Here is a 113,136-nt window from a genome sequence, read left to right on the forward strand (position 1 = left end):
TGCACCCGGCTGGGCACGCCCCGGCCGTCGCCGAAGATGCCGTTGCGGCCGTGCACGTTCTTGAAGTAGTCGTACGTCCTGGCGGCACCGAAGTGCGCGTCGACCGCTGCGGACTGCCGGTTCGAAGGGACCCCGGTGCCCCAGACGTTGTCCGCGTCGGTGAGGGTGGTGCAGGTGGAGGTGCCGTTGTTCATGTCGCACGTCGAACCGTTGCCCCGGACCGGGTCCACCATCGAGTAGGTGCTCCCGGACAGGGTGGTGTCGACCGTGACGGTCCCGGAGTAGACGCTGCTGCCCGTGCCGGCGACCGTGTCGATCTCGTCGTACGAGCCGATCAGGGTGCCGGTCGCGGCGTCGGTGATGACGTGGAACCGGGACGGGGTCTGTCCGTCCGGTTGCCAGCCGGTGACCACCGTTTCCCAGGCCAGCCGGCCCTTGCCGGAGCTGGCGTCGACGAAGAGCTCCGGGGTGCCGACGGCGGTCAGGGTCCCCTTGAACAACTTCTTCGCCGCGGCGGCTGCCTTCCCCGCGCTGATCCGGGGGGTGGTGCCGACCGTGAGGGGGGTGACCAGGCCGACTGAGGAGCCGGCGAAACTGCCGTCCGGGGCGGTGTGCACCACGAAGTCGCCGCCGGAGACCCGCAATCCTTGGTAGGCGCGGGTGTAGCGGGTGTGCGCCGCCCCGTTCGGGTCGACCTTGGAGCTGTAGACGGCGTACGTTTCGCCTGCCGAGGCCCGTACGGCTGCGCCGTTCGCGCGCAGTGCCGCCTCGGCCCTGGCGACGGCACTTGCCTCCGGGGTGGGGGTGGTCGGTGCCGCGTACGCGGTGGTGGCAACGCCGGTCAGCAGGCCGCTGGCGAGTAGCGCGATGCTGACGGTGGCGATGGATCTCTTCACTGGCCCTCCTGGGGGTTACGTGACGGTAGTCACCTACGTATATATAGCCATCGATCTAAATGGTGAGAAGGGGCCGTTCAGTCGATGCAGATCACTCGCCACACATGCTTCGGTGATTGGTTCGGCCTGCGAAGATTCCCGCCACGATCCAGCGGGGCGCTGCCGTGCGGCCAGGTGCACGCTCTCGACCGGGGACCCGGGGCCGCTACGCGGCTCGGGGCTCGGGGCGGCCCGACCACTGTCTACCGGGCCTGTGGCCGTACCGTCGAGGTCGAGGTGCCTGCGGTGGAGATCTGGGCCGACCGGGTCGCCGCTCGGCGCGGCCTTGTCGACGTCAGCCACACCATGGAGATCTCAGTCGAGACAGATCAGAGCGGCTACCTCGGGCGCCGCCCGAGCGACTTTAATCCATTGTGGACATCAGTTACGCTCTCCGCCGGGCCTGCGGTGCGTGCGGCGGAGGTAACCACCTGCAACGGTGGCCGACGCCGAACGCGACCCGGCTGACCTGCGGCGATCCGCGGACCCCGGGCCCGCTCCTGGGTGGCTTCTCCCGCCGCCGCTGCCTGCGCCGTCATCCGCCACACCAACGAAGGACCGGTAAAGTTGTACGACGCGATCGTCATCGGCGCCCGTTGTGCGGGTGCGTCCACCGCCCTGTTGCTCGCCCGGCGTGGACACCGGGTGCTGCTGGTGGACCGCTCCTCGTTTCCCAGCGACGTCATCTCGACGCACTTCCTCTGGCCGCACGGGATGTCATACCTGAACCGGTGGGGGCTGCTGGACGAGGTCCTGGCGGTCACTCCGGCGCACACCACGGTCCAGGTGGTCAACGACGGCATCTCGCTGACCGGCTCGGTGCCGAGCGAGCTGCTGCACGAGTACTTCCGGGACCTGCACGGCGACGACTCGGGCGTGGTGCGGAGCTATGCATCCGTGCGGCGCCGGGTGCTGGACGAGATCCTGGTCGGCGCGGCCGCCAAGGCCGGTGCCGAGGTGCGCACCAGCTTCACCGTTCGTGAGCTGATCGTCGAGAACGGGCAGGTCGTCGGCATCCGGGGGCGTGCGGTCGACGGGGAGCTGGTCGAAGCGCGGGCCCAGATCGTGGTTGGTGCCGACGGCCGGAATTCGTTCGTCGCCCGCGCCCTCGCGCTGCCGAAGTACGACGAGCGGCCCCGCTGCACGTTCGCCTACTGGAGCTACTGGTCCGGTTTCGACCTCGGCCCGGCACAACTGCACCGGCGCGGCCGGCTGGCCTGCGCGGTGGCGCCGACCAACTTCAACCAGAACATGGTTCTGGTCTGGGGGCCGAGTGAGTGGTCGCGGGAGTTTCGCGGTGACGTGCCGGGCAACTACCAGAAGGCGTTGGACTTCGTCAGTCCGGAGCTGGGTGACATGGTGCGCACCAAGGGGACCAGGGAGGAACGCTTCTACGGCACCCTGGACCAGTCGGCCTTCCTCCGGCCACTGCACGGGCCCGGGTGGGTGCTCGTCGGTGACGCCGAGTCGGCCAAGGACCAGTGCACCGCGATCGGCATCACCCACGCCTTCCGTGACGCCGAGCTGGTCAGCGCCGCACTCGACCGGTGGCTCCGCGGTGACGCGTCGATCGACGAGGCGATGACCGCCTACGGGGACCGCCGCCGGAGCCAGAACGCTGCCGCCTACCACGACTACGTCTGCACCCTTGCCGAGATGCGTCCGTACCGGCACGACGAGCTGCAACTGTTCGTCGCGTTGCGGGGCAACCAGCAGGAGATCGACCGGTTCATCGCCACACACGCCGACGTCGCGCCGGTGTCGGAGTTCTTCCAGGCCTCCAACCTCTTCCTGCTCAACGACGCCGCGAAGGAGTCCTCCGCCGACCACGCGGTCTTCGAGGACTTCGCGGAGACCTCCCGCAGCTACCAGCAGAACCTCTTCGCCTGATGATCCACCAGGGAGACGACACCGTGACCACCGAGCTGGACCAGCGTGAAGACGGCGAACTGATCGGGATCATCCTCAAGGCGGCCCACTGCCGGGACTTCGAGACCATGGCGCGTACCGCGACCGAGGTCTCCGAGATGACCCGCAACTGGGCCGGCCACATCCCGTGGGACGACCTCGCGTCGCTCGAAGGTGCCGACGACGAGCTGGCCCACGTGGTCGCCGACCTCACCGAGATGTGGGAGCCGGCCCACCTGCGCAACCCCGTCGACCCCGACGAGGAGTACGCCCTGGACAAGAACGCGTACGACTTCTACCGGCCCGCCGGCTGCAACCTGCTGACCCGCACCGAGGACTTCTACGGCTGGGTGCAGGCCCGTCGCCGCACGGAGACGTGGCAGTACTCCCGGGTGCTGGAGGCGGCGCCGGACAGCGTCGCCCAGATCACCAACGACCTGGGCCGGCGGGCCCGAGGCATCAACTTCAACTCCCAGGACTATCTGTCGTTCAACACGCACCCCGCAATCCGGGAGGCGGCGGCCAGAGCGATGCACGACTACGGGCCGCACAGCGCCGGCTCGCCGATGGTGCTCGGCAACACCCGCATCTCCGACGATCTGGAGGCGGCCCTCGGCGACCTGGTCGGGCTCGACCACGTGACGCTCTTTCCGACCGGCTGGGCGGCCGGCTTCGGCGCGGTCGTCGGTCTGGTCCGGCAGTCCGACCACATCCTGATCGACCGGCTGGCCCACTCCTGCCTCCAGCAGGGGGCACGGGCGGCCACCCGGAACGTCATCCGCTACGAGCACCTCAACGTCGAGGCGGTACGCCGGCACCTGACCGAGATCCGGGCCACGGACACCCGCAACGGCATTCTGGTGGTCACCGACGGGCTCTTCTCGGTGGACGCGGACTGGCCGGACCTCGTCACCCTGCAACGCGTCTGCCGGGAACACGACGCCACGCTGCTGGTCGACGTGGCGCACGACCTGGGCTCGATGGGGCCCGGCGGCACGGGCGTGCTGGGGATGCAGGACCTGCTCGGCAGCGTCGACATCGTGATGGGCGCCTTTTCCAAGACGTTCTGCTCCAACGGTGGCTTCGTGGCGTCCCACTCACCGGCGTTGAAGCAGTACATCAAGATGTTCGGCGGCTCGCACTTCTTCTCCAACGCGCTGTCACCGGTGCAGACCGCGGTGGTGCGGGAGGCCACCAGGATCATCCGGTCGGCCGAGGGGGACGCGCTGCGGGCACGGCTCTTCACCGCGATCCACGCCCTGCGCGACGAGCTGACCGGCCGGGGCCTGACCTGCATGGGTGAGCCGTCACCGATCGTGCCGCTACTGATCGGCAACGAGAAGCTGGCGCGGACGGCGAACCGCCTGCTCTTCGACCGGGGAGTGCTGGCATTCATGGTCGAGTTCCCGGTGACCCCGACCGGCTCGTCCCGGTTCCGGCTTCAGGTGCAGGCCGGGCACCGGCCCGACGAGGCCCGCGAGGCGGCCCGGATCATCGAGGGCGCCATCGCCGACTCCCGGGCGTACCTCTCCAGCGCCTTCGGCAGCGCTCCCCGCTGACTCCCGACTTCGGGCAACGGCTGTGAACGTGTCAGCCGCCGTGGGCGTGAAACAGGAGACTCTCTTCGAGCAGGGTCAGGCCCAGCCGGTTGTTCATCAGGTGCACGTGCTGCGCGAGGAGATCGGTCCCCGTGGGCGGTAGCTCCTCGCGCAGCGTCGTGGCATACCGCTGCATGCTGTCCCGGATCCGGGCGTCCGCGCGTACCACGGGAAGGGTGGCGTTCAGCGCGCGGCGGAACGGTACGGCGAGCCGGTCCACCGCGGTGCTGGTGAGGCCCACCTGCCCGATCCAGTAGGCCGCCGAGTCGGCGAGGAACGCTACCCGGGATGCCCTGGGCAGACGGTCGGTCACCTCGGTGAGGTGGAGCGCGGCGGTGGCGATCCGCAGGGGCCAGTAGTCCGGACCGAAGCAGCCGAGCGCGGCTTCGCTCGCGGCGTGGAACAGCCGTTCGGCCGCGGCCACCCCGCCCGGACCACCGAACTTGTCGTACTCGGGTGCGTAGAGCCGGACGCGGACGTCCGCCAACTCGACCAGGCCGTGGCGCTGCACGTCGGCCAGCAGGTCGAGCGGGCCACCCACCCGCAGCCGGACGTGCGGGCCGTTCTGGTCCCGGTAGCGGATGAAGAACCAGCGTACGAGGGCGCCGTGCTCGCTGAGGCCGGCGACGAACGGCGCGACCACCGACTCCAGCACCGGTTGCAGCGCCGGTACCGAGGTGGCGTAGGTGTGGAAGGAGATCCAGTCGGCGACCATCGGCCGGTCGGCACCAGCCGCCGGCTCCCACCCGGTCATGTCGCGCCCCGCGATGCCGGGGCCAGGTTCAGCAGGACCAGGAGTTCGCTGGCCCGCCGGTTTCCGTCCGCGTCGCGCAGCCAGTGCGCGTCACGGCCGGGCAGCGCCTCGACCAGGTCGAAGGCCCGGTCCTGCGCTGTCGCCCGCAGCAGGGTCCAGACGGCGTGCGGCACCCGCAGGTCGACCCAGAGCGGTTTGCGTGCCGAGACCGGCGCGAAGTCGCGGCGACAGAACACCTCTGCCGGCAGGTCGTGGGCGGTACGCCAACGGTCCAGGCGGAACAGGAACCGCGCCGGCGACTCACCGGGCCGGGGCCGGGGGAATGCGGCAGCCGGTATCCGCCAGCGTCGGCGGCTCAGGACCAGGCGCCCCGACTCCACCGCCGGCATGGCCGTCGGCTCCTCGGGTACGCGAGGCTGCGGATCGAAGGGCCAGCGGTCGTTGTCGGCGCGGACCGCTATGAGCCACGGCTCGGAGAGCAGGAACAGCAGGCGGGCCGCCTCGGAGAGCAGGTAGGCCGGGGTCGAGCCGAGGTAGGTGAAGGCCACCGGTGCGCCGTCCGAGTCGTGGACCTGAAGGGTGCCGGTGGACGGCTCGTGCGTCAGCCGCAGACGGGACCAGTTTCCCGTCGGGCCCGCGCCAGCGCGGACCTCGGCCGGCCAGGGCAGCGACGGCACCCCGCCGGCCGCCGCCCGGTGCCCGTTGATCCAGTCGGCGCCGATGTTCACCTGGTAGGCCCGGGCGCCCGGGTACACGGTGGCGAGCCATTCCACCAGGGACCCGTTCACCGCGTCACTCATCCTGGGCACCCCCGCCCAGCGGCTCAACAGCCCCGGCTGGCCGGCGGTCAGCCGGTTGAGGACGAGCCGGTAGTCGCCGGCAGCCACCTCCGCCGGTCCGGCGGCGACGATCTGGGCGTACGCGGTCTGCGTCGGAGCACCGATGGTGCCGTGGCCGCGTAGGTCCTCGACGGGCTGGCCCGGGTCGGTGTAGGCGTCGCCGAACAGCTTCGGCGCGTCCGGACGGCGCAGGAAGCTGTAGAGCACCTCGAAGATGTCGTCGGCCTGGCCGCCGGGGCCGTACCGGGCGACGAAGTGGTCGACGAGTCGCACGTACAGGGTGGCGCGGCGTACCGAGGGACGAAGCAGGCCGGCGAGCTGGTCCAGATCGTCCAGGACGGTCTGCGGCAACTGGACCGCTCCGACGGTCCCGGCGACGTTCTCGTGCCGCAGCGGCCCGGCCGTCACCCAGGCCGGCGCGGGTGCGTCGACCCGGTCGAACGCCTCGATCGCCAGCGTACGCAGCCGCTGGTCCAGGTCGAGCCGTGTGCCGGCGTCGGTGGTCGCGGCCAGCGCCGCACCGACTCCGGCGACCGCGGCGACGGTGGTGACCGCGGTTGCCGGCGCCGGCAGCAGGAGACCGGCATGCAGGAAGCGCCGTGCCTGCGCGGCGACTGCTGCGCGCGACACGACGTTCGGCCGTTCCGCCGCTGGCGGCTGCTGCTCCGCCACGCCCGGCGGGCTGTCCCGGTGCGCGTGCAGTAGCAGGTCGACGAGGGTGTCGAGGCGGACCGGATCGGGCGGCAGCGCGGCGAGCAGTTGGCGGTACGCCGTCAGGTCGGTCAGTTCGTCGTCCCGGGCGAAGTAGCCCTGGAGGAAGTGGTAGGCCGGCAGCAGCGCCACGGGTAGGCCGTCGACCCGCCGCAGGCTGGGGCTGACCGTCACCGTCACGGCCCCACCCCGCTCGGGATGGGTGGCTTCGGCGAAGAGCAGGGCGGTGGTGAGTGCCGGGGTGACTTCCACGACGCGGTCGAGGTGCGGCTCGCCGACGGCGCCGACCGGTCCACCGGGCGGGCTGAACCGGGCGAGTTCGGTGGTGGTCAGCGTGCTGAACGGGCTGAGCTTGGCCGCGCTGCGGGTGAGATAGGAGACTGCCGATTGCGCCATCCGGCCACCGAGGGGTAGTTGGTCGTCCGAACCGAGTAGCCGCCGGGTGAACGCCGGGCTGGCGATGGCCAGCCCGGATAGCAGCCAAGGGTCGCGCAGGTGGGCCAGGATGCGCCGACCTGCCTGGCCCAGCGCGGCGGGTGTCGCGTCGTCTGCCGCCGCGAGCTGGGTCTCCACCTGCTCGCGGGAGCGGACCCAGGAGGCGAGCAGCCGGCGGAGAGGCTCCGGCGGTGCGCTTCCGAGCTGCTCGACGAGCCGCCGGGTCCGGGTGGTGAGTCGGCCGTTGTGGACGTCCCGGCGCAGGTTGACCGCCGTGCGTCGGCCGGCCGGCTCCAGGGTCGGCGCGAGGCGGTGCAGCGCCAGGGCGAGATCCTCGGCCAGCCGGACCGCCTCCCGTTCGCTCTCCGACGCGGCGTCCAGGCACCGACGGATGCGGGGTACCGCGAGGGCGTCGAGCGCCTTCGCCGGCAGGCCGGCGACCCGTACCAGCACGGCGTGCCGTCCCGACCCGGGCCCGGCTCTCACCGGGGCGTCCCTGGCGTGGCGGGACCGGGCAGCGTACCCAGCACCAGTTCGCCGACCGACGACTCGACCAGCGGGTCGAGGCCGGTCGCGGCGCTGAACATCGCGGAGTTTCCGCTGCCCAGCGCGCAGGCGCCGAGGTTCATCGCCGTGGCCGCCAGGCACATCGCCTCCAGCAGCACCCCGACGTTCTTCAGGGTCAGGGCGTAGGAGATGCCCCGGTACTTCCAGCCCAGCCGGTTGAACCGGGACGCCACGGTGACGAGCACCTGCGGTACGGACTCCCGGCCGATGCTCCAGTGCGCCTCGTTGAGCATCCCGACCAGTAGTTTGGGGGTGGCGGTGACGAGCGTGAGCGCGTGGATCACCGGCTCGTAGTGGTAGATGCCCGGTCGCAGGCCGGTGCACGAGCGCACTGACAGGTACAGCTCCAGGTCGTGGGCACCCCCACCGGACGGGTAGGTGCGGTCGGTGGAGCCGTACGGGATCCCGGCCTCCGGGTCGGCCGGACGCTCGGCGCGTACGCGAGCCACCCGGAACAGGAACTCACCGAGTTGCTCCAGGGCCAGCGGGGCGGTGCCGAAGGCGCGGGTCGACCGGCGCCGCTCCATGACACCGGCCAGCGGCGGGTCGGCGCGGACCAGGTGGTCGATGTCGGGCCGGGGCAGTGGGACGGGTTCGCCGCCGAAGGCACCGACCGGCTTGACCGCCGGCAGGGGCGGAAACCGATCCTGGAACAGGTAGACCGATCCAATCCGTTCGTCGGTCAGCCCGCGCCGGCTGAGCCGGTGGGTCAGGACGTCGTGGAACTCCCGCTGGGCGACCTGCGGATCGGTGTCCTCGGGGAGCTGGCCGGCGTCGTCGGTCAACCCGGCCACGCCCGCGCCGACGAGCACGCCCAGGAACTCCCGCGTCGTCTCGGGCGGGCAGTCGACCGCGGCGCAGACGTCGGCGACCCGGACCGGCTGGGCCAGCAGCGGCAGCGCCGCGGCCACCGCCGCCTCGCGGATCGCCACCCGGGAGTACGCGGTCGGCGACTCGATGACCACCGTGTCGTCCCGGCGACGCAGGTAGGCGAAGCGGGACAGGCGTACCGTCTGCTCCGGCGCGGGTGGCGCCGCCTCGTCGCGGGCCAGCTCGACGGGCGCCAGGTCCCCGGTCAGCGTGACCTCGGCGATGGGCCGGCCGCCGACGACGAGTCCGAACCGGATGAGGCCCCAGCGGGCGAACCGGGTGACCTCGTGCCGCAGGCGGGTGAGGTCGGCCTCCGGCAGGACCGCCCTGGCCCGCTCCGCCAGCTCGTCGGCGCGTAGAGCGCTGGTGTGCAGGGCCAGCAGCGCCGCGGTCACCCCGGCGTCGACGTCCCGCAGAACGGTGCGGCCGTGCACCGGATGGGCGACGGAGACCGTGCCGGTGGCGTCGGCGGCCAGCGTCACCTCCGGTGCCAGCACCAGCTGGATCACCGGGCCACCCGGTACCGGTCGCGCCGCGCGACGGCCGCCTCATGCCCGAGTCGCAGGGATCGTCCGACGAGGCTGGCGAGCGGGCTCTCCAGGACGGCCAGCACGCCAGGATCGGCGGCCGTCCGCAGGGTGCCCTGCGACATGGTCGCCAGGGCGCGCGCCGCGGCCGGCTGGGACAGCGCGGCGTCGAGCCGGGCCAGGTCGTCAAGCGCCGGACCGTCCGGCAGCGGTTCACCGGCTGGGGTCACCGATCGGAGCGGGTCGTCGGTCAGCACCACTCCCGTCAGGAACGCGGTGATCCAGAGCCGGTTCAGGGGTTCCGTGGGCAGCCCGGGAAAGTCGAGGCGCCACTGCTCGACCTCGTCCTGTGCCTGGCGGGTCACCGCCCGGGTGTCCAGGCCCCGGTGGCGCAGCGCGGTGTGCGCCGGCTCGGGGCGCCAGCCGAGCTGGTGCGCCTCGTCGCGGACGACGCAGAGGGTCTCCCCGCTGAACCAGGAGAAGTACGGCACCGCCATGGGATACAGCAGCGCGGCCGTGCCGTGGTCGGGCAGCGGCCCGACGTCGTCGACGAAACACGCCGACTTGCGCGGGCCCATGTGGTCGTTGCCGGTCAGGCTCGGCCCCGGGTCGTGCTCGACGAGGTTGGGCACCGGGCAGACGACCCGTACACCGTGGTGGTTGAGGAAGATCCGCAGGGAGACGTCGTCCTGCTTCGCCCACTCGTGCAGGTTCTGGCTGGCCGACTCGCCGAACTCGCGGCCGAGGGCCGCCGGCAGGACCAGGGCCACGGAGGGCACGTAGTGGTCGGTGACCTCCACCCACGGTATGCCCCCGACGGCGGCCAGCCGCAGCATGAACGAGGTGTCCCCGCCCCATTCACAGAACAGCGCCAGACCGTCGGTCGGGTACGCCTCCAGCGCCGCCGTCAGCCGGTTGGCGAAGTCGTCGCAGAGCACCGCGTCGTCCTGCACCACCAGGTGGTGCGTCGCGCCGTCACCCACCGCCGACCAGGCGGCGGCCGCCGTACGCAGGGTGCAGCGTTCCCCGTCGGGGACGGGGTCGACGACGATCCGCATGTCGAGTTCCGGATGCCGTTGGCGCAGGGCACGCGCCCGGTCCAGCCGCGTCGGGTGGGTCATGATCACGGTGGAGAGCGAGACGGGTGTGCTCATGCCGGCCTACCGATCAGCAGGGTGCAGAGGTGGTCGAGTGGCTCGGGACCCTGCTGCCGGACGGCCGGCACGACGCCGGGCCGGTGGTCCAGCCGGCCCGCCAAACCTTCGGCGTGGGCGGCGAGCCAGGCCGCCTGCGCACCCCAGCCGGCGGCGACGAGCAACTGGCCGTACCGCTCGCCGGCCCGCCCGACATCGGCACAGAACAGCAGCCCGGCCGCGGCGTCCGGCCACCGACCGGCCGCGGCCCGGGCCAGGGGTGACGAGGCGGATTCGGCGGCGGTGAACACCACGACCGTGATCGGGGTCGGCGCGAGTGCCATCGTTGCGGCGGTGCCGGCGCGGAGCACCGCGTCGAGGTCCGTACGGGTGACCGGTGCCGTGCCGAGGCGGGCCACGGCTGGTGGGCGCAGGGACTCCGGACGGGACACCTGAGGGTGGGCGTCCGGCGGCGGCGTCGCGCAACCGGTCGGCGGCGGACTGGCCTGCTCCACGAGCTGCTGGTAGAGGCGGTGTTCAGCGAAGATCGGCACGGTCGTCCTCCCGGTAGAGTCCGACGACTGCGGTGGGCAGTTCCTGGCCGGTACGGAGTTCGAGCAAATCGGCCAGGCGCGGATCGGTTCCGGTGGTGACCACGGCCCGCAGCGGGCCACCGGTGGCTGCCGCGACCAGTCTCGCCAGGGCCCGGCCGGTCTCCAGGTGGATCTCCCGGTAGGCGGCGTCTTTCCGGCTCCTGAAGAGCTTTCCTGGCAGCCCGACGAGCACCAGCACGGCGGCCGGATCGGCGGGCAACCCGTCGGGCAGCGGCGGGGGCGGGGACAGGTCGGCCCTGGTCGCCACGAGTTCGGCGGAGGCCGGGTCGTACCGGTGGACGGGGTGGGCGGAACCGGCGACCGCCAGCAGGTAGGTGTCGACGGCAGGGTGCCCGGCCACCGCCGCCAGCAGCGGGGCCAGGCCCGTCGGCAACCCGGCTGCCGCCTCGTCGGGACGGACCCGCGGCGACGAGGCGAGGTCGCCGCGCTGGCCGGTGTCGTCACCGTCAGCCGGGCTGGCGGGAGCCGGCGGGACGCTGGGCGGTGCCGGCCGGGCCAGCCACTCGTGGGCCAGCGCCAGATCGCCGGACGCCGGCGCGGACCGCAGACCGCAGCGGGTGCAGCCCGGCTCGGGTGTCACGTCGAACCGCTCGCTGCGCAGCTCGGGCAGGTGTATCCGGACCACCGTCCGGTAGGTCGTCGGCCGGGTCAGCCCGGTCAGCACGGCCAGCGCCTCGGCCGCCGCCATTCCGGCGGCCAGCGTGGTCCCACCGGCCGGCACCGCGTCGACCGGCCATCCGGCCGCCTCGCGTGCGGTGCGGAAGCAGGGCGCGCAGGCGGTCTCCGGCCCGGTGAAGAGCGGGCCTAGCTCGATCTGTCCGGGAGCTCCGCCGACCCGCAGGAGCGGGATGCCGCTGTCCCGGCACCGTTCCGCCAGCCGGCGGAACGACGCGGGATCGGTGTCGACCGCGACCACCAGCCGGCTCGCGTGGTGCGCCAACCCGGCCAGGAGGTCGCCGCAATCGGCGTCGACGTCTGCGTGGGTGTCGGCGTCCCACAGGTGGATCGTGCCCACGCCGGTGTCGCGCAGGTCGTCGACGAGCGCGACGGCGAGGTCGACCGGGCCGTGCACGGCGACCACGCAGTCGGCCAGCACCGCCGTCACGGCGGTGGCGTTCCGGTGCCGCCGGGTCAGCGCCACGCTGCGGGACACGAACGACCGCATCGGTGAACCGGCGATGGCCCCGGCCGCGGCCCCCGGGTCGTCCCCGAACTCGAGCAGCCCCGACCGGTCGAGCAGCGCCACCGCGCGGGCCACCTGCCCGGGAGCGAGCCCCAGTTCGGCGGCGAGCTCGGCGGGGCCGCGCCGGCCGTCGAGCAGGCCCATCAGGCGGGGGAGCAGCTCGGTGGCCGCCGTACCGGTGAACCGCTGACGACTCGGACCGCCCTCGACCAGCAGGCCGTCCGGTAGGGGCACCACGACCAGCCCGTCCGTCAGCCGAGGCCGTGGGGTGGGCGGGACGGGAGCGTCGGTCACCCCGGTGCCGGTCATGCCGGCGTCCCGTCGGTGGCGCCCACCGCGTCGCGCGGGGCGGCGGTGACGAGCCGGCGGACCAGATCCGCGATCGCGCCGCCGGTCCCGAGGGGTACGTCCGCGCCGCAGCGCGGGCAACCGTGGCAGGCCACGACCCGGTGGCTGGTCAGGTGTCCGGTCAGCACGTTGAGGGAGTGGACCAGTCCCGGGTCGGCTGCGGTACGGGCCACCGTCGCCAGGCCCACCGCCTGTCGTACGTGGTGGGGTAGGTGCCCACCCGGGCCGAGGGTGTCGTTCGCCTCGTAGGCGGCGGTCAGCGCGGCGGTGGCCGCGGACTGGGTGTCGTGCTGCGCCCGACGGTACCGGTAACAACGGTGGCAGGGGGCGGTGCCGGGCTGGATCCAGGGGCCGACGACGAGATGGGGGTGCTCGGCGACGAGAGGCAGCCAGGGCAGGCCGCTGGTGGCGGCAGCTGCGTCGACCTGTTCGCACAGCTTCGGCACCGGCCGCCAGAGCGCGACGACGGCCGCGACCAGGCCGGTGTCGCCGCGCCGCGCCTGTTCGGTCAGCTCCTGCGGGGAGAGGGCATGGGCGCCGGCCGTGACCAGCAGTCGTCGGACCGCCCGGCCGAACTCCCCGACGCCGACGACCCCGACGCCCGACCAGACGGCACCGGGTGACACCGATGCGATGCCGTACGGCTCCGGCCGGTGACTGCCCGTCACGCAAACGGCTGTGGCCACTGGTTCTGCTCCTCCTCGCTCAGACTGGGAAAGCCCATTCGGGCCGGTGCCTCGCGCAGGCGTGGGTGGGCGCGGAACTGGGCGAGCGGCTGTAGCGACATCGGTTGCAGCTCGGGAATCACCACGGTGACCGCGGTGAGCCCCACCTCGGCCAGCTCCCGGCAGGTCCGGTCCACGGCGACGACCTGCATCCCGGCGTCGGCGAGGTGGCCCAGTACCACCCGCAGCGCGGCCGTCGGATCGGCGGGCAGGTCCGGGGCGGACGCGGTCGGGACCCGGGCGTCGAGCCCGTCCAGCAGGAACCCGAAGGCTGCGGAGTGCTCCGGACGCGACATCATCCGTGCCCCGTCCAGCACCGTCCGGAATGCTGTGTAGTCGGCGGGCGGCGGCTCGTCGGAGTAGTAGGCGTCCCGCAGGGTCAGCACCTCGAGCAACGCCCGCCGGGCGGCGTCGCCCAGGCTGTGTCCGGTGCCGGCGCCGATGACCTGCCGCGCCATGGCGTCGTGCGGGGCGATCTGGAGCACGTACACGGTGGGCACCGCGAGGTCGGTGGTGGCCTCGAAGAGGTGGGTGGTCAGGAACCGCCGTTCGCTCCAGGCGAGCAGGTACCGCACGTCGTCGGTGAAGGTGTCGGGACTCAGCGGCGGCAGTGGGAGCTTCTGCAACCAGGTGAGGGCGACGGCGTCCCGTTCGACGACCTCCAGGATGCCGCCGAGCAGTGCCTGCGCCGGGTCGGGATGGACCGAGTAGCCAGTGGAGATCTGGTAGACGAACCGTTCGGCTGGCTCGGCGTGTAGGCCGTAGGCGACCATGACCGCCGGTACCCAGGTCGGCTCGCCGGTGTGCACGTCCACGCCACGCACCCAGCGGATCGGCACGTCGTCGCGGTAGGGCACCATCGGGCAGCCCGGCTGGGCGTGCTCCCGAGGCGAACAGCGGGGGATCCTCGAGGTGTCCAGCACCCGACCCGGCAGGTCGGCGGCGACGGCCCGTTCCGGCTCGGTGTGCAGGTTCGCCCCGGCGTACCGTTCGGCGGCTTCGGCGATGGCGACGGTGTGGCTCAGGTCAGGGTCGTCGAGGACCCGGCCGGTGCCGACCTCGCCAGCGGGTGGCACGGCGGAACGGCCCGGGCGGCCACTGCCGGCGTCGCCGACGCAGACGTGGACCCGCGACAGGCCCCGGGGAACCAGGGCCCGGCGCACCGAGTTGACGACGCCGAGTGGGGAGACCAACCTGGTGAGATCCACGGTGGTCACGGCAGAACTTCCTCCTGGGGTAGGCGCGGAGTCGGTGTGACGGCCGGGACCAGCATGCGTGTCCCGGCCGTCACACCGTCAGCCGGGGCTGCCGGAAGCCGTCGGTGTGCTCACCGGTGCCCTGGCCGGCATCGTGCCCGAGGTCAGCAGCCCGCGCCGCATCCGCAGGTGCAGACGCAGGTGCAGGCCGGCTTGCAGGTTGCCAGGGCCATCGCGTCGAGCTCGTCCCGCATCATCTGGGACACGAGGTCGTCCCAGCTGGCGTCGGAGACGTCCTGCACCTCGAGGTCGAGTTCAGTGTTGATGGCGTTGGTCGATTCCATCACTGGATCTCCTTCTCCGTGCGCAGCACGGACAGCGCCGGCTGTCACACTCTGTAGGCACGTGGGCATAACCCTTCTGCTGCGCCGCATCCCGTAGGAGCAGCGCCCGGCTGCGCCCCGAAGAACCCAGCCGCGCCTTACGGGAGCAGAGCACCAACGAGTTTCGTGACCCGTTTATGGACTGTCAACACTTCTTAAAGTAGAGGGTGGAGGTAGGCCGCTCCGGTCCGTATGCTCACTGCGCGTGAGGAAGCGACCAGTGTCGCGGGCCGATGATGGGAGTGCCGTGTCGCACCAGCCGAGGGTCGTCGTGCTCACCCGCGGTCACGGATACGGCCATGCCGCCCGTGACCTTCAGATCGTCGAGACCATTCGGCGCACCCGGCCGGACGTCCAGCTCGACCTCGCCTCGTCCGGCACCGGCCTGCGCTACTACCGGTCGCGGAACGTGTCCTGTTCGGACCTGGACATCCCTGACGAGCGGGACACCAGCGAGGCCGCCGGCCGGGCCGTGCACCGCTACCTGACCACGCTGCCCCGTCCGGACCTGGTCGTCACCGACGAGGTCATGTGGGCCCTGCCGGTGTGCCGCCGGCTGCTGGACGTGCCCGCGGTGCTCATCACCGACTGGTTCTACGGCGAGTTGGGGTTGCCGCACCTGGACCGCACCCTCAACGAGGCCACCGCGATCGTGGTGCCCGACTTCGCCGCGGCGCATCCCGGGACCGCCGAGATCACCGTGCCGCTGCACTTCACCGGTCCGCTCGTACGCCGGTTCGACGTGGACCGCGCCACCGCGCGGGCAGAACTGGGGTTGCCCGCCGACGCCTTCGTCGCGGTGGTGGCCCTCGGCGGCATGACCGACCGGCCGGACACCCGCGCGATGCTGGCCGCGACCCTGGGCGCCTGGCAGCGTCATGCCGGGGCGGACGACCACCTGCTGGTGCTCGCCGACGAACTGCCCGACCTGGCGGCACCACGACCGGCGAACCTGCGCTGGGCTGGGCTCACCGCCCGGCCGGAGATCCCGTTCTCGGCCGCCGACGTGGTCGTCGCCGACGGGGCCGGGTTCACGGTGTGCGAACTGGTCCGCAACGGGGTGCCGGCACTCGCCATGCGCTGTCCGCCGGTCTCCGACTCCACCCGGCTCCGCCTCGACCTGCTCGAGAGCCACCGCCTGCTGCTGACCGGCGAGCCGGACCTGTCCGTGGACGAGATGTGGACGGCGCTACGGCGGGCGGCCGGGCTGGTCGGCGACCTGCGGTCGGGGGCGGAACAATTCACCTGGGCCACCGTCGAGGCGATCACGGAGACGGTGCTCGGGCACCTGCGGCCACCCGTGGAGGCGGTGGCGACGGCGGTACCGGTGACGGGGGCCTCGTGAGCGCCGTGGACGTCGCAGCCCGGACCCGGCCGGGCGACCTGACCCGCGCCGAGGCGGCCGACCGGACGCGACTGCTCCGGATCGACGGGTACGACCTGGCGGTCGACCTGACCGACGCGACCCGGTTCACGGTGGTCTCGACAATCCGCTTCCGCTGCACCATCCCTGGGCGGAGCACCTTCGTCGACCTGCTGGACGCGCAGGTCGAACAGGTACTCCTCAACGGACGTGCCCTCGATGTGGCGGCGGAGTACGACGGCCGCCGGCTGCGGCTGCCGGATCTCGCGGCCGAGAACGAGCTGCGGGTCGTCTCGCACAGCGACTACGCCACGACCGGTGTCGGCCTGCACCGGATGATCGATCCCGCCGACGGGCGCAGCTACCTGTTCACCCAGTTCGAGGTCGCGCACGCCCGACGGGTCTTCGCCTGCTTCGACCAGCCGGACCTCGGGGCGCCGTTCACCCTCACGGTCACCGCGCCGGCGCACTGGGCGGTGCTGTCGACCTCGGCCACGCCGGCACCGACCGTGCTGGCCGGCGGCGACGCGACCTGGCGGTTCGCGCCCACGCCGGTCCTCGCCACCTACCAGTTCGCGCTGGTGGCCGGCGAGTATGCCGTGGTGGCCGCCGACGGGCCGGTGCCGTTGCGGCTGGCCTGCCGCCAGAGCATGGTCTCCTGCCTGGACGCCGACGAGGTCTTCGCCGCCACCCGGAACGGGCTGACGCACTTCGCGGACCTGTTCGCCCACCCGTTCCCGTTCGCGAAGCTGGACCAGGTCTTCGTACCCGACTACGGCATGGTCGGCATGGAGAACGCCGCCTGCGTGACCCTGTCCGAGGACTTCCTCTTCCGCAGCCGGGTCACCGCCTCGATGCGGGATCAGCGGACCGACGTGATCCTGCACGAGGTCGCCCACATGTGGTTCGGCAACCTCGTGCGCATCGCCTGGTGGAGCGACCTGTGGCTCAAGGAGGCGGTGGTCACCTACCTGAGCACCCGGTGCCGCGCGATCGAGGCGCCGGACGCGTGGCAGGTCTTCGCGGTGGCCAGTGGCTGGGCACGGGCGCAGGACGAGGAGGCGACGACCCACGCGGTGGCCGAGGAGGTCCCGAGCGTCACCGCCATCGAGATCAACTACGACCCGATCACGTACGGGAAGGGGGCAGCCGTCTTCCGGCAGCTCGCCGCCACCATCGGCGACGAGACGCTCGTACGGGGCCTTCGGCAGTTCGTCCACCGGTACGCCGGTCACGCGGTCACCCTCGCGGACCTGGTCGCCACGCTCGGCGAGGCGGCTGGCCGCGACCTGGGCGAGTGGTGCCAGCGGTGGTTGTGCAGTGCCGGGGTCGACGTGCTCCGCGCCGAGCTGACCAGCGACGGGGACCGGATCTCCACGTTCGAGGTCGTCCGGGACGCGGCGACGGACGACGCCCCGCGCCCGCACCGGTTGGCGGTCGGTTGCTACGTACGGCGACCGGAGGGAATCGTGCGGACCGCCCGGCACGACGTGCTCCTCACCGGTGCCCGGGTGGCCGTACCCGGGATCGTCGGCGAGCGTGCCCCGGACCTGGTGCTGGTCAACGACGGGGAGCTCAGCTATGCGCGGGGCAGGCTCGACCCGGTGTCCGTGGCCACGATCCGGCACGGGATCGCCGAGATCCGGGACCCGCTGGCCCGCACCCAGTGCTGGGGCGCGGCCTGGGACATGGTGCGCGACGCCGAGCTGGCGGCCCGCGACTTCCTCACCATGGTCGAGTCGGGCATCGACGCCGAGGAGCAGGTCAGCGCGGTGCAGACCCTGCTGGTACGGGCGTCGGCGGCGCTCGACGACTACACCGATCCCGCCTACCGCCCGACCGGGCGGGCCCGGCTCGCCGCGCTGGCCCTGGAGGGCGTCCGGGCGGCTCCGGCAGGGGGCGACCGGCAACTCTGCTGGGCCTGGACCCTGGCGCTGCAGGCCACCACCTCCGACCAGCTCGCCCTGGCCGAGCGGCTGCTGACCGGCGCGGAGACGATCCCCGGGCTGACCCTCGACACCGAGCTGCGCTGGGCGATCCTGCGGCGGCTGGTGGCCTGCGGAACGGTCGATGTGGACCGGGTCGAGGCCGAGCTGCGCCGTGACCCGACGGCGGCCGGGCGGTGCCGGGCGGCCGGCGTACGCGCGGCGGCGCCGACACTCGCGGCGAAGCAGGAGGCTTGGCAACTCGCGGTCGGTTCGCCCGACATCGAGCCGGAGTTGCTCAGCTGGGTGCTCTTCAGCTTCAGTCAACCGGACCAGACCGACCTGCTCGCGCATTTCGTGGAGCCCTACTTCGCGCGGCTGGACGAGCTCTGGCGCGCTCGTGTGCCGGAGTTGGCGCAGATGCTGGTGGTCGCCCTCTACCCCAGCACGCAGGTGCACGCCGACGTGGCGGCGCGCACGGACCGCTACCTCGCCGAGGCGGACCCGCCCGCCGAGCTGCGCAGGCTGCTCAGCACCCGGCGGGCCGACCTTCGGCGGGCGCTGCGGGCGCGGGCCTTCGACCGGGCGGCGGGACGGAGGGCATCCCCGTGACCGGTACGCCCGAACCCGTGGACCAGGCACGGCAGCGCTCCGGGCCGCCACCGTTCAGCGCCCGGCGGCTCCTGCTCGTCGGGACCGGTTCCGTCGGGGTCGCCTTCCTGCCGTTCTGGGTCAACTGGCTGCGCAGCAGCTATCCGGAACTGGAGATCCGACCGGTGGTGACCCGCGCTGCCCTGCGGTTCGTCACCCTGGACGCGCTGTCCGGGCTCGCCGGCACGCCGGCCGTGCCCGACGCCTGGCCGGACGGGCCGACGACCACCGCGCTGCACGTCGAACTGGCCGAGTGGGCCGACACCGTGCTGGTCTACCCCGCCACACTGCACTACCTGGGGCGGTTGGCCACCGGTCTCGCGGACACGCCCAGCCTGCTGGCGTTGCAGTGCACCTCGGCGGTGATCGGGCTGGCCGCGGGGCTGCCACCGGGCGGCTGGGAGAGCCCGGCCATGCGCCAGCACCGGGCCGCGCTCGCCCGGCGGCCCAACGTGGTCGTGGCGCCTCCGGAGCCGGGCCGCAGCATCACCACCGGCCGTACGGACGCCGAGACGCCGGTCCCGATGTCACTTCTGGTGGCGATGGTGGAGCGACACCGCCGACAGCAGGCGTCGCCCGGAAACGGGTAGCCACCCGGGTGGAGGGCGGGCACGCCCCGCCCTCCACCGTCGTCACTGGGTGAGTTCGGCGACCTGCTCGGCCGTCAGGCGCAGCTCCTCCGCTGCGGAACCGGCCCTGGACCGGGCGGCAGCGGGCGGGTCGGCGGGCCGGCGCAGGTGCCAGTCCGTGGTCGCCTGGTACGCGGCCACCACGGACAGCAGCCGGTCCTCCCCGTACGGCAGGCCACCGAGGATGGTGCCGATCGGCACGCCGGCGCCGGTGAACCCGATCGGGAAGGCGATCTCCGGTAGCCCCAGGATGTCGAAGGGCACCGGGTCGGTCTGCACCACGACGTCGCAGGCGTCGAAGAGGTCGTCGAGCACCCGTTCCAGCAGCAACAGCTTGGCCCGCTGGCCGGTGAGGAACTCGTTGCCGCCCAGCAACGCGCCCTGGAGCCAGCTGGTCACCGACACGCCGAAGCCGCGTAGGTCGCTGCGCAGGTAGGGCATGAACGGCTCGCTGCGCTCGGGCAGGCGGATGTTGTTGAAGGTGCTGCCGGTGAGTTGGCTCCACCCCTCGGGCAGCGGTACGTCCACCAGAGTGGCGCCGGGGATCGCGGCGAGCTGAGCCAGGTACGCCTGGCGGGCCAGCGCGGTGGCCGAGGTGCCGTTGGTGAAGTTGGGCAACACCCCGATCCTCGTGTTCCAGCGCAGCTTGATCCGCTTCCCCCGGTACACCGGAGTGGCCGCGTCGATCAGGTTGGGCACCTCGGGCAGCCCCTGGCTGCGCGGGTCCGCCGGGTCCTCGCCCGCCATCGCGGTCAGCATGATGGCGGCATCCTTGGCATCGCGCGCCAGCGGCCCCGGATGGTCCCGCGTGTAGGAGAGCGGCACGATCCCGGCCGCCGAGACGCGGCCCATGGTCGGCTTGAGCCCGGTCAGGGCCTGGGCGTTCGAGGGTGCGGTGATGGAGCCACCGGTCTGCGTGCCGATGCCGGAGGTGGCCATGCGGCCGGCCACCGCGGTCGCGGTGCCGGTGGACGATCCGCCCGGGTCGGTGTTGCGGTTGGTCGGCGTCCAGGCGTTCACCGTGGTGACCACCCCGGCCGGCGTGGTGGCCCGTGTGGTGGCCAGCGGGCCCATCTGCGTCTTGCCGAGGACGATCGCGCCGCCCGCCTGGAGCCGGGCCACGGCGGTCGCGTCGTACGGCGGCACGAAGTCCTGGAACAGGAAGGAGTTCGCGGTGGTGAGGACCCCTTCGGTGTAGTAGTTGTCCTTGACGGCCAGGGGAATTCCGTGGAGCACCCCGCGCCGGGGCCCGCGGGCGGCCGCGCGTGCCGCCGCGATGGCCGCGTCGGCGAGCACCAGGTTGAAGGCCCGGTAGGTGCCGTCGTACGCGGAGATGCGCGCGAGGTACGCCTCGACCAGTTGCTCGGGGGTGAGCTTGTTGGCCCGGATGAGCCAGGCGGCCTCGGCGATGGTCAACTCGGTCGGATCAGCGACCGCTTCCGGGCGGGGCTTGGCGTAGGCGTTGGGCTGGTCCAGCGCCCCGCTCTTCTTCGAGCCCAGGGACAGTGGGCCGCTCGCGACCGCCATCGAGGGGGCGGCGAGGGTCGCGCCGGCGGTGGAGGCGATGGCCAACGCGGCGGCGCGGGCCAGGAAGGCCCGGCGATCGACCGAACGGTCGAGGGGTTCGACAGTCATGCCTTCCGCCATTCCGTGCTGTTCGCCGGGTACAGGATCGGCACGCGTTGCTGCGACAACGCCGCCGCGACTTTCGGATCGGTCGTGCCGGCGGCGGGCAGCTGGTAGGCGGCCAGCGTGGCGACGGTGCCCCGCATGAACGAGCGCAGCGAGGCGAGCACCGAGTCCCGGCCGGGCGAACCGGTCACGGGATCGGGGGTGGTGCCGGGCGGGAGCTGGTCGAGATCTATGCCGAGGACGGCCAGCCGCGCCCGGATCAGGACGTTCAGTTCGGCATCGGTAGGCGGAGTGGGGGCCATGGTGCTCCTTTCGGGAGGCAGTAGCCGTGTTCCGTCGAGGTGAGCCGAACCTAGGCCGGCCCCCGTGTCGGGAAAGGACCCCGACGTTGGAACTGAGGGAAACTTGAGCCTCCTGACCGGCAGTGGGGGCTCTTGTCGATATGCCCTGTTCACGCCAGTTTGCCGAGCTACGCTCCCGATGTACTACCCGGGCCCCGGCCGAGACGGGTGGCCGAACGGGTCGTGAAAAGACGGCGTCTGAGGGAGACCGGGAGTGACTCATCCGCACGGCAGTTCCCCCGGTCACGATCATGGCCACTCGCACAGCGACGCGTTCGCGCCCAAGGAAGGTAGATGGGCGCAACTCGCGGAGGAGCGACTGTCGCTGTTCCGCCACGACGAGGAGATCGAGCGCGGTCTGGCCTTCGGCCTGCCGGGCTCGCCGACCCTGGTCGACAGGACCATCCCCACGTTCTCCCGCGGCGAGCTGCCGCACTTCGCCGGGGAGCGCGGCACGTTCCTCAACTCCCCGTACCTGGAGGATGTCAACGACATCGAGGACGCCGAGGTGGCTGTCTTCGGCGCGCCCCTCGACTCGGGAGCCACCTACCGGCCAGGTGCGCGCTTCGGCCCGCAGGGCATCCGCCGCTCGACGAACCTGTTCGGCACGTACTGCTACGAGTTGGGTGTCGACCTGCGCGAACAGTTGAACATGGTCGACATCGGCGACGTGTTCACCATCCCGGGCAACCTGGAGAAGTCGTTCGACCAGATCAGCCAGGCCATGGCCCACGTCTACTCCCGCGGCGTGTTCCCCGTCGTCCTGGGGGGCGATCACTCCATCGGGTATCCGACGATCCGCGGCATCGCGCCGTACGTCGAGGGAAACATCGGCATCATCCACTTCGACCGGCACGTCGACACCCAGGAGACCGACCTCGACGAGCGCATGCACACCACCCCGTGGTTCCACGCGACGAACATCGGGAACGCTCCGGCCACGAACCTGGTCCAGATCGGTATCGGAGGCTGGCAGACGCCCCGGGCCGGCGTCAAGGTCGGCCGCGAGCGGGGAACGACAGTCATCACCGTCGGTGACGTGGAGCGGGTCGGTATCGAGAAGGTCGCCGAGGTGGCACTGGAGACGGCGTGGAAGGACGCCAAGGCGGTCTACCTGTCGTTCGACATCGACGTGATCGATGCCGGGTTCGTCCCCGGCACGGGCTGGCCGGAGCCGGGAGGGCTGCTGCCCCGCGAGGCGCTGAATCTCATCCGTATGATCGCCGCCCCCGGACTTGCCGGCCTCGAGGTGGTCGAGTGCGCCCCGCCGTACGACTGGGCGGAGCAGACGGCACTGCTGAGTTCCAGGGTCATCCTCGACTCGCTCGCGGTTCTCGTCCGCGAGGGCCGGCTCGGCAGGAAGGCCGCGGCCAAGAACCGGCACGCGTGGGGTCCCCACACCGTCACCACCTGAATCTCTCCCATGCGCGAGCCGCGACCTCGGTAACGCAGGTGACCTGCCGCGTGCTGTCCTGAGCTGGCCGAGAGCTTGACGACCTCGGACACCGTCGCGGTGACGCCATCGGCGACACGCTCGGTCCGCCCCGGGCGCGGGCACGGCAGACCCAGCGCTGAGGCCGAAGTAAGCCCTGTATTAAGAAAATTAAGATCCACCTCTTGAAAGTTGAAGTCCTCTCCCGGTATAACTTCAGATATGACCGAGAAGGCGATGGACTGGCAGGAGCTCACGAACCTGACCCGGGGTCAGTCGTTCGTCGTCGAGCGGGTGCGCCTCGAAGGCAGCGGCGTCGCGATCGAGGGCGAGTTCGAGCTGCCGCAACTGGCTCAGCTCAACGCCGAGGACCAGGTCTTCGTCACGGCGTTCGTGCGGTGCCACGGTTCCATCAAGGAGATGGAGCGGGTCTTCGGGGTGAGCTACCCGACGGTCAAGTCACGACTGAACCGGATCACGCAGATGCTCGACTTCGTCGAGACCGATCCGGCGCCGTCGCGGGCCGACGTCATCGATCGGCTGCGCCGGGGCGAGATCACCGCACAGCAGGCGTTGTCCGAACTGGAGGGCCGGCCGTGATGCCGCAGCTGTTGACCGTACGGGTCGAACGCCCGGACGGCCGTCCCATCCGGATCTGGGTCCCGGTGCTGCCCGTGGTGCTCGTGCTCTCGCCGGTCGTGGTCCTGGCCCTGGCGGTGGCGGCCGTGGCCTGCCTCGTGCGCGGCGTCAGTGTGGTGCGGGCGTTCAGCACCGGTTGGCGCATCGTCTCCGCGTTGCCCGGCACCCGGGTCCACGTCGAGCAGGGCCGTACGGCTGTGCTCGCCACCGTCCGATAGGAGAGGTTCCATGAACGAACAGCGCAGGGACATCCTCGACATGCTGGCCGAGAGCAAGATCACCGCAGGGGAGGCGGAGCGGCTCATCGCCGCGCTCGAAAGTGACCAGCCGCCGGCGGCGTCGAATCGTGACGTCCGGCCGAAGGGCAGGGCGAAGTACCTGCGGGTGGTGGTGGACGCCCTTGAGGACGGCGAGCCGGCGCGGGTCAACGTGCGGGTGCCGCTGCAACTGCTGCGGGCCGGCGTACGCATGGCGGCGCTGATCCCGCCGCAGGCACTGGACCGGGCCAACGTCGAACTGAGCAGGTCGGGCGTGCCGTTCGACTTGACGCAGCTCAAGCCCGAGCAGCTCGAGGCGCTCGTGGAGCACCTCGACGAGATGACCGTGGAGGTCGACGCGCCCGATGCCAAGGTGCGTGTCTTCTGCGAGTAGGCGGCGACCGGCGGTGACGGCGTTGACTTATCGATCGCCACCGATCTATCTTTTAGGAAACTTTCCTAAAGGAGGACGTCATGGGCGGTCGTACCGGTCCGCGAAGATCCCCCCGTCTGGCGCTGGCCGTCACAGCCCTGCTGGCCGTGGTCGGCGCCATCGTCGCGCCATCGACCGCGGCCCATGCCGCCGCCGGTCTCACCGCCGCCTTCTCCTCGTCCGACAACGGCTCGTGGCGGATGGACAAGTACGTCATCAGCAACCCGACGACGAGCGCGATCTCCGGGTGGACCCTCGAGTTCGACCTGCCGGCCGGGGTGACCATGGGCAACGCCTACCACGGCACCGTCACCCGGGTCGGCAACCGCGTCACGGTCGTCAACGCGCACTACAACGGTACCGTCGCGGCCGGTGGCAGCACCGAGCCGTACAGCTTCTGGTTCATCGGGACCGGGACGGCCGCCGCGCCGACGAACTGCCGGATCAACGGCAACAAGTGCGACGGCAGCCCGGACCGGGCACCGGGCACGCCGACCGGCCTCGCGGTCAGCGGGCGGACCACCAAGACCGTGTCGCTGACCTGGACCGCAGCCGCCGCCACCGACTTCCCGATCGCGGGGTACGACGTGCTGCGCGGCGGGACCGTCGTCGCGTCGGTCACCGGCACCGCGGCGACCGTCAGCGGGCTGACGCCGAACACCCCCTACACCTTCGCCGTCGCGGCCAAGGACACCCGCGGCAACACCTCGCCGGCGAGCGCCACGGTGTCGGCCACCACGCTCAACCCGGCCGACGACACCGTCGCCCCACCGGCATCCGGTGGCCTGCGCAGCACGGCCGTGACCGCCACCAGCGTCGCGCTCGCGTGGAACGCCGTCAACGACGCCAGCGGCATCGCCGGGTACGACGTCTACCGCGGCACCCAGCTCGCCGCCACGGTCAACGGCACGGGCACCAGCATCACCGTCGGCGGACTCACCCCACTGACCACGTACACCTTCACCGTCCGCGCCCGCGACACCTACGACAACGTCTCGCCCGCCAGCGCGTCGGTCACCGTCACCACCGACGACGTGATGGGCGCCGGCCGGTACGCCAAGGTCGGCTACTTCGTCCAGTGGGGCATCTACGGCCGGCAGTACTTCGTGAAGAACCTGGACACCTCCGGCGCGGCGGCGAAGCTGACCCATATCAACTACGCCTTCGCCAACCTCGACCCGGTGAACCTGACCTGCCTGCAGGGCGTCACCCGGGGCACCACCCCGGATCCGCAGGATCCCGACCAGGGCACCGGCGCGGGCGACGCCGACGCCGACTACGGCCGACCGTTCAGCGCGGCGCAGTCGGTGGACGGCGTGGCCGACACCGGCTGGGAGAAGCTGCGCGGCAACTTCAACCAGCTCAAGAAGCTCAAGGCCAAGCACCCGCACCTGAAGATCCTGATCTCGCTCGGCGGCTGGACGTACTCGAAGTACTTCTCCGACGCCGCGGCGACCCCCGCGAGCCGGGAGAAGCTGGTCCGTTCGTGCCTGGACATCTACCTGCGGGGCAACCTGCCGGTGGCCGGCAACGCCGGCGGGCCGGGCACCGCGGCCGGCATCTTCGACGGCATCGACCTCGACTGGGAGTGGCCCGGCGCCGAAGGGCACCCCGGCAACCACTGGGGGCCACAGGACAAGGCCAACAACACAGCTCTGCTCGCCGAGTTCCGCCGGCAGATGGACGAGCTCGGCGCGACCACCGGCAAGCGGTACCTGCTGACCGCGTTCACCCCGGCCGATCCGGCGAAGATCGACGCGGGGTGGGACATCAGCCGCACCGACGGCACGCCGAGCGTCTTCGACTACCTCGACTTCGCCAACGTGCAGGGGTACGACTTCCACGGCGCCGGCAGTGACAACTCGTGGGAGCCGAACCGCACCGGACACCAGGGCAACCTGTACCGCGACGCGCAGGACCCGTATCCGTTCGAGTTCAGCGTCGAACGCGCCGTGCGTACGTACACCGACGCCGGAGTCAACCCACGCCAGCTCACCGTCGGCTTCGCCTTCTACGGCCGGGGCTGGCAGGGAGTGGCTGCCGGGACCCTGCCGGGCGGCGGCTCGGCCAACGGGGAGTGGCAGACCGCCACCGGGGCGGCGCCCGGCCAGTTCGCCGAGGAGGCGGGCACCCGCGGGTACGCCAACCTGCTCGCGATGGTGCCCGGTTGCACCGTCCAGCACGACACCCAGTCGGTCTCGTCGTACTGCTACACCGGCAACGGCGGGCAGTGGTGGACCTTCGACGACCCGTGGTCGATCGGCCAGAAGACCACCTGGGCCAAGCAGCAGAACCTGCTCGGCGGCATGATCTGGGAGATGTCCGGCGACACCACCACGGGCACCCTGATGTCCGCGGTGGACACCGGCCTGCCGTCACCGCGCTGACACGCACCCGGGGGCGGCGGGGCCACCGCGCCGTCGCCCCCGGCCTCGGCCGTGAGCACTGTGGACGGAGGTGAACGGTCAGCGATCTCCATGCCGGGAGCACAATCGCCGACGGGAACGTCGCTTGTGCAATAGTGATGGTGAATGTGTCCCTCATGGAAGGATTTCTTATGGTCTTCGCGATGCATCGGTCCAGGACCCGCACCCTGATCGGAGCAGTCCTCGCCGCAGTGCTGGTGGCGGCGACGCTCGCCGTGACCGGCTCGCCCGCATCCGCGCACACCAAGCTGAGCCCTCGGGCATCCTGTTCCGGCACTGAGTTGTCGCCACATCGCGACGCCTACGGCGGCGCGATCTCCGTGTTCATCTCATACTCCAGCGCCAACGGGGGAACGAACTGCGTCTGGGCCCAGAAGAATCTCAACCGCGACAAGTCCGAGCACATGGAGGTCTTCATCGGCAAGTGCGCCACCGGCAGCTCGGGCAACCCGTGTGAACCACTCGTCTTCGATCGCGATTCCGGGAACTTCCAGTACTACGCCGGTCCCGCCCAGGTCACCGGGACGGCCGGCCGGTGCATCCTGGTGTACGTGGTGTACCGAAACCTCTCCGAGGAGCGTTGGGGACCGATCCACTGCAGCTAGTAATCCGCGCTGCGTGGGGCGGTGGTGGTCGCCGAGCCGGTCTGTGGGGGATCTGGTCGTATGACGCTGTCGAGCTGAGTCGTCTGTGACATCAGGCGGTGTCTGGGCCACGGCGGCACCAGACAGCGGTGAATCGTCTGCGACATCAGCTCGACAGCATCCCCGCGCATGGATCCTCCGCCGACGGGGGACACCGGGTCGATCGCCGACGGTGTCGAGATCCTTCAGGCCGCTCTCGCCCGCGACCCAGAAGGCCCCCAACCTCGCCGAGCGGGACCACCCACCCCGCCCGGTCCCGCCCCCTTTTCGTGGGAGCGGGGCCGGGCTGCGGTGGCAGGTGCGGCAGACGCCGCGTGAGGCGGTCAGCTACCGCAGACGCCGTACCCGCTCAGGCTCCACGTGCCGGCGAAGCCGTCGGCGTCCTCGTCGGCTCGTACGCGCAGGGTGGTGCTGGGGGTGATGTTGAGCGCGCTGAGCAGCACCTGCCCGTTGCCGGCGTTGATGTCCGCCCCGATGCTGTAGAGCGCCTTGCCGGTCGGGCAGGGCTTCACGCGGGTGGCGGAGGGGTTGCTCGTACCAGTTCCCGTCACCACGATCCGCTCCAACCCGGCGGGCGCGGTGGCGCAGACCGCGAACGACGTGGCGCTCCAGCCGGTCGGGGCCGTGCCCTGGACCGCGACCGCCCGGACGGTCACCGAGGCCAGGTCGAACGACGGCACCACCTGGTCGAGCACCACGTCGCCCTGGCCGCCGTTGATGCGTCCGCCCATCCCGATGACCTTCTTCGTCCCGCAGCTGGCGGTGACGAACTCCGTGCCGACGGCCCCGGTGGTCGCGACGACCTGGTAGCCGGCCGGTGGGGTCGCACACTGGCCGACGGCCTGGAGCCCCCACTCATCGGCGACGTTCGTCGGGCCGGCCTCGCGCATCGTCACGAAGAAGCCGCTGCCGTTCGCCAACGGCTCCAGGCGGTCCAGCCCGACCCTGCCCTCCGCACCCGACCCGGCGGTGAGGAACCCGCCTCCGCCGGTGACGACCTTCCCGGTGGGGCAGGGCGCGAGCGCCGACTTGTCCTGGCTGCTGGGGGAGGCCGCGCCGAGGACGGTCTCCAGCCCGGCGGGAGTCGCCGCCGCCGGTGCCGCCCAGCCCATCGCGGCCAGCATCGTCGCCGCTCCGAGGGCTGCCGTCAGCACGCCGCTTCTCGTTCTCGTTCGCATGTGATCTCCCTGTCCGCCGCTGGCCGGCGCTGGTGCCGGCCGTGGTTCTGCACCGCCGGTCCTGGCCCGGCCGGTGTGGAGAAGCCTGGGCGGCGAGCCTTGTCGTCCGCTATCCGACCGCTTGCCGCAGGCCGTTCCGCCCGATCCGTCCATAGAATTCGATCGTCAGGTCACGACCGGTAAGGGAACTTCATGCGGTGGTCCGTCCTCGGTCCGGTCCAGGTGGCTGCCCAGGGTCGGGTCCTCGCCATCGCACGACCTCAGCAACGCGCGGTGCTCGCGCTGCTGCTGCTCGACGCCGACCGGCTCGTCTCCGTCGACCACCTCGTGGCGGCATTGTGGGCGGACGACCCGCCGGCCAGTGCCCGGACCCAGGTGCAGGTGAGTGTCAGCCGCATCCGGGCGGCACTGCGGGCCGAGGGAGCGGCCGACCTGCTGGTCACGCACGGCAGCGGATACCGGCTCGCGGTGCACGGCTCGGCGCTGGACCTGACAGAGTTCGAGATGGCGGTCGAGCAGGCCCGCACAGAGGAGGCGGCCGGAAGACCGGCTGAGGCGGCGCGGCTGCTGCGCGGCGGCCTGGCGTTGTGGCGTGGGCCGGCGCTGAGCGGCGCCGCCGGGGCGTTCGTCGCCACCGCAGCCGCAGGCCTGGACGAGCGACGCCTGGCCGCCCACGAACGGCTGGCCGCCGTGGAGCTCGGCCTCGGCCGCTACGCCGAGGTCGCGCAGACCCTGCGTCCGTTGGTGACCGCCCACCCCCTGCGGGAGACGGTGGTGGCCGGATACCTGCTCGCCCTTGCCGGCGGGGGCCAGCAGGCGGCCGCGCTGCGCCTCTTCGAGGAGACCCGGATCCGACTCGTCGAGGAACTGGGAGTGGAACCGGGACCCGAGCTGGCCGCCGCCCACCTGCGGGTGCTGCGTGGGGGAGTGCTGGCCCGGCCGTCGGCCCCGGCGGTCGTCACGTCACCGCCCGCGCCCGCGCCGGTGGGACCGCCACCCGCGCAGCTCCCCGCCGATCCCGCCTGGTTCACGGGTCGGGCGGCGACGCTGCGCGAGTTGGCCGCGCTGTTGCCCACCGACGCCAGCGGCGCCGGGACCGCTCAGGCAGTGGTCATCTCCATCGCCGGTACGGCCGGAGTGGGCAAGACCACCGTGGCGGTGCACTGGGCACGCCGGATCGCCGGCGACTACCCGGACGGCCAGTTCTACGTGAACCTGCGCGGGTTCGACCTGGACGGCCGGGCCGTGACACCGGGGGAGGCGCTCCGCGGTTTCCTGGACGCGCTGCACGTGCCACCCCAGCGGATGCCCACCGACGTGGCCGGGCAGGCGGCCCTGCTCCGCACTCTGCTGGCCAACCGGCGGGTGCTGATGCTGCTCGACAACGCCCGCGACGACGCGCACGTCCGGCCCCTGCTGCCGGGATCGCCTGGCAGCCTGGTCGTGGTGACCAGCCGCAACCGGCTCACCGGGCTGGTCGTGAGCGACGGGGCGCATCCGGTGACCGTGGACCTGCTGTCACCGCAGGAGTCCCGGGCCCTGCTGACCCGCCGGCTCGGCCCCGTCCGCGCCGCTGCGGAGGCGGCGGCCGTCGACGAGGTCGTACGACGCTGCGCCGGCCTCTCCCTGGCGCTGGCCATTGTGGCGGCCCGAGCCGTACACCATCCGGAGCTGCCGTTGGCGGGCCTCGCCGCCGAGCTGCGGCACACCCGCCTGGACCGCCTGGCGGCGCTGGAGACCGGTGACCCCGCGACGGACGTCCGGGCGGTCTTCTCCTGGTCCTACCGGGTGCTGGACGTCGCATCGGCCCGACTTTTCCGGCTGCTCGGGCTGCACCCCGGCCCCGACGTCGCGCGACCGGCGGTGGCCAGTCTGCTGGGCCTACCGCCGGCTCAGGTCGGGCCGCTGTTGACCGGGCTGGTCCGCGCGCACCTGCTGACCGAGTGGAGCCCCGGGCGATACGCCATGCACGACCTGCTCCGGGCCTATGCCGCTGAGCTCTGCCAGCGGGCCGAACCGGAGGCCGAGCGCCAGGCGGCCCGACGCCGGATGCTCGACCACTACCTGTATGCCACGCACGCGGCGGACCACCTTCTCGATCCGTACCGACTGACCCGGCCGGCGACCCTGCCGCCGCCGGAGCCCGGGGTGACGGTGGGCGACCGTCCCGACCACGCCTGGGCGACCGACTGGTTCGCCGCCGAGCGTCACGTCCTGCTCGCCGCCGTGGAACAGGCGGCGGGCAACGGCTTGGACCAGCATGCCTGGATGCTGGCCGCCGCCCTCACCACGTACCTCGACCGCGCCGGGCACTGGCCCGAACTGGCCGCCGCACACCGGATCGCGCTGGCCGCCGCCCGCCGCCGCGACGACCTGTCCGGGCAGGCCACGGCCTACCGGGGGCTGGCGATCACCTGCACCTGGCTCGGCGACCACCCGGCCGCCCGCGCCCACTACCAGCGGGTTCTCGAGCTCTACCGCGAGCTCGGTGACGACACCGGCCAGGCGCACACCCACCTGGGGACGAGTTGGGTGTTGGCCCGGCAGGGCAGGCACCGGGCGGCCCTCGACGAGACGCGTCGAGCCCTCGGCCTCTACCGGGCCACCGGCGACCAGGTCGGGCAGGCCAAGGCCCTCAACAACCTCGGCTGGCTGCACGCCCGGGTCGGTGAGCACGGGCCGGCGCTGCGCTGCTGCCGGTCCGCGCTGCGCCTGCACGAGCAGACCGGGGACCGGCACGGCGAGGCCCTGACCTGGGACAGCCTCGGCTACGTCCACCACGGGCGTGGCGAACACGCGCAGGCCGCGGAGTGCTACCACAGGGCCCTCGCGCTGCACCGGGAACTCGGCGACCGGTACGACGAGGCGGAGGTGCTGGACAACCTCGGCGACACCCGACGCGCCGCCGGTGACCTCGTCGGCGCGCGCCGGGCGTGGCGCGAGGCACTCATGATCTTCGACGACCTACGCCACCCCGACGCCGACCGGCCCAGGTCGAAACTGGCCGCCACCGCGTCGCCGAACCGGTACGCCAACCTGAGCTGACCGGGAGGGTGCCGAAACCTACGTGGTCCCCCTGCGGCGGTCATGGGCCGCCACCGGCTGGCGGGCGTGGTCCGGCACGTGGGCGTGGACGACGAGGCCACCGTTCTCCCGCGCGGTGATGGTCAGGGTGCCGTTGTGGCGTTCGACTATGCGTTTCATGATGGCCAGGCCCAGCCCGTAGCCCGGGTTCTGCTCCTGGGCGAGGCGGGTGGTCTTGCCGTGGTTGAAGGGTGCGGTGAGATCGTCGATCGTGTCGGGGTCGATGCACTCCCCGGTGTTCGAGATGGTGATGTCGATTCCGTCGCCGCGGTTCACGGTCCGGATGTCGACTCGGCCGTTGTCGACGTTGTGTCGTACTGCGTTGATGATGGCGTTGCGGAGGAACTGTTCGATCAGCGTCCTGTCCGCGGTGAGCAGCCGGTCCGTCGTCTCGACGGTGACGTCCAGGCCGCGGATGGCGATCAGCCCGTCGAGGTCGGCCAGGGCCTCGCGGATCGCCGCCGCCAGGTCGACCGGCTCCGGCTTTCCCAACTGGGAGGTCTCGGCGCGGGCGAGATCCAGCAGGGCGTTGAGGATGGTCTCGCTGCGTTTGGTCGCGGTGAGCGCGCGGGTGACGGCTGGTTCGAGTTGGGTGGGGACCCGTCCCTGTTCGAGGGGGATTTCGAGGGCCGTGCGGGCTGTCGCGACGGGGGTGCGGAGTTCGTGGGACGCGTTGGCGATGAACTCGCGTTGCCGGGCGAAGGAATCTTCGAGCCGGTCGAGCATCTGATCGATCGTGTCGCCGAGTTCCTTGATCTCGTCGGTCGGGCCGGGCAGGTTCAGCCGTGCGCCGAGCTGGTGCTGGGTGATGGATCGAGCGGACGAGGTGATGTCGGCGATCCGGGCGAGGGCGGCGCGGGAGAGCCGGGACGCGGCGAGAGCGGCGAAGACGGCGAAGACGGCGAGGATTCCGAGACACCACCACACGAGGCCGGCGAGTATGTCCTCGCGGAGGGTGACCTGGGTCCGGTCGATGACCCCTTGGACTTCCCCCGCCGGCAGCCCGTCGGCGTACGCGACGGAACCCTGTTCGGACAGCGGCCCGCCGCTCTGCCAGGTGACCACCGTGCCGTCGGTGCTGATGAGCTCGTTGAACCCGCCGCGCTGAGCGGTGTCGAAGAGGTGCGCCACGGCGAGATAGACGACGGCGAGCAGGATGATTCCGGCGGTGAGGAACGCCGCGGTGAAGGTCACCGTGAGTCGGGTGCGGAAACTGTGCAGCCGGGGCGTCCGTCGGCTCATGACGGTGCCTCCATCCGGTAGCCGCGGCCGTGCTCGGCGACGATCAGGTCCGGTGCGCCGAGCTTGCGGCGCAGGGAGTAGACGGCCATCTTCACGGCGGCACGTTCGGTGTCGTAGTCCTCGTCCCAGGCGTGGTCGATGAGTTGCCGATAGGTCACGAGACCTCCGTTGGCGACGACGAGGGCTTCGAGCACCGCGTACTCCTTGGTGCTGAGGCGCACCGGCACTCCACGTCGGGTCACCCGCTGCCCCGCGGTGTCCAGGACGAGGTCCGCAACCCTGCGGGAGGTGTCGCCGGGGTCGAGCCGGCGGGCGAGGGCGTTGATGCGGGCGGTCAGCTCACGGTAGGCGAAGGGCTTCGTGAGGTAGTCGTCCGCCCCGAGGTCCAGGCCCTCGACGCGGTCGTCGAGCCCGGCGGCGGCGGTCAGCATGAGAATGCGTACGGGGTGGCGCAGGGCCGACAGGGTCCGGCAGACGGTGTCGCCGTCGAGGATCGGCAGGTTGCGGTCCAGCACGATCACCTCCGGATCGCCGAGCTGGATCCGGCTGAGGGCGGTCGCGCCGTCGTGGGCGACGTCGACCGTGTACCCGTCGGCGCGTAGCCCTTCGGCCAGGCTCGTGGCGAGGTCGATCTCGTCTTCCACGATCAGCACTCTCATCACCCCATTGTCGGCCCGGGCGGTAAGGAAACGGTCAGGAGCACGCTGACCGTTCGCTGACCGCCGACCGTCTAGAACTTCTCCTGACCGATCCCGCGACACCGGGACGCGACCCGTCAGTGAGGAAGAACCATGTTCAGCAACGACCACCGGCCCGCCACGACGAGACTGTTCGTCGCGGGTGCCGCGCTTGCCGCCGCTCTCACGCTCGCCGGCTGCACGTCCACGCCCGAGGTGCCGTCCGCCGGCGACGTACCCGCGGGCAAGGGCGACGCGAAGGCGGCGGCGGAAGCGTACGCGGCCTGCCTGCGCGCCGAAGGGGTGCAGAACGTGATGACCGGGCCGGACGGCCATGTCGGCCCCGGCATCTCGATCGACTCCGCGCAGGGGAACAGCAGCCCGGGCGCCGTCAAGTTCGACGCGGCGGCGGCCGAGCTGTTCGCGGCGGCCGAGCAGGTCTGCCGTGCGAAGGTGCCCCAGTACGAGCCGCCGCGCGACGTCGACGGAACCGACCCGGCCCTGGCGGAGGCGTCCCGTGCGTTCGCGAAGTGCGCCAGGGAGAACGGCATCGCCGCCTTCCCCGATCCGGACGGCGCGTCCGCGGAGATGGCGGTGCCGGCCGGGACGACGAAGGAACAGTTCTTCGCCATGTTCGCGGCATGCAAGAAGACGATCATTCCGACCGGAGAGAAGAAGGGCACGTTCGTCGCCCCGAACTTCACGGGCGCGTTCGACCCGGCCTGGAGCGAGGAGCTGTACTCCCGCATCATCGATGGCGCGAACTAGGCGAGGCGAGCAGTGCGAAGCCGTACCCGTGTCGCCGCCGCCGCGACCGTCGTCCTGGTGCTCGGTGCGGTGGCCGTGGCCTACGTGTGGCAGCCCTGGCGCAGGGATGCCGCCGCACCGGGACCGAAGGTGAACACCCAGCCGATCGTGCGAGAGGCGCTGACGTCGAACACGGTCCTGAACGCGCAGCTCAGCTACGGCGACCCGGACACCCTCATCGGTGGCGGCGGTGGCATCCTCACGGTGCTGCCGCCCCCCGGCAAGGTGGTCAGGGTAGGCCAACGCGTCTACGAGACGGACGGGCGACCCGTCGTGCTCCTGAAGGGCGCCCGGCCCTTCTGGCGCGAGCTCAGCACCGGAGTGAGCCCGGGTGAGGACGTACGCCAACTCGAACGGAACCTCGTCAAGCTGGGCTTCAGTGGCCTCACCGTGGACGACACGTTCACCCGGTCCACCGCCCTGGCGATCAAACGCTGGCAGGATTCCCTCCGCCTCAAGCGCACCGGTGTGTTCGCGCCGGGCGATGCTGTGGTCACCAGGGCGGACGCGATCCGGGTCGAGACCCTCCACGTGAAGCTCGGGGCATCCGTCAACGGCGACATCCTCGACTACACCGACACCACCGTCCACGCGGTCGCCAACCTCAGCACCGCGCAGGCCGGATCGTTGACGCCTGGGAAACCGGTCACCGTGGTCCTGCCCGACGGGTCGAGCATCGCCGCTCGGATCGCCCAGATCCAGAAGCACCGCGGGTCCGACAAGGACGGGAAACCACTACCGGACCGGGCGGTCATCGAATTCGCCGACCAGTCCCGGGTGTCAGGGGTCGGCCTCTCCGCGGTGCGGGTCACCATCCCCAGCGACACCGTCGACGGCGCTCTCGTCGTACCGGTCACCGCGCTCCTCGCCCTGGCCGACGGCGGGTACGGCGTCGAAGTGCTCCGAGACGGCAGGCGAGTCCTCGTGCCCGTGAAGGTGGGACTGGTCGCCGACTCCCGGCTACAGATCACCGGCGACGTCAGTGAGGGGGAGGAGGTGGTGGCACCGTGACCGATTCCGTCCTCACCGTCGAGGAGGTGTCCAAGACGTACCCGACGGACCCGCCGACCCATGCCCTTCGCGCAGCCAACCTGACGGTGCGTGCCGGGGAGATGGTCGCGGTCGTGGGGCCGTCCGGGTCGGGCAAGTCCACCCTGCTCTCGATCATGGGCACCCTCGAGGACCCCACCAGCGGGACGGTGCGGCTGCGGGGCTACCCGGTCGCGGTACTCGGCGACGCGCAGCGGGCGGCACTGCGGGCACGACACATCGGTTTCGTGTTCCAACAGTTCCACCTCATCCCCACCCTCACGGCGGAGAGGAACGTCGCGACGGGGCTGCTTTACACCGGCGCCGGACACGCCGAGCGCCTCCGTCAGGCCCGAGACGCTCTCGAAGCCGTCGGGCTGGCCCACCGCGCCCGGTATCGGCCCGGGCAACTCTCCGGAGGTGAGAAGCAGCGCGTCGCGATCGCCCGGGCGCTCGTCAAGCAGCCGAGCATCGTGTTCGCCGACGAGCCCACCGGAGCCCTCGACACGGCCACCGGGGGAAACATCATCCGCCTCCTCAGTGAGATCGCCGGCTCCGGCACGGCGGTCGTCGTCATCACCCACGACCACGCCATCGCCGACACGATGCCGCGTCGTGTCCGGATCCGCGACGGCCGCATCACCACCGACACCGGGGCACCCACCGCATGAGCATCTCCGACCTTCAACCGATCCGGATCCGCGTCCGCGACCTGCTCGACGATGCCACCGCCGGAACCTGGGCGAGACCGCTGCGCACCATCCTGTCGTCCATCGGGATCGCGATCGGCATCGCCGCGCTCGTCGCCATCACCGGCGTCGCCGGCTCCAACAAGGCCCAGTATCTGAACGAGCTCGATCGCATGGGCGCGAACCTGCTCACCGTCGAGCCCGGCAAGGACACGAACGACAAGACCGTACCGCTGCCCGCAACGGCGCCGGAGATGATCGAACGCATCGCCCCCGTCACGAACGCCGCCGCAGTGTTCGCCGTACCCAACACGGTGCGCGCCTACCGCACCGACCACGTCCCGACCAACCAGACCAGGGGGTTGCTCGTCCAGGCCGCGGGCCCCGGCCTTCCGGCAGCGATCGACGCCGACCTGGCCTGGGGCCAGTGGTTCAGCAACGCCAGCCGCATCCTTCCGACCGTCGTACTCGGGTCGCAGGCCGCCGCGACGCTCGGCATCGCCCATCCCGGCCAGCGCATCTGGGTCGCCGACCAGTGGCACTCCGTCATCGGTGTCCTGCAACCGGTCGTCCTCGCGGAGGGCATCGACCACGCCGTCTTCCTCGGCGACGACTGGACCAGGGACACCATCTGGCCGCAGTTCACCGACACCACCGGCGCCACCCCGGGCAGCATCGCCACGATCTACGTGAACACCCACCCCGGCACGGCCGCCCAGGTGCGTCCGGTGCTCGCCGCCACCGCCAATCCCGTCGCGCCCCAGTACGTCGGAGTGTCCCAGCTCTCCGACTATGCCGACATGCGCGAACTCGCCGACACCAGCCTCACGAACCTCGCCACGGCCCTTGCCGCGATCGCGCTCCTGATCGGTGGCGTCGGCATCGCCAACACCATGGTCGTCGCCGTCATCGAACGTCGCGGCGAAATCGGACTCCGGCTCGCCCTCGGAGCGCGACGCACACACATCGCCACGCAGTTCATCTTCGAGGCGCTGGCTCTCGCCACCATAGGCGCGACCATCGGTGTCAGCACCGGCGTCCTGGCCACCATCGGCTATGCCGCGGTCAACGCGCAAGCCGCGGCTCTTCCCGTCACCGCGATCGTCGCCGCACCCGTACTGGCGCTCACCGTCGGGATCATCGCCGGGGCGTACCCCGCCTGGCGAGCCACCCGGCTCACACCCAACGAAGCACTCCGCACAGCCTGAAGGCGCGTACGCCGCTGTCGACCGGGCTGGCCCGGGTCCCGGGGGGTCACGTCAACCTGCCTCGCGGGGCGACAGTTCGCTCAGGTGTTGACGGCGTCGGTGGGACAGGTCGGTGTGGTGGTGGGCGCCGGGATGGCAGTCGGGATCGGTGTGGACGGTGGCGCTCGTGAGCCGGGGTACGGCGTGGGTGAGTTGGTGTTCGGCATCGGCGGCGATCTCGTGGGCGGCGACGAGGCTGAGGTGGGTGTCCACGACGAGTTCGGCTTCGGCGTGGAGGCGGTGGCCGATCCAGCGGAGCCGGACCGTGGTGACGTCGCGGACGCCGTCGACGCCGCGCAGCGTGGTTTCGGCCTGGTCGACGATGGAGGGGTCTACGGCGTCCATGAGCCGTCGGTAGACCTCGCGGGCGGCGTCCTTGAGGACGAAGGTGATGGCGACGGCGATGGCCAGGCCGACGACGGGGTCGGCCCAGCGCCAGCCGAGGGAGGCCCCGCCGGCGGCGAGGAGCACGGCGAGGGAGGTGTAGCCGTCGGTGCGGGCGTGCAATCCGTCGGCGACCAGGGCGGCGGAGCCGATGCGGCGGCCGACGCGGATGCGGTAGCGGGCGACCAACTCGTTGCCGATGAAGCCGACGAAGCCGGCGGCGGCCACCCAGGGCAGGTGGGTCACCTCGGCCGGGTGCAGCAGTCGGGCGATGGCGGTCCATGCGGCGGCGACGGCGGAGGCGGCGATCACCGCGACGATGATGATGCCGGCGATGTCTTCGGCGCGACCGTAGCCGTAGGTGTAGGCCCGGGTGGCGGCGCGGCGGCCGAGTAGGAAGGCGATCGCGAGGGGTACGGCGGTGAGGGCGTCGGCGACGTTGTGCAGGGTGTCGCCGAGCAGGGCGACCGACCCGGACAGCACGACGATGGCGGCTTGGGCGATGGCGGTTGCCCCGAGGCCGACGAGTGAGATCCACAGGGCGCGCAGTCCCTCGCGGGAGGACTCCAACGCGGGGTCGATCTTCGCGCGGGAGTCGTGCGAGTGGGGGACGACGGCATGGGTCAGCCGGTGCCACGAGGCGGCGAGCCGGCCGCCGTGGTGGTGGCCGTGATGGTGTGGGTGGTCGTGGCCTCGGTCGTGACGGTGCTCGTGATCGTGGTCGTTCACCGCGTCTCCCAACGTCCCTGACGGTATGCGGGTCGGTATCCCCGACGGCGGCGATAATATGTGCCCATGTGCGCACGCGACAACGGTGCAGATGCCAACGACCTGCAACAACATCTACCTGTCGACAGTCACGTCGAGGCGGCAACGGAGATGTTGCGGATGCTCGCGGACGGCACGCGGCTGCGGTTGATGTGGCTGCTCGTCGACGCGGAGCATGACGTGACCGAACTGGTGGCGGCGCTGGGGGTGGCACGGCCGGCGGTGTCGCAGCATCTGGGCAAGCTGCGGCTGGCAGGGCTGGTCACGGTACGGCGCGACGGCCGGCGTGCGTTGTACAGCGCTCGGAGAGGCCATGTGCGGCGGCTCGTGACTGAGGTGCTGCACGCCGCCTCGCACCGGGTGGCCGGCATCCCCGAGCACGACTGACCGCCGGGAGTCAGCGCAGCATCGCCCCCACAGGTGTTCGCAGGCCAAGAAGCTCGTTGCCGGTCCGACGCGGGTCGCCCGCTCTCCACCCGGCAGGCGTCGTCAGTACTTCATGACGCAGTAGACGACGGTCGGGTTCGTGAACCGGTACCAACGGTTCCATTTGCGGTCCCGTGTGCACCTGTTTCCGTTGGAGGCGCCGGGGACGATGTCGATGATGTGCACGGTGCCCTTCGCCTTGCACTTCGGCGCACCGACGATCCAGCCGTTGCCCGTCGGGAACTTGTAACAGTAGAGGCGCACGAGGTGACGCTCCAGGCACAACCGATAGCCATCTTCGGTGATGTACGCGGAGTCAGGGTCAGCGCAGGCGCCTCGGGAGTAGTCGATCGAGACCACCCGGTAGGTGCCACGGGTGCCGTTGCAGTTGCCGATGCCCTGAAATCTGCCCTTCTCACTGACCACGATGCACTGCCCGATCCTTGCCGGCGGCGGTGGGGGAGCCGCCTCGGTCGTGGGAACGACCCGAGGGGACGAGTACGTCGGCTCAACCCGCGGACGTTCCCGTGTCGTCTCGATCGGCCCGGGCTGGGAGTTGGCCGTGGGCCGGTCCTGCTGGCCGCTCCTGGCATTGAAGAAGACCACCCCGCCCACCACGGCCCCGCAGACGCCGAGCAGACACAGCGCCAGTACTGCGGCGACCACGCCGATGATGAGCGTCGTGTTGCGTTTCGGCGGTGTCGGTGGTGGCACCGGCAGTTGCTGCGGCGCCGCCCCGGGATTTGGTGGAGTCGCATCCGGTCGGTCGGGCATGTTCGGCGGCAGAGGCAACGTCACTCGCAGAGTGTCACACAGGTCTATCCATGGCCCTTCACAGGAGGTCGCAAGTGGAGGGTGGCCCGGCTGGCGGGGGAGCCGGCCGACCTGGGCGACGGGCCACGGGGGCAGCAACTGTCTCGTCGGCGCGCCCCTGCCCTCGGGCAGGGGAAACCAATCCGCCAGCCCATAGTCGTCAAGTCGCCGTACCGCGTGCGAGAGCCGTGGGAGAGTGGCATTGGTGCGCTGGGCCAGGGAGGAAAGGCACACCCGGGAGGCGAGCCGCTTGGCGGTCGACCGCTGCTTGCTCACGCTTCTTGCTTGAAGCATCAACCATTTGTGAAAGGAAGAGTCCGATGGCACGCCTCTCGATCATCGGTGCCGGCAACATGGGTCAGGCCATCTCCGCCGTTGCCGCCAGGGGTGACAACACAGTCGAGCTGTTCGGCAAGAGCGACACCGACAAGCCGGTCAGTGGCGACATCGTCGTGCTCGCCGTGCCTTACCCGGCCGTGGAGCAGGTCCTGGCGCAGCGCGCCGGCCAGCTCGACAACAAGATCATCGTTGACATAACCAACCCGCTGAACTTCGAGACCTTCGACTCCCTGACCGTGCCCGCCGACTCCTCGGCCGCTGCGGAGATCGCCGCGAAGCTTCCGGGCTCGCGGGTACTCAAGGCGTTCAACACCACCTTCGCCGGCACCCTCGCCGATGGAAACGTCGGCCCGCTGACCACCACCGTGCTGATCGCTGGCGACGACGCCGACGCCAAGACCACCCTTGCCGGCGTGATCACCGCCGCCGGGTTGAAGGCGATCGACGTCGGCTCCCTCAAGCGCGCCCGGGAGATGGAGGCCCTCGGTTTCCTGCAGATCAACCTGGCCGCGAACGAGAGGGTCTCCTGGACCGGCGGCTTCGGCATCGTCAACTGACCGACCCCTACGTGCTGGTCACCAGCTCCCCGAGCCCGGGAAAAGCCAGCAGCATCGGAGAGGCGGCCATAGCAACAAGCCCGCGGCGAGTAGGAGGGGTGCGCGCACCCGAGGTCGGCCCGACAGACGTTCCAAGCCCCCGCTGGGTTGCGCCAGCGGATGCAGGCGCCGACGGCGGCGTCCCGCCCCGCCCGACACAACGTCAGAACCAGTGGGTGACCCGATCAACGTCCAAAGACGAGGCACCAGTCAGCAGCTTGGCCAGCACACCTCATCGGCACGCCTCCGGGCTGTGTATGGCGTGCCATTCGCGCGCGAGGATCGCGTACTGGTAGCCGTCGACCCAGCCCAGCTCGGCATGCCACGAGTCCTCGATTCCGTGTTGCTCACGCCGCATCCCCGCCTTCTCGAGCACCCGTGCAGAGGCAGGATTGTCGGCGTTACAGCTTGCGATGACACGCCGAAGCCCCAGGCGGTCGAACGCCGCCACGAGCAGGCCGCGGGCGAGATCACTCGCCACGCCCTTCCCCGCGGAGCCCGGCTCGACGATGTATCCGATAACCCCTTCTGTGCGCTTCGGCATCCCAGGCTGGCCCATGCCGTCTACGACTTCGAGGAAGCCCATCGCGACAACGGTCCCGTCGACCTCGGCAACGCAGGAGAAATCGGTATCGCTGGTTGGCACAGCCAGCCATTCCTGGCGGAACGTCCCCGGGTCGACACTCGTGCGGAGCATGAACCGGTTGACCGCAGGATCGTTGCGGAAGGACAGCAGCTGCTCAATGTCGCTCTCGCGTGCTTCCCGAAGAAGGAGAAGACCGACGCGCATCGGCCAGGGGCTGGACACCATCCCGTCATCCTGTCAGTCGATCGTGGGGAACGAGAAACGGTTTAGCGCCCATCGGCAGGAGCGGACGCTGACCGGCGCACGGCCAGCGGCATGACTGGATATCGTGACCGTGCCGACGACTGGCACCACGTCCTTGGCCCAGCACGCTTGCGGTTCCGCTGCGAGACTACTGTTTCTTCGCATGACCCACGTCGAGATCGAGGTCACGGCGGAGCTGGTCCGGGATCTGGTACGCGACCAGCATCCCGACCTCGCCGATCGCCCGGTTCGGCTGGGCGCGCGTGGATGGGACAACCAACTGTGGCGGCTCGGTGACGACCTTGCCGTCCGGCTTCCCTGGGCGACCTCGACCGCAGACGCGCTGCTGCTCAAGGAGTACGCCTGGCTGCCCGCGCTGGCCCCGCGACTTCCGCTGCCCATCACCGTCCCGCAGCGATTCGGCGAACCCTCCGAACGGTTCCCGCGGCCCTGGCTCATCACCACCTGGGTCCCGGGCACACCCGCCGACCGGAACCCCATCACGCGCGCTGCACACGCTGCCGATGCCCTGGCCACCTTCCTGACGGCTCTTCACCAACCCGCCCCCAGCGACGCGCCCGCAGGCCGCGACCGCGGCGGGCCACTGGCCGAGCACGCCGACCAGTTCGCCAAGGGGCTCACCTACGCCACCGAGCGGGGGCTGATCGACGACCCGGACACCGTCCGCGCCGTCTGGCACGACGCGGTCACCGCGCCTCGATGGACGGGCCCGGCACTTTGGCTCCACGCCGACCTGCACCCGGCCAACGTCCTCACCGCCGACGGCACCTTCTGCGGCGTGATCGACTTCGGCGACCTCTGCGCGGGCGACCCGGCATATGACCTCGCCGCCGGATGGCTTCTGCTACCCGACGGCATGATCGACCCCTTCTACGCGGCCTACCAGCCGACCCCGGACGCCGCCACCATGCGCCGCGCTCGCGGTTGGGCGCTGGCACGTGCCCTCAGCGGCATCCTCATCGGCGATGCCGGCGACCACGGCCGCCCCGGCGGCAAGCCCACCTGGGGCCCCCCCGCCCACGCCGCCCTGCAACGCCTCATCGCCACAATCCGTTGACCCGGCGATCGCCACTCGTCCGACAGACGGCGTGATCACCATCCGCCAAGCAGCCTGAAGCGCTCGGTGGCCACCGAGGCGCGCGGCGCCCCGGGCTTGACCCTCCCAACCGGGTCGTTTCAAAAGCGGAAACTCCGGTATAACGAGCATGCTGTTCCGCTGGCCGGCATCGCCCCCTCGGAGTGCCCATGACGACGCAGTTGCGTGACCGTCTCGACGAAGTACTTCGAGCTGACCAGGTCGGCGGTCTACACACTGTCGCGGCGGTACGCGGTGGTCAAACCGTGCTGGAGTACTACGGGACCGGTGATGACTTCGCCTGGGGCGACTCGCTGGGCGTCGTCGAGTTCGGGCCCGGGGTCCTGCACGACATCCGGTCCGTCACCAAGAGCGTGACCGTCCTGTTGTACGGCATCGCGCTCGGCGAAGGGCTGGTCCCGCCGCCGGCGGAGCCACTCCTACAGCGGTTCCCGCAGTACCTCGACCTGGCGGCCGATCCCCGGCGGGCCCGGCTCACCGTCGAGCACGCACTGACAATGTCGTTGGGCGTGGAGTGGCGCGAAGATCTCCCGTACAACAGCCCGGCCAACGCCGAGATCGCGATGGAGTTGGCGCCGGACCGGTGCCGGTACATCCTGGATCGGCCGATCCTCGAGCCGCCCGGCACCCGATGGACCTACTGCGGCGGCGCCACGGCTCTGCTCGGCCGACTGATCGCCGACGGCACCGGGCAGTCGCTGCCGCAGTACGCGCAGGCCATGCTGTTCGGGCCGCTGGGCATCGGCAGCTTCGAGTGGATGACCGGCGCGGACGCAGTGGCCTCCGCCGCGTCCGGGCTGCGACTCGCGCCCCGCGACCTGGCCCGGCTCGGCGAGCTGGTGCTGGCCGAGGGAACCTGGGACGGTCGGCGGATCGTCCCCGCCGACTGGATACACGCGATGCTCCAGCCACGCCTGCAGACCAGCTGGGGCGCGCAGTACGGCTACCAGTGGTACATCGAATCCATCGAGGGCCATCGGCTGGTGGCCGGCATGGGCAACGGCGGCCAACGCCTGTTCGTCCTGCCCGACCTGGACCTCACCGTGGCCATCACCGCCGGCAACTACGACGACCCTGACCAGTGGCGGACCCCGCTCACCGTGCTGCAACGGGTCATCCTTCCCGCAACGGCGTGACGGCACCGCGCCCGCCGGTCAGCCCATCGGCAGGGCACACATCACCTGCGCCGAGGATGCTCGGTCGGCCCAGGCTGCCTGGCACGGCGGGTGCTCAGGAGTGTGGACTCCGTACCTGCTCGAAGTGGAACTCGCGGATGAAGCAGTCTCGTGGCTGACCAACCGCGAAGACCACGCAGTCGACAACCGACTGCGCAGTGAGGTCACTGTCCGCCCGCCGCGGCCCGTCCTGAACGAAGTCCGGTGGAAACAGGGAGATCACTCGGATCCCCTCCGGCCGGAGCCGGTGCGACAGGATCTCAGCGAACCCGGCGTGGGCATGCTTGGCCGCGTAGAACGCGGGATGCGCGCCCGAACGACGGTGCCCCACCTCGCCGCAGGCGGAGATCATGTTGACGACGTCGGGCCGCGACGATGCGCGCAGCAGCGGCAGCAGATGCCTGGTCAGCAGCACGGTGCCGGTCCCGCCCGCAGCCATCACGCTTTCGATCGTGTCGTCCGAGACGTCTGCCAGGTCGCCACCTTCGATGTATGTGGCGCCATTGTTGATCAGCACATCGAGGTGACTTGTCCGGTCGGCTACGGCCGCGGCGAACCCGCGTACCGAATCCGGTGCGGCGAGGTCGCAGCGAAACGCATCAACCCGACCGGACCCCCGCTGGCTGATCGCATCCGCAACCCGCCGGGCCGCCACCGGATCGCGGGCCGCGAGGAAGATCTGTGCACCGCGTTGGGCGAACGCCTCGGCCAGAAGCCGACCCGTACCCCGGGCCGCACCGGTGATGGCGACGCGCAACTCGTCAAGACCCATGGCAGACAGTGAAGCACCTGAACTCTGGTTGAGGTCAACAGAAACCTGCCAAGATCGAACATCCACTCATCGACAGGAGTGGACGCTGACGGGGCGCGGTCGGCGGCGTGAGCGTGCACCGGATCTCCGCGTCGCACCCGGATGCGGCACGGTGGTTCAGGCTACGAGCAGGCGGAGGCCGAGCTCTGCCGTGTCGAGGGCGACGAGGTCGCGGTTGCGCTCGGCCCAGCGACCTGAGGCGAGGTCTTCGCGGAGGGTGCGGACTGCCCGTTGCTCCGCCTGCGGCCCAACCCTGGTCCAGACCGAAACAGCGCGACGGACATGTTCGTCCAGGTACGCCTCGGGTCGGCGCCAGTACGCCTCGAAGAAGCCGTCAGCGCAGTCCCACGGGACGAGCAGCGGCTCCGCGCGTCCTCCGATCGCGTCGGTCAGGTCGGCCAGTGAGGGCCAGCCGACGAGAAGGTTCGCGAACTCAGGCAGGTAGTCACGGGTGAGCCAGAACCGTTCACGCCAGCCGGTGTCATCGGCGTCGTACGTGAACACCACCACGCGGCGGGCCACGCGGCGCATCTCACGCAGCCCGGCCACCGGGTTCGGCCAGTGGTGGACGGTGCTGACCGCCATCGCGGCGTCGAAGGACTGGTCCTCGAACGGCAGCCTCTCCGCATGGGCGGCCACACACGGCGCCGCCCCCACGGGACGCTGCGCCCGCATGACCGCCGACGGTTCCACCGCCGTGACGTCCCGGTCGGGTGGTTCGTAGGAGCCGGTGCCGGCCCCGACGTTCAGTACCGTTCGTGCGTCCCCCAGCGCATCCCAGATGCGTGCGGCGATCCGCGGCTCAGTGCGCCGCGTCGCTGGGTAGGCAGATCCGATGGCGTCGTACAACTGTGCGCCGAACACTCTCAGTTGCTCCTCCGGTGTCGTCCTGATCCCCATTGCCCGTGCCTCCAGTTCCCTGTCGATGGCCGTCACCATGGCAGCGGCGCGGTCGCGCTGATCCATCAGCAGGCCGCGCAGCCGGCACAGGTGCGCGACCGCGTCGGTGGCCGGATCGTCGACCAGATCCGCGATCTCCCGCAATCCGAAGCCGAGCCGCCGGTACGCGAGCACCTCCCGGAGCCGCTCCACATCGCCCGCGGAGTAGGCCCGGTGTCCGGCCGCGGTCCGCGTGGACGGCTCCAGGAGGCCGATCTCGTCATAGTGATGCAGCGTGCGGACGCTGACACCGGCCAGTTCCGCCACGCGCCCCACGGTCAGGTGCTCCTCCACGCCACCGACTATCTGGCATGACGCCGCGTGAGGAGCAAGCGCTTCGCTGCCGGCAGGGTCGAGTTTCCGCTCGTCGGCGGGAGCGGACGCTGACGGGGCGCGGTCAGCGGCAGGAGCGGCGGCTTTCTCAGGCTCGTACTCCTGCTCTTGGACCATCCCGGCGCTGCCCATAGTTATTCCTTGACAGGAATATTCTCGGTGGGGAATGCTCTCTCCTATGGACGCAGTTCTCACCGCACTGGCCGACCCGGCCCGCTGGCGGCTCGTGAGCCTGCTGGCCGAGCGACCCCGCTCGGTCGGCGTCCTCGCCCAGCTCGCCAAAGCGCGCCAACCGCAGACGACCAAGCACCTGCAGACCCTCGAACGCGCCGGCATCGTCACCTCCCAGCGCACCGGCCAGCGCCGCATCTACGCGCTCCAGCCCGCCCTCCTGCGGGAGCTGGCGGCTACGCTCAGCCGGCTCGCCGACACCGCTGACCAGTTCGGCGGCGCGCGCGAGACCTACGACCGCTACGGGGTCAGCCTCCATACGGAGCGGCTCGCCGCGGACGAGTCAGGGTGGGCCGACGGCCGCTCCTTCAGGTTCCTCCGGTCGTTGAGGGGGCGCCCTGAGCTGGTCTGGCGCCACCTGACCGAGGCCTCGCTGCTCGCCGGATGGTGGACGCCCGACGACCTTCGCGTCTCCGAGCTCGTCTTCGAGGCGCGACCGGGTGGGCGAATCGTCCAGGAGTACCGCGATGCCGAGGACGTCGACCGCTCCGACCTGGTCGCGGGGAGAGCGGAGGGAGTCGTCGACGACGTACGCCCCAACGAGCGCCTCGCCTACCGGCTCTCCCCGCTGCTCCCCGACGGCGGCCTCGCCTTCACCGCCCACGTCGACCTCGGCCTCCGGCCCACCGACACCGGCACGGACCTCGACGTCCACTGGCGGATCACCGACAGCACGGTCGAATCCGCGGACTTCATCGCAGGCATCGAGATCGGCTTCGGCCAGAGCCTCGACAAGCTCGCGGCGACCCTCGCCGCGCACGACACCGTCGACACTGTCGGCGCCGACCCCGAGACAAGGAGCACGAAATGACGAAGCAGAGTGCCAGCCGCCGGGTGGTCACCAACCTGAGCCTCTCCCTCGACGGCCACTACGCTGCGCCGGACGCCCCCCTGGACATGGGCTGGGTGATGCCGTACGCCGTCACCGACGTAGCCCGCGACCACCTGACCAGCCTCTGGGAGCCGGCGACGACGGCCCTGCTCGGTCGGGTCAACGCCGAGGGGTTCCTCGGCTTCTGGCCCACCGTCATCGGCATGGAGGGCACCGACACGCGCGACGAGGGCTTCGCGAAGTGGCTCGTCGACACCGACAAGGTGGTCCTCTCCTCGACCCTCGGCGAGGCGCCGTGGGAGCGGACGACAGTCGTCGACAAGCCGACCGCGGAGGTGGTCTCGGGCCTCAAGGAAACCGAAGGCGGCGACATCTTGGTGCTCTCCAGCGCGAGCGTCATCAAGGCGCTGCTGGCCGCTGACATGGTCGACCGGCTCGCTATGACGATCTTTCCGGTCTTCCTCGGCGGCGGACCGCGCCTCTTCGACGACGGCCTGCCGGCGGGGCAGTGGACGCTCGTCAGCCAGGCGGCGGGCGAGCACGGCACCTTGGCTCTCGTCTACGACCGAGTCCGCTGAACCGGCCGACCAGCGCACTCAGGGGGCGGCGTCCGCCTGAATCTGTGGTGAGCAGTCCGGCTCTGGCTCGGAGCTGTGTCTGCCCGAGGTCACAGGCACCGGGGGCCTTGCTAATGGCCCTGCGCTTGGGTCGCTGTCCCAGCCCGCCAAATATTTGATCTCGATCTGGGTCGTGTCGATCGTGGGGTGTTGTTAGCCGACCCTCAAAGGACACGCGGGCAGCCGTGGTGCGAAACGCGCCTACCAGCGTGTGACCTTCAGACTTCTACGGCGCTGACAGCAGACTCTACGTCGATAGATGGCGCGCGTCGGGGTCGGGTAACAGTGCCTGCTACATCTTGACGGGCCCATCACATGACGAGAGCCTCGCCGCAACTGCGAGGCTCTCGTGGTTTGTGATCAAGGGCGGTGTCGACGGGCGGTAGGACGTGTTGACCGGGCGTAGTGAAATGGGAGCTGCCGGGTCTCCGCCCTCACGTTCGCCGGATGTTCCGCCGGCCGAGGTTGTTGTCAGTCAGCAGTTGGTCGCCAGCGGCGTACTGCGCGGGTCGCGGTCTCTCCGCAGAGAAGACCGAGCGCGATGGCGATGATCGTGACGGTGAGAACGGAGCCGGTCAGTAGTGGCCAGGAGAGGCGTCCGAAGCCGCGGGTGAGACTGAAGGCGTATCCCAGGGCAGCAGCTGCGGCGCCTCCGGCGACGCCAGCGAGAATAAGCGGCACGGTGATGTTCCATTGAGCGATGGTGGTGTAGAGCCGTCGGCGGGTGTACATGGCGCCGAGCGGTCCGAGGGAGCGGGTCTGTAGCAGGAACGTGTCTATCGCGCCGATGGCGGTGGTCAGTGCCAGCACGAGGACACCGAGTAGTCCGAAGGCCCAGACCCAGGAGTATAGGTGGGCCTGGTCAACGGCACCGGAGATGGTGTATTGCCCAGAGGTGTGCACGTCAGGGAAGGCGAGCATGGCGTACGCGGTGCGTGCGATGGCTTGCACACCCGAGGTGCCCTGATCATTGAATACCAGGAAGCCCACGATTTGGTATCCGTTGGGCACGGTTGGGCCGACGAGCGGGTCTGTCCAGATGATGGTGGATGCCGCGCCGGAGCGTACGGCATCGCCGGTCGTGTTGAAGGCGTGATATGCCGCGCCTGCAGGGGTGGGTGTGGCCGTGCAGGTGGTCAAGGTACCCAGGCGGGTCAGGGCTTCGCAGGTGCCTACGAGGGCCTGGTTGTTGTTGTCGTCGGTGGCGACCCGAACGGTGCGATCGGTGCCGAGTGTGGTGGTGAAACGTTCGGCCTCGATGGCGGGGTTGTTGGCGCGCACGGTGACGATGCGGTCGCCGAGCAGCTGTCGCTGCGTTGACCAGGTGCCCGCGTCGAGGACCTGGTTGAGGTAGACCTGCAGGAAGGTCAGTACCGCCAAGCCGACGACGACGGCGGCGCACATGCGAGCGATCGCTGCGGAGCGGTCCAGCAGCCAGCGTCCACCGATGAGTGCGGCAGGCCAGCCTCGGCGGCGTCCGGTGCGGGCTGCGAAGCGTGCGACAGGCACGGCAAGGCTGGCGACGGCTGCGGGCAGGGTGAGAATGGCCACCAGCATGGACGCTTGGAACACGCGCATCTGCAGGGCGTTGGGGTACACCCCGCCGGCCTCGGCGGCGGACCATGTGGCCAGGGCCAAGAGCGTCACGGCCACCGCGAACACGACTTGAGGCCATGTTCTCAGCCGAGCCGTCACGGCGCGGGGCCTCGTGCCCTGCATCGTGCGGCGCCGCAGCTGCGCGGCGATGGTCAGCGCCAGCATCAGCAAGGCGGTGCCGACGGCCAGCAGCGCCAGCCCTGCACGGCCAGTCGACAGGTCGACCGCGCGTACTCGGTAGTCCACGAACGGTACGGTGACATCGACGACGGTGGTCATCGCCGCCGTAACGACCCCGAGCAGGATGCCGATGGCAACCGGCAGGCCAGCTTCACCGGCGAGCACCCATGCCTTGGCTCGTGCGGGTGCGCCAAGGGCATCAAGCATCGCCAGGCGCCGGTCTCGCTGCTCAGCGCCGGAGCGCACCGCAACCGCCACCAACACCAGGGTCGGTACGCCGATGACGAGCAGCATGAGTAGATACATGTCCTGGGCGGTGCGGCCGGATAGCCCCGAGGTGCGGTAAGTCAGTGGCGTGACCTGCGGATTGCCGAATCCGCTGATTCGGGTTTCGGCGCCGGAGCGGTCCAGCCACGTGGGATCGGTCGGCTGCAGGTATACCAGCCACTCGGCGGGCTCAGCCAGGCCCTCGGCGCCGATTTCGCCGGCGAGGCGGCCGTAGCGTTGCTGAAGCTCTCCGTCGGTGTCGGCGGCCAACAAAGCTGGCGACAGGAACGCCTCCCCGGGGGCTGGCCAGCGCGCCAGTCCCGGTGGCGGCGGTGCGTCGGCGCGTTGTGGAACCACGTTGATGACGATGAACTGGCTGTCGTGATGGAAGTCGCCGCGTTCGGCCCACTTGGCTATCGGGGCGCTGGTGTCGCCGCGGTCGAGGAAGACTGGTTCGCGGGAAACGATACGAGCGTCACGAGCGGTGAATACCGCGTCCGCGGCGATGAACAGCCATCCGCTTAGCAGAGCGACTGCGGTCGCTGCGGCCAAGGCCACCCGGTGGGTCAACGCCGTCACGCCGCCGTGACGGCTGCTGCGGTGACCGAGTACGGCGAGCATCGCGGTTGGGCCGGGGCGCCTCATGCTGCCACCGTCACTGGCACCAGCGCCCCGCCCTGCAGAACGACGGTGGAATCGGCGCGGGCGGCCACCTGAAGGTTGTGAGTTACTACTACCAGGGCGCAGCCGTATCTGCGAGGCAGCGCGTAGAGCAGGTCAGCAACGAGATCGGTGGCTGTCTCGTCCAACGCGCCCGTAGGCTCGTCGGCGAGTACCACCGCCGGACGCGTCACAAGCGCTCGGGCGACCGCTACCCGTTGGCGTTCTCCGCCGGACAGCGTCGCGGTCTGCGCCTCTGCAAGATCGGCCACGCCCAAGTCCGCGAGTAGCTTTCCCGCCCGCTCGTATGCCTCAGCGGTATTCACTCCCGCCAGCAGCGCCGGCAGGGCCACGTTCTCTACCGGCGCGAGTTCCGGCAGCAGCTCCCCGAACTGGTACACCACGCCGATGCGTGACAGTCGCAGCGCCGCGCGATCCCCGGCACGCAGCCCGGTCAACTCGGTGCCCGAGATGTGGATGCTTCCCTGCGCTACTGGCAGCAGTCCGGCCAGACACAGCACGAGGCTCGTCTTGCCGCTGCCGCTGGGTCCGGTGATCGCCACCGACTGCCCGGAGGCCACCGTCAGGTCCGCGCCAGCGAGCAGGGTGCGGCCCGCCACCTCGTAGCGGATCCCGCGCGCCGTCAAGGCCATCTCCGAAGCGCTGCTGGCAGGTGTGCTCGTCGTCGTCATCTGAACCCGTCACTCATCGGGCATCGGTGAAACGGAACGCGGGCCGACGAAGCGTCGGCCCGCGCGCCCCATCTGGCTACGGCTTCCATTCCCAGCCGGAGTAGGAGTCCGGACCGGTGTAGTTGGCCGCGGCCCTGTGCTTGTAGACGTAGTTGACCTTGTCGGAGCCGCTGTTCACCGACGTGTTGCAGCCCTGGTAGTTGTTCACCGTCTGCGTGGTACCACTCTGCTGGGTGCGGCGGTACTCACCATAGACGCCCGTGGAGTCGCAGGCCGTGTCCTGGATGGTGACACCACCGTAGCCGTCGTAGAACAGAGTGCAGGCGGACATCTCGTCGGTGCACACCTTCGCCGCCGCGGGCGCGGCAACCATCGAGATCGTGCCGACCGCAAGCGCGGCACCGCCAAGCACGGCCAGTACCTTTCGCTTCATGCTCTCTCCTGACACTGGGGGACAACGTCGCCGAACTACATCGACACACTCCTCTCCGCGCCGACCCGATCACTCTAAGTGATGTGCGGCTATGTCGGCCTGCAGTCAGCTGTTACCTGTCGGTGGTGATGTTGTGATCAATCGGCGACGGACGCGGCCGCTGGCTGGATGTCGCTGACGTAGCGGGCAGTGCCACCAGTGACGGCGGCTCGTGAGTTTCCAACTTCTCCACCTGACGGCGCACCCGGCCGCCGTCGCCGGGCATGATCCGTACGCTGGCGTCCGGACTGTCTCCTCGATGTGTTGCGAGCAGCCGCCACGCTGCGTCCAGAGTGGCGGTATAGGCCCGCAGTCCGGATGAACCTGATTTCCGCAGGTCAGCGTCTGGGTCTGCGGCGCAGGTTCACCCGGACAGGACACGGGCGACATGACGCCTGTGGGCGCCGAGCGGCGGGGATCCCGTGAGATTCTCTTGGCACAGTGTCGGATCCGGGGACAGAGCCGTTCGTAGAACCAGGCGAGAGGCGGCCGGGCGAGGCCGTCGGGACAAGGGAGTCGTGGGATGACGCGGTACTTGATTTCGTTCAACGACGGCGCGATGGACCACATCCCCGACGAGGATTGGCCCGACGTGGGCAAGGCCTCGCACGCGGTGGTTGAGGAGGCCGTGAACGCTGGCGTGTTTGTGTTCGGTGCTGGAATCGAACGCCAGAGGGCGAGCGTCGTGGCCACGGACGGGACGGTCACCGATGGCCCTTACCCGGAGACCAAGGCGGTCCTTGGCGGGTTTGTGATCGTCGACGTGGCCGCACGCGAGGAGGCGCTGGCGTGGGCGGCCAAGATTGCTGGCGCTTGCCGCTGCGCGCAAGAGGTTCGGGAGCTCATGCCCGATCCAGAAACAGACGCGATGCTCCGCCGGGATGACAGGTGATGATGACGCTCCGACGATCGCTCTGATCGAGGAAGAGCCACGTCGTCGTCGGCGTTGTGGTTGCAGCTATTGACGACGCTCCGGGGTCTTGCTTGCGAACCGGACGGTGTCGACGTGGGCCGTGCGTGGGCCACGTCGGTCTGGCTCGTGTTCCCGGCGATTGTCGCGGCCGGCGGGACGGCGTTCGCCGTCACCCGGTACCGCCGTCATTCCGGCCGGCGTCAGGTCTTCCTCCTCGTCTCGGCGTTCGTGCAGAAACACTGGGTCGCCGAACTGCTGGAGAACCTGATCCGGGCACTGGATCGGCAGGGCGTCGACCTTGTCCTCAAGATCCCGCCGCACGACTACGGCGGGCACGGCCAGCTTCAACAACTCGCTGAGCTCAGGAGGAACTCCCGGGCCTTCCTCGGTGGCTTCGTCATGGCAGCTGACTGTGCGGTCAACCACGTCGATTTCGAACGGTTCTGTCGGAGCTTGCGCATCCCGATCGTGTTCGTCGACTCGTCGCCTTTCGAGCACGTGCGTGACTACCCAGCGAACGTCGCATTCGTGGGGTGCGACGACGCCGAGATCGGCACCCGGGCAGCCGAATGGGTGGCCAGAATTCTGAAGGACCGGGGATTGCTCTCCCCGAACGTTCTGGTGGTCGCCAGTACTGAGCATGCCGACCGGCAGGCCTCCTTCGCAGCCCGGCTCCGGGCGGAGGTCGCGTTCGCCGAATTGACCATCAACGACCAGGGCCGGTTCGATCGGGGGCGGTCCGCTGGGATCGTCGGCCAGACGATGCAGGAGGCTCACCGCAAGGGTGGCGCCGTCCACGTCGTGTTCTGCACCAATGACGAGATGGCGCTGGGCGCCGTGGACGCGGCCCAGAAACGGGCGGCCGCCGGCGAAGACATCGGGGACCTGGTGATCGTCGGGGTGGATGGCACTCGTGAGGCGATCGCGACGATCGACGCCGGCGGCACCTGGTTTCGGTCGACGGTTGTCCAAGACTCCAAGCGGGTCGCCGAGGCAGCGGTCAGCACCCTGCTCAAGCTCTGGGCGCATGAGTCTGCTGACGTCAAGACGTTCATACCGACGACGACATATCCGTACGGCAACGCTTCCGAGGAGCTACCCGGCCCGGGGTCGGCAGGCAGGCCACCGCGCCCCTGCTGACAGGGCTCGGTCAGCGGAAGCCAGAACCGGACACCGTCTTGCCGCAGGTTGTTCGGCGGCAAGACGGTGTCCGGGACCGAGCCGGCCGCGCGACCCATCCGTTGACAGCATCACTCGTGCCTCAATACGCTTAACATGGTGGTTAAGTGAAGGGGGTCCCGATGGCTGGCACCGATCAGCTCAGCGCGGTGTTCTCGGCGCTCGCCGACCCGACCCGACGGGCGATCATCGCCGAGCTGGCCGAACGCGACGCCACGGTCACCGAGCTCACCGCTCCTCTCTCCATCTCGATGCCGGCGGTGTCACGGCACCTGAAAGTGCTCGAGCGCGCCGCGCTCATCTCGCGGTCGCGGTCGGGCAAGTGGCGCGCGAGCCGCCTCGAGGCTGCCCCGCTGCGCGAGGCGGCCGACTGGATCGAGCGCTACCGGCGGTTCTGGGACTCGTCCCTCACCCGCCTCGATGCCCACCTCGCCGCGGTGCAGGCCGCCGAACGGGCAACGGACCGGATGGTCGACGACCCCAGGGAGCTCGAATGAAAACGGAAACTCCGCAGCTCGTCATCTCGCGTGTGTTCGACGCGCCGCGGGAGCTCGTCTACCGAACCTTCACCGATCCCGACCACCTGGCGGCGTGGTGGGGCCCGATCGGCAACTCACTGCCGCGCGATGAGATGGAGTTCGACGTGCGCCCCGGCGGCTTTCAACGGTGGACGGAGGTCAACGCAGCCGAACCCGAGCTTCGCGTGCACATCCACGTCGACCTCACCGACGTCGCCGACGGCGAACTACTCGAAGGCGTCATGCACGTCAGTGGCCGGCTGCGGGAGGGCCTCGAGCCGTTCGAGACGAGACTGCGGGTCGAGTTCCACGACGAGGCTGACGGACGGACGCGACTGGAGATCCGCCAGTGGCTCCCCGAACATCTGGCGCACCCCAGCGAGGAGGGTTGGCGCCAAGCGTTCACCAAGCTGGACGCCACGCTGATGAATGTCCAGGCTGTTGCAGCTGATCATCGAGAGGTAGGGGCATGGCAAAGCTGATCTACGTGACGAACGTGTCGCTTGACGGCTACATCGAGGACGAACGCGGCGTCTTCGCCTGGCTGCCACCCGACGACGAGGTGTTCGCGTTCACCACCAACCTCGTGCGGTCCGTGGGCACGTTTCTCTACGGGCGGCGCCTGTACGAGTCGATGGCCGTCTGGGAGACCGACGCCGCTCTGGCCGCGCAGTCCGACCTCATGGCCGACTTCGCGAGCGCCTGGCAGGCGGCGAGCAAAGTCGTGTATTCCACGACCCTCGCCGCGGTGTCAACTGCCGACACCCGAATCGAACGCCGTCTCGACCCCGCCGCAGTACGCGAACTGAAGGCCACGGCCAGCAGCGATCTCACCGTAGGAGGTGCCAACCTCGCGACGCAGGCTTTCCAGGCCGGGCTGGTCGACGAGTGCCACCTGTTCGTCTGGCCCGTGGTCGTCGGCGGGGGCAAGCCAGGGCTGCCGACCGGCCTGCGCGTCGACCTTGAACTCCTCGATGAGCGCCGATTCCGAAACGGCGTCGTACACCTCCGTTACGCAAGCTGACGCCCGGTCGGCGGCAGATCCGGACCTTCGCGCTCGGTTGCCGCGGCTGGGTCATCCTGTTGGCCGCCGGGCCGGGCCCCTGATGCTGTCTGGATGCTCGCCAGATCGTTACGCCGGTTCGACGGGCAGCCAGAGTTCACAGGTCGCGGTGCTGAAGTCGTTCGTAGGCTCAAGCGTCGCGACGATCTCCGGACCTGGCCGCAGACGCCACGGGTTGGACGGGAACCACGCGGCTGCGGCCGTGGCCCAGGCCTTCTGCAGGGTCTGCGGATGCGGGCCCGTGGTCCGGATGACCACCCATCTGCCGGCCGGAACTTCGATGATGTCGAGGCCGCCGGGGACCGGCGTACCCGGGGACACGGCGACCCCGTGAAGGTAGGTCAGCTCGCTGCCCTCGGCGTAGTCGGGGTCAAGGTCGTCGCTGACCGCGAGCAGGCCGCTCGGCTCAGTGTTGCCGAGAGCCTTCAAGCGCAGGTGCTCCTCCGTCGGCAGGGCGGTGATGTGCCGCTGGATGTGCGGGTTGATGCCTTGATGGACCAGCCGGACGCGGGCCGCGTGCCCCACGAGCCGGAACGCGGGATGGTCGACGATGCGGGTGTCCACGTGTTCGCTCCCTTCGACGGTCAGACGGAGTGTCGAGATCATCAAGCCTTTGTCCGACGTCAACCTTGGTCGCAGCGCACCGGGCAGCACCCGACAGAAGCGGCGCTGAAAATGTCGGGTGATCGAGACCGGCGCCGCCGCAGGATGGGGGGCATGGATGACACGACCTTGGTATCCCGCTTTCTTCGCGACGGCTTCGTAAAGCTGGAGGGCGCCGTCGCGCCGCGCGTGGCAGCGGACTGCGCGCGGCTGCTGTGGCGGGAGACGGGCTGCGACCCGGACGATCCAGCGACGTGGACGCAGCCCGTGCACTGGGTGCCCGGCCTGGCGCAGGGGCCGTTCGGCGCCGCTCCCAACTCCCCGTTCCTCCATCACGCGTACGACCTGCTCGTCGGCGCGGGCCGCTGGGAGCCGCGCTACTCGCTGGGCACATTCCCGCTGCGCTTCCCGCACGAAGAGGAGCCGGACGACGCGGGCTGGCACATCGAGGGCAGCTATCTGCCGGAGGGCGAGAGCTGGTACTTCACCAATGTGCGCTCCCGGGGCCGGGCACTGCTGATGCTGTTCCTGTTCAGTGAGGTCGGTGAGAAGGACGCCCCGACCCGGATCCGGGTCGGCTCACACCTCGACGTGCCGAAGGTGCTGGAGAAGTACGGGGAGGACGGAGCGAGCGGGCTGGCGCTTGCGCCCGACCTGGTGGCGGCGTCCGAACACCGGCCGCTCGCCCTCGCCACCGGATCTCCGGGCGACGTCTTCCTGTGCCACCCGTTCCTGGTGCACGCGGCGCAACCGCACCACGGAACGCGGCCTCGCTTCATGGCCCAACCGCCGCTGATGCCAGCCGCACCGTACGAACTGGAGCGGGCCGACGGCGCATACTCACCCGTGGAGATCGCGATCCGTCAGGGTCTCGGACAGGACGCCCTCGGTCCGGACGCAGACGGCACCGACCGCGGCGCCGGGGCGACAAGCCCCGTCCGTTCCTGAGCGCCTGGCCGAAGGCCTTGTCGGAAACCTCGGGGAGCCAGAGGCCGGTGAAGTGTGGCAGGCAGGGCATGGGCGGGCTACGTGCGACGGAGGCGGGTTGGCAGTGGTTCTGCGAGTGAGTGGCCGCAATGCGCGGTTCCAGCAGTGGAAAGCTCTCCTCGGCAATCGGACCAAGCGGCAGCGACGCGGCGAGTTCCTCGTTCAGGGCGTGCGCCCGATCACCATGGCCGTCGAGCACGGCTGGCAGATCCGGGAGTTGCTCTACGACACCAGCGCTCAGCTGTCCGGCTGGGCACGCGAGGCCCTGGACACGGTCCGGGCCGAGAAGTTCGCCGTCTCGCGTGAACTGATGCACGAACTGGGAGGTAAGGCAGACACGGTTCCAGAGCTGCTGGCCGTGGTCGCGCTGCGGGAGGACAACCTGCGCCGTATCCCGGTCGGTCCGACCATGCTCACCGTCGTGTTCGATCGGCCCACCAGCCCCGGCAATATCGGGACCCTCGTTCGATCGGCGGACGCCTTCGGCGCCGGCGGCGTCATCGTCACCGGCCACGCCGCCGACGTGTACGACCCGAAGGCGGTCCGGGCGAGCACCGGCTCGCTGTTCGCCTTGCCCGTGGTCCGGGTGCCCTCCCACCAGGCCGTTCTATCCTGGGTCGCTGACGTCCGCGCCGACGGCATCGGCATGAGCATCATGGGAGCAGATGAGCGCGGCATCCTGGACGCCGCCGAGTACGACTTCACACAACCCACCCTGACGTTGATCGGCAACGAGACCACCGGCCTCAGCTCCGGGTGGCGCGAGGCATGCGACCAACTCGTCCGGATCCCCATGTTCGGGTCCGCCAGCTCCCTGAACGCGGCGACCGCCGCGACTGTCGTGCTGTACGAATCGGCACGCCAGCGGGCCGCCGCCGCCCGGCGGTAGCGCACTGATCGCAGGCGGCCGCCCGGCGGCTATCCGCCACCATCGCGCTACCTGCCCTGCGGCGCCCGTCTGCGGACAGGCGCCGCAGCCGGACACCACACGAGCGCGGGCGGCGTAGTGGTCGCCGTGGAGGCCCCCGTCAGGCGCGGGCCGCCGGTTCGGTGGACTTCGCGGCAGGGCTGTCGCCTGGTCCACCGTCGGCTGGCTCGGTCTGCGCTGCGCCGGCAGCCTGGTCGGGGGCCACCACCCGCAGCCGGCGGACGTCCCGGCTGGCCAGCATGCCGAGGACGGCGAGCACCACCAGTGTCGCCAGGACCAGCAGCGTGTCGCGGGTGCCGATCACCGCGGCGACCGGTCCGACCGCGATCTGACCGAGTGGGATGGCGACCCATGACCCCAGCATGTCGTACGAGTAGACGCGGGCCAGCCGGTCGGCCGGGATCTGCTGCGCGATCGACGTGTCCCAGGCCACCGCGAACTGTTCGACGGCGATGCCGACCGCCACTCCGGCCGCCAACAGCACGACGAGGTTGGGCGCCAGGGCCAGCCCCAACAGCAGGAACGACTCGGCGAACATGCAGGCCACGCCGAGCAGCAGCAGCCGGCGTACCCGGATCCGCAGGGCGATCAGCCCGCCCACGACCATGCCGGCGGTCTGCGCCGCCAACACCACGCCCCAGGCGCTACGGCCGATCGTCTCGTCCGCGACGGCCGGGCCGAGCACGTTCACGCCACCGGCGAGGGCCGCGTTGAGGACCATGAAGCCGAGCACCACCGCCCAGACCCAGGTCCGCGCGGTGAATTCCGTCCAGCCCTCCCGGAGGTCGGCGACGACGCTCGTACGGGTGCGCTTCGCCGACGCGGCAGCGACCCGGACTCCGGTGAACGCGACAGCCGCGACAGCGAAGGTGAGCGCATCGACGGCGAGCCCCCACCCCGGCCCGACGGCGGCCACCAGGAGGCCACCGAACGCGGCGCCGCCGATCATGCCCGCGTTGATGCCGAGCCGGATGAGCGCGTTGGCCGGCTGGATCAGTTCCGGCGGCACGGTCTGCGGCGTCGCGGCGGCCGAGGCAGGCTGGGACAGGGCGCTCACGATGCCGTTGGCCGCACCCAGCGCCAGCAGCAGCGGAATCGTCGCCGTGCCGGTGAGCACCAGGGCGGCCACCGCCGCCTGGGTCAGCGCACTCAGCACGTTGGAGCCGACCAGCACCAGCCGACGCGGAATCCGGTCGGCCACCACCCCGCCGAACAGCACGAACAGCACGGTCATCACCGATCGCGCGCCGACAACCAGGCCCAGGTCGCGTACGGAACCGGTCATGTCCAGCACGGCGAAGGCCAGCGCGATGGGAGCGACACCGTTGCCCAGCATGTTGACCAGCCGGCCGACAGCCAGGTATCGGAACGCGCCGTAGCGCAGCGGAGCCAGCATCAGTCCTCCAGCCGGAACAGGACAACATCGACGTGAAGCGGTTCGAGGACGCCGAGCGCAGGGGAGCCGGGCCTTCTCGGTGGGTGGTCGGTCACGGCAGGAGCTCGACGTATCCGTCGCTTCCGTGCACGCGGATCCGCTGCCCGTCGGGAATCAGCCGGGTCGCATCCACCACGCTGACGACAGCCGGCAGGCCGTACTCCCGGGCGATCACCGCGCCGTGTGTCATCAACCCGCCGACCTCCGTCACCAGGCCCGCGACGGCGACGAAGAGGGGCGTCCAGCTCGGGTCCGTGTGGGCCGTGACGAGGATGTCACCTGGTTCGAGATCAGCCTGGGCCATGTCCAGGATGACGCGGGCACGCCCTTCGACGGTCCCGGCGGAGACCGGTAGGCCGATCAGCGCGCCGGTCGGCACGTCGTCACGGCGGTACGCCCCGGTGATGGCCTCGCCGTCCGACGTCAGCACCCGGGGCGGCGTGAGCGCCTGGTACGACCGGAACGCCTCCTTGCGCTGCCGGATCAGCTCGCCATCCGCCTGCTTGGCGCGCACGACGTCGTGGAGTTCCTGGAACGTGAGGTAGAAGGCGTCCTCCTGCGCGGCGAGCACGCCGGCCTGCACGAGGCGTTCGGCCTCTGCGAGCAGGGCCTGCTTGTAGACGAAGTAGCGGCTGACGATGCCGTACTTCGGGTACTCCCGGTAGCCGACGAAGGTGCGGACCCGGTCGATCATCCGCTCGGTCTCGTCGGCCTTCCGCTCCCCGTCCGGCAGTGCCCGCAGGCGTACGAGAACCTCCTGCGCCTTCTGCTGCGCCTTCTTCTGCCCCTGCTCGAAGCGCCGTCTGGCGGCGCCCGCCTCGAAGTTCCTGACGTTGTCGAGGATCACGGGCACGAGCGTGGTGGGGCGCTCGCTCCAACGCGGCCTCGTGATGTCGATCTCGCCGACGCAGCGCATGCCGTACCGGTCGAGGTAGCCCTCGATGGCGTCGCGCGCCTCGGTTCCGCCCGCGAGTTTCGGCAGCTCGTCCAGGAAGCTGTCGTCCTCGACGCCGCGCAGGAACGCCACCACCTGCGGATGCGGGCGGATCACGTCCGCGACGTCGAGCAGCGCCAGCCCCATCTCCGACGTGATGTTGCCGGGGGCGGACAGCGTGAGGGTGTCGGCGGCGTTCTTCTCGCCCAGCCATTCCCACAGCTGGTCGTTGAGCCACCAGTTGGCCTCCATCCCCGCCATGATCGCCTGCATGCTCAGCGGATCAGCGAGGACCCGCTTGTGCTCCTGGAAGGCTTCCAGCAGGAAGTCGAACAGCGCCGGCCCGGTCTTCGTCCGGATGTCGCGCCGCAGGGCGGCGATGGACGCTTGGCTGCGCTCGATCAGCTCGGTGACGATGGCCGGATCGGTCTCGATCGGGGCGGGCGCGCCGCCGACCGGCGGCCCGCTGGGACCGGCGTCCGGGAGCGTGGGGACGAAGTCGTCACGGTCGAGGACGATCTCCAGTGCGTCCCTGGTCAGCGGATCGGACCTGCCCACCAGCTCCAGGAAGCCGGCGCGGCCGGCGGGCGTGGCCACGTGCCGGGTGGAGTCGACGAACAGCCTCCCACCAGCCTCCTGCATCGGCGCCATGGCCGTCAGCTGCCACACGGAGAGCCCCAGTGGCTTCATGGCGTCGGTCATCATCTGCTGGTGACCGACGGAGAGGTAGACGTGGTTCTCCCGGTCGTGGGCCGCCGGGATGGGGAACAGCGTGGTGATCGGCCGGCTCTGCACGATCTGGAAGTCGTCGTCGACCAGGCACCATTCGATGTCCTGCGGGCGGCCGAACTGCGCTTCGATCCGCCGCCCGAGCTGCACGAGCCGCACGACCTGCGTGTCCGTCAGCGCCGGCTGCTCCTGCCGCTGCGGGTCGACCACCACTTCCCGCGTACCGCCGGCCGGCAGGGCCTGCACGGCACGCTGCTTGGCGGCGATCGCCCTGGTGATGATCTCGCCGTCGCGCACCTTGAAGACGTCCGGATTCACCAGGCCGGAAACCAGGGCCTCGCCGAGGCCGAAGCTGGCGTCCACGGTGGCGACCTTCCGGTTGCCCGTGACAGGGTCGGCCGTGAACAGGATGCCGGCCACGTCCGGCAAGACCATCTGCTGTACGACCACGGCCATGTGGACCGTACGGTGGTCGATGCCGTTGCGCTGGCGGTAGGTCACGGCCCGCTCGGTGAACAGCGACGCCCAGCACCGGCTGACATGTTGGAGGACCGCCGCCGGCCCCACGATGTTCAGGTACGTGTCCTGCTGGCCCGCGAAGGAGGCCGTCGGCAGGTCCTCCGCCGTCGCGCTGGATCGGACGGCGTAGGCGGCCTGCTCGCCGAGTTGGGCGAGCGCGCGGGTGATCGCCGCCGCCAGGTCGCCGGGGATGGCGATCCCTTCGATGCTCCGGCGGATCTCCGCGCTGAGCGTGCGGACCGCCTCCCGGTCGCCAGGGTTCAGGCGTGACAGCTCATCGAGCCGATCGTCGATCGACGGCGCTTCCGCCATGATCCGCCGGAAGGCGTCCGTCGTCACGCAGAACCCGGCCGGCACGCGAATGCCTTCGATCCGCGTCAGCGCGCCCAGGTGCGCGGCCTTGCCGCCAACGACAGCGCCCTGCGTTTCGTCGACCTCTTGAAGGTCCCACACGTACCGCTCGGTCATCGCGACACCTCCGCGGCAGCCGTGCTCCGTACCGCAATTGCCATCGACAACACACCCACGTCGTGCCCCCGTTTTCCTCGTCGGCGCTGGTCCGGCCGCCGATTCTGCGGCAAGACCCGGGTCTTGCCGCAAGCCCCCCTGTGCGCTATACGTTAGAAGGGGCAAGGGGCGGGGTTTTTTCAAGCCGATATCGCGGCTCTCCTCCTACGATCCTTGGGCTTTGCTACGGCACGGTCCCGGCCTCCGTGGAGATGTCGGAGCCACGGTCACCGCATCCATAGTGACCTGTGACGTAGCGGCTTTGCGCCGAAAGCCGTATGGACGGCACTTCACGCCGTGGTTATGCGGCCAACCGGTGCGCTTCACCTGTCGCGCTGGCCTGCTTCACAGTGTGTGGGTCGGCGGCGGACGGGATGGCAGAAGCGGGTACAAGTGTGGTGGGGTGTTGGGGCGGGGGACGATGGCACCTTGTCTCCCGCAGGCGGTATCGCGGGAGGGGATCTTGCATAACCTAGTGAATGAAAATGGCGTTGATGATCTTTAACGCCCCAGGTCAGGAAGTCTGTTCCCCGCGCACGCGGGGGTGATCCGTCCGCCGCCACCACCGCCGCCGCCGCAAAGAACTGTTCCCCGCGCACGCGGGGGTGATCCGGAGTGGTGGTCGCTGAAAGCCAACGCGGGGCTCTGTTCCCCGCGCACGCGGGGGTGATCCTCCGCTCCACCCGATCCACCAGCCCGGGGGTTTCTGTTCCCCGCGCACGCGGGGGTGATCCCAGGGTCGGCTCCGCCACCATCCACTCTGCCACCTGTTCCCCGCGCACGCGGGGGTGATCCCCGACGCATGAACGCGGCCGAGCCCGCGGCCGGCTGTTCCCCGCGCACGCGGGGGTGATCCCCAAGCCAACACCCGGACCACGTCGTTCGTCACCTGTTCCCCGCGCACGCGGGGGTGATCCTCCGGTCAATGTGGTCACGCCTGGACCTCCCGGCTGTTCCCCGCGCACGCGGGGGTGATCCGCCCTCTACACGGAAACCATTGGCATGTTCAACCTGTTCCCCGCGCACGCGGGGGTGATCCCGGCCGCCTGGACGTCCGCCGGCCTGGTGAGTGCTGTTCCCCGCGCACGCGGGGGTGATCCCGGCACCATGACCTCGCTGGTGCGGGCGTGCCACTGTTCCCCGCGCACGCGGGGGTGATCCGAACCGTTCTAGCGCTCTGGACGGTGATTTCGACTGTTCCCCGCGCACGCGGGGGTGATCCCAGACGGACCGAAAGGGTCATCCGTCATCGGGGCTGTTCCCCGCGCACGCGGGGGTGATCCCACCCAAGCGTTGCCGGCGCGGGCGCCGAGGAGCTGTTCCCCGCGCACGCGGGGGTGATCCGTTCCGGCTGGTCGCGCACCGCATCGTGTTCGGCCTGTTCCCCGCGCACGCGGGGGTGATCCCGAGTCGCCGCTTAGTGCCAGGATCGCGTGGCACTGTTCCCCGCGCACGCGGGGGTGATCCGGAGATATCGCCCATGCCGCTCATGGTGCTCAACTGTTCCCCGCGCACGCGGGGGTGATCCCAGGGTCGGCTCCGCCGCCTCCCACTCCGCCACCTGTTCCCCGCGCACGCGGGGGTGATCCCTGTTTTGATCCATGCTTAGGACCGAAATGGTCTGTTCCCCGCGCACGCGGGGGTGATCCCTGGACGCACTTCCGCGAGCTTCCGGAAGCGGGCTGTTCCCCGCGCACGCGGGGGTGATCCCCTACGCCGTGGGATACTAACGTTGTCGATCTGCTGTTCCCCGCGCACGCGGGGGTGATCCCCGTGAGCGTACCGGCCTGAGCGAACGAACCCTCTGTTCCCCGCGCACGCGGGGGTGATCCTGACCCCTGTAAAGCGCTTGGGTCGGCTTTGTCCTGTTCCCCGCGCACGCGGGGGTGATCCGCAGTTCGTGGAGATCCTGAAGGATCCGGAGGTCTGTTCCCCGCGCACGCGGGGGTGATCCGCTTGCGGAAAAGCTCGGTGACCCTGGCACTTGCTGTTCCCCGCGCACGCGGGGGTGATCCCCGGGCCGGCGTCGACCTGTCCACCGAGCACGGCTGTTCCCCGCGCACGCGGGGGTGATCCCTGTGGTTCGCCGCGCACGGGGCCGACGTCGTCCTGTTCCCCGCGCACGCGGGGGTGATCCCAAGGCGCGCTGGTTGGCCGGGTCGTCGATGAACTGTTCCCCGCGCACGCGGGGGTGATCCGCGCAAGCCGCCTACGCTCGACGTGGCCGGCATCTGTTCCCCGCGCACGCGGGGGTGATCCCGGGGCGTCGTTGACTTCTCGCCAGTCGCCGGACTGTTCCCCGCGCACGCGGGGGTGATCCCCCGGACGACCTGGACAAGGAAATGCGGTCGCCCTGTTCCCCGCGCACGCGGGGGTGATCCCTGCCCCGACCACGAATGCAACGCCGCACCTGGCTGTTCCCCGCGCACGCGGGGGTGATCCCGTACCGAAGCCAACCCCGGTCGGCCGCGGCCACTGTTCCCCGCGCACGCGGGGGTGATCCACCACGGTCACCGACGACTCCGGGCGGTACGAGCTGTTCCCCGCGCACGCGGGGGTGATCCCGCGGTCGGGGCGCACGCACACGGGCACAACACCTGTTCCCCGCGCACGCGGGGGTGATCCGTCATGCGGACCGCGTTGCAACACACCTATCGCCTGTTCCCCGCGCACGCGGGGGTGATCCGCAGCCGTACCCCGATGGTCGTCTTGCCGCATCCTGTTCCCCGCGCACGCGGGGGTGATCCCGGATCACTCATGGCGAGGATGTTCAGCCGGTGCTGTTCCCCGCGCACGCGGGGGTGATCCTTGCCACCCGTTCGTGGTGGGCGGTGACCCCCGCTGTTCCCCGCGCACGCGGGGGTGATCCGGCGGACATGGCCAAGGCGCAGGGGGTGGCGGCCTGTTCCCCGCGCACGCGGGGGTGATCCCGTGATGGGCGACCTGGAGCAGTCCGGAACTCGCTGTTCCCCGCGCACGCGGGGGTGATCCGGTGGCGAGGAACGCCTCCATCTGGCCGTCGGTCTGTTCCCCGCGCACGCGGGGGTGATCCCTCCGGCCCGGCCGGCGCGCTCTTCGCCGCCTGCTGTTCCCCGCGCACGCGGGGGTGATCCCGGGGTGACGCACCCAAAACCGGTACAGGGCACCTGTTCCCCGCGCACGCGGGGGTGATCCGGGTCTGCCCATGGGCCTGTTCGTCCGCGATGGCTGTTCCCCGCGCACGCGGGGTGATCCCTACCGGCGCTGCCAGGTGGAGGGGGTCGACACCTGTTTCCCGCGCACGCGGGGGTGATCCCTCTCCCCAGGGGTCGGGGTGTCCGTACTCCTCCTGTTCCCCGCGCACGCGGGGGTGATCCCGTGGCGGCGGTGCTGCTCGAGGCGGGCGAGACCTGTTCCTCGCGCACGCGGGGGTGATCCCCCATTCGACGCGGTCCGGGCGAACTCGTCCCGCTGTTCCCCGCGCACGCGGGGGTGATCCCTCCGTAGTACGGAGCGAGATGTCCATGCTGGACTGTTCCCCGCGCACGCGGGGGTGATCTGGACGCAACGGCCCTCTACTCGCTGACGTGCGGCAGAAGCTCACGGACCTCGTTGGCCAGGTCCATTGGGTATTAGATGTCCTGCATTTGAGGACGGCTGCCATCTCGCGGGACAACAGCTCGGTGACTTCCCTGGCCAGGCCCACCGGGTTGCATCGCTCCTCTTAGCCTTCGTGCCGGAGGCGACGAAGCGGAGGCCGGGCATGCGGACGAAGCACTTGTCCGCATGCCAAGGCACGCACGAACCCGGGGTCTGTCCGATAGCTACACGAGCATCTTCGTCCCGTTGGTTGCAACGAGCTGAACGGCGAGTAACCCTATGTAAGCCGTGACTACGCTGCGGGATACCGATCGTGGAACCACCCTGAGGAAGGCAGTGCCATGGGCCAGACTCCCCGGACGCTCAAACCGTCAGCTTCGGAGCGCCACTTCTTCGGCGCAGAATTGCGGCGCTTCCGGGAGCAGGCAAACCTCTCACAGGCACGGTTGGGCTCGATGATCTGCTTCAGCGCCGACCTCGTGCGACGGGTGGAGACCGCTGATCGATTCCCATCCCGCCAGCTCGTCCAAGCCTGCGACACGGCGCTCGCGACTGGCGGGGCTCTGATGCGGCTGCTGCCGCTGCTCGAGACGAAACGAGGCCCTGGGCGGAGCGCGGCTGCTTCTACCTCCCTGGGCGACTCGGCCGCCGTCATCGCCTCCGCGCTGCCACCATCTCAGTCAGGGATCGCCGAGCGCGGTGAAATGGTCAAACGAGTTCCTTTCCAACCGGGCGTCCTTGACCGTGCGGCACTGGACTGGCTGAATGCTCGCCGTGTTTCCGGCCTCACCACGCTCAGTCGGTTGAGCGCGGCGAGCGGAGTCTCCGAGGACGATCTTGTATCCGCAGAGACCGCCTTGACGATGTTCCGGCAGTTGGACCACACCCACGGCGCCGGCAAAGTTCATGCGCAGGTGCAGCGATTCATCGAGGGAGAACTCAATCGCCTGCTGGCGAAAACAGCCGTGTCAGAGTCAATAGGCAGGCGTCTGTACACCCTCGCGGCGGGCTTCTTCGAGCTCTGCGGCTATCAGGCGGTCGACACGGGCGCACACGGTCTCGCCCAGCGCCGCTACCTGCGTGCCCTGCAACTGGCGCAGGCCGCCGACGACTGTAGCTACGGCGGCTACCTGCTCGCCGTCAACGTCGGCCACTTGGCGTTGCACTGCAACCATCCTGAAACCGGACTGCGGATGGCGCTTACAGCGGTGACAGGATGTGAGGCCCAGGCTACCCCAGCCGTACGGGCGGCACTCCACGCCGTGGTGGCGCGCGCATACGCCCGTCTCGGAGATGAGGCCGACTGTCTGACCCACCTCGCCGTTACAGAGAAGCAACTCGCCCGTAGCCGACCAGGAGACGAACCGAAATGGATTCATTACTTCACCTGGGCATACCTCGCCGACGAACTGGCTCACTGCTTCCACGATCTTGGCCAGCCGTCGCAGACGCAGAGATATCTTGACGACGCTCTCGTTGCGCTGAGTCCCTCACACGTTCGCCGACTCGCCATCGACACCGCGCTGCTGGCATCGTCGCTTGCTGCCGCCGGTCATATCGATGAGGCGTGTGCCACTGCCCGCGAGGCGGTCGACCACGCTGCCAAAACCGCCTCCTACCGCTGCCTGCAGCGCATCGTCGATGTTCAAATCGACCTCGATCCCTACCGTGGCGAGCCGGAGGTCCGCGAATTCGGCGAGTACGTGCGGCATCGACTACCGCTGGCGGCGGTGTAGCCCCTCAGCCTCCTGCCGCTGACGCCATTGATGAGCGGTAGTGAGCCAGCTCAGCCTCCAATGCCGTATCGGCGCGGGCAGACGTGGCAATGTAGTGACCGACGCCGTCCAGCAGTAGGAGCTCCTGCGGTACGCCATAGCCCTTCAACTCCGCGGCGAGTTCCCGAACGTCGTCGACGACGGCCACAGCGTCGTCGGTGCCGTGGATCAACAACACCGCCTGTCGGATGGCATCAGCGGGGACTCGCCCCGCTCCGCTTCGCAGACGTAGGGCGTGGGCGCGTTGAAATCTGGGCACTGTTTTCGCCCATCGGTCAGGATCCACGATCGCTGAGATGGCCGTGGCGGCAGCGAACGGGCCGTCCTGAGCTACGGCATGAAGGGCCGTGTATCCGCCTGCGCTGGCACCGCGGATGAAGACCTGACCCGGCGTCGTTCGTCCTACAGCCAGGAGGTGCTCGGCCACCGCTCTGCAGTCGTTGACATCATCCACGCCCCATCGGCCGTACAAGGATTCGCGGAACGCGCGCCCGTACCCGGTGCTGCCGAGATAGTCGACATCCACGACGGCGAACCCTCGGCTGGTAAAGAACTGCGCCTGCCAGTCGAGGCGTAACAGGCAGGAGGCCGTTGGGCCAGGATGTGCACGGACTATCACAGGAGCCCGCCAATTCGGTTCCGAACCTGTCGGTGGATACACCAGGGCCACCACTTCGCGGCCATCTGCGACCCGAACACCCAGCTCCATCGGCGTCGACACCGCCGTCTTGGCAAGGCCGGGGTGTTCCGACCGGGCCAGCACCTCCACCTGGGGCTTGTCCGTTGCCAGGTGTACCAGAGCGACCTGTGGTGCCGCTGTCGATGATGCTGCAATCAGCGCGACCGTTTTACTGTGTGCCGCCACGTAGGGCTTGATCGACGTGTACGGAAGGTCGACAGCTAGCATCCCATCACTCCCCGAAGAATCGACGAGGATCAGACGGTGCCGCGGCCCATCCTGCACCACCATCAGAATTCGTCCATCGTCGAGGAAGTCGTACGACGCGTAACCCAGTTCCCAGGGCTCCGCCACACACTCGCCCGCGACAGGGGCTATCGCCTCGACTTCGTTTCCATCCCAGCGGTAGAGGTTCCACCAGCCACTACGGTCCGACATGAAGTAGAGCGCACCGTCAGGTCCCCACCGTGGCTCTACCGCCGACTCGTCTGTTCCCCCGGCGACTCGTACGGGATCCTCGATGCGCTCACCAGGCTCGTAGGACGCCACCCACACTTCGCAGGCATCCCAGGGCATCTCGCGTTCATCCCAGTGCGACCACGCCAGGAATCCTGGACCCGGACGCGGCGCACCGAAGAAACCGTGCGATCGGGCAAGAGTCCGTATCTGCGGCGAATCCGTGAGCGGCATCGCCACAAGTTCGTCGCCCTGCTCCGACTCCCGTACAGCTAGCAGTTCACCGGTACCGACGAACAGGTCTCCAACGGCCGATGAACTGATCAGTTCCAGTTTGTCGTCGCCGTTGGCCTGTCGGTACAAGCCACCTTTGCCAACGCACCACAATGCTCCGTCGGCGATGGCAAATGATCCTCCACCGTAGGCATGAACATCGCTCACGATGTTGAAGTTTCCGGGGCTGACGTCCGCTGGGCCTTCGCCTGGTTGCCACCGCACCAGCGTTGTGCCTCCGCCAGTATCGGGGCGGGTCTCCAGCCAGTAAAGCGATCCCTCGTAGATGCGAAGTTGGTCATAACCGACAGACGCCCGAACAGCGTCCGCTGCCGAAATAGCGGCGATGCCGGCCGCTCTCTTCACAGAATCCTCCTGGACCTGCCTGCGCTACGCGGGCGACGATGGTCTTCGTCTACCGCCTCCGGCAACCATCCGCTGGGCCACGGGCCCGTGTCGTGAGCCAGCGCGAACGATCCACGCACAAGGTCGACTGTACGCCACGGAACTTCCGCTCCTTCTCCGGTCAAGTCCCGACCCCGTCCCGTCAAGGGAGACACACGTCTCAGGGCGACGGCGCCTTCAGATGCGGACACCTCCCTCTGTCCGCATTCCTGGCATTGACCAGGGTGGTTGGCGCGAGTGACCCTTCTAAGGCAGGCCTCGCTTCCTGGTGCGGCAATCTCTGATCGACAGATTCTCTGCCCAACGAACGCGGGTCATCTTGGAAGGACGCGATGAAGATCGCAAGAGGATCTAGCGCGATACGGCTATCACCACGGCGACGATCACCAAGGAGTCAGAGATGGTCAGTCGAGCCGACATAACCCGGGAGACGGAACGCGTCAGCCGGGCTTCTGGGCAAATGCGCATTCTCCCCGCCGGACTGAACCAGGCCGGCAGACCGAGTGAGCGGCGTCGCCCGGCGAACTCGCCGTTGCGGACTCTCGTCGAGACCGCCGAGGAATCGGCTGCCCGAGTGACCCGATACCTGCGGGAGCAGTCCCGCACATGAGCTGGGTGCAGGGGTCCGTCCGGTTCCCCGTTCGGGGCGGCCCCTGCACCCGTCGGCCGGGTGCGTGGTCGGTGTCGGGGAGGGCCCGGCCGCGTACCCCCGTTTGAGGAGGTGGCGCCGATGCGGCGCAAGTGGTTCGTTTCCGTCCGCGACGGCGAGCCTTACAGCCCTTTCGGCCTCGACTGCGAGGGCGCGGCCACGCTGTACGGCGAGCGTGGTGGCTGCAATGTCGCCGGGCCGGGTCGTACGGCTGGTCAGGGGGTCGATGACCTTGCCCGGCGGAACCGTGACTTCTGGGCGGCGGCCGATCGGGTCGCGACCCCGACGAAGCCGGCTTCCTGGCGGCGGTTGTTTCCGGGCCGCCCGAAGGGGCGGTCGACGTGAGCGCGACCGCGCCGGTTCCGGAGGTCGGGCCGGGCGTCCTGCTGACGCTTGACGGCGACGACTGGTCCGAGGGCCGTGGCCTGGTGCCCGGCAGCCGGGTCGAGGTCGTCGTCACCGGCCTGCACGACGACGACAGCGACGAGTGGGCGTGGGTGGCCGGTCATCGCCCCGGCTGCGCCTACCCGCACGTCGATGAGCACGTGCCGTGTGTGGAGCTGCGCGTGCGGTTGGCCGTGCTGCGTCGTTACGGGAGTGTCCGGCATGAGCCGTAACGACACGGGCTGCGGCCTTGCGGTGAGGCTCGAATCCGCGCGGATGACGGCCCGGCAGCACGCCGACGGCGGCACCTGTTTCCACTGCAAGCCGGACGGCAGTTGCGAGCAGAACGCCTGGGCCCGGCAGGAGCTCATCCAACACGCCCGCCGCAACCCGACGGCAACCCCCGCCCGCCCCGAGAACAACTGACCCAGGAAGGCCCGCCGCCGTGCACACACCCCCCGGCGCAGCCGATGACGCTGCCTGGTCCGTCGACGTTCGGCCCGCCGGGCCGCAGCGTCCCGGGCGGGTGGTGGGCAGCGTGCCCGCCCGACCCGCGCTGATCGCCAACGAGTTCTGGTTCATGGCGCACGACGACCAGACCGGCCGGCCGCGCCTGTTCGGGTCCGCGCTGAACCACGGCCTGGCCGCCGCGTTGCTCGCCGAGCTGTACGCCGAAGGGCGGATCACGTTCAACGGTGGGCGGATCGAGGTGCGCAACGCCTGGCCGCCGCAGGACTGGCTGCAACACCTCGTCCTCGACCGGCTGACCGCGCAGCCGCAGCACACCGACACCCGCACGTGGCTGGCGTTCCTGGCGGCCACCGTCGGCGAGCAGGTGACCGACCGCATGTGGCAGGTCGGGCTGCTTGCGCCGCAGCAGGTCGGCCGGCTGTGGCGTCAACGCACCATCCACGTGCCGACCGACATGAACGTTGCCGCGTCGTCGTGGGCGCGGCTGTCGGTCGACCTGCGTTTCACCCGCCGTCTCAACGCCTTCGACGTGGTGCTCGCGGGCCTGGTCCTGCACACCCAGTTGGACACAGCGCTGCTCGACGGCGCGTCGTTGGCCGTGCGTACCCACCTGCGTCAGGTGGTCGCGCAGGCCCCGCCACCGGTACGTGACCTGCTCGCCGAACTCGGCAGCGCCATCGGCGGCAGTGTCCTGAGCCACCGCACCTGACGTGTGGTCCACCCCCCGTTTCCCCCTCTGCGAGAGAGAACCTGATGCGTAGTTCGAAACCCGACACCGTCTCGGCTGTGCTGGCACGCGGCCGGCTGGGGATCCCGTCCGTGGTGTTCTTCGTGATCGCGGCGGCAGCGCCACTCACCGTCGTCGCCGGGGGTGCCACCACCGGGTACGCCGTCACCGGCGTCGTCGGCATCCCCGTGTCCTATCTCGTCGTCGCCGCGATCCTGGCCCTGTTCGCTGTCGGCTATGTGGCGATGTCGCGGCGCATCGTCAACGCCGGTGCGTTCTACACCTACGTCGCGCACGGCCTCGGCAAGCCGGCGGGTGTCGGCACGGCGTTCGTGGCGTTGTTGGCGTACAACGCGATGCAGGTCGGTCTCTACGGCGGCTTCGGCGCGGTCCTGGCCCAGTTCCTTGAGGACCGCTACGGCTGGAACACCACGTGGTGGTTGTGTGCCCTGGCCGCGTGGGCTGCGGTGACGGTTCTCGGGCTGCTGCGTATCGATCTCAACGGCAAGGTGCTGGCGGTGGTGCTGGTCGCCGAGTGCGCGGTCGCGGTCGTCTTCGACGTCGTCATGGTCAGCAACCCGGCCGCCGGCGGGGTCAGTTTCGACACGCTCGCACCGTCGCACATCTTCGCCGCCGGCATCGGGGCGGCGTTGGTCACCGCGATCACCGGGTTCGTCGGTTTCGAAGGCACCGTCGTGTTCAGTGAGGAGACGAAGGATCCACGCCGCACCGTGCCGCGAGCCACCTACATCGCCGTGGCGATCATCGGCCTGTTGTACGGGTTGTCGGCGTGGGCGATGTCCGTCGCCACCGGCCCCGACAACATCGTGGACGCCGCCCGCACGGACGGTACCGACCTCATCTTCAACCTGGTGTCCCCGCACCTGGGCGCCAGCGTGGTGACCGTCGGGCGGGTTCTGTTCATCACCAGTCTCTTCGCCGCCCTGCTCGCGTTTCACCACACGGTCGCCCGCTACCTGTTCGCGCTCGGCCGGGAGCGGGTCCTGCCCGGCTGGTTGGGTCGCACGAGCCGCCGTACCGGTGCCCCGAAGGCCGGATCGCTCGTGCAGAGCGTCATCGCGGTAGCCGTCCTCGTGGGTTATGCGGTGGCTGGCGCTGATCCGATCGTGCATCTGTTCTTCTGGGTCACCGTCACCGGCGGGCTCGGCGTACTGATCCTGATGACGGTCACGTCGGCTGCGGTGGTCGGGTTCTTCGCCCGTACCCCGCACGGTGACGGCCCGTGGCGTACCGTCATCGCGCCGCTGGCGGCCACGGGTGCGTTGTTCGCGATCCTCGTGGTCACCGTTCAGGAGTTCGACACCCTCCTCGGAGTCCCCGCAACATCGCCACTGCGCTGGTGGTTGCCCGCCGCTTACGGCATCGCCGCCGTTCTCGGCACGGTGTGGGCGGTGATCCTGCGCGCCACCCGTCCCGACGTGTTCGCCGCGATCGGCCTCGGCGCGGACAGCACCACCGCCCCGCTACGCACCCCCGACCACACCCGCCAGCCGGTCTGACCAGGAGTGACCATGCGATCGAACAGTGCCCTGACTGTCCGCCGGGCCACCGCCGACGACGCCGGCCCGCTCATCACCGTGCTGGCCGAGGCGTTCCTCGACGGGCCCGTCGCCGACTGGCTCGTCCCCGACCCACACGAGCGCCGCACGGTGTACTTCCGATACTTCACGCTCGTCCTGCACCACGGGCTCCAGCACGGCCGCGTCGACACCACCAGCGACCTGTCGGCGGTGGCGATCTGGTACACCCGCGACGAGGTTCCACTGCTGGCGTCAACCGACCACTACTACGAGGTCGAGAAGGCCACCGGCAGGTATGCGCCGAAGTTCCTGCTGCTCGACGCCATCTTCGAAACACACCACCCACACCCGCCGCACGACTACCTCGCCTACGCGGCCGTCGACCCCCACCGCCAGGGTCGAGGCGTCGGAACGGCACTGCTCACCCACGCCCACCAGACGCTGGATGAGGCCGGTCGGGCGGCGTATCTGGAGGCCAGCAACAGCCGCAACCGCGACCTGTACCAGCGCCTCGGCTACCGCCAGGGCTCACCGATCCACCTGCCCACCGACGGGCCGCTGATCTGGCGGATGTGGCGCGGCCAACCGACCGACGGCACCCCCGCACCATTCCCCTCCGACCTCCTACCGTTCAGGCGTCCACTGTGAGCACACCCGCCCTGGGCACGTCCGTCCGTCGGGCAAGGCCTGAGGACGTCGCCGCGATCACCGTGCTGCTGGCCGGCGCACTCGACGGTGACCCCGTCGCCCGATGGCTGGTGCCCGACCCCACCGAGCGGGTCACCGTCCTGCACCGCCTACTCGCCGTCGACGTCGACCACGCCATCGAGACCGGCACCGTCGACGTGACCCTGAACCTCTCCGCGGTCGCGGTATGGCGACGCCACGACCCGCACGCCGAGCGCTGGCCGCTGGGGGAGCACCACCTGACGACCTTCGCCGGCACCGCAGCCCGCCGCCTGTCGGTGCTGAACTCGGCCATCGACAGCTACCGGTCATGGGCGCCACACCACTGGCTGTCCTGGCTCGCCGTACACCCCGCCTACCAACGACACGGCCTCGCCAGCGAACTCCTGCGCCGACACCACCAAGCCGTCGACAGCACCGGATGGCCGACCTACACCGTCGTCACCACCGAGGCGGCTCGGGACCTGCTCCGCACGCAGGGATACCGCGCCGCCCTGCCACTGAACCTACCCAACGGACCGAAACTCTGGCCCCTGACCAGAGGCCCCCGCCCGACCCCACCGACAACCGCACCCACACACCCCCGCTGAACCACTCGGAGCGCTCGATCGGCACCGGACTGCTCCTGCGCGGGCGAACTCCTCGCCGCCCACGAACGCGTGACCGGCACACGCCCAGCCGATTGGCCACTGGGCAGGATGAAAAGGGCTGGAGACCGCGCACGAAGCGGACCATGATCGGGGGCGGCGACGCCGGGATCACGGTGCTCGTCTGCGTGGTGGTCGAGAGCGAGAGGGCACGGATGACGCTTGCTACCAAGGGTTCCCGGCGGATCACCGTGGAAGGCATCACCTTCCGCTGGGCAGTTCGGCGCAGACCGACCTACTGCCAAGGCAATGGCTGGTCACCGCTGAGCTTCGTTGTCGAGCAGGCGGAGCAGCCAGGGGCGCTGTTGGTCGTATCGCTGCCCTGCGCCCATCCCGGCAACTGGCTCGGATTGCCGAGCCGGCCAGTGTTGCCCGGGACGGTGACCGTAGGCATCCATCAGGCGCTGATCGCCGGCTGGCGGCCTTCACGGCCGGGGCCCGCCTTCAAGATGCTCCTGAGCGACACTTCGCTCTCACGGTGACGGTCGCGTCGCCGGACGCCCCACGTCGTCTGCGGCAGAGGAGGATCGTGCCTCGCCCTGGGGCTGGAGGGCGATCTCCCGTGACGCGAGACGGCTGATAATTGTTCGGTCATGGCTGAGGATCAACTGAGCGCGGTTCGGCCCAGATTTTCAGAACGAAGGCGGGCCCAGGAAACGGTCATCGGGGTTCCCGCAGGTGTCGGCCGAGCGGGTAGGAGGGGCAGGACGTGGACCAAGGCACCCGCGACGAGATGCTAGGCCGCCTGGCTGAGGCAGTCGGGTCCGTCACAGTCACCCACCCGACGCGGGTTGCCATCGACGGACCGCCCGCCGCAGGCAAGACGACGCTCGCCGACGAGCTGGCCGCCGTCCTGCGCACACAGGGCCACGACGTCATCCGCGCGACAATCGACGATTTCCTCTTCCCCAGTGCACAGCGCTACCCGCGCGGCGAATACTCGGCCGAAGGCTGCTACTTCGACACCCACGACCACGACGCCCTGAACCGGGTGCTGCTCGATCCGCTCGGCCCGGGCGGAGATCGACGCTTCCAACACGCGGTCTACGACCACACGGCGGACACCGTGCTGTCCCCGCCGGTCACGACTGCCCCCGCCGACGCCGTGCTGGTCTTCGACGGCGTCTTCCTCATGCGCCCGGAACTGATTGACCGGTGGGACCTGCGCATCTTCGTGTCGACCGCGCTCGAGAAGACCGTTGATCGTGCCGTGATCCGAGAGCGCCGGGTGTCATCTCGGGCCGAGGTCGAACGGCGCTGGCGCGAGCGTTACATCCCCTCCCAACAGCTCTACTTCGCTACGGTCCGCCCGACCGATCACGTCGACATCATCGTGCACAACGACGAGCCCCGGCAGCCGGCCTGGGCGTCCCAAACACACTGACCGCACCCGATTCGGCATGACCGCGCGATCAGCGGCATGCGCGACGGGGCGGGCAGTCCGCTAACATCCGGGCTGTGGCGGCCGAAGCAGCGGGAGCATTTCGTCGGACGGCGATCGAGCGATCAGATCAGCGCATCGCCTGGGAACGGACGGACCAGGCATTCTTCGCTGCCGGAGCGTGTCACATCCTGGCCTGGGTCTGTCGGGATTCCTACCTGGACCGGCCGATCGAGATAGCAGGAGTGCGGGCGGCAGGCGACTGGCAGGTCTTCCATGCCTACGCGGTCTGGGATGGCTGGGCGTTCGATCACTCGGGCTGGAATTCGGAGTCGCAATTGCTGGCGGTGAATACTGACTTCGAAGGCCGCCCGCTGGAGCGCGTCAAGATCGTGGATAGCCTTGCTGAGTTCTGCGAGACGCACCACTCCCGCATGCCGAACCAGTATTGGCAGGACCCGCTCTCCCGTGCTCGCGACTACGTGGGCCGATTCACTCCACCCTGGGCGTAACGCCTCCGGTATCCCATCGTCGGCCGGAGCAGGTGTTCACTTACCGACCGCCGGTGACGCACCGTGACGCTCCGGCCGGTGGCAGATCCGGATGCGGATGTCGAGGTCAGCGGCCGGCATCGGTTCGGGTCCGGCACGATGGGCTGGTGAAAGCGGTGATGCAGGACGTGGTCTGCCGTTGGCAGAGCACGTCGGCCGACCCTCTGCGAAATGCCCTGCCGTTCCTGAACTCTCCCGATAGGGTCGTCGGCGGCGTTCTGATCGGCCAGCGGCATGGCAACGATGATTTGCCCGCCGTCCTGCCTGCCGTGTCAGCCCGCCGACCGCCGATGTCGCGACACTCAGCCAGATCCGGAGGTCCCCACTTATGGCCGGCAAGGCATATCAGGTCATCGTGCGCGGCAAGTTCGCGCCACTCGATGACGAGCAGCGGGCCAACCTGCTCGCCAAGGCTGACGAACACGTCGTGTTCCGGGCAAAGTTCACCGAGGAAGGCACCGTGACCTACGAGCGATCCCTCCTCGCGTTCACCTTCCGCTGCATGATCCCGGCCGCCGAGGAGGACAAGGAAGCAGTCGTGATCGGCAGGGCGGAAGCGCTCGCCGCAGCCGCCGTTCGGGGACTCGGTGCCGATTACCGCAACCTCGACTCGGTGTTGACCGACCTCGACAACATCAAAATCCGCCGGCGGGAACACTGACCATATGTAACGGTGGGGCCAGTCACCGACGTGGTGGTATGTCGCTCCGTCTCCGCTCCCGCCGTCCATGCACTGACATCGGCTACGACCGCGCGCCGCCCCTTTGGACGGCGGCTGCGATCGGTGACGCGCGGTCGGCGGCATGAGCGTGCGTGCTCTACCGCTGGAGGTGCGTACGAGGGCCACGATCGTCACGAGGCGGCGCCGTAGCCCGCATTATCCGTCGTTGGTGCATCATGGTCTCTCATGTTCGTGGATCAGCGGCAGTTTCCCTTCCTGGCCAATCTTCGGGCACGGTGGGAGGCCATCCGGGATGAGTGCCTTGCTCTGCCGCGGGAGACCTATCAGCCGTGGGTGCAACGCGAGATGTACGGCCAGGGCTGGAGCGTGTACGGGCTTGTCGCCTTCGAGGAACGGATTGAGGAGGCGCTCGAAGCTTGCCCGAACACTGCCTCCGCGTTGACGAAGGTTCCTCACCTGACGACCGCTGGGTTTTCTCGGATGGCTCCTGGCACCCATATCAAGCCACATCAGGGGTGGGTTACGACCGTTTACCGTGCGCATCTCGGGCTGGTCGTGCCGGAGGACTGCGCACTGCGAGTGGGCGACGAGACCCGGCAGTGGCGCGAAGGTAAGACCTTCGTCTTCGACGACACCGTCACGCATGAGGCGTGGAACTACGGCTCCAGCGACCGCGTCGTGCTCTTGTTTGATTTCGCCCGTCCTGGCTACGAGGGCATGCCGCAGGACGAACTGCCGGCCTCGGTGGCAGGCTTCGTACGACGTGGTGGATGAGCGAGGCACTCCAGCAGACCTTCACGGCCCTGTCTTATCCCGCCGTTCCGAGAACCTGGCGAACGCCGGGTGAGCACTGCAGCATCCGAGGGCATCACGCTCCGCGCAGCGCCGTACGCGGCAGAAGCGTGCATCTGACCATGGCCGAGGTGCGACCAGTGGCGAAGCCGAAGCCGGGTACGGGTCGGCAGGGAATCCCCTGCAGTCGCTACGTAATGTCGTCATCGTGAGCGATCATCACGGCGGCGCTTGGACGCTGCACCGGCGCGACGACGGCGGGGTACTTGCTGATCTCGTGGTGACCGGCGGCGACTTTCCGTGGCTGAACGCTCGTGTCAACCCGAGGGAGGGGCTCGCTGAGGTCCGGCCGCTCTTCGCCGAGGAACTGCGGCTGCTCGATGGTATCGATGAGGATGTCGAGTCCTGGGAGCGCGCGTACGAGGCAGTCCGAAACGCGGTGACGCTTCGGTACCCGGAGGGCCAGGAGGTTCCAGAGTTCCTTCTTCACATCGATGGCAACGAGGCGTGGTGGCGGTGGAGTGACGAGCCGTTTGACGAGGAGGACGCCTAGCCAGCGCGTTCGCTCGGCGGCAGAAGCGGATGACCGCCGATGCCGGGCGTGCTCTCACGGGTGCACTGAGTCTGCCGGGCGTGGGCTTTCGAGGTCGATGTCGAGCGTGTACGTTGCGCCGATGAGTCGACAGGATCGGGTCGCGGCCGCCTCGTTCGGCGGTCGTGTAGTGGTGTCGGCGCAGTTGCTGTTGCTGACGATGTATTTGATCGGCAGCTTCGGTGTGCTGCTCGTAGCCGCACTGCACGTCAGGGATCTCCCGGCTGTGCTGGACCCGAGGGTGGATCGGTTGGGCGACCCGAAGGATTCACTTCCGCCGGTCGGCCCGGACTCGGCGTGGAACCCGCTGCTCTGGGTGTTCGAGCTCGGTCGGGTGCTGGCGATGTTCGTCTACCCGCTCGCTTTCGTGACCTTGGTCCTCGGGGTGGCAGCCCTTATCCGAACCTGGTGGGTCGGCGACCGGAAGGCGTTCGGCTGGCTCGTTGTCAGCACGGGAGTGTGGTCCGCCCTGGCGGTGCTCGCCCTGACTCCGTACGGCACGCAGCTACACGGCTGGTTGCTCGACTGAGCCTGGCGGCCCTTTGCGATCGGGCCATCGCTCGCCCTCAGCCGTGCGTCCGCAATTGTGACGGGCGATCAGAGGCATTGGCCGAGCCGCCGACGATAAGCCGTCACGCCCCGTAGCGATCGGATCGCGGCAAATGAGGAAGGCCTGCTGGAGTCCGTCCGAGCGGCTGTGGGGGTGCGAGCGATGGTGGTGCGGTGTTCGGTCGTTGATTGCGGTGCCTGGGCGCCCTACCTACGCTGGGCATCGTGAACCTGCGGCAGAGGAAGAAGCGCACGAAGCGACTGATGGAGGCAGTGCGACGCGAAGACGCCGCAGCCGTGAGCTTTCTCCTTCGCGCCGGTGCGGACCCCAACCTTCCCGACCGTGACCGCACCACTCCGCTGTATCAGGCATCCGTCAACGGCTCGGCTGAACTCGTGCGGATACTTCTGGCAGCCGGCGCGGTACCCGACTCCGAAAGCGGAGGGGACATGGAGGGAACGCCGCTCTGCGCTGCCGTGGCCTGGGGACACAACACCGTCGTACACCTACTCCTCGTCCACGGCGCAGACCCGAACCTGCGCGAAGACCAAGGAACCGGCTCCTCACCACTGGATTGGGCGCTACGCGGCGATCATTCACAGGCGGCCGGCCTACTCCTGGCCGCAGGCGCGAAGCACGCTGCTCATGCCGACTCTGACATCTGAAACACGGGCTAGCGGCAGCTCCGGATACGGATGTCGAGGTCAGCGGACGACGTCGGTTCGGATCCGGCACGATGGGCTGGTGAAAGAGGTACGCGGCGGCGCTCCCGCCGGGGACCCGCGTACATCTGATCCTCACCGCAATCGCCGGATCGCGACGGTGATCACCGACACCGCACTCATCGATCCCGGAGCCGGTACCAGCGGCTGACACTCGCCAGGGAAGCCAGGAGGAGGGCATGATGCAGGCCATCCAGAAGGTCCGCCATCGACGGACCGACGTCGACGGGCTGGAAGTGTTCTTCCGCGAGGCCGGGCGCCCCGGCCAGCCGGCGGTACTGCTGCTGCACGGCTTTCCCAGCTCGTCGCACACGTTCCGCGAGGTCATGCCCACACTCGCCGACGTCGCGCACGTGATCGCGCCCGATCTGCCCGGCTTCGGGATGTCTTCGTCGCCGACCGTCGACACCTACGGCTACACGTTCGAAAACCTCTCGCGGACGATCGGGAACCTCCTCGACCAGCTCGACGTCGAGCGCTTCTTCGTCTATCTGCACGACTTCGGGGCGCCAGTGGGATATCACCTCGCCACCCGCGCCCCGACTCGCATCCGCGGCCTCATCGTCCAGAGTGGCAACGCGCACGAGGACGGCCTCGGCGAGCAGTGGGACAGTGCCAGGGCCTACTGGGCCGACCCGACCGACGAGAAGCGCGCCGAACTGCCAGACTGGTTGAACTTCGCCGGTACCCGTGACCAGTACCTGGCCGGGCTGCCCGAACACCTACGCACCCTGCACGCTCCCGAGTCGTGGCACCTCGACTGGGAGCGCATGAGCCGACCCGGCAACATCGCTGCACAGTTCGCGCTGTTCACCGACTACGCCAACCACGTCGCCCGCTTCGGTGAGCTCGCCGAATACCACCGCGCTCACCAGCCGCCAGCGCTCGTGCTGTGGGGACGGCACGACGCGTACTTCGACGTCGACGAGGTCCTCGCCTACCACCGCGTCCTCGAACGCATGGACGCGCACATCTACGACGGCGGCCACTTCCTGTTGGAGACGCACGCGGCGGAGTGCGCCGAACTCATGCGGGCGTTCGTGCTCGACAACGCATGAGCCTGCTCGGAAGAGCCGGCAGCAGGCCACGACGCCGCACGTGCTGTCCCGGGCCCCGCTAGACCGCGGCGAGGATCCGCGCCAGCTCTGTCGGCCGTGTCAGCATCGGCCAGTGTCCGGAGTCGATGTCGACCAGGTCGATGTGCTTGGCCCGGCCCAGCTCGGGTACGTCTCCCGCAGCGATCCACTCCTGCGCCTCGGCAGGCGTGAACTCCGGGCACACCATCACGACCGGGACGTCGAATCGCCGCTCGTCTGTCAGCCGTACGACGCCCCTGGCCACGCCCTCGGGAACCGGGATCGCCGCCGCCGCGAAGGCCTGCCGGGCCTGCTCGTCCAGGTCGGCCGCGTCCGCCCCGTCGAACGGTCGCCAGCCGGGGAACGGCATGACACCGTCGCTGATCTCGAAGAAGTCGGCGTACGGCTGCCCGTCGCCCGAGGGGAACCCGCCGATCAGCACGACCTTGGCCACGCGCCCGGGCCGCGCATCGGCCGCCATCCAGGCCAGGGTGCAGGCTGCCGAGTGCCCCACCACCACCGACCTGCCGGGACCCGCGTCCACGGCGGCGAGCACCGCGGTCAGTTGGTCGGTCAGCGTCGCCGCCATGTTCCCGTCGCCCTGCCCGGGCAGGGCCACCGGCACCGCAACGCGGCCCTGCCTTTCCAGCTCGCACGCGACCCTGGTCCACACCGACCCCTCGAGCCACAGGCCACCCACGAGCACGATCTGTTCTGTAGTCATGGCATCAACCTAGAGGCGATTCCGGACGTTCCACTTCCGTTACGCTCTGCGCTGTGCGAACCGGTCCGAGTCCCACCGCCAGGGCCCTGCGCGCGCTCGAGATCCTGCAGGCACGTCCCGGCGTCACTGCCGACCAGCTCGCCTCCCTCCTGGGCGTGACAGAGCGGGCCGCGCGACGCTACGTCGGGATCCTTCGCGAGGCCGGCATCACGGTCGAATCGGTCCGCGGGCCGTACGGCGGCTACCGGCTGGGCCGCGGCACCCGGCTACCGCCGGTCGTCTTCACCCAGGAGCAGGCGCTCGGCCTGGTCATGGCCGTACTCGACGGGCAGCCGGCCGCGATCGACGCCGACGACCTGATCGGCTCGGCACTCAGCAAGGTCATCCGGGCTCTCCCCGACAGCATCGGACGGCAGGCGGCGGCGCTGCGGGCGTACGCCTCGGCCACCCCTGACCGACGTTCGGCCCGCCCTGACCCCACCACCACAAGCGCCCTCGTCGCCGCCGTCGCCGACCGGCGCCGTGTCCTGGTCACCTATCGAGGCGAGAGCGGCGAGGAGTGGGACGCCGAGGTCGACCCGTGGGCGGTCGTGGTGCGGTACGGGCGCTGGTACCTGCTGTGCCACTCGTACCGCGCGGACGCGATCCGCACGTACCGTATCGACCGTCTTCGAGCCGTGCGGCAGATGCCACACGGCTTCACACCGCCCGACGGCCTGGATCCGGTTGCCGCACTCGAGGAAAGTCTCGGCGCAGGCTGGAAGTACCGCACCCGCGTGCTGTTCCACGCGCCGTGGGAGAAGGTGGCACCGTGGATCCGGCCACCGATGGGCCGCCTCGAGCCGGACGGCGACCGGTGCGTGCTGGTCGGCAGCACCCGAAACCCGGCGATGTACGCCCAGGAGTGGCTGGCCGCCGTCCCCTTCGACTTCTCTGTGGAAGAAGGCCCCGAACTACATGCCGCCGTAGCCACGGTCGCGGCCCGCTTCAGCGCGGCACTCGCGCCTTCGCCGCCCGAGACCCGGCCCGGTGACTAGCGGCGACGACATCCGATGGCTGCCGGCAAGCCGTCGGATGGACCTGCGCATTGTCAACGACACGGTCGCGCATCGCCACCCGTCGGCCGGCTGCGCTCCACGACAGGGACGTCCTTTAGCCTAGTTGGCGGGGCGGGTACTGTTTCCGCATCTCACCTGCAGTGTTTCACGAGAAGCGGCGTGCAAGGTTTGCGCTTGAGTACTCGTTGATGTGCCGTACGCGGCCATGAACATGTCCAGCAGTCCGTCGACCGCGTTCTCGTCGATAGGGCGGGTTGACAGCAGCCAGCGGTAGTAGAGAGTGCCGCACAGCACCTCGGCGGCGAATTCCAGGTTCGCTTCTGCGGTGAGCTCACCGGTGCGCTGAGCGCGGGTGATCCGGTCGAGGGTGCTCTGCTCGACGGTGACCAGGAATCGTTCGTGCAGGGTCGCCCGCAGCGTGGAATCGGCCTGCGCCTCGGCGATGACTCCGCGATAGACGGGGCCGATCGGCGGGCTGGATAGGGCTAGGCTTGAGCGTAGGAACTGTTCGCGCAAATCCGCGCGGACGTCCCCGGCGTTGTGGTAGTCCAGATCGCTGGTCCACACAAGGCTGAGCGCGTCGAGCAGCAGCGCCGCGATGGACGGCCAGCGTCGGTAGATCGTGTGCTTTCCGACCCCGGCCCGTCTGGCTACCGCCTCAATGCTCAGGCCCGCGTAACCGACCTCCGTGGCCAGATCGAGGGTTACACGTAGCAGTTCTTCAGTGCGCGCAGCGCCTCGGCGCCGTGGCGTGGCAGGCGTGTCGGTCATGTTGCCGATCCTATCGGCACACAGCGTGCCGTTGACAGTGTCGCGGGCTGCATGCAACATTGGACGTCGATCGGCACGATGCGTGCCGATGGAGGGTGTGGTGGCATGTCGCCACCCGCACGCCCAGGATTGCGCCACATCGACAGGTAGGGACGAGTCGTCCCTGGGAGAGAGGCAGTAATGCAGGTCAAGCTGATCGGGATGGCGGTCGCGGCAGAAAGCCCGGCCACGAGCGCGGCGTGGTTCGCCGAGCACTTCGGGTTCAAGGTCGGTGTCGACTTGGGTTGGTATGCGAACACGCAACACCCAGATCAGGCGAACGTGAGCCTGGACTTCGTGCAGCGGGATCACGAGTCGTGGCCGCAGGCGACCCGAGGCAAAGCAGTGGTTGGCACGCTGCTGGCGTTCCTGGTCGCCGACGTGGACGCCGAGTTCGAACGGCTCCGTGCGGCGGGTCTGGAAGTGGTCATGTCGCTGGTAACCGAGCCGTGGGGTCAGCGTCGGTTCCAGGTGGCAGGCCCCGACGGGCTGCTGATCGAGGTGCTGCAGGGGGTGGCGCCGGACCCGCAATGGCTTGCCGACAACGGCCTGGCCGGAGAAGCAACGGCGTGATGATCGGGCCGGCTCGGCTTCTCTGCGTACTGCAGATCGTCGACAGGCGGACCGGGCCGGTCATTGGCGGTATCGGGTTCCTCGGTCCGCCGGATGCCGATGGCGCGGTGGAGTTCGGGTACGCAGAATCCACGGAAATGGGGAGTAGCGAAGTGCGTGTGTTGTTGACGGCGTGCGGGTCGCGCCTCGCGTCGACCTCCACACTGCCGAGACCGACGATCGACCGGCCGACGCGCTCCTGATCCGGCCGGGCGGCCACATCGCCTGGGCCGCGACCCTCGATGAACCCGCCGACACCGCCGCGCCCGCGCTGCGCGAAGCGCTCTCCGGCTGGTTCGGCACATCCTGAAACGACGACCAGATCGCCCACGCTGACGGATGCGACTGAATGACAGGCCGCCCTGGCCTGGCTCACGACTATTTCGATCCGGGCCAGTCCCGGGCCTGGCCGCACCTTTGACCTGTACGCCTTGCGGGTGGACTCCATGCGGTCGTGGATCAGCGCGAACCGGGCCATGCCGAGCTCGCTGAGTAGCTCGGCATGGCCCATCCACACGACTGCGTCACCTACTTGCTCAACAAGGCCCGCTACCCGCGCTACCACCACGCCCTGGCCGATCGCCACCGACGTCATTGATGGAGCCTGCCGATACCTGATCAAGGAGAGGATGGACCTCACCGGAGCCCGCTGGGGCCAACCCGGCACCGAAGTAGTCCCCAAAGCTACGAGCCCTGATCACCAACGGCGCACCGACGGCGCCCAGGTGCAGGTCTCCCAGCTACCAGCGCCGTTGCGATGACCGCTTGACCCTGCCCGCATAATGCCAGGATGACTGGCGACCGCATGATGTTGGACGGCTCGCGGCCTTTCCAGGAACGCGTCCGGCATCTCCGCGATGCCTGGGTCCGGGACGGACGCGGTCGTGCTTTCCTGGTCACCGGCAGGGCGTTTTTCGCGGTGTACTGCTGGAGCTTGAACTACAAGATCGGCGACCCGACGGCTCCCGCGTACGATGCCGAGCTGGCCGAGTTCGTCGCCGCCTCGCACGAAGCCAATGGCGGGTCCGTCGGCTGGAACGCCATGCTCAACAGGCGCGAGGTCTGTTCCACATGTCATGACTGGTACCGACTGGAGAACCTCGGGGTCTGCACCGGCTGCATGCGATACACCTGCTACGGCTGTGGCGATCATGAACGATGCGCCGGCGAGCTGCTCTGATCGCGAGGCTGTCGATCAAGCAACGCACTCTCATCGGAAGAGTACGGCTGAACTTCGCCGAGGCGGTCCACGGATGCGACACTGCGGCGGTGAGCTGGTCGCTTTTCGTGGTGCCGCTGGACGGTATTTACCGGGACGGCATGTCCGACTGGATTGCGTCGGCCGAGTTTACGCGAGGCATACCAGCACAGGGTCCACAGGCGCTGCCCCTGCCCTCGGTCGCCGAGGTGCTGGACGCTTTCCGGGCGGCGGGCTGCCACGGGACGAACTGGTTCGAGGTCGTCGGTGAAGGCGCAGGCTCGCGGCTACCGGAGTGCCCGAGTCCGGGTACCTGCGCGAGCACCAGAGGGCTGGACCTCGGTGAGGTCAGCGTGTACTCGACCGGCGAGACAAATAGCCTGCCGGCTGTCCCGGCGGACGCGGCAGTGGAGACAGTGGCCTTTCGAAAGCCGAATCCCGCCGCGGTGTTGAGAGCGGTATGTGCCTTGGCATCGTCTGCAGGCCCTCAGTTGGTGTTCGACGAGTCGGCGGGGCAGGCATTCGCCGTCTGGCCCGGGGAAGAGGCTGGCGAGTTGGAGGACGACTGGCCCTGGTGACCGATAGCAACGTTCTCCGAGGACCATGATCACATGCGCGCTCATCGGCAGTTCCGGGTGTTGCAGGCTCGGGGTGTCGCCCGCCATGGAGTGTGACGACTCCAGGCTGGCTGCCGCGCACGGACGGCGGCATGAGCGCGCACCCGATCATGGAGGATCGGTGGACCCGCCGCCTACACCGTCTGATTCCGGTCCTTCGTCGGGTTCGACCGGCTGACGTAGTCGTAGTCGGCGTCGGCTCACGGCTCAGCGTAAGTCGATCTCGACATGGTGCGCCGCGAGCATGTCCAGCAGGTACTCCAAGGTGATCGCCGGACCCAGCCGACGCCGGTCGTAGCCGGCGACGAGGCGCTCGCGGGCGACGGCCGAGTCGTGCCACACCAGCCGAAACGGTGCCCGCGCGCCGAACCTCCCGCCGAGACAGTCGTCGAGCGCATCAAGGTTCCAGCCGAAGTATCCGCCCGGGCCGTTGATCGCCTCGCCGATCGCGCAGTAGAACCCTTCGATGTCGGTCACGAACCGGCCGTCGAGGTCGTACGTGGTGCCGGCCGGCCGGTCGGCCGAATCGGACCGGTGGGCGAGCGCCACTCCGGCCCAGTGGTGGCGCAGCTCCCGGTCGTAGCCGGCCCACAAATTCTTCTCGGCGGGCCGTCGGGTGTACCAGTGCTCCAGGATGCCGAGGATCCCCAGCGGCAGCGGTTCCCGCGGGTCGCTGTCGACGGTCACGTCGACGAGTCCAGCACCGAGCCGCGACGGCTCGCGTGCATCGACCGTTCCGGACACCACGGCGCCGATCACCTGGCTGACCGAACCATCTGCGGTCGCCTGGTACACCTCGGCGCGGATCCGGCGGCGACGCTGGGCGGCCTTGGTCGATTGCCCGACCGCGCCGAGCGCGGTCAGCAATGGAGTTTCCGGTCGGCAACCGAGCAGCCGGACCTGCGGCACCGGCGGTGCGGATTGCTCGCGGAACACGCCGGTGACGTCTCGACACGTGCCGTAGCGCACCTCGTCTCGGCCCAGAAGGACGAACTCGTTGACGTCGCCGGGACGTACCACCGCGTCCGTGCGGTCGTAGACGTGGACGAACCCGTCGAGATCGATGTCCACGGCTTCCGGCATCGTGGTGTTCGGCCGGTGAGCGAGCACGACGACGTCGCCGAGGTCCTCGCCCCACCAGGACGGCGGCGTGTCTGGCGGTGACGGAGGCGCCACTATCGAGATGTCACCCAGCCAGGCTCGTTCGGTGCCGAGTGCCTCGGCGGGCAGCCGATCGAGCGGGTCGGCAAGCGCGCCGTCCGGGGTGCAGCCGACGAGCGTGAACCGCTCCCGCGGCCGGGGCGGCAGGTCGACGAACAGTCCTTGGATCTCCGCGCACAGCGCCAGCGGGATGTCGTCCTCGTAAGAGCCCTCGAAGCCGACGTCGCCAAGGAGCAGCCAGCGCGGGCCGATCGGATGCTCCCACGTCCACCGCCACTGCTCCGGCGGACGGTCGGGACCGGCGCTCGGCGTCACCCCGCGACCCTACCGGCTGGAGGCGCTACGACCGGGGCGCGTTCGTGGACGGCGGAGCATCAGCACCCGCAACCTCAATGCGTCCGCTCATCGGATGCCCAGCATCTGGCGTCGGCATCGCCGGCAACGCAGATCGTGGCCGTCTCCGGCGCCGCCGGTGTTCTATGGGATCAACTCGGCCACGGAAAGCGCCTCGTCCAGCCGACCAGCGGCCAGGTCGTCGTGACGGATCACGAAACTCCCGTCGCTCCGGTAATAGAACTCGTTGTCTATGGGAAAGCGGGCGAGCGACACCCACTCAATCGCCAGCCGGTGCGTCTCCTTCTCCACATGGGAATACCACTTCGCGACCGGGATGACGATCTCGCCGGTCTTCTCGCGCCACGCGAGGGTCTGCTCCGCAATACTCTTGATTACCTCCTCGTCGGCGTACCCGCCGATATAGGCGCTGGCGTACCCGTTGTCAGGCGGCCAGAGATCGTTGGCCAGAGCACAGAGTTCGTCAAGGTGCGGCAGGTCACGCTCGAGGTCACGGGCCAACTGCTGCTGGAAGGGCGACAGGTCGTCCTCGTCCTCGTCGTCCTTGTCCGCCCCGAACCAACCGGGGAACTCCGCGCGCAGCGTGGCGCCGACGTCGTACTGCTTGCCGGCGAACGCGTAGTCGGTGGATCCTGCCGCCACCTCGGTATCGGTACCAGCCGGCACATACACGACTCGCCCGTACCTCCGTTCCCCGATGGCAGCGGCCTGCTCGTGGTCGAGAAAGAACAGCAACGAGCCGTCTGCCGGCAGGCCGAGGCCGTCGATCCTTGGCAGCGCCGCACAGTCGACCGAGAAGATGAACGGCAACGGACTGACCCCGTCGGACGGCCAGTCCATGCCCGCCGGCAGCCGGGGCAACCCACCGAACTGCCCGACCGGAACACCGCTGGATCCTCCGCTCAACCGGATCGACAAACGGAGGTGCTGGATGAACCGGCTGACCTCGTCGTCCGGGATGCCCAACGTGAGCGCTGCACGACGAAGCTGCCCCTGATGATCCATGGCGCAACATGGTGCCACGAGGGCGAGCCCGGCGACCGGGTGCCCCACGGTCGCACGCGCTGTCGTCGGCATCGCTGCCGCCGTGTTCGGGTGCGCACATCTCGACAGAACCGTGAGCGGTTGATCATGTTCAGAGGGCCCTGTAGGCAGCGAGGATGTAGTTGGGGTGCCGGTCGGCGATGTTCGACCCGCAGGCTTCGAAGATCCGCAGCCCGAGCAGACCCAGGAGCGCGACCAGGGCGAAGTCGTTCGGGTTGGCCGACAGCCGGGCGGTAGCGATCAGAGCCTCGAACCGTAGGTGCCCCAGCCCAAGGAGCAGCGACTCGGACGGCACCGCGGGCCGGCGGACGTAGTCGGTCGGCGAATGCTCCAGGATGGCGTCGATGACGCAGACCCGATAGAACCCGACCACGACCGACAGACGCCGCGAGACCGTCGAGGGCTGGTAGCGGCGTACGTCCTGCAGCCAGCGCACGTACCGCTCGACGTCCATCCGCGCGATGGTGAGCGGATCACGGGCCTGGTCGGTGCACCAGTGGAGGAAGACTCGCAGGTCGGACTCAGTGCGGACGCGAGTTTGCCCACGGTAGCGGCCCAGAAAGGCGGACACCGCGGTACGCAGCCGATCAGGAGAGGGTGGACGCCCGGCCGTCAGACGTCGGATTCGAGGGCGAAGGTGTTGCCGTCAGGATCCTGGAACCACGCGATACGTCCACCGCCGGCCCGAGCGGTGATTCCCTTGGCGTCATGTTCGAACTGGTCGTATCGGATGAGCTCGACGCCGGACGAGACGAGCTCGTCAACGACCTGGTCGATGTCGTCGACGTACCATGTCGCCAGTGTCGCCGGGCTCTTTCCAGCAGTAACCGACTGGTACACGTTCAGTGCCGCCACGCCGCCAGAACCATAGACACGGCTGCCATCGGCGATGTTGGCGCTGGGGCCCGACTGCAGCGCCTGTAGGCCCAGTTGGCCCTCGTAGAACGCGACCGCCCGTTGTATGTCGGACACGGCTATCGAAGTTCTGAGGTGATACGTGCTCAACGGCATGAACCACTGTCGCACACGCAGCGTAACCGCGTCGACCCGCTCGCCAATTACCCACCGTGCCGCATCGGCACCACGATCTTCAGCATTGCGAACGCAGTCGGCCGTGCTACTCGACGGCAAGGCCCCGGGTCGGCCGGACGGATCGCGGTCCCTCTACCCCGGTATCACCCAAACAGGGAGCGAGCGCGGGAAGGATCTTTCTGGATGCCTCTGGTGGAACCAGGCACGACTGCCGACGGTCCAACCTGCCATGCGCGCGGTCGTCTCCCTCAGCTCCGTCCTGCTGGGCCTGTTCGTCGGCGCTCTCATGCTGCGTTCCGGCTGGGAGCTGCCGGTGCGAGCCTCCTGCTCAGGCGACATGTGCACGTCGCAGTCGTGGATCGACGTCGACTGGGACCGCGTCAACTGGGAACTGAAGCCGACCAGGATCGCCTGCTTCGAGGCCAACCCGGCCAACCACGATGTCCTGATCGGTCCCGGTGATGAATGCGTACGGTCCCGCGGCGACGTCATCGAACACCAGGTCACCTACGAGGAACTACGTGAAGAGATCCAGCAACGGCGCATTCGGGCACTTGCGTTCGCCGGCGCCGCGATCGCGCTGCCACCGATTCTCGTCGAGGTGTGGTGGCGGGTTCGCCGCAGGCCGGCGCCGACGGCACGTTGACTCCAGGGTCCCCCACCCTGATCGCGGCTACCTGCGGGCACCGGATCAAGGGCGATCAGGGTGACAGGACCGGGGAAACATGGCGCGGGTTGACACTGTCGTCGGTGCCGTCGACTGAGCTGTCGAGTATCTGCGGGGTGCTCAGGGCTGTTGGGAGTCGAGCAGCGCGATCCTGCGTGCCCCGGCCGTACGTCGGTAGCTGGCGTCGAGTAGCTCGCCGACCTCATCCCAGCCGATGTCATCGGTCAGGTCCACCCCGACCCACCCGTAGGGACCCAGGTAGGCCGGTACGAAACAACGGTCTTCCGCCAGCAGCGCCGCGCGCTCTTCGGGCTCGACCAGCACGATCACCGACTGATCGTGCTGTTGATGGACGCCGTCGACCTTCACCGATCCCCCGTAGTAGGCGAAGACTTTGGTGGTGTAGAAGGCGGGACGCCCATGGGAGACCTTCTCGGCCGCGTCGGGGAAGGCCAGGGCGAGCGTTCGCAGCCGGCCCAGGATCGGGTCTGCCTCGTCAAACATGATGGGATGCGGCATGCGAGAAGGTAAGCACATCCTGGGCGGCCACCGCACCCCGCACACGCGCCTCTCGGCAGATGCGTGCAGCTGATCAAACCCCTTCGTCTTGCTGTCTGAGCCATTGGCGCACTGCCGCGAAATCAGTGCCGGTCAGTCCCAGGTATGGATCGACGTGGTGTAGCAGCGCCGGCTGCGGGTGATGCGCGACGACCCATCGCCGGTCGGCGTCAGTGGTTTCGTCGTCGAGCCAGACGAGCGGACGTCCTGCCCGCCGCAGGCAGGACGTCAATCCGTCTCTGCTCGGATCGCCGACAGCATGACGTCACGGGCCGGTACGGGGGAGTCCTCGGTGATGCGGGTGAGCCCGGCGAGCCCGACCCCGAGCATGAGGATCCGCCAGGCGGCCGTTCGCGCATGCGCGGCCTCGGAGCTCTTGGCCATGACCGAGGCGAGGACGTCGGTCAGCCGTGTGAGCGTGTCGACGTAGCTTTTCGCGACGAGGGGACGCTGCTGCGCGTGTGCGTTCGCCTCGGCCCACCGCGCGAGCGCGTGCCCGTCCCCGTCGATACTGACGAGGTCGTCGAAGAAGAGCACGAGCGCGTCGTACGCATCGAGGCCCTCGACCTCGCGCTCGTACTCGTCGATCTGCCGCGCGGCGTAGTGCCGCCAGGCCTCCCCGGCGAGCTCGTCGGTCGACGCGAAGTGGTGGTGGATCTGGCCCTGCGACCCGCCAAGCTCGTCCGCCACGACTCTGGCCGTCACCGCACCCAAGCCGTCGCGCTCGACCACGGTGGCCGCCGCCTCCACGATCGAGCGGCGTCGCTCTGCACGCGCCAGGTACGCCATCATCCCCTCCCTCGTACGGTTCGCGGAGTGCTCGACACCGAGCGTAGGAACGAGACGGTACGCACCCGCAGCCCCTCCCTGCGCGCCTGGATTATCTCGTCGACCGGTGGGTCGAACGGCCCGAGGAGGGGCGCGCTGTGCACCTTCGTGACACAGTCGAGGTCGGTGCACACGAGGATGCCGAGCGTGCTCAGCCGCTGGCGCTTGTCGGCGGAGCGGCGCGGCGCGGAGAAGAGGGCGACCTCGTTGAAGCGGCGCATGAAGTGGCACAGCGAGCACATGACCGCTCGCCCGCCGAGCTCAGCCCGGCTCGGACTCTGGCGGAGCATCACGTCCGACGCCGTGCCGTCGATGTCGGTGACCAGGTAGGCGCACATGGGCGCTCGGGGATCTCGCCACCCGAGGTAGTCGAGCTTGTCCCACGACACCTCGTCGAACCAGGCCGGCAGACGCACCTTGCTCGCGGTCGAGTCCAGGTTCGCGATCGCACCCCGCACCTCGTCCCGGCTCATGGCCCGCACGACGTCACCTCCCGCTCAGATCAAGCTGTACACGGGTACAAATTGTAAGTCGATACAAGTTCTCCCGTCGAACGATTTCCGACTGCTGGGTGCCGGCGAGGAGGTACGACAGCCCGACCAGGTTGCCGCCCTTGAGCAGCACCGCCTCGGCGGCGTGGCCGGCGGCATCTGGGTACGCCGTCCGGCTATCCGAGCCGGAGCGGTTGTTCGTCTCTCTTCGGGACCAGCCCGGTGGCGAGTAGATGCGCGCTCGCGGCGATCAGCGCTGGCTCGCTGGTGTAGACCCGGGCGAGGTCCAGTGCGCCGGCGAAGACAACCTCGGACAACGGTCCGTTCGCCGCGGCCTCGGCTGCCGACCAGGCCGGCCCTTCAAGCCCGTGCACCACGATGTCGGTCAGGCCGGCGGCCCGGCATTCGTCGACGAGTTCCTCAACCCTGTGGAAGTAGGCCGGGGCGAAGCTGCTACGCGGATCGTTCACCCCGTCAGTGAGCAACGCCCGAGCTTCCTGGACCGCCGTCTCGGTCAGACGTCCCGTAGCCGCGAAGTCGATCGGTCCAGCAAAACGCGAGATCGCCGCGGCGACGACACGGCCTCCCGGGCGGGTGACCCGGGCAGCCTCGCGCAGAGCCTTCAACCGGTCCTCGACGTGCACCAGGTGGTAGAGGGGCCCCAAAAGCAACGTGGCATCGAAGCGATCGTCGTCCTCGGGCAACTCCCGAGCATCAGCTACCACCGCGTCGAGCGCGGGCTGCCCGCCGGCGGCCTGCGCCACGTGGCTCGGCACCAGATCCACGAGCCGGACCTGATGCCCTGCGGCGACGAGCGCCCGCGCGTACTCGCCGGTCCCGCCACCAACATCCAACACCCGGGCCGGCGGAGGCGGTAACAGATCCCGCAGGAGTTCCAGCGTCCGCGTACGCTCCAGCCGCGCCTGAGGCCGGGCATCCAGTCGAGCGTTCTCGCTGTACCGGAAGGTGTAGTACTCGACGATGTCAACCGAATGCTGATCCACACCGGAATCCTTGCGATCGACAAAGTCGACCGCTACCCAATTAGCGCTGCACACGACGTACTCAGCTCGGCAGGAGCGGACGCTGACAGAGCGCGGTCAGCGGCAAATCCCTGCATGTGACCATGGCCTCGGGCGGCAACGGCCGCTGGCAGAAGGCAAACGGCTTCTCGGACTCCGGCTCGATCGGCACCACCCGGGGCGAACTGGACGGCTTCCGCGGTTCAGGAAGGATCGCGTCCTCAGGCGAACTCGCGCGCGGTGGATTCCAGCCTCTCGCGGTAGGCGGCCCACCACGCCTCGTCGCCCTCGATCACGTTGTCGCCGGGCCGCCGCCAGCCGACCTGGCCGTCGACCAGTTCGCGCACGATGTCGGCGTGTCCGGCGTGCCGGTTCAGCTCGGCGAGCACGTGCACGAGGATGAGGTGCAGCGTCACCGGCGTGTGGCGCCACCACCGCACCGCGCCGGGCGCGTCGATCGGGAGCGCCTCGATCGTGACGTCCGCGTGTGCCCAGACCCGGTGCCACAGGCCGATGATGTCGTCGCGGGACTCGTCGGCTGCGGCCCACATGTCCGCGTTCGGCTCGGCATCCTCGTTCAGGCCCACGACGGGCTCGGGAAAGGGCCGGTCGAACACCTCGCCGAAATACCCGGCGGTCACCAAGGTCACGTGCTTGACCAGCCCGAGCAGATTCGTGCCGGTCGGCACGAGCGGGCGCCGAACGTCGTACTCCGACAGCCCGTCGAGCTTCCCGAGCAGCGCCTCGCGAGCATCCCGCAGGTACCGATGAAGATTCGCCTTGGCGTCGAGGTCTGTCACGCCGCTCAGGATCTCACCGCCACGTCCACCGCGATGCCCCCGTACGCCCACATTCCGAAGCACGGCTCTGCGGCGGCGACGCCCATTGCGGTGACTGGTTGCTCCATCTGCATGTGTCGGCGTCGGTCGTATCGGTGCGCGCGACTCGCGGCAGATCCGGACGCCTGAGCGTCCCCTTCTGCCCGGGGGACATGTCGAAGCGGATGAGTCGGAACTACAAGCCCTCGCGCGTGAGATGCGCGAGGAGCTCGGTGTTCACATTGTGGCGGAGTCCTCCTCACGGTTGGGCGACTGGCATGCCGGCAGTGGTGAGGACGCCGTTCACGTGGTCGTCTGGCAGGTCGGAGACTGGGTTGGCTCTCCGACCAACCGTGCACCTGACGAGCATGACGACATCGCATGGATCGGAATCAACGAGCTGAGCGACCTTCCCCTCGCGCATGGCGACTTGGCGGCATTGCTTCGTTCTCTGCCTGGGCCCGACCGGCTGCCTCGTCGCGACGAAGTAAGGACAACCGCATCGCCGAGTGGTTCAGAAAGCCACCGCTGCTCGCCGCTGCCGTCCGAATGACTCCCCGTCGCTCCGGAAACCGGGCGTGCGCGCTCATCGGCAGGAGCGGACGCTGACGGGGCGCGGTCGGTGGCAGAAGAGTGCACCTGATCTCGGTGGGTAAGGCTCGTGGGATGATCAGCTACGCTGCGACCCCGTAGGACATGTCCTCGCCCGGCTGGCCGGCTACGGGATAGTGCTGACACCTCACTGGCCGTATGTGTTCGAGCGACACCTGGCCGGCTCGGACGCCGTACGGGTCACTCGCTGGACTCCCTCCGGTCCTGCGCAGGTGGTAGTCCAGCCCCATCAACTCGCCGACGGTGGAGACGTCGTGGACGTCGCAGATGGGCCGAGCCATCCCTGCTGGTTCGTCGAGACGTCTGTCTTCCGTCTGCGCTGGCCCGCTCAGTTCACTGTCGAGTCAAGTCACCGTAGGAGCAAGGCGACGACGCACCGTTCTACCTGCACAGGCCGGGCGAGGCGGCCATCTTCCCTCAAGGCCCGGTATCGAAGGATCGATTGTAGATCCCCCCGGTCGCTGCACTGAATTCGACGGCGGCCACCTTCGGTAACCCTGCGTGCCGGAAGCCCTGAGGCGCATCCGATGCCCCGCCCGCCGGCGTCCTGCCCTGTTGACCAAGAAGTTCGTGCGACACCACCCGGCGTGTCGTGACGAAAACTTCTTGATCAACGCGGGGTGGGAGGGCGGGGGAGGGGCGAGGAGGGGGAGGGGTGTCGTGCTAGCCCGGCGGACGGCGCCCACGGTCGTGCGTTCCGGGGGCCGGCAGGCGACCGCGCCTCTTCTCGTACGCCCTCGAACGCGTGACACCACCACCGACGCCGACGAGCAACCCCTGGGCGAGGCATCCGGGCGGCCGGCACTCCGCGGCCGAGCCGTGACGGCGACGTGCTCGCCGGTGGGCGCGTGGCGTGATCCAACCGGGGAGGCGGCTGCCAGCAGGGGCGGGCGGCGGGACGTACTGCCAGGTCAGTGGGCCTGGCGGGGGTGTGGTCGTCGGGCCGGGACCGCCGAGGCGGGTCGATGTTGCCAAAACGAGGTCTTGACGAGGCGGGAAGTTTGACATTTGATAAATCCCGCCGATGCAGGAGGTCACATGTCAGCTCGCACCCGTCTCGCCGCGGCCGTCGCCGCAGCGGCTCTCACACTCACCGTCGCCGGCTGTGGTGATTCGGAGAAGGCCGATTCCCCCGATGCCGCCTCCGTCACCTACCTGACCTCCTTCGGGACGTTCGGTCGGGACGCGTACGCATACGTCGCCCTGGAGAAGGGCTACTTCAAGGAGGCCGGGCTCAACGTCACCATCAAGCCCGGCACCGGCACCGTCGATGTCATGAAACTGATCGGGTCGGGGCAGGCCGACTACGGCCCTGGCGACCTCTCCGGGGTCATCACCACGCTGGCCAACGAGAAGATGCCGGTGCGCGTGGTGGCCGCCGTCCACCAGAAGTCGATGGCCGGCATCGCCTCGCTGGACAAGGCGATCGACTCACCGGAGAAGCTGCCGGGCGCCAGCATCGCGGACAGCTCCGGCTCCACCAACATGATCATTTTCCCGGCGTACGCCAAGGCGGCCGGCATCGACCCGAAGTCGGTGAAGTTCGTCCCGTCCTCGCCGCAGTCGCTCCCGCAGCTGCTCGCCGCCGGCTCCGTGGACGCGATCGGCCAGTTCGCCGCCGGCAAGCCGCTGCTGGAGAAGGCGGCCGGTGGCAAGACCGTCACCATGCTGCCGTACGCCGACAAGCTCCCCGACCTGTACGGCAACGGCCTGATTGTCTCCGCCGCGAAGCTGGAGAACAACCGCGCAGAGGTCGAGAAGTTCACGGCAGCGCTGGTCAAGGGCCTGCTCTACGCGGTGGAGCACCCCGAGGAAGCAGCCCAGCTGCTCAAGAAGCACGACCGGACGGCAGACGAGAAGGTCGCCGCCGCCGAACTCACCGAGATGAAGCCGTACGTCCTGGGCGACGGCGGACCGGCCGGAAAGCTGGACCGGACGCGGGTGGAAGCGATGATCAACCTCCTCGCCGGCACCGGCACCCTCAAGTCGACGCCGAACGCCGACGACATCGGCGTCTACGACATCGCAAAGCCATAACTTCCTCTTCGACGGCGGTGCGCGCGGCTGGTTGCGGCGCGCACCGCGAGGGGCGAAACCATGATCGGAATTCGTAACGTTTCGCAGATCTACCGCACCCGGGCCGGCGATGTGGAGGCCCTGCGTGATGTGTCGCTGGAAGTCGCCGACGGCGAGTTCGTGGCGATCGTCGGGCGGTCCGGCTGCGGTAAGTCCAGCCTGCTGCGGCTGGTGGCGGGCCTCCAGGCGGCCACCTCGGGCGAGATAACCGTCGCCGGCACCCCGATCCGGGGGCCACGGCGCGACATCGGCTTCATGTTCCAGCGCCCGGCCCTGCTGCCGTGGCGGTCGGTCATCGACAACGTGCTGCTGCCGACCGAGGTGTTCAGACAGGACCGACGGGACGCCCGCAACCGCGCACACGAACTGCTCGACCTGGTCGGGCTGAACGGCTTCGAGAAGCGCCTGCCGCACGAACTCTCCGGCGGGATGCAGCAGCGGGTCTCGCTGTGCCGGGCCCTCATCCAGCAGCCGCGCGTGCTGCTGATGGACGAGCCGTTCTCCGCACTCGACGCGCTCACCCGCGCCGACCTCACGGTCGAACTCCAGCGCCTCCAGATGAAGCACGCCTCGACGGTGCTCTTCGTGACGCACTCGGTCGACGAGGCCGTGCTGCTCGCCGACCGGGTCGTCGTACTCAGCCCGCGACCGGGCCGGCTGCGGCAGATCGTGGGGATCGACATCGCCCGCCCGCGTTCGCTGGGACGCGACGGCCACTCGGCCGAACTCGGCGTGCTGCGCGCCCAGCTGCACGACCTGCTCATGACCCCCGAGGAGGTGGCACGGTGACGGTCACCGAAACCCGCCGTACCGGCCGCGACAAGCCGCGCGCCGCAGGCCGCCTGGCGCAGCAACTCCCGCCCGTGCTCGGCGTCGTGGCCGCCACCGCCCTGTGGTGGGCGATCACGGTCGTCTTCGAGGTGGAGAGCTTCATCCTGCCGTCCCCGGTGCAGGTGGCGCAGACCATGGTCGAGGAGTCCTCCTACCTGTGGGACAACACCCTGGTCACCCTGTGGGAGACGCTGCTGGGCTTCCTGATGGCCATCGCGATCGGGGTGCCGCTGGCGCTGATCGTCACCGCCTCGCGGATGCTGGAACGGACCGTCTACCCGCTGCTGCTGATGCTCAACGCCGTACCGAAGGTGGCCGTCGCGCCGCTGCTGGTGGTGTGGATGGGCTTCGGCCAGTTCCCCAAGGTCTTCCTGGTCTTCCTGGTCTGCTTCTTCCCGATCGTCATCTCCACCGCCGCCGGCCTCAGCTCCACCCCGGCCGACCTGGTGGAGCTGGGCCGGTCGCTGAAGACCAACTGGTGGCAGACGTTCCGCATGATCCGGATGCCGGCCGCCATCCCGCAGCTCTTCGTCGGTCTCAAGCTCGCCATCACCCTCGCCGTCATCGGCGCGGTGATCGCCGAGTTCGTCGGTGCCACCGAGGGGCTGGGCTACGCGATCGTCGCCTCCGGCGCCAGCGCCGACACCGCGTTGGCCTTCGCCGCAATGATTCTGCTCGGAGTGATGAGTGTCGTGCTGTTCTACCTGCTCGCCGCTGTCGAGCGGTTCTTCGTGCCGTGGGCGGACCGGTCATGAGCGCGCCTGACTTCCCGCCGACGGTCCCCGTCCGGTGGCTCACCGACGCCGTCGCCTCGGTCTTCGGCGCACTGGGCTACTCCGAGCAGGCGGCCGGCCTGGTCGCCGGCTCCCTCGTGGACGCCGACATGCGGGGCATCCCCTCGCACGGGGTGATGCTGCTGCCGATGTACGTGGACCGGATCAGGGCCGGCTCGGTCAGCCGGGCCGAGCGGGCCGAGGTGGTCCGCGACAAGGGCGCCATCGCGGTGCTCGACGCCGGCCACGCGCTCGGGCAGCTCACCGGTGACCAGGCGATGCGGCTGGCGGTGACGAAGGCGCAGACGTACGGCGTCGGTGTGGTCACCGTCCGCCGGGCGTTCCACTTCGGTGGGGCGTTCCGCTACGTGGAACTTGCCGCCGACAACGGCTGCGTCGGCATCGCGGCGGCCAACACCCGCCCGCTGATGCCCGCCCCCGGTGGCGCCTCGGCGGTGGTCGGCAACAACCCGCTCGCGGTGGGCGTACCACGCGCGGGTGGCAAGCCGGTGATCCTCGACGTGGCGCTCTCCGAGGCCGCGCTCGGCAAGATCCGGCTGGCCGCCGGTGAGGGCCGCGAGATCCCCGCGAGCTGGGCGACCGACGCGCAGGGGCGGCCCACCACCGATCCGGCCGCCGCGCTCAAGGGACTGCTGCTGCCGTCCGGCGCCCACAAGGGATACGGTCTCGCGCTCATGATCGACGTACTGACCGGGGTGCTGTCCGGCGGGGCGTACGGCCGGGGCGTCCAGGGCCTCTACGCCGACGTGTCGGTGCCCAACGACTGCGCGCACTTCTTCCTCGCCCTGGACGCCGAGGCGTTCGCCGAGGACGCGGAGGAGCTCGCCCGCCGGGTCGACGACCTGGCCGACCAGGTGCTCGGCTCCGCGCTGGCGCCCGGCACGGAGCAGGTGCACCTGCCCGGCGACATCGAAGCCAGCCGGTACGACCGGGCGTCGCGCGACGGTGTCGCGCTCCAGCCGTCGGTCTTCGCCGGACTGGCGGAGGTCGCCGCCGGGCTGGGCGTGCCGCTCCCGTCACCGGCCAGCGCCGGCTGACCCGGTCGACGAAGGAGGAAGGAAGTCATGCAGGCCAGTTTCGACGCCACCGGCGAGGTGCTCGTGGTCACCGGCGGCGCCAACGGGATCGGCGCCGCCCTCGCCCACGCGTACGCGGACGCCGGTGGCACGGCCGTCGTGTTCGACGTGACGTCGGGCCAGCCGCACCCGAGCGGGCGGGTGCGGGAGCACCGGGTGGACGTGTCCGACCGGGACGCGGTGCACGCCGCGGTCGCCCGGGTGCTCGCCGAGCACGGGCGGATCGACGCCCTGGTGGCCGGAGCGGCGGTGCAGCCGCGCTGCGACGTGGTCGACATGGACCCCGAGCAGTGGCGCCGCACGCTGGCGGTCAACCTCGACGGGGTGGTCTGGTGCGCGCAGGCCGTCCTGCCGGACATGATCGCCCGCCGCTCGGGCGCGATCCTGGTCTTCGCCTCGGGCCTGGCCACCGCCGGCCGGGCCCAGGCGTCGGCCTACGCGGCGAGCAAGGGGGCGTTGATCGCCTTCGCCAAGTCGCTCGCCGCCGAGGTGGCGGAGCACCGGGTCCGGGTGAACACCGTCTTCCCCGGAGTGGTGGACACCCCGCAGTTCCAGCAGGCCAACCCGACCGGTGGCGAACGGGAGCACTGGGCGCGGGCCACCGGCATCGGCGTGCCGGCCGACGTGGTCGGTCCGCTGATGTTCCTGCTCTCGCCCGCCGCGACCATGACCGGATCCACCCTCACCCGTGACCGGGCGTACCCGAGGAGCGAAGCGCAATGAGCAGCACGACCGAGCAGTTGCCGGTGGGCATCGTGGGTGCCGGGCCCGTCGGCCTGGTCACCGCGCTGGGCCTGGCACACTACGGCGTGCCGGTGGTCATCTTCGAGGAGGACGAGCGGCTGTCGCTCGACACCAAGGCCGGCACCGTCCTCACCCGCACCCTGGAGGTGCTGCACCGGTACGGCGCCCTGGACGACGTGCTGGCCGGGTCGCTGCGCATCGACGAGATCGGCGAGCTGGACCGGGCCACGAACACCCAGACCCTCAGCGTCCGGACCGGGGACCTCACCGAGGACACCCGTTTCCCGTTCGTCATCAACATCCCGCAGCACGAGCTGGAGCCGATCCTGCGGCAGCGGCTCGACGCCACCGCACCCGGCGCGCTGCACATGGGACACCGGCTGCTCGACTTCGTCCAGCACCCGGACCGGGTGGACGTGCGGCTGCGTACCGCCGAGGGGGAGCGGACCGTTCCGGTGCGGTACCTGCTGGGCTGCGACGGCGGGCGGTCCGTCGTCCGGGACCAGATCGGCGCGCGGGTCGAGGGCGAGACCTACCAGGAGCGCTACATGCTGGTCGACCTGAAGGTCGACCTGGACGTGGAGAACCCGCGCGACTACCCGTACCTGGCCTACTTCGGTGACCCCCAGGAGTGGATGATCCTGGTCCGCCAGCCGCACTGCTGGCGTTTCCTCTACCCGCTGCCGGCCGGGCAGGCCGAGCCGGACCGGGAGGAACTGGCCGACAAGGCACGCCGGTTCATCGGGGACACCAAGACCCTGGAGATCGTCGGCACCAACATCTACAACGTGCACCAGCGGGTGGCCGACCGGTGGCAGGACGGGCGGGTCTTCCTGCTCGGCGATGCCGCGCACCTGATCACCCCGATGTGGGCGCTGGGCCTGAACACCGGTGTCCTGGACGCCTCCAACCTGCCCTGGCGGATGGCCTGGGTGCTGCGCGGCTGGGCCGAGCCGAGCCTGCTCGACGGTTACCAGGTCGAGCAGGAACCGGTCGCCACCAAGGGCTCCGCGGCGATGGCCGCGGCGGCGCGGGCCTACATGGCCCGGCGCGCGGACGACCCGGGGGTGATGACCGCCGGCAACTGGGGCAACGCGTTCACCCGCGCCATGCTCGGCGTACGCCTCGACGTGGGCGGCACGGGCGACTGGTCGATGGTCGCCGCCGGCGACGAGCCGCTGCCGGTGCTGGCCGGGGCGCGCAGCCCCGACCTGCCGCTGTTCGGTCAGTCCGGCACGGTGCACCTGCACGACCTGGCTGCCGACGCCTTCGTGGCGCTCTACTTCACCGACCCGCGCCGGGGCCCGGCCCTGCCGCCGCAGGAGTCGCCCGCGCTGCGACACTACGTGGTGAGCCGGTGGGACGCGCCGCACGACTCCGGGCTGCGGGACCGGGCGCTGTTCGACCCGGGCGACCGGGTGCGGCGCCGCTTCGGGGTCGACAACGACACACTGGTGCTGGTCCGCCCGGACGGGCACGTGGCGGCGATCGTGCCGTTCGACCCCGTCTCCGGCATCGACACGGCCGCCCAGCTCTACGCCCGGGTCACCGGCTGCCTACCGCCCGTGACCCGGTCCGACAACACCCTCGTCTGCGAAAGGGATGACAATGAGTAACTACGGTCACGCGACCGCCCCGGACGGAACCCAGGTCGAGCTCGGTGCCGTCGGTCAGCAGGTGGTCTTCGAGAACGACCAGGTGCGGGTCTGGGAGATCAGCCTGGCGCCCGGTGAGCAGCAGCCCTGGCACCACCACCTCAACCCGTACATGGTGATCGCGCTGGAAGCCGCCGACAACCGGATCGACGCGCTCGCCGGTGGCGACCCCCGCCTGGTGCACGAGGACATCGGCGGGGTGGTCTACCGCGAGCCGGGCGAGATCCACATGCTCACCAACAACGGCACCACCCGGTACCGCAGCCGGCTCGTCGAGCTGAAGTGCCTGGGGGAGAACCTCGTGTCCGGCCAGGGCGAGCGATGAGCGACCTGCCGCTCGTACCGACCCCGCCGGTGCCGGCCGGCGTCGACCCGCAGGAGTGGGCCAACAACCTCTCCGAACCGTCGAACTACGGCGGCGAGGCGGCCGACCGGTCGCGGGAGGAACTGGTGCCCGGCCCGGACGGCCTGGTGCTGGCCCGCTTCCGCGAGATCCTGCTCCAGACCGACGAACTGGACTGGGCGGACAAGACGCTGGCCGGCCTCTCCCACAAGGCGCTGTGGCGCAACGAGGAGACCGAGGCGTCCATCTCGCTGATCCGGTTCCGCAAGGGCGCCGGCATCCCGCTGCGCCACTCGCACGCGTCCAACCAGTTCATGTTCTGCCTCAGCGGCCGGTACACCTACGTGCCCACCGGGCTCACCCTCACCCCGGGCTCCTTCTACTGGAACCCGAAGGGCAGCCTGCACGGGCCCACGCTGGCCGAAGAAGAGAGCGTCCTGCTGGAGATCTACGACGGGCCGCACTACCCGACCCAGCCGGACTGGTACACCGACCCGGCGGACGCCCGCTAGCTCCACCTCGAAGAAAGAATGATGACGATGCCCAAGCAGCAGATTGTTTCCCCCGAGCTGGCCGCCCCGAACGGTCACTTCGCCCAGGCCACCCAGATCAGGGCGCGGGGCAGGATGGTGTTCGTGTCCGGCATGACCGCCCGCAACCGCGAGGGCGGAGTCACCGGGGTCGGTGACGTGGCCGCCCAGACGCACCAGGTCTGCCAGAACCTGCGTGCCGCGATGACGGCTGCCGGCGGGTCGCTGGAGGACATCGTGCGGGTGGACGTCTACGTCCGCAACATGGAGGACTTCAAGGCCATCCACGAGGTGCGCCGGCAGTACTTCACCGGTGAGCCGCCGGCCTCGACGATGGTGGAGGTCTCCAAGTTCGTCAACAAGGACTACCTGATCGAGATCAGCGCGATCGGCGTGATCGACGACGAGCAGGACGCCTGATGAAGCTCGCCAGCGTTCGTACCGAGGCCGGCCGGCGGATCGGGGTGCTGGACGGCGACACCGTCGCCGTGCTCCCCGCCGAGCTGGGCGACCTCGACGAGGCGATTCGTGGTGGCGCGGACGCGTTGGAACGCGTCCGCGCCGCCGCGCGGCAGGTCGCGGCGGTGCCGTTGGCCGAGGTCCGGCTCGACGCGCCGCTGCGCCGGTTCAACCGGGACATCCTCTGCACCGGGTGGAACTACTGGGACCACTTCGAGGAGTCGCGCGGCAAGCGGGAGGGGCAGGACCCCGCGGAACGGCCCAAGCACCCGACCTTCTTCACCAAGGGCCCGGACACGGTCGTCGGCCCGTACGACGACATCGCGTACGACCCGCAGATCTCCGCCAAGTGGGACTACGAGGCGGAGGTGGCGCTGGTCATCGGTGCGGACTGCCGTTCGGTGAGCGAGGCGGACGCGCTGTCGTACGTGGCGGCGTTCTGCGTGGCCAACGACGTGTCGCAGCGCGACCTGCAACGCGCGCACGGCGGCCAGTGGCTCAAGGGCAAGAGCATCGACGCCACCATGCCGCTCGGGCCGTGGCTGACCACGGTGGACGAGGTGCCGGACCCGGCGAACCTGCGCATCCAGTGCGAGGTGAACGGCGTACTGCTCCAGGACGCGTCGACCGCGCAGATGGCCTTCCCATTCGCCCGCATCATCGCGGAACTGAGCTGGGGAATGACGCTGCGGGCCGGCGACGTGGTGCTCACCGGCACGCCGAGCGGCATCGGTAACGCCCGTGACCCACAGGTGTTCCTCAACGACGGGGACCTGGTGGTGACCAGGGTGGAAGCGCTCGGTGAGCTGCGTAACCGGGTGCGGCTGACGAAGCTGCACTGACCCCGTGACGGGTGCGGGGCGGCGCAGCGCGGCGCCGACCCGCACCATTCCACAGCGACGAAATTGGTACCATTTCCAGGGCCCTGATGCGTTTGTGGGATCACCGAGCACCCCATGAAACATGGATCATGTCCCGCGAGAACGGGACGAGCACGGCATCCCACCAGCGGCTCTATCCGGAGGCAAACCGTGGTAACAACCCATCGTCGATCCGTCCTGAGCGACGCCAACGACGACGGCCGGGCCGGTGGAGCCGACGGACAGCACCGCACCCTCGCCGACTCGGCGACCGCGGTCCTGCACGAGGCGATCCTCACCGGTCGGCTGCCGGCCGGCACCCCGCTGCGCCTCAACGAGATGGCCGACCTGCTCGGCATGAGCATGAGCCCGGTCCGCGAGTCGATCCGGCGGTTGGCCGCGCTCGGCCTGGTCGAGGTGGTCCAGCACAAGGGCGCCTGGGTCATGCCGCTGACCGTCGAGGACGCGGTCGACACCCATGAGACCCGGGTCGCCATGGAGACGGCCCTCATCGAGCGGGCGGCGACCCGGTTCACCGCCCAGGACGCCCGGCGGGCCGAGGCGGCACTCGACGAGCACGTCGCCGCGTCCACGCGCGGCGACGCCACGGCGGCCCGCAGGGCACACACCGAGTTCCACTTCACCATCTACCGGGCGGCCGGATCGCGTTGGCTGCTGCGCGGCCTGGAACCGGTCTGGGAGAACAGCGAGCGGTACCGGTTCGCGACGGTCACCCCGACGGGGCAGAACGAGGAACGGCTCCGCGAGCACCGGGCCATCCTCGACGCGTGCGTGGCGGGGGACGTGGCGGCGGCGGTGGCCGCCGTGCAGGTCCACATCCAGCACGCGGCCGACCGGGTGATCGGCAAGATGAACACCGACGCCGCTGCGGTGCCTGCCGCCCGGGCCGCAGGACACGCGCCGATCGGAAGCTGACCGCCGGCGTCACCGCGTCAGCCGTTGGCACCGCCCGCCAACCGTCAGGGCACCTCCGCCCCGACGGACGGTCCGCCGTGAGCGGTCACGCCAGCCACCCCATCCCGTACCGTCGGCGCGTTTCGTCGTGACCGCCGGTCGGGCCAACCGTTAGGAAGCCCTCCGTTGCCTGGCATCGACATGCACGCCCACCTCGCCCCCGACCTGCGCCCGGCCGAGCTGCCAGGGGTCGCGGTCGACGCTGACGGCGCCGCCGTTCTCGGCGGCAGCCGGGTCGGCCCGCCCGACCTCTACCACCCGGACCGGCTCGAGAAGTACCTGGACCAGGCGGAGCTGGACGAGGCGATCGTCAGCGTGCCGCCGCCCTTCTACCGCCAGCGGCTCTCCGGGCCGGAGGCGGCGGCGTGGGTCCGTGCGGTCAACGACGGCCTGCTCGCCGTGGTCGCCGACCGGCCCCGGCTCACCCCGCTGGCGTACCTGCCGTTCGAACATCCCGAAGTGGCCCTCGCCGAGTACGACCGGATCGCCGCCGACGACCGCTGGGCCGGCGTGGTGGGCGCCGCCGGTGGAGACGCCGGTCCGCTCGACGGCCCGCCCCTGCACCCCCTGTGGCAGCGCCTCGACGCGGACCGGCGCACCGTGCAACTGCACCCCGCGCACTCGGCGGACCCCCGTCTGGAGCCCTACTACCTGGCCAACCTGCTGGGCAACCCGGTCGAGACGACGGTGGCGGTGGCCCAGCTCGTCTTCGGCGGCGTGCTCGGCGGGCACCCGGGAATCCGGTTCGTGCTGGTGCACTGCGGCGGCTGCGTACCGGCGGTGGTCGGGCGCTGGGAGCGCGGTCACACCACCACCCGACCGGGCGTACCGATGCTGTCGCCCACCCCGGCCGAGGCGGTGCGCGCCATCTACGTCGACAACCTGGCCCACGACCCGCAGGTGGTCGACCTGGCGGTGTCGGTCTTCGGCGCGGACCGGCTGGTGCTCGGCAGCGACTGGCCGTTCCCGATGGGCACCGACGCTCCCTCCGCGACGGTGGCACACCGGGGCGCCGACTATGCCCGGCAGGTCGCCACCGACAACGCGACGCGGGCTCTGGGGCGGGCACCCGGCGGCCGGTGACGGCAGCGGTACGGGGACACCCGCGTTCCGGGAGGCGTCAGCCGTCCCCGCGCCCGCTGCCGTGCCGCCCCGCCGGTGGGGACGGCCGGTTGCGCGGCTACCCTGCGGCGGTGGTGGTCGGCGAGGACGGGGAGCGGTTGGCGGCGTCGCTGGCCGACCGGCTCGACGCGGTCACCTTCACCGGCCTGACCACGGACCAGGTCACTGCCCGGCTGATCGACGCGGTGGTCGACTGGGCGGGGGAGCAGGGCTGGCGGGTCTACCGGCGGGCGGCCAGCGTGCTGCCGCTGCCGCCGCCGATGTCCGCACAGCAGTCGGTGCTCGACGTGGCGTGTGCCCGCCCGGACGGGCCGCCGGTCGTCGTCGAGGTCGACCACGGTACGCGCCGCCGCACCTGGGAGAAGCTGACCGCCGAAGCCGACGCGGGGCGGATCCCGCTCTGGGTGCGCTGGGGCGCCGGCCGGTTCACCGCGCCACCCCCGCCGATCCGGATGGTGACCTGTGAGGTGAGCAGGCGGCCGGACCCGACCGGCCAGGGCCGGGTGCACAGCCGCTCGCCGCGAGCCGACAGGCTGCCGCCGGCGCACTCCGCCGTGCGGGTCGAGGCGGTGGCCGCCGTCGAGCTGCCGCTGCCGCCGTCCGGGTCACCCGACGCCGGGGCCTGAGCGGCTCCCCGCGCCCGGCCGCAGCCGGCACGGCACCCGCTGACTGACCGCACCGGAGATCTTGGTACCGGATGGCCCCTTTAGGGGCCATCCGGTACCAAGATCTCCAACCATCCTGAAGAGCGGAACAGAGTTCCCGAAGGATGGACGGATGTCGGGCAGCAGGGACCGTGCTCGGCCCAGAACACCGATGCCTGGCCGTCGAAGAGATCGGCAGGTCCTGTGGGGCACCCAGCGCGGCGGGGCATCCCAGTGGGCGAGACAGGCGGAACGGACCAGGCGAGACAGGTGGCCGGCTACGCGGTGACCGCCGCCGTCGCAGGCGACGGATGCGGGAGCCCGGCGGGTGCCGTCCTCGCTGACGACGGCGGCGGTAGCTGAAGGCGACGTGGTGACCGGCGCGGGGGTCGACGTGCCGGGGACGCTCGGGTTCGTCAGACGCAGCTGAGGACGGCACGGCGCTGAGGACGGCACGCCTGAACCGGCGGCTGGTCGAACCTGCGCCGGGCCGTGCAGGCACGGCACCCGGGACCGAGGGCTCAGCTCGCCGACAGGTGCGCGTCGACCGCCCGGCCCATCCGGGCGACGGCCTCGGTGAGGATCGCGGGGGAGGTGGCGAAGTTGAGCCGTACGAAGCCCGCCCCGCCGGTGCCGAAGACATGCCCGGAGCTGAGGGCGACCCGCGCGCGGTCGAGGAACATCTTCGCGGGCCCGGCCAGGTCGCTGACCACGGCGGGTTCGCCGGCCGGCTGCCCGGTGGCGATGCCCAGCCCCGTGCAGTCCAGCCAGGCGAGGTAGGTGCCCTCGGGGCGGTGGTACGTGACGGACGGGAGGTGCTCCGCCACGAGTGCCGCCAGCAGCGCGCGGTTGCCGTCGAGGCCGTCGAGCAGGAGATCGAGCCACGGCCCGCCGGTGCGGAACGCGGCGGTGTGCGCGAGAACGCCGAGGTGGCTGGGCCCGTGGCTGACCTCCTCGGGCATCCGGGCGAGGTCGGCGGCGGCCTGCGGCCCGGCGACCGCGAGCGCCGCCTTGAGGCCGGCGAGGTTCCACGCCTTCGAAGCGGAGAGCAACGCGAAGGCGTTCTCGGCACCGGCCACCGTGAGGTACGGGGTGAAGTGCGTCCCGGGCAGCACCAGGGGGGCGTGGATCTCGTCGGAGATCACCCGGAGGCCGTGCCGGTCGGCCAGCTCGGCGACGGTCTCGAGCTCCTCGCGCCGGTGGACGACGCCCGTCGGGTTGTGCGGGTTGCACAACAGGAACGCCGGCCGGCGGCCGTGGGCCCTGGCCCGGCGGAAGGCCTCCTCGAGGGCGACGGGATCCATCCGCAGGTCGGGCCCGAGCGGGGCCTCGATGACCCGCCGGCCGGCGTTGCTGACGAAGGCGTAGAAGGGCGGGTAGACGGGGGAGCAGACCACCACCGCGTCTCCGGGATCGGTCACCAGCCGGAGCACCTCGACGACGCCCATCATCACGTCGGGTACGACAGTGGTGTGGTCGACGCGGAAGCCGTGCCAGCCCCAGCGCCGGGCGGCGAACTCGCCGAGCGCCTCCGCGTACGCCGTTCCGTACGCGTAACCGGTGTCACCGAGGTCGACCGCGCGGCGGAGCGCGTCGGCCACCGGGGGAGCCAGCGGCACGTCCATCTCCGCGACCCAGAGCGGGAGCACGTCGGGCGCGTGCATGCGCCACTTCACGCTGGTGCGCTGCCGGAGTTCGTCAAGCGTGAGCAGGGTGAGCGGATTCCGGGCGGCGGAAGGAGCAGGGCTTGCCATGCCGCCCACCCTAACGATCTTCGGACGATCTTCGGTTGCCCTCACCCACCATCGCTGATCAACGCGGTGGCCGTCCTCTGATCCGTAGCGGCGTCGTGGCGTCTGATGAAGTCGTCGACACGGTCGGCAACGGCCGGCTCGGCGAGCAGACGAGGCCGGGGCAGCTCGGTTCGTACGGTGGTGCCAGGAATCCACGCGACCTCGCCGGGCGTGGCCACGGACAGGATCGTCAGCACCGATCCGGGCGGCGGGAGGGTGGCCCGGGCCACGACGTCCGCAGCCTCACCCGCCGCGATCAGGAGGTAGCTCAGGTGCCGCTCGATCCGTGCGATGAGGTTGCGGACCGGCGTCTCGGTCAGCCGGAGGTGGGCCGCGACCCGCCAGGCGGTCTCGGAATAGTGCGTGACGAGCGCCCGCGCGAGCCGGGTCGGGTCATCCTGATCCGGGACCACGGCACGGAGTGATTCGCGGACGGCCGGATCCCGGACCGGGTCCAGCAACCGTTCGACCGCGACGTCGTGGGCTTCGAGAAGGACGTCACGAGTCGGCCACGACGGGTCCAGGAGAACCAACGCGGGTCCACCGGCGCCGTCGGCCAGCTCGGTGGCCAGCCGGGTCGCCATCGCGGAGCCGGCGCAATAGCCCAGCACCGCGGAAACCCGCTGGCCGTGCGACCGGATGCCGTCCACCCAGGACTCCAACTGGTGCCGCCGCATGCCTTCCCAGTCGCCGTCGATCTCGACGGTCGTCTGTGGCGCCAGGACGGTGTGCTCGATCGACAGGTAGGGCAGCAGGTCCGGGAAGCCAGCCTCCTCGCGCCGCACTCCTCCGAAGTCGACGGCCACCACGACGCCGTGCTGGCCGTCGCGCAGGGTGGCGACGGGTACGGATCGTGTCTGCACAGGTTCCCTCCGTTGCCCGCATATCTGTTTCGGACATAGACGTGAATCACGTGGCATGAATGATGGTCATCATAGCCGTCAGGCGCTTCCACAGGTCTGACCCGATGGCTAGCATCTGGGAATCCCATTGAACGTGGTGCGGAGGACAGGCCCATGGACGACGACCCGATCCTGACGACTCTGCTGGTCACGGCGCAGTCCGTGTTCGGCATCGAGTCGCTCGCCCCGAAGGACGACTTGTTCGCGCTGGGTGCGACGTCGGTCGACGCCGTCCGGCTGGTGTCCGCTCTCGAGGCCGACCACGGACTCGTACTGGACATGGAGGTCGTGTTCGAGAGCGAGAACCTCGCCGAGATGGCAAGCAAGATCGTCCCTGTGGCATGACAGGGCACGACTGGTTGTCGGCCGTCACCACCGGTTCGTGGACCGAGGCGTTCGGCGACCGGAGCGGACCCCGGGTCACGCTCGAACCGGAGGGCCTCCTCGCCCCCGGCGAGCTGCGGTCCCTGTTGTCCCGCGTCGGTGACAAGCTGAACGCGGTGACCTCCGACGTCTCGGGCGCGGTGATCGCCGTCGAGACCTCCGACCCGTTTGCGAGCCTGGTGGTGAGCCTGTCGGCATGGAGTCTCGGCGCCATCGTGGTCCCGATCGACCCGGCCACACCGCCGCAGCGGCGCGAGCAGATGCTCCGGACGTCCGGAGCCACCGCCGTCGTCACGCTCGACGGCGATCGGACGACCGCCGAGGCCTACCGCCCCAGCCGGCTGGTCGACACCGAGCGGCCAGACCTCGGTGACCAACCCGGCTACGTCATGTTCACCTCCGGCAGCACCGGCGTGCCGAAGGGTGTCCACGTCCGGCTCGACAACCTCTGCACCCGGATCGCGACCTTTGCCGAGTACCTCGAATTCACCGAGCGGGACTCCGTTCCGAGCCTGAGCTCTCCCAGCTTCGACATCAGCTGGATCGAGACGTTGGTGCCCCTGGTGGCCGGCGGTGAGGCGCGGTTTCCACGTCGGACGGCCCGTACCAACGTCGGGGCCCTGGTGCGGTGGCTCGCCGCACAGCCACCCACCGTGATCCAGGCGACGCCCACGATGTTCGGCGTGATGGCCTCGCTCGGGTGGTCACCATCGGCGGGAACCTCGGTGTGGAGCGCCGGCGAGGCACTGCCGGGCCGGCTGGCGAACGAACTGGCGGCCACCGCACGTGCGGTCTGGAACCACTACGGGCCGACGGAGGCGGTGATCTATGCGACGACGTGGCGGTACACTCACGCGCTCGGCGACGGGTGGGCGCCGACCGGACACCCCGTCGCGCCGTCCACGTACCGGATCGAACGGGACGAGCACGGCGACGGCGAGCTGCTGCTCGGCGGCCTCCTGGCGGAGGGTTACGTCGGGAACCGCAGCGCCACCGACGAAGCATTCGTGGTGCGCGACGGTGTCCGCATGTACCGGACCGGCGACATGTTCGAGGAGGGCCCCGACGGGCTGGTGTTCCTCGGTCGTCGCGACTCACAGGTCAAGGTGCGCGGCGTACGGGTCGAACTGGGTGACGTCGAGGCGGCTCTGCAGCGGGTGACCGGATGTCACCAGGTCGCGGCGGTCGCCGTACCGGACCGGGCCGGGGCGGTCAACCTCGTGGCTGTACTGGCTGGTGACAACCATGATCCGGACGATGTCCGGCGCCGTATCGTTGACGAGCTGCCACCGCTGTACCGGCCGAGCCGGTACGTCGTGCTGGGAGAGGATCTTCCGCGGACGGTCTCGGGAAAGCTCGACCGGGCAACGGTGGTGCGGCGGCTCCGCGACGACACGGCCACGGCCGGCGACTCCCGATAGATTCCAGTGGGTCACGCTCGGGCCTCGGGCGGCGTGGCTAGCCTCGATAGTCGACGAACCACATGGGTTCGGCCTCACACCCGCGTACCAGCTTGGGTTGTTCGTGGGCGAGGCCCAGATCCAGGCGCCGGAGCCCAGCGGAGATCGCGACACGTAGCGGGGCCAGGTACGCCGCGAAGTGGTAGACCGACCTCCGTTGCGGGGTGCGCCCGTCGAGCCCCACGGTGTGGGCGTCGAGCGTACGGCCCCAGCGGCGGCACACCGTGTACGCCAGCGCCTGACCGCTGGCCGAACTGCGGATCAGGAAGTGACGGCCGGGCCGCCTCAGATAGTTCTTCACCCGCCACTGGGCGATCCGTACGTGCTCGTCCAGCCCGTTACGCCGGGCCACTTCGGCCACCAGCGGAGCCGCCGCCCTGAGGTGTTCGTCGTCGAGGGGCACCACGTCGTAGGTCAGGCCGAGCCGCTCGGCGTCGCGTTGATCCCGTCGCCAGGTCTGGCGGCACTTTCGCTCCTGGCCGTCGATGAACTGGTCGACATCGCCGGCAGCATCGATCGGCAGGGAACACCACGACGCCTGAGCGCGGGTGTGGACATCTCCGGCAGTCGATGTGAAGGCATCCAGGTCCGCCGCGCCGACGAACGGCGAAACGGCGGCCACACCGTCCCGGCGTGCTTCGTCCACGGCCCGTCGTACCAGATCGGTGATCAGCGCCTGCCGGTCCGGCTCGGCCACGGGCGAGGCCCAGACTCCGGCACGGAACTGACCCAACCCGCCACCGACGAGTCGCACCGCTCCGCGACGGTCACCGATTCCGAGTTGGTCGCGGTATTCGGGCGTGAACGACGCGACGTCGGCGACGTCGACCACCGACAGGCGGGCACTCGCGGTCTCGCGGCACAGCGACAGCTCGGCGTAACCGAGCCGGCGGTCGAGTGCGCAGTATGCCGCCTCGTCCGCCATCACGAACTCGCCGACACCGACCACGGGATCGTCGACATCGATCGACCAGTCCGCTGACCCCGGCGCTCGCATGGGCGGGATGATACTTCGCCGTCAGGCGCGTCCGGTCCGGTGCCGCCGAGCGCTGCGCTCGGCGTTCCGCCTCCGGTCACCGAAGGCCCCGGATCTGATCGGCCGACCGCATGCACACCGACCGGGTCATCGACGCCCTTCATGCGGCACGGCGCACCCGGGAACAGCCGACGAGGGCGCTCAGGGCTGCGGCGAACTCCCCGGGTCCACAGGCGACGGTGGTGCCGGCGCCGCACGCGTCCGCCACCGGTGGTGACGCCACGCAGCGACGGTGACGGCCACGGCGACCAACAGCGCGACGGCACCCTTCCAGGCACGCTCGAACCACGGTCTGTCGTCGCCGAACGCCGCCTCACCGGCCGTCATCAGCCACAGGCCCACCCACGCCCACTGCCAGCCGCGTGGCAGGGAGAACTTGTCGGGCGGGTCGGAGAACGCGACGGACACGGCGGCTGCGACGGCGAGGACGCCGATCAGCGGCACTCCGAAACGCCAGGCGGCCTCCCACAGCGACACGCGCCGATCATGGCACCCCGTCAGCCCGGGACACCAGAGCCGTTCCTCACGGCGACCCATGCGGCATTGCCCATTTCGGTGCCCAGGTCTCGCCGTCGTGGTGGTGGCGTGGCCTGGCGCGGATGCAGTTGCGAAGTGCGGCCAGGCCAGGGTGTGGATTGTCGCGGTGCCAGATCAGCGAGTGCGGGTAGACCGGCGTCGGTTCGCGGACCGGTATGCGCCGCAGGTCGTAGTCGGCCGGCCAGAGCAGCCGGACCTGCTCGCCGGTGAGGCTGGCCAGGGTCGAGGAGCCCGCAAGCATGTCCAGAAGGTGGTCAGTGCCGAAGTTGGGGCCGATCTGCTCGATGGTGAGCCCGAACGCGGCAGCGAGATCGTCGTAGTAGGTGGCCCATTCGGTTCCGGGGACGATGCCGGGTATCCAGATCCGGTGCCCGACGAGATCGGCGGGCGTGACCGCGCGAGCGGCGGCCAGTTGGTGGGTCGGTCCGGTCAGCAGTTCATGGGGATCGTCCAGGACCCGCGCTGCCGTGACACCATCCCGTAGTTGCTGTTCGGGTGCGGTGACGGCCCGGAACGAGGCGTCGATCGCTCCGGATCGGATGGCGGCGACAGCCGCGTCGACATCGGCGTCGATGAGAGTCACGATGTCGAGCGCGATGTCAGGGTGCGCCCGGTGGAAGTTGCGCAGAAGCTCTGCTGGCCCGATCCGGTGATTGAGCACGTCGATGCGAAGCGCGCGACGCCCGGGACGCACGGCGGCGACGGCACGTGCTTCGACCTGGAGAAGCTTACGCGCGTGCGGAAGAAGCGCCTGCCCGTCGACGGTGAGCTGGGCGCCGCGAGAAGTGCGGCTGAACAGCGTCACGCCGAGGTCCTTCTCCAGCATGGCGATGCGCTTGGAAACGGCCTGCTGGCTGATGCCGAGCCGGGCCGCGGCCTCGCTGAAGTAGCGCTCCTCGGTGACCGCCACGAAGGCACGGACCCCGCCGACATCAAGATCCGCCGCAGTCTCGTCCACAACAGCTGGTTGTGATCCTTCGGTGTGTTGGTGGTTGGACAACCGTGCCTGCCCTCGGGTCGAATGCTCGGGATCGAGGGCGATCCTACAACCAGGGGGTGTGGTAGGCGGTGAGGTCCTTCGTGCATCTTCACGTGCACACCGAGTACAGCATGCTGGACGGGGCGGCCAAGGTGGGCCTGCTGATGGAGGAGGTGTCCCGGCAGGGGATGCCGGCCGTGGCGATGAGTGACCACGGCAACGTGCACGGGGCGTACGAGTTCTACCAGACGGCCCGCAAGGCAGGGAT

The 113,136-nt window shown here is 69.8% G+C and carries 112 protein-coding genes, 1 pseudogene and 1 CRISPR repeat array (1 of these 114 only partly in view); of the genes and pseudogenes, 70 read left to right on the forward strand and 43 right to left on the reverse strand.

The window, feature by feature from the left end:
* Positions 1 to 896, reverse strand: an 896-nt coding sequence (locus AB0D32_RS06560; protein ID WP_357085707.1) for a PepSY domain-containing protein, incomplete at its 3' end; no start/stop codon positions are given.
* Between the two features lie 240 nt (positions 897 to 1,136).
* On the opposite strand from AB0D32_RS06560, the pseudogene AB0D32_RS06565 reads away from it, so the two are divergent.
* The 3 genes and pseudogenes from AB0D32_RS06565 to AB0D32_RS06575 all read left to right on the forward strand — a co-directional run.
* Positions 1,137 to 1,250: pseudogene (locus AB0D32_RS06565) on the forward strand (transcriptional repressor); the annotation flags it as partial.
* 252 nt (positions 1,251 to 1,502) lie between these two features.
* Entirely contained in the window at positions 1,503 to 2,825 is a 1,323-nt protein-coding gene (locus AB0D32_RS06570) for an NAD(P)/FAD-dependent oxidoreductase (protein WP_357085709.1), read from the forward strand.
* Between the two features lie 23 nt (positions 2,826 to 2,848).
* Entirely contained in the window at positions 2,849 to 4,402 is a 1,554-nt protein-coding gene (locus tag AB0D32_RS06575; RefSeq protein WP_357085711.1) for an aminotransferase class I/II-fold pyridoxal phosphate-dependent enzyme, read from the forward strand.
* Positions 4,403 to 4,433: 31 nt separating this feature from the next.
* Here the strand turns inward: AB0D32_RS06575 and AB0D32_RS06580 are convergent, their stop codons facing one another.
* From AB0D32_RS06580 to AB0D32_RS06620, 9 genes are all read right to left on the reverse strand, one after another.
* On the reverse strand, positions 4,434 to 5,195 hold the full coding sequence (locus tag AB0D32_RS06580; protein WP_357085713.1) for a thiopeptide-type bacteriocin biosynthesis protein: 762 nt from the start codon (positions 5,193 to 5,195) through the stop codon (positions 4,434 to 4,436).
* Positions 5,192 to 7,666 carry a hypothetical protein gene (locus AB0D32_RS06585; protein WP_357085715.1) on the reverse strand — a complete coding sequence of 825 codons (2,475 nt, stop codon included), beginning with the start codon at positions 7,664 to 7,666 and terminating at the stop codon, positions 5,192 to 5,194. The genes AB0D32_RS06580 and AB0D32_RS06585 overlap by 4 nt, the downstream gene beginning before the upstream one ends.
* A complete protein-coding gene (locus AB0D32_RS06590; RefSeq protein WP_357085718.1) occupies positions 7,663 to 9,126 on the reverse strand; it encodes a SagB family peptide dehydrogenase in 1,464 nt (487 codons plus the stop codon). Before AB0D32_RS06590 ends, AB0D32_RS06585 begins: the two co-directional genes overlap by 4 nt.
* On the reverse strand, positions 9,123 to 10,298 hold the full coding sequence (locus AB0D32_RS06595; RefSeq protein ID WP_357085720.1) for a hypothetical protein: 1,176 nt from the start codon (positions 10,296 to 10,298) through the stop codon (positions 9,123 to 9,125). Before AB0D32_RS06595 ends, AB0D32_RS06590 begins: the two co-directional genes overlap by 4 nt.
* A complete protein-coding gene (locus AB0D32_RS06600) occupies positions 10,295 to 10,831 on the reverse strand; it encodes a hypothetical protein (RefSeq protein ID WP_357085722.1) in 537 nt (178 codons plus the stop codon). Before AB0D32_RS06600 ends, AB0D32_RS06595 begins: the two co-directional genes overlap by 4 nt.
* A complete protein-coding gene (locus AB0D32_RS06605; protein ID WP_357085724.1) occupies positions 10,815 to 12,383 on the reverse strand; it encodes a hypothetical protein in 1,569 nt (522 codons plus the stop codon). Before AB0D32_RS06605 ends, AB0D32_RS06600 begins: the two co-directional genes overlap by 17 nt.
* Positions 12,380 to 13,108, reverse strand: coding sequence for a TOMM precursor leader peptide-binding protein (locus tag AB0D32_RS06610; RefSeq protein ID WP_357085726.1), 729 nt, complete (start codon positions 13,106 to 13,108; stop codon positions 12,380 to 12,382). Before AB0D32_RS06610 ends, AB0D32_RS06605 begins: the two co-directional genes overlap by 4 nt.
* Entirely contained in the window at positions 13,087 to 14,364 is a 1,278-nt protein-coding gene (locus tag AB0D32_RS06615; protein ID WP_357085729.1) for a YcaO-like family protein, read from the reverse strand. Before AB0D32_RS06615 ends, AB0D32_RS06610 begins: the two co-directional genes overlap by 22 nt.
* A gap of 143 nt (positions 14,365 to 14,507) precedes the next feature.
* A complete protein-coding gene (locus tag AB0D32_RS06620; protein ID WP_357085731.1) occupies positions 14,508 to 14,687 on the reverse strand; it encodes a hypothetical protein in 180 nt (59 codons plus the stop codon).
* A 244-nt stretch (positions 14,688 to 14,931) separates the two neighbouring features.
* Here AB0D32_RS06620 and AB0D32_RS06625 point away from each other — a divergent pair, with 244 nt between their 5' ends.
* Genes AB0D32_RS06625 through AB0D32_RS06635 form a run of 3 tightly spaced genes read left to right on the forward strand, consistent with a single transcriptional unit; the run spans position 14,932 to position 19,255 of the window.
* Positions 14,932 to 16,071 carry a hypothetical protein gene (locus tag AB0D32_RS06625; RefSeq protein WP_357085733.1) on the forward strand — a complete coding sequence of 380 codons (1,140 nt, stop codon included), beginning with the start codon at positions 14,932 to 14,934 and terminating at the stop codon, positions 16,069 to 16,071.
* Positions 16,068 to 18,626, forward strand: coding sequence for an aminopeptidase N (pepN, locus tag AB0D32_RS06630; protein WP_357085735.1), 2,559 nt, complete (start codon positions 16,068 to 16,070; stop codon positions 18,624 to 18,626). Before AB0D32_RS06625 ends, pepN begins: the two co-directional genes overlap by 4 nt.
* Complete coding sequence (locus tag AB0D32_RS06635; protein WP_357085737.1) at positions 18,623 to 19,255, forward strand: flavoprotein; 633 nt, start codon at positions 18,623 to 18,625, stop codon at positions 19,253 to 19,255. The genes pepN and AB0D32_RS06635 overlap by 4 nt, the downstream gene beginning before the upstream one ends.
* Positions 19,256 to 19,297: 42 nt before the next feature.
* On the opposite strand, the gene AB0D32_RS06640 is transcribed toward AB0D32_RS06635, so the two are convergent.
* Positions 19,298 to 20,929, reverse strand: coding sequence for an amidase (locus AB0D32_RS06640; RefSeq protein ID WP_357085739.1), 1,632 nt, complete (start codon positions 20,927 to 20,929; stop codon positions 19,298 to 19,300).
* Positions 20,926 to 21,228 carry a hypothetical protein gene (locus AB0D32_RS06645; protein WP_357085741.1) on the reverse strand — a complete coding sequence of 101 codons (303 nt, stop codon included), beginning with the start codon at positions 21,226 to 21,228 and terminating at the stop codon, positions 20,926 to 20,928. Before AB0D32_RS06645 ends, AB0D32_RS06640 begins: the two co-directional genes overlap by 4 nt.
* 253 nt (positions 21,229 to 21,481) lie before the next feature.
* Here AB0D32_RS06645 and AB0D32_RS06650 point away from each other — a divergent pair, with 253 nt between their 5' ends.
* From AB0D32_RS06650 to AB0D32_RS06675, 6 genes are all read left to right on the forward strand, one after another.
* Positions 21,482 to 22,681, forward strand: coding sequence for an agmatinase family protein (locus AB0D32_RS06650; protein WP_357085743.1), 1,200 nt, complete (start codon positions 21,482 to 21,484; stop codon positions 22,679 to 22,681).
* Between the two features lie 240 nt (positions 22,682 to 22,921).
* Entirely contained in the window at positions 22,922 to 23,299 is a 378-nt protein-coding gene (locus AB0D32_RS06655; protein WP_357085745.1) for a DUF2089 domain-containing protein, read from the forward strand.
* The gene (locus tag AB0D32_RS06660) at positions 23,299 to 23,556 is read left to right on the forward strand and encodes a hypothetical protein (protein WP_357085747.1); all 258 of its coding nucleotides are present in this window, start codon (positions 23,299 to 23,301) and stop codon (positions 23,554 to 23,556) included. The genes AB0D32_RS06655 and AB0D32_RS06660 overlap by 1 nt, the downstream gene beginning before the upstream one ends.
* A 10-nt stretch (positions 23,557 to 23,566) precedes the next feature.
* A complete protein-coding gene (locus AB0D32_RS06665) occupies positions 23,567 to 23,989 on the forward strand; it encodes a hypothetical protein (RefSeq protein WP_357085749.1) in 423 nt (140 codons plus the stop codon).
* Between the two features lie 80 nt (positions 23,990 to 24,069).
* On the forward strand, positions 24,070 to 26,415 hold the full coding sequence (locus AB0D32_RS06670; RefSeq protein WP_357085751.1) for a glycosyl hydrolase family 18 protein: 2,346 nt from the start codon (positions 24,070 to 24,072) through the stop codon (positions 26,413 to 26,415).
* A 170-nt stretch (positions 26,416 to 26,585) separates the two neighbouring features.
* Positions 26,586 to 27,059 carry a hypothetical protein gene (locus tag AB0D32_RS06675; protein WP_357085754.1) on the forward strand — a complete coding sequence of 158 codons (474 nt, stop codon included), beginning with the start codon at positions 26,586 to 26,588 and terminating at the stop codon, positions 27,057 to 27,059.
* 362 nt (positions 27,060 to 27,421) lie between these two features.
* Here the strand turns inward: AB0D32_RS06675 and AB0D32_RS06680 are convergent, their stop codons facing one another.
* The gene (locus AB0D32_RS06680; RefSeq protein WP_357085756.1) at positions 27,422 to 28,276 is read right to left on the reverse strand and encodes a hypothetical protein; all 855 of its coding nucleotides are present in this window, start codon (positions 28,274 to 28,276) and stop codon (positions 27,422 to 27,424) included.
* Positions 28,277 to 28,468: 192 nt separating this feature from the next.
* Between AB0D32_RS06680 and AB0D32_RS06685 the strand changes: the two genes are divergently transcribed.
* A complete protein-coding gene (locus tag AB0D32_RS06685) occupies positions 28,469 to 31,321 on the forward strand; it encodes a BTAD domain-containing putative transcriptional regulator (protein ID WP_357085758.1) in 2,853 nt (950 codons plus the stop codon).
* A gap of 18 nt (positions 31,322 to 31,339) precedes the next feature.
* On the opposite strand, the gene AB0D32_RS06690 is transcribed toward AB0D32_RS06685, so the two are convergent.
* Together AB0D32_RS06690 and AB0D32_RS06695 are read right to left on the reverse strand one after the other, a co-directional pair.
* Positions 31,340 to 32,602, reverse strand: a complete 1,263-nt coding sequence (locus tag AB0D32_RS06690; RefSeq protein WP_357085760.1) for a HAMP domain-containing sensor histidine kinase — start codon at positions 32,600 to 32,602, stop codon at positions 31,340 to 31,342.
* A complete protein-coding gene (locus tag AB0D32_RS06695) occupies positions 32,599 to 33,261 on the reverse strand; it encodes a response regulator transcription factor (RefSeq protein WP_357085762.1) in 663 nt (220 codons plus the stop codon). Before AB0D32_RS06695 ends, AB0D32_RS06690 begins: the two co-directional genes overlap by 4 nt.
* A gap of 132 nt (positions 33,262 to 33,393) precedes the next feature.
* On the opposite strand from AB0D32_RS06695, the gene AB0D32_RS06700 reads away from it, so the two are divergent.
* From AB0D32_RS06700 to AB0D32_RS06715, 4 genes are read left to right on the forward strand one after another with little or no spacing between them, the layout of a single operon-like run.
* On the forward strand, positions 33,394 to 34,047 hold the full coding sequence (locus AB0D32_RS06700; RefSeq protein WP_357085764.1) for a hypothetical protein: 654 nt from the start codon (positions 33,394 to 33,396) through the stop codon (positions 34,045 to 34,047).
* Between the two features lie 12 nt (positions 34,048 to 34,059).
* A complete protein-coding gene (locus AB0D32_RS06705; protein ID WP_357085766.1) occupies positions 34,060 to 35,097 on the forward strand; it encodes a peptidoglycan-binding protein in 1,038 nt (345 codons plus the stop codon).
* Positions 35,094 to 35,786, forward strand: coding sequence for an ABC transporter ATP-binding protein (locus tag AB0D32_RS06710; protein WP_357085768.1), 693 nt, complete (start codon positions 35,094 to 35,096; stop codon positions 35,784 to 35,786). The genes AB0D32_RS06705 and AB0D32_RS06710 overlap by 4 nt, the downstream gene beginning before the upstream one ends.
* Complete coding sequence (locus AB0D32_RS06715; RefSeq protein WP_357085770.1) at positions 35,783 to 37,012, forward strand: ABC transporter permease; 1,230 nt, start codon at positions 35,783 to 35,785, stop codon at positions 37,010 to 37,012. The genes AB0D32_RS06710 and AB0D32_RS06715 overlap by 4 nt, the downstream gene beginning before the upstream one ends.
* Positions 37,013 to 37,063: 51 nt before the next feature.
* Here the strand turns inward: AB0D32_RS06715 and AB0D32_RS06720 are convergent, their stop codons facing one another.
* On the reverse strand, positions 37,064 to 38,164 hold the full coding sequence (locus AB0D32_RS06720) for a cation diffusion facilitator family transporter (RefSeq protein ID WP_357085772.1): 1,101 nt from the start codon (positions 38,162 to 38,164) through the stop codon (positions 37,064 to 37,066).
* A 66-nt stretch (positions 38,165 to 38,230) separates the two neighbouring features.
* Here AB0D32_RS06720 and AB0D32_RS06725 point away from each other — a divergent pair, with 66 nt between their 5' ends.
* Complete coding sequence (locus AB0D32_RS06725) at positions 38,231 to 38,590, forward strand: metalloregulator ArsR/SmtB family transcription factor (RefSeq protein WP_357085774.1); 360 nt, start codon at positions 38,231 to 38,233, stop codon at positions 38,588 to 38,590.
* A 102-nt stretch (positions 38,591 to 38,692) separates the two neighbouring features.
* Here AB0D32_RS06725 and AB0D32_RS06730 read toward each other — a convergent pair whose 3' ends face one another.
* A complete protein-coding gene (locus AB0D32_RS06730) occupies positions 38,693 to 39,427 on the reverse strand; it encodes a hypothetical protein (protein ID WP_357085776.1) in 735 nt (244 codons plus the stop codon).
* A gap of 335 nt (positions 39,428 to 39,762) precedes the next feature.
* Here AB0D32_RS06730 and AB0D32_RS06735 point away from each other — a divergent pair, with 335 nt between their 5' ends.
* Complete coding sequence (locus AB0D32_RS06735; protein ID WP_357085778.1) at positions 39,763 to 40,338, forward strand: NADPH-dependent F420 reductase; 576 nt, start codon at positions 39,763 to 39,765, stop codon at positions 40,336 to 40,338.
* A gap of 271 nt (positions 40,339 to 40,609) precedes the next feature.
* Here AB0D32_RS06735 and AB0D32_RS06740 read toward each other — a convergent pair whose 3' ends face one another.
* Entirely contained in the window at positions 40,610 to 41,188 is a 579-nt protein-coding gene (locus AB0D32_RS06740) for a GNAT family protein (protein WP_357085781.1), read from the reverse strand.
* 181 nt (positions 41,189 to 41,369) lie between these two features.
* Between AB0D32_RS06740 and AB0D32_RS06745 the strand changes: the two genes are divergently transcribed.
* Complete coding sequence (locus AB0D32_RS06745) at positions 41,370 to 42,284, forward strand: aminoglycoside phosphotransferase family protein (RefSeq protein ID WP_357085783.1); 915 nt, start codon at positions 41,370 to 41,372, stop codon at positions 42,282 to 42,284.
* 188 nt (positions 42,285 to 42,472) lie between these two features.
* On the forward strand, positions 42,473 to 43,459 hold the full coding sequence (locus AB0D32_RS06750; RefSeq protein WP_357085785.1) for a serine hydrolase: 987 nt from the start codon (positions 42,473 to 42,475) through the stop codon (positions 43,457 to 43,459).
* A 94-nt stretch (positions 43,460 to 43,553) separates the two neighbouring features.
* Here the strand turns inward: AB0D32_RS06750 and AB0D32_RS06755 are convergent, their stop codons facing one another.
* Together AB0D32_RS06755 and AB0D32_RS06760 are read right to left on the reverse strand one after the other, a co-directional pair.
* Positions 43,554 to 44,270 (reverse strand): SDR family oxidoreductase, encoded by a 717-nt coding sequence (locus tag AB0D32_RS06755; protein WP_357085787.1) that lies wholly within the window; start codon positions 44,268 to 44,270, stop codon positions 43,554 to 43,556.
* 156 nt (positions 44,271 to 44,426) lie between these two features.
* Complete coding sequence (locus AB0D32_RS06760) at positions 44,427 to 45,542, reverse strand: MerR family transcriptional regulator (RefSeq protein ID WP_357085789.1); 1,116 nt, start codon at positions 45,540 to 45,542, stop codon at positions 44,427 to 44,429.
* Between the two features lie 217 nt (positions 45,543 to 45,759).
* On the opposite strand from AB0D32_RS06760, the gene AB0D32_RS06765 reads away from it, so the two are divergent.
* Together AB0D32_RS06765 and AB0D32_RS06770 are read left to right on the forward strand one after the other, a co-directional pair.
* On the forward strand, positions 45,760 to 46,623 hold the full coding sequence (locus tag AB0D32_RS06765) for a metalloregulator ArsR/SmtB family transcription factor (protein ID WP_357085791.1): 864 nt from the start codon (positions 45,760 to 45,762) through the stop codon (positions 46,621 to 46,623).
* Positions 46,620 to 47,222 carry a dihydrofolate reductase family protein gene (locus AB0D32_RS06770; RefSeq protein ID WP_357085793.1) on the forward strand — a complete coding sequence of 201 codons (603 nt, stop codon included), beginning with the start codon at positions 46,620 to 46,622 and terminating at the stop codon, positions 47,220 to 47,222. Before AB0D32_RS06765 ends, AB0D32_RS06770 begins: the two co-directional genes overlap by 4 nt.
* A gap of 510 nt (positions 47,223 to 47,732) precedes the next feature.
* Here AB0D32_RS06770 and AB0D32_RS06775 read toward each other — a convergent pair.
* From AB0D32_RS06775 to AB0D32_RS06785, 3 genes are all read right to left on the reverse strand, one after another.
* Positions 47,733 to 49,949, reverse strand: a complete 2,217-nt coding sequence (locus AB0D32_RS06775; RefSeq protein WP_357085795.1) for a hypothetical protein — start codon at positions 49,947 to 49,949, stop codon at positions 47,733 to 47,735.
* Positions 49,946 to 50,656, reverse strand: coding sequence for an ABC transporter ATP-binding protein (locus tag AB0D32_RS06780; protein WP_357085797.1), 711 nt, complete (start codon positions 50,654 to 50,656; stop codon positions 49,946 to 49,948). Before AB0D32_RS06780 ends, AB0D32_RS06775 begins: the two co-directional genes overlap by 4 nt.
* A 76-nt stretch (positions 50,657 to 50,732) precedes the next feature.
* Positions 50,733 to 51,089, reverse strand: a complete 357-nt coding sequence (locus AB0D32_RS06785; RefSeq protein WP_357085799.1) for a hypothetical protein — start codon at positions 51,087 to 51,089, stop codon at positions 50,733 to 50,735.
* Between the two features lie 562 nt (positions 51,090 to 51,651).
* Between AB0D32_RS06785 and AB0D32_RS06790 the strand changes: the two genes are divergently transcribed.
* From AB0D32_RS06790 to AB0D32_RS06810, 5 genes are all read left to right on the forward strand, one after another.
* Positions 51,652 to 52,020, forward strand: a complete 369-nt coding sequence (locus tag AB0D32_RS06790; RefSeq protein WP_357085801.1) for a YciI family protein — start codon at positions 51,652 to 51,654, stop codon at positions 52,018 to 52,020.
* 114 nt (positions 52,021 to 52,134) lie between these two features.
* The gene (locus AB0D32_RS06795) at positions 52,135 to 53,181 is read left to right on the forward strand and encodes a substrate-binding domain-containing protein (protein ID WP_357085803.1); all 1,047 of its coding nucleotides are present in this window, start codon (positions 52,135 to 52,137) and stop codon (positions 53,179 to 53,181) included.
* A gap of 161 nt (positions 53,182 to 53,342) precedes the next feature.
* Positions 53,343 to 53,717: a metalloregulator ArsR/SmtB family transcription factor gene (locus AB0D32_RS06800; protein ID WP_357085805.1), complete on the forward strand. Its 375-nt coding sequence runs from the start codon at positions 53,343 to 53,345 to the stop codon at positions 53,715 to 53,717.
* Positions 53,714 to 54,220, forward strand: coding sequence for an SRPBCC domain-containing protein (locus AB0D32_RS06805; RefSeq protein WP_357085808.1), 507 nt, complete (start codon positions 53,714 to 53,716; stop codon positions 54,218 to 54,220). Before AB0D32_RS06800 ends, AB0D32_RS06805 begins: the two co-directional genes overlap by 4 nt.
* Positions 54,208 to 54,762 (forward strand): dihydrofolate reductase family protein, encoded by a 555-nt coding sequence (locus AB0D32_RS06810; protein ID WP_357085810.1) that lies wholly within the window; start codon positions 54,208 to 54,210, stop codon positions 54,760 to 54,762. Before AB0D32_RS06805 ends, AB0D32_RS06810 begins: the two co-directional genes overlap by 13 nt.
* A 108-nt stretch (positions 54,763 to 54,870) precedes the next feature.
* On the opposite strand, the gene AB0D32_RS06815 is transcribed toward AB0D32_RS06810, so the two are convergent.
* Entirely contained in the window at positions 54,871 to 55,365 is a 495-nt protein-coding gene (locus AB0D32_RS06815; protein ID WP_357085812.1) for a GyrI-like domain-containing protein, read from the reverse strand.
* A gap of 153 nt (positions 55,366 to 55,518) precedes the next feature.
* On the opposite strand from AB0D32_RS06815, the gene AB0D32_RS06820 reads away from it, so the two are divergent.
* Together AB0D32_RS06820 and AB0D32_RS06825 are read left to right on the forward strand one after the other, a co-directional pair.
* Positions 55,519 to 56,352, forward strand: coding sequence for a phytanoyl-CoA dioxygenase family protein (locus tag AB0D32_RS06820; protein ID WP_357085814.1), 834 nt, complete (start codon positions 55,519 to 55,521; stop codon positions 56,350 to 56,352).
* A 97-nt stretch (positions 56,353 to 56,449) separates the two neighbouring features.
* A complete protein-coding gene (locus AB0D32_RS06825; protein WP_357085816.1) occupies positions 56,450 to 57,280 on the forward strand; it encodes a TrmH family RNA methyltransferase in 831 nt (276 codons plus the stop codon).
* A 139-nt stretch (positions 57,281 to 57,419) separates the two neighbouring features.
* On the opposite strand, the gene AB0D32_RS06830 is transcribed toward AB0D32_RS06825, so the two are convergent.
* A complete protein-coding gene (locus AB0D32_RS06830; RefSeq protein WP_357085818.1) occupies positions 57,420 to 58,715 on the reverse strand; it encodes an MFS transporter in 1,296 nt (431 codons plus the stop codon).
* A 91-nt stretch (positions 58,716 to 58,806) separates the two neighbouring features.
* Entirely contained in the window at positions 58,807 to 61,587 is a 2,781-nt protein-coding gene (gene rph / locus AB0D32_RS06835) for a rifamycin-inactivating phosphotransferase (protein ID WP_357085820.1), read from the reverse strand.
* A gap of 379 nt (positions 61,588 to 61,966) precedes the next feature.
* A CRISPR array of direct repeats spans positions 61,967 to 64,982; the repeat unit is 28 nt; unit sequence CTGTTCCCCGCGCACGCGGGGGTGATCC.
* Positions 64,983 to 65,363: 381 nt separating this feature from the next.
* Here rph and AB0D32_RS06840 point away from each other — a divergent pair.
* A complete protein-coding gene (locus AB0D32_RS06840; RefSeq protein ID WP_357085822.1) occupies positions 65,364 to 66,758 on the forward strand; it encodes a helix-turn-helix transcriptional regulator in 1,395 nt (464 codons plus the stop codon).
* 4 nt (positions 66,759 to 66,762) lie between these two features.
* On the opposite strand, the gene AB0D32_RS06845 is transcribed toward AB0D32_RS06840, so the two are convergent.
* Complete coding sequence (locus AB0D32_RS06845) at positions 66,763 to 68,571, reverse strand: prolyl oligopeptidase family serine peptidase (protein ID WP_357085825.1); 1,809 nt, start codon at positions 68,569 to 68,571, stop codon at positions 66,763 to 66,765.
* A gap of 769 nt (positions 68,572 to 69,340) precedes the next feature.
* Here AB0D32_RS06845 and AB0D32_RS06850 point away from each other — a divergent pair.
* The 16 genes from AB0D32_RS06850 to AB0D32_RS06925 all read left to right on the forward strand — a co-directional run bounded on the left by AB0D32_RS06850 (position 69,341) and on the right by AB0D32_RS06925 (position 80,044).
* Positions 69,341 to 69,604, forward strand: coding sequence for a hypothetical protein (locus tag AB0D32_RS06850; RefSeq protein WP_357085827.1), 264 nt, complete (start codon positions 69,341 to 69,343; stop codon positions 69,602 to 69,604).
* A complete protein-coding gene (locus tag AB0D32_RS06855; protein WP_357085829.1) occupies positions 69,601 to 69,876 on the forward strand; it encodes a hypothetical protein in 276 nt (91 codons plus the stop codon). The genes AB0D32_RS06850 and AB0D32_RS06855 overlap by 4 nt, the downstream gene beginning before the upstream one ends.
* Positions 69,866 to 70,069 carry a hypothetical protein gene (locus tag AB0D32_RS06860; RefSeq protein WP_357085831.1) on the forward strand — a complete coding sequence of 68 codons (204 nt, stop codon included), beginning with the start codon at positions 69,866 to 69,868 and terminating at the stop codon, positions 70,067 to 70,069. The genes AB0D32_RS06855 and AB0D32_RS06860 overlap by 11 nt, the downstream gene beginning before the upstream one ends.
* Before the next feature lie 112 nt (positions 70,070 to 70,181).
* Positions 70,182 to 70,823 (forward strand): GPP34 family phosphoprotein, encoded by a 642-nt coding sequence (locus tag AB0D32_RS06865; protein WP_357085833.1) that lies wholly within the window; start codon positions 70,182 to 70,184, stop codon positions 70,821 to 70,823.
* Between the two features lie 44 nt (positions 70,824 to 70,867).
* Positions 70,868 to 72,361 (forward strand): APC family permease, encoded by a 1,494-nt coding sequence (locus AB0D32_RS06870; RefSeq protein ID WP_357085835.1) that lies wholly within the window; start codon positions 70,868 to 70,870, stop codon positions 72,359 to 72,361.
* A 12-nt stretch (positions 72,362 to 72,373) separates the two neighbouring features.
* Complete coding sequence (locus tag AB0D32_RS06875; protein ID WP_357085837.1) at positions 72,374 to 73,030, forward strand: GNAT family N-acetyltransferase; 657 nt, start codon at positions 72,374 to 72,376, stop codon at positions 73,028 to 73,030.
* Positions 73,027 to 73,659 carry a GNAT family N-acetyltransferase gene (locus AB0D32_RS06880; RefSeq protein WP_357085839.1) on the forward strand — a complete coding sequence of 211 codons (633 nt, stop codon included), beginning with the start codon at positions 73,027 to 73,029 and terminating at the stop codon, positions 73,657 to 73,659. Before AB0D32_RS06875 ends, AB0D32_RS06880 begins: the two co-directional genes overlap by 4 nt.
* A gap of 143 nt (positions 73,660 to 73,802) precedes the next feature.
* Entirely contained in the window at positions 73,803 to 74,198 is a 396-nt protein-coding gene (locus AB0D32_RS06885) for a hypothetical protein (RefSeq protein WP_357085841.1), read from the forward strand.
* Between the two features lie 227 nt (positions 74,199 to 74,425).
* Entirely contained in the window at positions 74,426 to 75,100 is a 675-nt protein-coding gene (locus AB0D32_RS06890) for a cytidylate kinase family protein (RefSeq protein ID WP_357085843.1), read from the forward strand.
* Between the two features lie 74 nt (positions 75,101 to 75,174).
* A complete protein-coding gene (locus tag AB0D32_RS06895) occupies positions 75,175 to 75,609 on the forward strand; it encodes a hypothetical protein (protein WP_357085846.1) in 435 nt (144 codons plus the stop codon).
* Between the two features lie 367 nt (positions 75,610 to 75,976).
* A complete protein-coding gene (locus AB0D32_RS06900) occupies positions 75,977 to 76,309 on the forward strand; it encodes a DUF6204 family protein (protein ID WP_357085848.1) in 333 nt (110 codons plus the stop codon).
* Between the two features lie 246 nt (positions 76,310 to 76,555).
* On the forward strand, positions 76,556 to 77,104 hold the full coding sequence (locus AB0D32_RS06905) for an aspartyl/asparaginyl beta-hydroxylase domain-containing protein (RefSeq protein WP_357085851.1): 549 nt from the start codon (positions 76,556 to 76,558) through the stop codon (positions 77,102 to 77,104).
* Positions 77,105 to 77,330: 226 nt separating this feature from the next.
* On the forward strand, positions 77,331 to 77,675 hold the full coding sequence (locus AB0D32_RS06910; RefSeq protein WP_357085853.1) for a hypothetical protein: 345 nt from the start codon (positions 77,331 to 77,333) through the stop codon (positions 77,673 to 77,675).
* A gap of 121 nt (positions 77,676 to 77,796) precedes the next feature.
* Positions 77,797 to 78,243 (forward strand): hypothetical protein, encoded by a 447-nt coding sequence (locus AB0D32_RS06915; protein WP_357085855.1) that lies wholly within the window; start codon positions 77,797 to 77,799, stop codon positions 78,241 to 78,243.
* Between the two features lie 245 nt (positions 78,244 to 78,488).
* Positions 78,489 to 78,929 carry an ankyrin repeat domain-containing protein gene (locus tag AB0D32_RS06920; protein WP_357085857.1) on the forward strand — a complete coding sequence of 147 codons (441 nt, stop codon included), beginning with the start codon at positions 78,489 to 78,491 and terminating at the stop codon, positions 78,927 to 78,929.
* A gap of 236 nt (positions 78,930 to 79,165) precedes the next feature.
* Positions 79,166 to 80,044: an alpha/beta hydrolase gene (locus AB0D32_RS06925; RefSeq protein ID WP_357085859.1), complete on the forward strand. Its 879-nt coding sequence runs from the start codon at positions 79,166 to 79,168 to the stop codon at positions 80,042 to 80,044.
* 58 nt (positions 80,045 to 80,102) lie between these two features.
* On the opposite strand, the gene AB0D32_RS06930 is transcribed toward AB0D32_RS06925, so the two are convergent.
* Complete coding sequence (locus AB0D32_RS06930) at positions 80,103 to 80,786, reverse strand: alpha/beta hydrolase (RefSeq protein ID WP_357085861.1); 684 nt, start codon at positions 80,784 to 80,786, stop codon at positions 80,103 to 80,105.
* Positions 80,787 to 80,839: 53 nt separating this feature from the next.
* Between AB0D32_RS06930 and AB0D32_RS06935 the strand changes: the two genes are divergently transcribed.
* Positions 80,840 to 81,823 carry a WYL domain-containing protein gene (locus AB0D32_RS06935; RefSeq protein ID WP_357085863.1) on the forward strand — a complete coding sequence of 328 codons (984 nt, stop codon included), beginning with the start codon at positions 80,840 to 80,842 and terminating at the stop codon, positions 81,821 to 81,823.
* A gap of 120 nt (positions 81,824 to 81,943) precedes the next feature.
* Here AB0D32_RS06935 and AB0D32_RS06940 read toward each other — a convergent pair whose 3' ends face one another.
* Positions 81,944 to 82,615, reverse strand: coding sequence for a TetR/AcrR family transcriptional regulator (locus AB0D32_RS06940; protein ID WP_357085865.1), 672 nt, complete (start codon positions 82,613 to 82,615; stop codon positions 81,944 to 81,946).
* Between the two features lie 180 nt (positions 82,616 to 82,795).
* Between AB0D32_RS06940 and AB0D32_RS06945 the strand changes: the two genes are divergently transcribed.
* The 4 genes from AB0D32_RS06945 (at position 82,796) to AB0D32_RS06960 (ending at position 85,042) form a co-directional block, all read left to right on the forward strand.
* Positions 82,796 to 83,227, forward strand: coding sequence for a VOC family protein (locus AB0D32_RS06945; protein ID WP_357085868.1), 432 nt, complete (start codon positions 82,796 to 82,798; stop codon positions 83,225 to 83,227).
* A gap of 172 nt (positions 83,228 to 83,399) precedes the next feature.
* Positions 83,400 to 83,576, forward strand: a complete 177-nt coding sequence (locus AB0D32_RS06950; RefSeq protein ID WP_357085870.1) for a hypothetical protein — start codon at positions 83,400 to 83,402, stop codon at positions 83,574 to 83,576.
* Between the two features lie 480 nt (positions 83,577 to 84,056).
* The gene (locus AB0D32_RS06955) at positions 84,057 to 84,446 is read left to right on the forward strand and encodes a hypothetical protein (RefSeq protein ID WP_357085872.1); all 390 of its coding nucleotides are present in this window, start codon (positions 84,057 to 84,059) and stop codon (positions 84,444 to 84,446) included.
* Between the two features lie 89 nt (positions 84,447 to 84,535).
* Complete coding sequence (locus AB0D32_RS06960; protein ID WP_357085874.1) at positions 84,536 to 85,042, forward strand: hypothetical protein; 507 nt, start codon at positions 84,536 to 84,538, stop codon at positions 85,040 to 85,042.
* A 246-nt stretch (positions 85,043 to 85,288) separates the two neighbouring features.
* Here AB0D32_RS06960 and AB0D32_RS06965 read toward each other — a convergent pair whose 3' ends face one another.
* The 4 genes from AB0D32_RS06965 to AB0D32_RS06980 all read right to left on the reverse strand — a co-directional run bounded on the left by AB0D32_RS06965 (position 85,289) and on the right by AB0D32_RS06980 (position 88,612).
* Positions 85,289 to 86,557 carry a barstar family protein gene (locus AB0D32_RS06965; protein WP_357085876.1) on the reverse strand — a complete coding sequence of 423 codons (1,269 nt, stop codon included), beginning with the start codon at positions 86,555 to 86,557 and terminating at the stop codon, positions 85,289 to 85,291.
* Between the two features lie 162 nt (positions 86,558 to 86,719).
* Positions 86,720 to 87,601: a DUF1963 domain-containing protein gene (locus AB0D32_RS06970; protein WP_357085878.1), complete on the reverse strand. Its 882-nt coding sequence runs from the start codon at positions 87,599 to 87,601 to the stop codon at positions 86,720 to 86,722.
* A 130-nt stretch (positions 87,602 to 87,731) separates the two neighbouring features.
* Positions 87,732 to 88,211, reverse strand: a complete 480-nt coding sequence (locus tag AB0D32_RS06975) for a site-specific integrase (RefSeq protein ID WP_357085880.1) — start codon at positions 88,209 to 88,211, stop codon at positions 87,732 to 87,734.
* A gap of 41 nt (positions 88,212 to 88,252) precedes the next feature.
* Positions 88,253 to 88,612: a VOC family protein gene (locus tag AB0D32_RS06980; protein ID WP_357085882.1), complete on the reverse strand. Its 360-nt coding sequence runs from the start codon at positions 88,610 to 88,612 to the stop codon at positions 88,253 to 88,255.
* Between the two features lie 289 nt (positions 88,613 to 88,901).
* On the opposite strand from AB0D32_RS06980, the gene AB0D32_RS06985 reads away from it, so the two are divergent.
* Positions 88,902 to 89,318 carry a hypothetical protein gene (locus AB0D32_RS06985; RefSeq protein WP_357085884.1) on the forward strand — a complete coding sequence of 139 codons (417 nt, stop codon included), beginning with the start codon at positions 88,902 to 88,904 and terminating at the stop codon, positions 89,316 to 89,318.
* A 141-nt stretch (positions 89,319 to 89,459) separates the two neighbouring features.
* On the opposite strand, the gene AB0D32_RS06990 is transcribed toward AB0D32_RS06985, so the two are convergent.
* From AB0D32_RS06990 to AB0D32_RS07010, 5 genes are all read right to left on the reverse strand, one after another.
* Entirely contained in the window at positions 89,460 to 89,858 is a 399-nt protein-coding gene (locus tag AB0D32_RS06990; protein ID WP_357085887.1) for an MmcQ/YjbR family DNA-binding protein, read from the reverse strand.
* Positions 89,859 to 90,125: 267 nt separating this feature from the next.
* A complete protein-coding gene (locus AB0D32_RS06995; protein ID WP_357085889.1) occupies positions 90,126 to 90,686 on the reverse strand; it encodes a TetR family transcriptional regulator in 561 nt (186 codons plus the stop codon).
* Positions 90,686 to 91,198, reverse strand: a complete 513-nt coding sequence (locus AB0D32_RS07000) for an FBP domain-containing protein (protein WP_357086529.1) — start codon at positions 91,196 to 91,198, stop codon at positions 90,686 to 90,688. The genes AB0D32_RS06995 and AB0D32_RS07000 overlap by 1 nt, the downstream gene beginning before the upstream one ends.
* Before the next feature lie 194 nt (positions 91,199 to 91,392).
* Positions 91,393 to 92,220, reverse strand: coding sequence for a class I SAM-dependent methyltransferase (locus AB0D32_RS07005; RefSeq protein WP_357085891.1), 828 nt, complete (start codon positions 92,218 to 92,220; stop codon positions 91,393 to 91,395).
* Positions 92,221 to 92,459: 239 nt separating this feature from the next.
* Positions 92,460 to 93,038, reverse strand: a complete 579-nt coding sequence (locus tag AB0D32_RS07010; protein ID WP_357085893.1) for a DinB family protein — start codon at positions 93,036 to 93,038, stop codon at positions 92,460 to 92,462.
* A 178-nt stretch (positions 93,039 to 93,216) separates the two neighbouring features.
* Here AB0D32_RS07010 and AB0D32_RS07015 point away from each other — a divergent pair, with 178 nt between their 5' ends.
* The 14 genes from AB0D32_RS07015 (at position 93,217) to AB0D32_RS07080 (ending at position 105,759) form a co-directional block, all read left to right on the forward strand.
* Positions 93,217 to 93,609: an NUDIX domain-containing protein gene (locus AB0D32_RS07015; protein ID WP_357086531.1), complete on the forward strand. Its 393-nt coding sequence runs from the start codon at positions 93,217 to 93,219 to the stop codon at positions 93,607 to 93,609.
* Positions 93,610 to 94,706: 1,097 nt separating this feature from the next.
* A complete protein-coding gene (locus AB0D32_RS07020; protein ID WP_357085895.1) occupies positions 94,707 to 95,705 on the forward strand; it encodes an ABC transporter substrate-binding protein in 999 nt (332 codons plus the stop codon).
* Positions 95,706 to 95,765: 60 nt separating this feature from the next.
* On the forward strand, positions 95,766 to 96,533 hold the full coding sequence (locus tag AB0D32_RS07025) for an ABC transporter ATP-binding protein (RefSeq protein ID WP_357085897.1): 768 nt from the start codon (positions 95,766 to 95,768) through the stop codon (positions 96,531 to 96,533).
* A complete protein-coding gene (locus tag AB0D32_RS07030; RefSeq protein WP_357085899.1) occupies positions 96,530 to 97,330 on the forward strand; it encodes an ABC transporter permease in 801 nt (266 codons plus the stop codon). Before AB0D32_RS07025 ends, AB0D32_RS07030 begins: the two co-directional genes overlap by 4 nt.
* Positions 97,327 to 98,406, forward strand: a complete 1,080-nt coding sequence (locus tag AB0D32_RS07035; protein WP_357085902.1) for an Ldh family oxidoreductase — start codon at positions 97,327 to 97,329, stop codon at positions 98,404 to 98,406. The genes AB0D32_RS07030 and AB0D32_RS07035 overlap by 4 nt, the downstream gene beginning before the upstream one ends.
* A gap of 27 nt (positions 98,407 to 98,433) precedes the next feature.
* A complete protein-coding gene (locus tag AB0D32_RS07040; protein ID WP_357085904.1) occupies positions 98,434 to 99,168 on the forward strand; it encodes an SDR family oxidoreductase in 735 nt (244 codons plus the stop codon).
* Complete coding sequence (locus tag AB0D32_RS07045; protein WP_357085907.1) at positions 99,165 to 100,805, forward strand: FAD-dependent monooxygenase; 1,641 nt, start codon at positions 99,165 to 99,167, stop codon at positions 100,803 to 100,805. Before AB0D32_RS07040 ends, AB0D32_RS07045 begins: the two co-directional genes overlap by 4 nt.
* Complete coding sequence (locus tag AB0D32_RS07050) at positions 100,798 to 101,169, forward strand: cupin (RefSeq protein ID WP_357085909.1); 372 nt, start codon at positions 100,798 to 100,800, stop codon at positions 101,167 to 101,169. Before AB0D32_RS07045 ends, AB0D32_RS07050 begins: the two co-directional genes overlap by 8 nt.
* Positions 101,166 to 101,699: a hypothetical protein gene (locus AB0D32_RS07055; RefSeq protein ID WP_357085911.1), complete on the forward strand. Its 534-nt coding sequence runs from the start codon at positions 101,166 to 101,168 to the stop codon at positions 101,697 to 101,699. The genes AB0D32_RS07050 and AB0D32_RS07055 overlap by 4 nt, the downstream gene beginning before the upstream one ends.
* Positions 101,700 to 101,726: 27 nt before the next feature.
* Positions 101,727 to 102,137 (forward strand): RidA family protein, encoded by a 411-nt coding sequence (locus AB0D32_RS07060; protein ID WP_357085913.1) that lies wholly within the window; start codon positions 101,727 to 101,729, stop codon positions 102,135 to 102,137.
* On the forward strand, positions 102,137 to 103,018 hold the full coding sequence (locus AB0D32_RS07065) for a fumarylacetoacetate hydrolase family protein (protein ID WP_357085915.1): 882 nt from the start codon (positions 102,137 to 102,139) through the stop codon (positions 103,016 to 103,018). Before AB0D32_RS07060 ends, AB0D32_RS07065 begins: the two co-directional genes overlap by 1 nt.
* Positions 103,019 to 103,207: 189 nt before the next feature.
* Positions 103,208 to 103,972, forward strand: a complete 765-nt coding sequence (locus AB0D32_RS07070; RefSeq protein ID WP_357085918.1) for a GntR family transcriptional regulator — start codon at positions 103,208 to 103,210, stop codon at positions 103,970 to 103,972.
* 165 nt (positions 103,973 to 104,137) lie between these two features.
* Positions 104,138 to 105,094 (forward strand): amidohydrolase family protein, encoded by a 957-nt coding sequence (locus AB0D32_RS07075; RefSeq protein ID WP_357085921.1) that lies wholly within the window; start codon positions 104,138 to 104,140, stop codon positions 105,092 to 105,094.
* Between the two features lie 110 nt (positions 105,095 to 105,204).
* Complete coding sequence (locus AB0D32_RS07080; RefSeq protein WP_357085924.1) at positions 105,205 to 105,759, forward strand: hypothetical protein; 555 nt, start codon at positions 105,205 to 105,207, stop codon at positions 105,757 to 105,759.
* Between the two features lie 539 nt (positions 105,760 to 106,298).
* Here the strand turns inward: AB0D32_RS07080 and AB0D32_RS07085 are convergent.
* Positions 106,299 to 107,531 carry a MalY/PatB family protein gene (locus AB0D32_RS07085; RefSeq protein ID WP_357085927.1) on the reverse strand — a complete coding sequence of 411 codons (1,233 nt, stop codon included), beginning with the start codon at positions 107,529 to 107,531 and terminating at the stop codon, positions 106,299 to 106,301.
* A gap of 41 nt (positions 107,532 to 107,572) precedes the next feature.
* A complete protein-coding gene (locus AB0D32_RS07090; RefSeq protein ID WP_357085930.1) occupies positions 107,573 to 108,433 on the reverse strand; it encodes a hypothetical protein in 861 nt (286 codons plus the stop codon).
* Between the two features lie 153 nt (positions 108,434 to 108,586).
* Between AB0D32_RS07090 and AB0D32_RS07095 the strand changes: the two genes are divergently transcribed.
* Together AB0D32_RS07095 and AB0D32_RS07100 are read left to right on the forward strand one after the other, a co-directional pair.
* The gene (locus AB0D32_RS07095) at positions 108,587 to 108,817 is read left to right on the forward strand and encodes an acyl carrier protein (protein ID WP_357085932.1); all 231 of its coding nucleotides are present in this window, start codon (positions 108,587 to 108,589) and stop codon (positions 108,815 to 108,817) included.
* Positions 108,814 to 110,277: an AMP-binding protein gene (locus AB0D32_RS07100; RefSeq protein ID WP_357085934.1), complete on the forward strand. Its 1,464-nt coding sequence runs from the start codon at positions 108,814 to 108,816 to the stop codon at positions 110,275 to 110,277. The genes AB0D32_RS07095 and AB0D32_RS07100 overlap by 4 nt, the downstream gene beginning before the upstream one ends.
* A 37-nt stretch (positions 110,278 to 110,314) precedes the next feature.
* Here AB0D32_RS07100 and AB0D32_RS07105 read toward each other — a convergent pair whose 3' ends face one another.
* From AB0D32_RS07105 to AB0D32_RS07115, 3 genes are all read right to left on the reverse strand, one after another.
* Positions 110,315 to 111,313: a hypothetical protein gene (locus AB0D32_RS07105; protein ID WP_357085936.1), complete on the reverse strand. Its 999-nt coding sequence runs from the start codon at positions 111,311 to 111,313 to the stop codon at positions 110,315 to 110,317.
* A gap of 180 nt (positions 111,314 to 111,493) precedes the next feature.
* The gene (locus tag AB0D32_RS07110; protein WP_357085938.1) at positions 111,494 to 111,829 is read right to left on the reverse strand and encodes a hypothetical protein; all 336 of its coding nucleotides are present in this window, start codon (positions 111,827 to 111,829) and stop codon (positions 111,494 to 111,496) included.
* Positions 111,830 to 111,875: 46 nt separating this feature from the next.
* Positions 111,876 to 112,847 carry a LysR family transcriptional regulator gene (locus AB0D32_RS07115; protein WP_357085940.1) on the reverse strand — a complete coding sequence of 324 codons (972 nt, stop codon included), beginning with the start codon at positions 112,845 to 112,847 and terminating at the stop codon, positions 111,876 to 111,878.
* 110 nt (positions 112,848 to 112,957) lie between these two features.
* Between AB0D32_RS07115 and dnaE the strand changes: the two genes are divergently transcribed.
* Positions 112,958 to 113,136 carry the beginning of a DNA polymerase III subunit alpha gene (gene dnaE / locus AB0D32_RS07120; RefSeq protein WP_357085942.1) on the forward strand. 3,364 nt of this gene lie beyond the right edge of the window, so 179 of the gene's 3,543 nt are visible here — the first part of the coding sequence; it begins with the start codon at positions 112,958 to 112,960; the stop codon falls past the right edge of the window.

It is taken from the genome of Micromonospora sp. NPDC048170, from assembly GCF_040652795.1.
Lineage (GTDB): Bacteria > Actinomycetota > Actinomycetes > Mycobacteriales > Micromonosporaceae > Micromonospora.

What these genes read in the sequence shown, in the direction of transcription:
- AB0D32_RS06580 (WP_357085713.1), bottom strand. Translation starts at nt 5,195, where the DNA reads ATGACCGGGTGGGAGCCGGCGGCTGGTGCCGACCGGCCGATGGTCGCC.
- AB0D32_RS06595 (WP_357085720.1), bottom strand. Translation starts at nt 10,298, where the DNA reads ATGAGCACACCCGTCTCGCTCTCCACCGTGATCATGACCCACCCGACG.
- AB0D32_RS06605 (WP_357085724.1), bottom strand. Translation starts at nt 12,383, where the DNA reads ATGACCGGCACCGGGGTGACCGACGCTCCCGTCCCGCCCACCCCACGG.
- AB0D32_RS06620 (WP_357085731.1), bottom strand. Translation starts at nt 14,687, where the DNA reads ATGGAATCGACCAACGCCATCAACACTGAACTCGACCTCGAGGTGCAG.
- AB0D32_RS06640 (WP_357085739.1), bottom strand. Translation starts at nt 20,929, where the DNA reads ATGACTGTCGAACCCCTCGACCGTTCGGTCGATCGCCGGGCCTTCCTG.
- AB0D32_RS06645 (WP_357085741.1), bottom strand. Translation starts at nt 21,228, where the DNA reads ATGGCCCCCACTCCGCCTACCGATGCCGAACTGAACGTCCTGATCCGG.
- AB0D32_RS06655 (WP_357085745.1), top strand. Translation starts at nt 22,922, where the DNA reads ATGACCGAGAAGGCGATGGACTGGCAGGAGCTCACGAACCTGACCCGG.
- AB0D32_RS06660 (WP_357085747.1), top strand. Translation starts at nt 23,299, where the DNA reads ATGCCGCAGCTGTTGACCGTACGGGTCGAACGCCCGGACGGCCGTCCC.
- AB0D32_RS06665 (WP_357085749.1), top strand. Translation starts at nt 23,567, where the DNA reads ATGAACGAACAGCGCAGGGACATCCTCGACATGCTGGCCGAGAGCAAG.
- AB0D32_RS06670 (WP_357085751.1), top strand. Translation starts at nt 24,070, where the DNA reads ATGGGCGGTCGTACCGGTCCGCGAAGATCCCCCCGTCTGGCGCTGGCC.
- AB0D32_RS06675 (WP_357085754.1), top strand. Translation starts at nt 26,586, where the DNA reads ATGGTCTTCGCGATGCATCGGTCCAGGACCCGCACCCTGATCGGAGCA.
- AB0D32_RS06680 (WP_357085756.1), bottom strand. Translation starts at nt 28,276, where the DNA reads ATGCGAACGAGAACGAGAAGCGGCGTGCTGACGGCAGCCCTCGGAGCG.
- AB0D32_RS06685 (WP_357085758.1), top strand. Translation starts at nt 28,469, where the DNA reads ATGCGGTGGTCCGTCCTCGGTCCGGTCCAGGTGGCTGCCCAGGGTCGG.
- AB0D32_RS06690 (WP_357085760.1), bottom strand. Translation starts at nt 32,602, where the DNA reads ATGAGCCGACGGACGCCCCGGCTGCACAGTTTCCGCACCCGACTCACG.
- AB0D32_RS06695 (WP_357085762.1), bottom strand. Translation starts at nt 33,261, where the DNA reads ATGAGAGTGCTGATCGTGGAAGACGAGATCGACCTCGCCACGAGCCTG.
- AB0D32_RS06700 (WP_357085764.1), top strand. Translation starts at nt 33,394, where the DNA reads ATGTTCAGCAACGACCACCGGCCCGCCACGACGAGACTGTTCGTCGCG.
- AB0D32_RS06715 (WP_357085770.1), top strand. Translation starts at nt 35,783, where the DNA reads ATGAGCATCTCCGACCTTCAACCGATCCGGATCCGCGTCCGCGACCTG.
- AB0D32_RS06725 (WP_357085774.1), top strand. Translation starts at nt 38,231, where the DNA reads ATGTGCGCACGCGACAACGGTGCAGATGCCAACGACCTGCAACAACAT.
- AB0D32_RS06735 (WP_357085778.1), top strand. Translation starts at nt 39,763, where the DNA reads ATGGCACGCCTCTCGATCATCGGTGCCGGCAACATGGGTCAGGCCATC.
- AB0D32_RS06740 (WP_357085781.1), bottom strand. Translation starts at nt 41,188, where the DNA reads ATGGTGTCCAGCCCCTGGCCGATGCGCGTCGGTCTTCTCCTTCTTCGG.
- AB0D32_RS06745 (WP_357085783.1), top strand. Translation starts at nt 41,370, where the DNA reads ATGACCCACGTCGAGATCGAGGTCACGGCGGAGCTGGTCCGGGATCTG.
- AB0D32_RS06750 (WP_357085785.1), top strand. Translation starts at nt 42,473, where the DNA reads ATGACGACGCAGTTGCGTGACCGTCTCGACGAAGTACTTCGAGCTGAC.
- AB0D32_RS06755 (WP_357085787.1), bottom strand. Translation starts at nt 44,270, where the DNA reads ATGGGTCTTGACGAGTTGCGCGTCGCCATCACCGGTGCGGCCCGGGGT.
- AB0D32_RS06765 (WP_357085791.1), top strand. Translation starts at nt 45,760, where the DNA reads ATGGACGCAGTTCTCACCGCACTGGCCGACCCGGCCCGCTGGCGGCTC.
- AB0D32_RS06770 (WP_357085793.1), top strand. Translation starts at nt 46,620, where the DNA reads ATGACGAAGCAGAGTGCCAGCCGCCGGGTGGTCACCAACCTGAGCCTC.
- AB0D32_RS06775 (WP_357085795.1), bottom strand. Translation starts at nt 49,949, where the DNA reads ATGAGGCGCCCCGGCCCAACCGCGATGCTCGCCGTACTCGGTCACCGC.
- AB0D32_RS06780 (WP_357085797.1), bottom strand. Translation starts at nt 50,656, where the DNA reads ATGACGACGACGAGCACACCTGCCAGCAGCGCTTCGGAGATGGCCTTG.
- AB0D32_RS06785 (WP_357085799.1), bottom strand. Translation starts at nt 51,089, where the DNA reads ATGAAGCGAAAGGTACTGGCCGTGCTTGGCGGTGCCGCGCTTGCGGTC.
- AB0D32_RS06790 (WP_357085801.1), top strand. Translation starts at nt 51,652, where the DNA reads ATGACGCGGTACTTGATTTCGTTCAACGACGGCGCGATGGACCACATC.
- AB0D32_RS06800 (WP_357085805.1), top strand. Translation starts at nt 53,343, where the DNA reads ATGGCTGGCACCGATCAGCTCAGCGCGGTGTTCTCGGCGCTCGCCGAC.
- AB0D32_RS06805 (WP_357085808.1), top strand. Translation starts at nt 53,714, where the DNA reads ATGAAAACGGAAACTCCGCAGCTCGTCATCTCGCGTGTGTTCGACGCG.
- AB0D32_RS06810 (WP_357085810.1), top strand. Translation starts at nt 54,208, where the DNA reads ATGGCAAAGCTGATCTACGTGACGAACGTGTCGCTTGACGGCTACATC.
- AB0D32_RS06820 (WP_357085814.1), top strand. Translation starts at nt 55,519, where the DNA reads ATGGATGACACGACCTTGGTATCCCGCTTTCTTCGCGACGGCTTCGTA.
- AB0D32_RS06830 (WP_357085818.1), bottom strand. Translation starts at nt 58,715, where the DNA reads ATGCTGGCTCCGCTGCGCTACGGCGCGTTCCGATACCTGGCTGTCGGC.
- AB0D32_RS06840 (WP_357085822.1), top strand. Translation starts at nt 65,364, where the DNA reads ATGGGCCAGACTCCCCGGACGCTCAAACCGTCAGCTTCGGAGCGCCAC.
- AB0D32_RS06850 (WP_357085827.1), top strand. Translation starts at nt 69,341, where the DNA reads ATGCGGCGCAAGTGGTTCGTTTCCGTCCGCGACGGCGAGCCTTACAGC.
- AB0D32_RS06860 (WP_357085831.1), top strand. Translation starts at nt 69,866, where the DNA reads ATGAGCCGTAACGACACGGGCTGCGGCCTTGCGGTGAGGCTCGAATCC.
- AB0D32_RS06870 (WP_357085835.1), top strand. Translation starts at nt 70,868, where the DNA reads ATGCGTAGTTCGAAACCCGACACCGTCTCGGCTGTGCTGGCACGCGGC.
- AB0D32_RS06875 (WP_357085837.1), top strand. Translation starts at nt 72,374, where the DNA reads ATGCGATCGAACAGTGCCCTGACTGTCCGCCGGGCCACCGCCGACGAC.
- AB0D32_RS06885 (WP_357085841.1), top strand. Translation starts at nt 73,803, where the DNA reads ATGATCGGGGGCGGCGACGCCGGGATCACGGTGCTCGTCTGCGTGGTG.
- AB0D32_RS06900 (WP_357085848.1), top strand. Translation starts at nt 75,977, where the DNA reads ATGGCCGGCAAGGCATATCAGGTCATCGTGCGCGGCAAGTTCGCGCCA.
- AB0D32_RS06905 (WP_357085851.1), top strand. Translation starts at nt 76,556, where the DNA reads ATGTTCGTGGATCAGCGGCAGTTTCCCTTCCTGGCCAATCTTCGGGCA.
- AB0D32_RS06915 (WP_357085855.1), top strand. Translation starts at nt 77,797, where the DNA reads ATGAGTCGACAGGATCGGGTCGCGGCCGCCTCGTTCGGCGGTCGTGTA.
- AB0D32_RS06925 (WP_357085859.1), top strand. Translation starts at nt 79,166, where the DNA reads ATGATGCAGGCCATCCAGAAGGTCCGCCATCGACGGACCGACGTCGAC.
- AB0D32_RS06930 (WP_357085861.1), bottom strand. Translation starts at nt 80,786, where the DNA reads ATGACTACAGAACAGATCGTGCTCGTGGGTGGCCTGTGGCTCGAGGGG.
- AB0D32_RS06940 (WP_357085865.1), bottom strand. Translation starts at nt 82,615, where the DNA reads ATGACCGACACGCCTGCCACGCCACGGCGCCGAGGCGCTGCGCGCACT.
- AB0D32_RS06945 (WP_357085868.1), top strand. Translation starts at nt 82,796, where the DNA reads ATGCAGGTCAAGCTGATCGGGATGGCGGTCGCGGCAGAAAGCCCGGCC.
- AB0D32_RS06955 (WP_357085872.1), top strand. Translation starts at nt 84,057, where the DNA reads ATGACTGGCGACCGCATGATGTTGGACGGCTCGCGGCCTTTCCAGGAA.
- AB0D32_RS06970 (WP_357085878.1), bottom strand. Translation starts at nt 87,601, where the DNA reads ATGGATCATCAGGGGCAGCTTCGTCGTGCAGCGCTCACGTTGGGCATC.
- AB0D32_RS06985 (WP_357085884.1), top strand. Translation starts at nt 88,902, where the DNA reads ATGCGCGCGGTCGTCTCCCTCAGCTCCGTCCTGCTGGGCCTGTTCGTC.
- AB0D32_RS06990 (WP_357085887.1), bottom strand. Translation starts at nt 89,858, where the DNA reads ATGCCGCATCCCATCATGTTTGACGAGGCAGACCCGATCCTGGGCCGG.
- AB0D32_RS06995 (WP_357085889.1), bottom strand. Translation starts at nt 90,686, where the DNA reads ATGGCGTACCTGGCGCGTGCAGAGCGACGCCGCTCGATCGTGGAGGCG.
- AB0D32_RS07000 (WP_357086529.1), bottom strand. Translation starts at nt 91,198, where the DNA reads ATGAGCCGGGACGAGGTGCGGGGTGCGATCGCGAACCTGGACTCGACC.
- AB0D32_RS07020 (WP_357085895.1), top strand. Translation starts at nt 94,707, where the DNA reads ATGTCAGCTCGCACCCGTCTCGCCGCGGCCGTCGCCGCAGCGGCTCTC.
- AB0D32_RS07025 (WP_357085897.1), top strand. Translation starts at nt 95,766, where the DNA reads ATGATCGGAATTCGTAACGTTTCGCAGATCTACCGCACCCGGGCCGGC.
- AB0D32_RS07035 (WP_357085902.1), top strand. Translation starts at nt 97,327, where the DNA reads ATGAGCGCGCCTGACTTCCCGCCGACGGTCCCCGTCCGGTGGCTCACC.
- AB0D32_RS07040 (WP_357085904.1), top strand. Translation starts at nt 98,434, where the DNA reads ATGCAGGCCAGTTTCGACGCCACCGGCGAGGTGCTCGTGGTCACCGGC.
- AB0D32_RS07045 (WP_357085907.1), top strand. Translation starts at nt 99,165, where the DNA reads ATGAGCAGCACGACCGAGCAGTTGCCGGTGGGCATCGTGGGTGCCGGG.
- AB0D32_RS07050 (WP_357085909.1), top strand. Translation starts at nt 100,798, where the DNA reads ATGAGTAACTACGGTCACGCGACCGCCCCGGACGGAACCCAGGTCGAG.
- AB0D32_RS07055 (WP_357085911.1), top strand. Translation starts at nt 101,166, where the DNA reads ATGAGCGACCTGCCGCTCGTACCGACCCCGCCGGTGCCGGCCGGCGTC.
- AB0D32_RS07060 (WP_357085913.1), top strand. Translation starts at nt 101,727, where the DNA reads ATGCCCAAGCAGCAGATTGTTTCCCCCGAGCTGGCCGCCCCGAACGGT.
- AB0D32_RS07065 (WP_357085915.1), top strand. Translation starts at nt 102,137, where the DNA reads ATGAAGCTCGCCAGCGTTCGTACCGAGGCCGGCCGGCGGATCGGGGTG.
- AB0D32_RS07085 (WP_357085927.1), bottom strand. Translation starts at nt 107,531, where the DNA reads ATGGCAAGCCCTGCTCCTTCCGCCGCCCGGAATCCGCTCACCCTGCTC.
- AB0D32_RS07095 (WP_357085932.1), top strand. Translation starts at nt 108,587, where the DNA reads ATGGACGACGACCCGATCCTGACGACTCTGCTGGTCACGGCGCAGTCC.
- AB0D32_RS07100 (WP_357085934.1), top strand. Translation starts at nt 108,814, where the DNA reads ATGACAGGGCACGACTGGTTGTCGGCCGTCACCACCGGTTCGTGGACC.
- AB0D32_RS07105 (WP_357085936.1), bottom strand. Translation starts at nt 111,313, where the DNA reads ATGCGAGCGCCGGGGTCAGCGGACTGGTCGATCGATGTCGACGATCCC.